The following is a 108,254-nucleotide window of genomic DNA, read 5'->3' as shown; positions in this document are numbered from 1 at the left end:
GCGTACAGAGGTGTTGGGGGTGAGGGAAGGGGGTGGCGGGGGTGAGGCTCCAGAGGGCCGTGTGTGGCGATCCGGGGCGCGTGTGCGGGTGGCGTTAGATTCGCGTTTCGGGAGTTGGCGGGTTGTTGGATTCGGCGGATCGGGGTGTTAGATCCGGGGGTCGCTTCAATCGCCGCGCGCAAAACGGGCGTTAGATTCGCGGGTCGGGTTGGCGGGGAGTTTCCGGGGTGTCGTTAGATTCGGGTCGGGGGCTGGTGTGGGTGTTAGATCCGGGGTTGCGCGGGGGTGGGGGTCGGGTGGCTCCGGTGGGTTCGGGGCGGGTTGGCGGTGCGGGCTCGGGGGGGGGGTGCGGGTGGTCGTCGGGGGTGGGGTGGCGGAGTGAGGTTCCTAGTTGTGGGTCGGTTGGCATGAGCGTGTGGGGGTGATCCCGTTCCGGTGTTGCGTATTTGCGTCTCACTGTGTACTGTAGTTATCACGAGGTCGGGGGAACGAAGAACCGGCCGAGAAACCACCTACTGACCCTGTTGGAGGGGATCTTCATGCCCGGTACCAAGACGTTCACCACCCCGGCCGGTCACACCTACTCGTACTCGGTCGAGACGGGCGAGAACGGCGAGGCGGTCTACGACCTGTCCCGCGTCTTCGCGGACGGGGTGTTCCCGATCGGCACGGTCGTGGTCCACCCGAACTGGGAGCTGTCCCCGGCCACCGAGGGTCTGCTGAATGTCCAGTTCGGCAAGGGCAGCCCGACCGACCGCCACGAGCGGACCGACGCCCCGCAGCTGGGCGACATGGAGCTGCCGTACGTGGTCGGCAGCCACCTGGTCAACCCGGCCGACCTGACCGCCGAGACGGACGACGGGGCCGCGCCGCTGCTGAAGTTCCGCAAGCGCATGATGGGCGCGGCCTTCGCGGCCAACGCCCCCGCCCAGCCCGCCAGCCCGGAGACCTTCGAGAAGGTCCGCGACCTCGTCACCGGCCTGGTGATCACCTACCAGGCCGACAAGGCCACCCCCAAGCGCGAGGCCACCTACGCCAAGTTCCTCAACGCCCAGCGCGCCGAGGCCGTCCAGGCCGAGATCAACAAGCTCGACGCCAAGGCCCAGGCCCTCGCCCTCATGCGCGCCGAACTCGCCGACAAGCTCACCAGCTACAAGACCGCCTGAACAGCCCCCCCCCCCCCCCCCCCCCCACCCGGCGGCCCTGAACCCCCCACAGGGCCGCCGGACCCCCCACACAAGCCCCCACAGCCCCCACACCAGGGCAGGGCGGCCCCCCCCCACCCCCGGGGGGGCCGCCCGCGCCCACCACACGCCTTACCCAGGCACCCGGACCAGTAGAGACGAGCCGAGGATGACGCAGCGCAACAGCCAGCCTGAGATAACCACCACCTGCCCCGGATGGGGCGAGGAGTGCGGCAACGAGACGGAGTCCGACCTCTGCCCTGACTGCCTCATGGCACGGCTGGACGCCCAGTCCCCCCGGATCCCCCTGTAGCCCCTCCGCGAGACGGCAGTACACCCCAGACCAGGGCCGGGCGGCCCCGCCCTCCAAGGGCCGCCCGCGCCCGCCACAGGCCCGGCCCCGGCCCCCTCACCCACCGGGGCCGGGCCACACCACCCCCGCCAAGCGCCTATCACTGACTGTTGCGTTCTGGGAGATTCCGTGCTCGCCCTGTTTCGCCGATCGCCAAAGGTCGCTAAGCCCATCACGGAGAAGTCGGCGATGTGCCCCACGACCGGACTCCCGATTGGCGAGCCTGGCTCCTTGGAGCGATTGACCTGGATTTTCGCCGAGCAGGACTTGGAGGACATCCAGGAGCGCATGGAGTACTTCGCGGCGCGCGCCGCCGCGCGCCCCGAGTCCGGCCTGGTCGTGTCCACCATCAAAACCCCGATAGCTCGCCCGCACATCCTTCTCATCGGCGACTTCGAGTCCGACGGGGACCGGCGCGGCGGCACATGTGTTGAGTGCGGAGCGCACGGTGAACTGTCCACGCTTCGGGACCTTGCCCGAAACGACCTCGGCTGTGAGGCGACTTGGTTCTAAGGCTGGATGCCCCCCCGGTGGGGGGCATCCGAGCCTCGCGCGCCTCGCCCCCTTTCGGCGCACCCCCTCCCCGCCCTCCTGGTTCGCGCCCCGCTCAGCGTTTCGCTGGGCGGGGCCGCTTGTGTTCCGCAGACCTCTTCGCGACCTGCTGCACTCCCCGCCCCCTCCCGATTGTCTCGGCTCTGCCTCGTGTTGACGGTCCCTCGTTGCCCCGCTTCCGCTCTCCCTGTCTGGCTCCGTGCTTCGTGGTCTGTCTCTGTCTGGTCTGTCGTTGTGCATCGGCTACTCCTCTGTCTCTTCGGCTCTTGCGCTCTTTGGCCTCTTCGTCTTGCTTCCTGTTGTCGGTCCGCCGGTGCTCTCTGTTCCGCTTTCCTTCGCTCCTCCAGTTCTGCGGCTCTCCCCTTCCGTCGCTTCCTCCTCACTCCGGCCGGCTTCCTCCCTTCTGTCGTTCGCCTGTGGCTCTTCGTTGCTGTCCTCCGTGCCCTGAGGGGTCTCGTAGAGAAGTAGTCGGCGCACTTCAACCCCCTTGACCGTCGCCGTGAAGTGCAGCTTTCCGTGTCGAGGGCGCAGCCTGGGGGCAAGCTGTAGAGCAAGTTGGAAGGCAAGCTGTAGAGCAAGTTGTAAGGCATGTTGTGGGGCAAGTTGTAAGGCAAGCTGACCTCTGGCGGTGGTCTGCGTGGCCATCCCGTCTTCCGCGGGGGGTGATTTCTCTCCCTTCCGTAACTGCAGGAAGGGAGAGAAATCTCCCTCCTTGCATGGGGGAGATTTCACTCCCTCTCGGGTCGGGGGAGAGAAATCACAGTCCAAGGGAGCAGTCCTGGGACGGCCGGCGCTTGCGCAGGTAGGCCGTACCGCTCGACGTCGGCTGTTCTGGCGGTCTGGGACGCGGCCGGGTCAGGCTCCCTGCGACGCCACGGTGGCCGCGATGGGCTCGCCGTCGCAGATGCGCACGTCGAGGCAGAGTTCGCGGTAGCCGGGCGTGTAAGTGAAGCCCGCCGCAGGTAGCGCAGTTCGAGGCGTGGACGGTGGGAGGCGCCGAAGCAGACAATCGGCTCCTGGTGGACGGCGGTGTGGGTGTCGTCCCCGTGGTGGTCCCAGGTGAGCACGGTGAGGACTTCGCCGGTGCCGGCGCAGCGCACGGCGCAGGCGTGGGGGTGTGGATCAACGGCGTCGGCAGCCGCCCGCGTCCCCGGAGACCGCCGGGAGGAAAGCCAGCCGGGGCCGGCCGGTTCGCGCATCCCTGCTGCGACTTCGTGGTGGGGTGTGTGGGTTCCGGCCCGGGCGCAGGTCTGCGCGCTCTACGGTGCACCGGTGAGCGAGGAGACGATGCGGCGGCCGGCCGGCGGGGACGAACTGCCCGACGTCGACGAGGCCTTGGCCGCGGCCCTAACCGCGCAGGGCGAGCCGGGAGTGCGTGCGCTGGGCCTGCTGCGGGACGCGCGCCGAATCCTGGCCGGCACCGGACTGGAACGGCCGCAGGAGATCGCGGAGTCGTGCCTGCGGGGCGCCGCGGACGCCCTGCTGAACCTGCCGGGCGCCCCGGCCGCGCCGGTGGGCCTGAAGTCCGCGGCCGCCGGCCTGCTCGACGCCGTGGCTGTGTCCTATGAGCGGCGCGGCAGGCGTAGTGTGAAGATCGCTCCCGATTTCACTTGATTGGCGGCCTGTATGTCACCGCCCATCAAGCGCGCATTTTCTTGAGCGATCGAAAGCCCCAGTCCGCTGCCCTCGAACCGGGGACGGCGACTGTCTGCCTTGAAGAAGCGATTGAAGATGTAGGGCAGGGCTGCCTCGGGGACACCGCTGCCGCTGTCCCGCACCTCGATGAGAAACTCCGATTTCTGTGGCAGCACACCTACCGTTACGGGTGAGCCACCGTGTTTTAGTGCGTTGCCGATCAGGTTGGTGAGGATGACGTCCAGACGCCTCGGGTCGAGGCGTACGCGGAGAGGGTGTGACGCGTCCAGAGTGACAGGCGCCGCCCATTCGTGGGCATCGAGACAAGCGGCCACCTGCTCGATGACATCCACCACCTCGGTGACGAGCCGTGCGGCTCCTGCGTCGAACCTCGTCAACTCGATCAGGTTTTCGACCAAGCCGTTCAACCGTCGGGTCTCGGTGATGACCAACCGTACTGCGGGCTCGATCTTTGGATCGAGTCGGCCCGTTTCCTCCTCCAACACCTCGGTCACGGCAGTGAGTGCGGTTAGCGGAGTGCGCAGTTCGTGAGACATGTCGGCAACGAACCGCCTCATTGTCGATTCGGGGGAATCTGGAGCAGTTCGTGGCTGGTACGCGGGATTGGGTACGAACGGCACTGTACCCAGGGAGTTACGGTCCCGGCACTGTGGCTCGGGTCGCTCGGCTGCGCGCAAAGATGAGCGCATCCCTTCGTAGATCTCGTTGAGGGTGAGCGACTTGCTGGCCCCAGGCACACCTTGGTGCAGCAGACTCACAAGCTCTCCGGTAAAGGCTGTGTAGAGCTCGCCGGGCGGGGCGAGGGCGAGCGCGTTCTCCGCGGCCGCGGCGAGGAGATACGTCCCGTCGATCTCGGCCAGGCCAAGCCCCTCGGACATCGCGCCCAGGACTCGGCCGCTGTAGCAGCAGTCCAAAACCACAATGCGTCGCACTGCTCGGCTCGTCTCGAAAGGGCGCCTGATCCACTGGTAGGGCACCGCCGAGTCGTAGACCTCTTGCGCGTGACTGTCGTATAGCGCCAAGTACAGCTCACCGGTGCCCGGGTCGATCAACCCGTGCCCGGCATAGTAGAAGATCAGCGTGTCGGTTGCCTCTTGGGCGGCCCGCTTGACTACCTGCGATACCAGGCGAGGCTCACGCGGGTCGGTCACGATGGTGCAGTGGGCGGTGTCCAGGCCCCACACTTCCTCGGAAGTGAACTTGTCCCGCAGCACCGCCACGTTGGCAGAGACAGCCGGTAGGTCGGCCAGCTGAGCAAAGCGGCTGGAGCCCACCAGCACAACTCTGGACCGATCCGGGTCGGGCAACCCTGTCACGACCGGTCGCGCTCCTCCGGCCGTGCACCAAAGAGGCTGCGCAGCAGCTGCTCGGCCTCGTCCGCTGGCATGTCGTTGATCGTCACGCGCCTACCATCGGGTTGCTCCACAGTCACTGAGGGGGCGCCTGCTCCGCGCGTACCGCGCCACTGAAGGATCGACACGGCCAGTGAAGCGGCACTGAAACCAGACCCAATGACGAGTGAGACGACATCGAGCAATGGCCCCATCCCGCCGACTGGCGGCTGAGCTGCCCCATCCCACCGCACATCAGCGCATCGTCGTGCCTGGGAATCGGCGAGCAGCCACGCGTGGAGCGAGCGAAGCTCTGCCTCCGTTGTCGTAACTGGCTCTACGGAAAGCCGTAACCGCATCGAGCCCTCCTTTCGGTCGAGGTCCTCATAACGCAGATGCCAATTTAAGGCTGAGGCCATGCAGATTGAGAAGGGGTTCGCCGTACCCACCCCCCGGACTGCCGGCGGCGCCCGAGCCGGACAGGACGACGCCGCGCCAGGGGAAAGCACGCCGGCCGCCTCAGCGGTTGCCGCGCCCCGCACACCGGCCGGCCTCCCGACCCCAACGTCCGCAAACGCCGGCGCCGCAGGCATTGAGGAGGCGTGGGAGCGGGTACGTGCGGCGGCCGAGGTGCTGCGCGGGCAGCTGGCCCGGCCGGGCGGTTACCACCCTGGCCGGGCCGCGGGGATCGCCGAGCGGCTGATGGGCGTCAAGCTCGGCGCCGCTCAGGAAGAGGCCCTGGGCGTGTGGGGCGAGGTGTACGGCAAGACGTCGGGGGCCCTGCACGGCGCCGCGGCCGAGGCGGGCCGCGCGGCCCGCCTGTATGCCGAAGTCCTCGCGGCGGCCCGGGAGTTGCTGGTGCCACTGCCCGGCCGCGCCGCGCGGGTCCTGGAATTCACCGCCCTCACGCGGCCGGGCCCGGAACACGCGCTGGAGTTGGCCCGGTGGGCGGACCCGCGCGCCACCGCGTTCTTCCTCCGCTCCCGCCCCGCCCCCGCCTGGCTTGCGCTCCTGCAGCAGCACGCACCGCATCTGCTGCTGCCCGACGCACCGGCCGGCGGTGTGGGGCCAGCCGCCGCGTTCCTCGAGGACCTCGCCGCAACCGACCCGCGGACGGCCGGCGCCTGGCTCGCCGAGCACGCCGAGGCGGTCGCGGCCGCGGGCCGGCCCGCGCTGGACGTGGTGCTGCGCCTGGCCGGCCGCGACACGAGCATGGTTCCGACGGCGCTGGTGCGCACGGCGCTCGCCGGGCAGACCGCCGGCCGCCCGGCGGGAGAGCCGGCCGGCTGGCGGGTGGTGGGATGGACGCTGCGCCTGGCGGCGGAATGGGCGGCGGCGGTCCCCCCGCCGGACAGGGACCGTGACTGCCGTGACTGGGTCCTCGTGGCCGAGCTCCTGCTGAGAGCCACCGTCGACGCCGAGTACGCCGGCGCCCACCACCACCGCGCCGCCCTGGCCGAATACGCCGGCACCACCAGGGGCCAGCTCGACACCATGACATCACCGCGACGCCCCTTCTGCGGGTCCTCCTCGACGACCCGGACAACCACCCCCAGGTAGAGCACGCGGAAGCCGCCCGGCTGCCGGACCACCTGCTCGGACGGCTCCTCCACGAGCTCGTGAGGACCGCCCATCCGGCCGGCCCCGGCGCCGTGGCGCACCCGCGGGTGCGCATGATCCGCGCGGTGACCGTGTCCCTGCTGGCCCGGGACGTTGAGCTCACCGACCCGGCCGCCCGGCGCATCGTCTTCCACGACGACCTGGACCACGTCCACGTCACCGCCCCGGCCGCCTTCGCCGGGCCCCGCCTGGCGCGCGCCGTCCTCGGCCTCGCCGCGGCGGACGCCGACGCCGGCGAGATGCTGGCCGAGCGCACCGCGCAGTGGAAGAAGATCGCCACCGTGGACGGATGGCTGCACCGCCGGCTTCTGGCCGCCCACCTCACCGCCCGCACCCCCGATCCGCAGGCTGGCGCGCAGGAGGCGGACCAGTGGCAAGCGCACGCGTACGCGCTCGTGCCGCGCCTGCTCGCCGGCCACCCTGACCCGAAGGCGGCCCGCCTCGTCGAGATGGTGTGGCGCGCTTACCCGCCCGAGGCCGGGCCCGGGCTGGAGGCGGCGGCCCGTGCGGCGCTCGGCATGCCGCCGTCCCCCCGCGACGTCGACGAGGTCCTGCCCGGGAAGGCCCAGAGTGCGGACGGCCGCCTCAAGCCGCTCGCGTCCTGGCTGAGGGTGTGGGACTGGTCGCCCGTCCTGCTCGCGCGGCTGCTGGCCGGCTACGAGCCGCTGCTCACCGCGCTGCGTCGCCTTGCACCCGACGGCCCGGCCGATCCCCGCACCGCCGTCCCGCTGCAGCCGGTCAAGACACCTACGGACGTCGGCGGCGAAGGCCTGGTGGAACTCGCGGCCGCGCAGGGCCCGCTGGCGGCGGCCCGCGCCCTGCCCGCCGCCGAAGACGCCGGCGCCGACATCCACGCGGGCCTCCTGAACCGCCTCGTCGCCACCGCCCCGGCCGCCTGGACCACGGACGTGCCCGCGGTCCTTCAGGCCCTGGACCTTCCGGCCCTGCGCGCGTTCTTCCTCACCGCGGCCCAGGCGGCCGCCCACCTGCCCGGCGAGAGTCTGGGCCAGGCGATCGCCGGTGCGCTCCGACTGCACCGTCCCGGCGCCCAGCCGCCCATACCCGGGACGCCGGCCGCCGACCGGGCCGACGTGGTGCGCCGCTTCGCCGACGAGGGCTGTTCGGGCTGCTTGCCGAAGCCTGGCGCCGGCCTGCCGGCGCGGCCGGACTCGGCGAGGACCTGCTGCGTGACGTCCTGGCCCATCTGCACACCCTGGCCGGCACTCTCACCCGCCCCGAGGCCGCCGCAGCCCTGGCCGAGCACCGCGCCCCGGCCGGTACGGGGGACGACGAGGCGGCGGCCGGCGAGCCGCGCTCCCAGCTGGCAGTGCGCGCGCTGGAGTGCCTGCTGGACTACGCCGCAAGCCAGGCCCGCACCGACGGCGCGATGCCCGCCGACGTCTTGGACCTCCTCGCCAAGATCCTCACCACCGGTCCGGCCCGGCCGGCCGTGGCCGCCGCCGTCGGCCGCCGTCTGCCGGCCCTGCACCACCACGCCCCCCGCTTCACCGCCGACCACCGCCCCGCGCTCACCGCCCTGGACGGCAGCCCCACACCGGCCGCTGCCTGGCTGTACACCGGGCCCGCCGACGTCCCGCTGCTGGCTGCGCTGGACCGCCGGGCCCTGCTCGCGGCGCCCCTCAATGGAGCCGGCGGCCCGGTCGAGCACCTTGCCCACGCCCTCACCGCCGACCCGCACTCCCGCGGCGATCCAGCCGACGTCCTGAGCCAGATCGCGGCTGGCCCCGGGGGCCCGGCCGCCGTCTCCTGGCTCCTGCAGGTCATAGCCTGCCGCCTTTACCCGGAGTGGGGAGCCATCGCGGCCGGGCGACTCAACTTCACGCGCCCCACCGCCCGGTCCGCGACCGAACCGGAACGCGCCGTAGTGACCGCCGTGTGGCGGGCCGCTCTCACCGCCGGCCTGCCGACTGGTGCCCTCGCCGGTGCCGGCTGGTTCGCCCACCTCGACCTCGACGACGCCGCCTGGCTGCCCCTGGCCCGGGCCAGCGCCGAGCACACCCCGCCCCATACGCCCGGCACCGTCGCCGAACGCGCCGCCGCCCACCCGGTCAGCCGGGACGCGCTCCTGCTGACCGCCCGCCTCGTCGCCCGGCCGGCCAACATCTGGGACCCGCCTACCGTCCCGCCCCACGCCTGCTCCCTGTTCCGGGGCGCTGCGGCGGCCCTCACCGACCCCGCGGACACCGACGCCGTCACCCAGCTGCGCGATGCGCTGATCAACGCCGGCGAGGCGGAGATCGCCCGGATACCGGCGGCGACCGACTGAACGCCCCCGGCGCCGCCCGGCCTGCAGCACCCAGGGACGGCCGGTCTCCCGCCCGCGGGCGGATGCGCCGATCCGGGCCCGCATCGGGCGGTACCTGCGCAGGGCCGGTTCCTCGTCTCCCGGCGCGTGCCCGCCCGCTGGGCGCCGCTGGCCCGCCCGCCGAATCTGGCCAGCGGGCTTCTCCGGCGGTCGGCCGAGGTCGCGGAGTCGTGTCTGCGCGGCGCCGCCAATGCGCTGCTGAGTTTGCCGGGCGCGGCGGAGGCGGTGGGCCTGAAGGACGCGGCCGCCGCCCTGCTCGACGCGATCGACGCCCGGCCCGTCCGGGGGCAGCGCCGGAAGACGAGCCCGTCGCCGCCCCGGACCGCCCGGCACCGGCGGGGGAGAGCGGTGCTGCTGGCAGTATCCCGGCCGCCGGCCCCCCGCAGCCCGCCGTCGTACCGCGCGCGGCCCCCTCCGTCGGCGACGTCGGCGAGGAACAACTCCGCGTGCGCCAGGCGGCCGAGGTCTTGCGCGGGCAGCTGCCGCGCCACCGCCTTCGCCGCCGCTCACCCCAACCTGTACGCCCTCGACCCGCAACCCCTCGCTTGTCTCGACCTGATCGTCGAAGTCGCGGAAGGCTCCCAGGAGGTGGGCGCGGGCGCGCGGATTGTTTAGGGCTGGCCGGCAGTCGACGGCCGAGAATCGGGGAGTAGGCCGAGGTTGGCCCAGGCGTAGGTGTCGAGCATTTGGCGAACCAGCCGGGGGTCGGGTCGGAGGAAGGGGAGCTGGGGTGGGGGAGAGTCGTCAGTTGCGTCGGGGGCTCGGCAAGAGTCACCGTGGGTGTGCTGGTGGAGTCGGGCGCACTGGGCTTGCAGGTGGCTGGAGTCCCTCGCCGGGGCCCGGACGTAAGCGCAGGCCCGGCTGTCTGGGCCTTGCGGGTCAAATGTGCTGGCGCTCAGCTCGCGGATCGGGCCAGCCCTCGGCTTTGGCCTGCTCGATCCGGCTCCCGTACCAGCCTCGCCAGCGGTCGATGGTCATCACGGAGTCTGGGTAACCGATGCCGGTGCCGTAGATGAACCAGGTGCTGCGGCGCTCGTCGGCTATCTCGTCCAGCACCGTCTCGATGTTCTCAAGCATGAGCAGGACCTGCTGGTGGGCCTCCAAGTACAACTCGCGCAAACCCGCGTCCTCCAGGCCGCCGCGCAGCGGGGTTCCTCTGCCGCCGGGCCATGCTCCCTTCAGCCACTTGTGGGTCCACCACTCCACGAACGACTTGTCGTTCTTGCTGTGATTGCACCGATGGCAGGCCGGTACGAGGTTGTCGATGCGGTCAGCTCCGCCCCGGGCCAGAGGGATGACGTGATCCATCCTCTCGGACGCGCGGATGCTGCAGTACATGCAGCACCCGTCGTTGGCCGTGAGGACGCACAACTGCTCCCAGATCGTCCAGCGTCGCCTCTTCGTTCCCATCGGACCCCTTCGGTGATCAGGAGAGCCTACTGAACAGCCGGGGCGAGGCCGCTCCAGGGCGCTGCTGGGAGTCGGCCCTTACGGCGCTGCCATTTCACTCACCACCAGTGCCGGAAGAGGTAGTCACCGCGCGGGAGCTCGCCGCGCCGGATGAGATCGGCCAGAACCAAACTGAGCGAGGGAGAGAAGGCGCGATCGGCGAAAAATCGGTTCTCGAACACAGCGTTCTGAAGGTCTTGAGTTTCAGGCGGGTTCGCCTCGACAGTGGCTGGCGTGTTCTCGTCAGCGACGCGGATGCTCAGCCAGTAATCCAGCTCAGTCATGCCGGTCTTGTAAACCACCTCACCGATACTGGGGTCCCAGCCCAAGTACACCCTCGCGTCATCGAACTGGTCGAGTGCCTCCTCGTAGTCCCCGTCGGAGGTGAATGCGTACAGCTTCACGATGTCATTGGGGAGGTGCTCGTCGTCCCGCTGACAGCCGCGCAGCGAGTTGTACGGCTTGCCGTAGACGCGCTCGGCGATGGCTTCGATCGGGATGTGGCCGTTCTCGGCGGTCGCATACTCAGCGTGCGGCTCCAGCATGTAGATGGTGTACGGGGTGTATACGGGTGCACCGGATCTTCGACTGCGAGGCCGGCGTCCTGTGGAGCAGCGGCCGCCAGTGCTCAGTGTGCGAGGAAATCGTTCGCGACCGCCGCCAGGCCACCGCGCAGCCCGACGCCCCCACTCCCGCCATCGTCCACCCCGCCCCCCTTCGCGCTCCCGTCCCGCGGTCCACTCCCGCAGCTCCTCGGGGCCGATGCCCGGAGTGCGGCTGCGCCGTCCTGGTGCTGAACCCCGCCGACTCAGCCGCCCCCCGGTGCAAGCCATGCCAAAAGGAACACGAGGGTGGACGTGCCAGCGCACCATCTCCGTCGGCACACCGCAAGGTATGCGCGGGTGGGACAGCAGTGGATGCACCCGTCCGGCGCTCGGTTCCACCGGCCTCTGCGTCCGATGCCGGACCCGCCGGATGGAATGGGCCGCATCGTGAGCCGCCGCCCGCTACCCCGTCGAGGCTCGCCACTGCCGGGTGGGGCCGGGTCCCACCCACCGGAGCGTGTCCAACTCCGCAGGCGCCGATGGGGCAGGGACGGCCACCAACCGCACCGCTGCTTCACCAGCCGTTCCGGACAATGGGGCGCAGACGTGGTCGACGCCCCATGAACGGGACCCCGGTCCGCGGTCCCTTGACCAGCCTCCCCGGCAGCCGGGTTCCTCCTTGACACGCAGTCCAGGTCAAGGGGAAATCTCACTGGCCATCACCCAGGGCTGCAGCATCGAAAACGCCGACGCGGAGTGGGACCGGATGTGCGTCCACTCGATGAGCGGACGCCTACCGGGGTCAGTGCTACGGCCTCCTCCACCCCGGCCCACTCGCAAGGCCCACCATCCATCGCCGACGCCGTGCACTGAGTGGGCTCCATCCCCGGGTCCACTCAGTGCACGGTGGAGCCCACTCAGTGGAGTGGAGCCCGGCCTCCGCCACCGAGTGGCGCCCATCGGCCCACTTCACTCGGTGGGCAGCATTCGGTGGATCGGCCATGGTCCATCCACGTGGTGGACACCACTCGATGCCCCGATGGCACTCCACCGATGGCACCCACTCTCAGCCCACTGATGAGGAGTGGACGACAGGCGGGAAACACCGTCGGTCCGAAGCACGGACCGGTCGGAGCGAAGCGCGTCACCCCTCCCGGGGTGTCCGCCGCCGGACGCCTTCGGGCACTATCCCCTTCTCCCCGCTCCACCCCCTTGACCCGGTTCACCGCACGAGCCGCTCCCCCTTGACCGCCCTCACCTTCACCCCTTGACCATGCGCCGGGGCACCTGCTGTTTCCCCTTGACCCCGGCCCGGGTCAAGGGGAAACCCGGCTGCTACTGAGCGGCCACTGACCCTGCATCACCCAGTGAGCTGAGGCGCTGCACCGACGCCAGCGGCAGCCGACCCGAGAGGCGCTGTTCGGCCGGCGGATGGGCGGCCCGGCCGGACAAGACTTCCTCCCGAGCGCGCGCCGGAGTCGTACAGGACGCTGTGCAGAGGCGGTGGCAGCCTGCGGGCTCCAGGCCGAGTATGCGGTGGCGTCCGTCGCGATGAACGGAGGGGTGGGGGCGGTGACCCACCGGGTGGCCAGAGTGCGGGTGGACAGGAGCGTCCCGCGATGGGGTATGTCCATCCACTCGGTGTGCTCCATCCAATCCAGTGGAAGGAGCCGGGCCGGTGCGCCGCAGTCCATCCACTGACAGTGGTCTGCACTCCCGCTCTCGGTGGAAGTGGGGCGCGCCCATCCACCCCACTGCTTGAACACCCCCCCTTGACCACTCCACCCACCCCTTGACCACGGCCCCCTTGCCCAGCGGGGCCGGCAAGTGGGCAAGGCCGGTTTCCCCTTGACCCCGTCAGGCCGCAATCGCGGTCAGACCGCGGTCAAGGGGGCCGTCGGGAGTGTGAGCGCCATCGAGACCAGATGGCGCGAAAGGACGGACACGGACGTGGCCACCACCCAGCACACCCCGGCAACCGACTCCTCCGAGTCCGTGACCCGTTACACCACGATCTCCCTGATGAACCGCGACTGGGACGTACTCTGCCGCGACCTGAGGGCAGCCGACCGCGTGGCCCTCTGGGCGGAGGAGCACGCCGACCTCGCCGGAGCAGCAACGCCTCAGGACGTCGTCGACAAGATCTCCGAGCTCCACCGCCGCGGAAGGCTCGACCAGCACGACCGCGTGATGCACCTGCTGGTCGAGCAGGCCGCCGGGGCCGGCTTCGATTCCCACCTCGCGTGGAGGATCACGGTCCGGGTCCTACTGCCCAAGGCGATCCTGATGGCCAAGACCCAGCGCCGTACCGGCCTGCCGTGGGACGACGTGTGCGCGGCCGTCTTCGGCGCCGCCTTCGAGGTCGTCCGCACCTACCCGCTCGACCGGCGGCCCTGGCGGATCTTCAACAACCTCGCCCTCGACACCCTGCAGCTCGCCCGCCGCACCCTGGCCGCCTGTCTCGACGACGTCGAGGAGCTCCAGGAGTTCGCCGCCGGTGTCGCCCCGCTGGCCGCGGCCGAGCACCACACCCGCTACACGCACGTCGTCTCCAGCGACGACCCCGACACCCCCCACCGCACGGTCGAACTCGCCGACCTGCTGATGCGGGCCGCCCAGATGGAGCTCGTCGACGTCGACGAGCCGGCCCTGTCGCATCACGAGACCAGGACAGAGGTCCTCGACCTGCTGCTGTGGGCGGTGGAGGTCGGAGCGCTCAAGGAGCTCGAGGCGCAGCGCATCGCCCGGTACTACCTGGCCACCTCGCAGCGCCCCGACCAGCGCCACATGACCACCCGGTCCATGGGACACGAGGGAGACCTGCTGCGGCAGCACGCCAGCCGTGCCGTTCGCACGCTGCGCGCGAAGTCGGACCTCACGCAGTACCGCGCCGCGGCCTGAGATCGCCGGCGCCCCTCGGATCGGGCGGCGCAGAAGTCGCTTGAAGAAACCTCGGCCCGACTGTCACACCGCGCGCTTCCTCGACACCTGTAGCAGGCGAGAGGGCCGCCAGATCGGTCCCGCCCCACCTGAACACCCCCGCCCCGCCTCTTCTCGACTCCGGGAGAACCGACGTGACCACGATGTCCCCGGCCGGCACCGGCCGACAGCTGCTCGACGCCGACGAGGCCCGTGTGGCCCGTGCTTCGCGCGAGTTGACCAAGATCGCCGCCGCGCTGGTGAGCCGGCCGATGGACCGCGACCTGCATGAGCAGATGCGCGCCTTCCTCGACAAGGAGTCGGAGGCCTCCCTGGCGTCGTGGGACGTGCTGCTGCGGCGCACGCCGGACCAGCTCAAGGAGCGCATCTCGACGGTCCTGACCGTGCAGGCCCTGCGGACGGCGTCGTGAAGCGGCAGCGCCGGCGGCGTCAGGAAGCCAAGAAGCAGCTCGTCGAGGCGGACGCCTGGGGCGAGGAGGTCGACGAACCCCAGGAGACGCCGGCGGACGAGCCGGACGAGACCGGGTGGACGACGAGCACGGCCCAGATGGCCGGCCTCTCCCGGCTGTTCCGTGCCGGTGTCTGGGCGCTCGTGGTCTCCGGCCCGGTCCTCGGCGCGCTCGCGTTCCTCTCCTCGTCCGCTCCCGCCCAGGGCGCGGCCAAGCCGGCCGCCGCGGCGACGCCGGCGTCGCCCGTCGGGCCGGCCGGCTTCGCCGAACTGTTCGTCTCCGCCTATCTGCAGGCCGGCCAGGGCGCCGAGCGGGACCTGGCGCCGTACTACTCCGGCTCCGTCGCACTCGCGGTCAAGCCCGGGACCCGCACGGCCACGCAGTCCACCGTGATCGCCTCCCGCGAGGTCCAGCCCGGCTACTGGTCCGTCACCGTCGCCGCCGACGTCACTGCCCACGACGACAAGGGCAAGTCCACGCGGCTGGGCGTCCAGTACTTCCGTGTCGGCATCCAGGCCACCGGCCCGGCAGGCGCTGGCGGCACCGAGCAGGGCGACACCGCCGGCTACGCGGCGACGTCCCTGCCGGCGCAGGTGGCCGCGCCGGCAGCGCTCAAGCCGGGCGGCCTGGCGTACGAGACCGACCGCGGGTCGAGCAGCGCTGACCCGTCGGTTGAGACCGCCCGCGGGTTCCTGGCCGCCTACCTGACCGGGACGACCGAGCTCGACCGCTACACCTCGCCTGGCACGCGGCTCCAGCCGATCAGCCCTGCGCCTTACGCCACGGTGAAGGTGACCGGCGTCCAGGACGACTCGTCCGGCTCGGTCCAGCAGAACGTGCCGGCCGACGGCACGGTGCTGCACCAGCTGGTCCAGGTCGATGCCACGGACCAGGCCGGCAGCCCGGTCTCGCTGAGCTACGCGCTCAGCCTCAAGTCCCGCGCCGGCCGCTGGGAGGTCGCGTCCGTCGACGACGCCCCGGTCATGCGCGCGAGCAGCCCGCCCTCGGCGGCGCCGCACACCACCACCCCAAGCCCCGACGCCTTCACGGCATCTGGCTCGCCGTCGCCGTCGAACCCCTGAGAAAGAGGAAGAGTTCATGCACACCTTGGCAGCAGCCAACCCCGACCACGTCGTCCTCGCCGGCGACGTCCTCGACTGGGCCAATACCAAGACCGGTCAGGTCCGCGCGCTGGTCCTCACCGTGGCCACCCTCATGGCGATCATTGCCGTGCTGATGGCCTGGTGGAGGACCCGCTCCTTCGTCGGCACTCTCGTTGCATTCGTCCTGGCCGCCCTCGTGCTCTGGGGCATCAGCAACCTCAACGTCCTCAAGACCAAGGTCGGCTCGGAGATCGACGACACCGCGGCGTCGGTGTCCGTCACCCACGTCACCGGTGATGCCCCCGCTCTGACGGGTGAGGGCTGGCGGGTCGCGTGAGTGCCTCCGAGGAGGAGCTGATCGGGCACTCGTACACGCGAGCCCGTAAGCACCCGCTGGTCATCGGCAAGCTCCCGGGAGCCGGCCGGCTCCCGGGAGGGCCGTACACGATCACCCAGGTCATGACCATGGTGATCAGCTTCGGGCTCCTCGTCACGACGAGGGAGCTGTGGGCCCGCTTCGGCGCCATGAACTTCATCCTCATGGCGCTGATCCCCTGGGGCCTGGCCTGGGTGCTGCGGTATGCGCGGCTCGACGGCCGGGACCCCGCGCGCGCCGTGCGCAGCCTGATCATTTACTCCTCCACTCCGGCCCAGGGACGCCTGGCCGGCAAGCCGCAGCGGGTCGCTCGACCGCGACTGGCGACCGCCACCTGCACGGTGCGCGTCCGGTCCGCCGAGCGGCCCGCCCCGGCGGCCGCCACCACGCCCGTCCCGGCACCCGCTCCCGTGGCCCGGCACACAGCACACCCGGTACCGGTGCCAGCCGCGGCCGCGGTGGCCCGGGCGGAACCCAAAACCGGGCTGCAGGCCCTGTTGGTTTCCCTCGACGAGCAGTGACCAACCTCCTCGTCATCACCACCAGCACAGAAGGAAGAACCCATGCGTCTCCCCGTCCGGCACATCAGCGGCCACCTCATCTGGACCACTGCCGCCACCGTGTGGGCGGTGTGGCGCGTCGACACCGAGAATTACACCCACGCCAGCAAGTCCACGAAGCGTGAGCGGCTGGACTCCTTGGAAGCCCTCTTCAAATCCCTTCGGGGCGAAGCCCTCCTGCTCAGCCTGTGCCCGAGCGTCGACGCCGCGTCGGTCGTCACCCGCATGACCGCCGGCGTCGACCTCGATGCCTCCCCCGAGTACGTCGACCTGGCGCTGAAGGTCCTCGGCCAGCTCCAGGACCTCGAACTCACCGGCCGCGTCGACTTCCTCGCCGTCCCCCTGCCGCACCTCGACTTCAAGCAGAGCAGCCGGGCAGTCCTGTCCTCCCTCCAGGTCGAGGTCATGGGCGCGCTAGGCCTGCCGGTCGCCCCCATCTCCCTCTCCGAGGAGCGCCAGCGCCTGGAGCAGGCCACCCGCCTGGCGGCCGGCTGGCCCTCCGGCATCAAGATGCGGCCGGCCACCGAGGCCGAAGTGCTGTGGATCTACGGGCACAGCGCCCGCCGAGGCCTGAGCGAGCCGCTCCTGCCCGAGGACGGCGCCCCGCGCGCCCTGCGCGGCCGCGGCCACACGGTGACCGCCCACACCCAGATGATCCTCGACGAGGGCGGCCGCGGCACCCGGGCCTCCAAGGGCCCGACCAACCCCTTCAAGCGCCGCTACCTGCGCGCCACCAGCGAACACGGCGACTCCTACCAGGCGTTCTGCGTTCTCAGCGAAATGCCCGAAGCCTTCCGCTTCCCCGGCAGCGAGTACCTGGCTGCGCTGGACGAGTTCAACTTCCCCGTGGACTGGGCCGTCCGGCTGCACATCGAGTCCGGCTCGAAGGCCGAACCGAAGAGCCGGCGCCAGCAGCGCGAACTCGCCCACCAGCGCGGCGAATACGACGGCGAGACCTCCGGCGTGCCTGCCTCCCTCGACAAGGCGTCCTTCGCCCTGGACGAGTACCGCGACCGGCTCACCGCCTCCAGCACCGAGGTCGAGATCCGCGCCACCGTCGCCACCTGCGTGTGGGGAACCACCCCCGAGGAGGCCGACGAGAAGGCGACGTCACTGGCCAACCACTTCGGCGGCAACGACTACACGCTGGTGAGGCCCACTGGCGACCAGGTCGCGCTCTTCCACGGCATGCTGCCCGGCACCAAGACCCCGGGGCCGATGCTTGACTACACCCAGTACCTGCTGGCCAGGGACTTCGCCATGTCGATGCCGTTCTGCGGCGCCGGCCTGGGCGACGACTCCGGCAGCCTCTTCGGCCTGCAGCTCAACGGCGGCGGTGTCCGCCCCGTACTGGTCGACTTCTCCCACGGTCCCCGCGTCAACGCCTCCGCGTCCGCGGCGTTCGTCGGCGAGCTCGGCTCCGGGAAGTCGGTCGCGATGAAGTGCGCGATGTACTCCATCCTCACCACCGGCCACCGGGCCGGCCAGCGGAACTCCCGCGGCCGCGCCCTGGTCATCGACCGCACCCCGCAGCAGGAATGGTCGCGCTTCGCGAACGCCTGCCCCGGCACGACCCAGATCATCAACGTCGACGAGAACGCCGGCGTCTCCCTCGACCCCCTGCGCGTCTTCCGCGGCCCGCGCGCCGCCCGCTACACCGAGTCCTTCCTCACCCCGCTCCTGGACATCGGCTCGATGAGCATCGAGGGCATCACCCTCGCCGAGGCGATCGAGGCCACCCGGCTCAGGCCCAAGCCCAGCATGACCGCGCTGATGAACACGCTCGCCGACCGGGCCCGCACGCCCGACCCGGAGGAGCCGAACGACGGCGCCGTGCGCGCCGCCGCCTCCGAACTCGTCCGCAAGCTTCGGTCGCTGGCGAAGAAGGACCTCGGCCGCGTCATCTTCGACCCCACGCTGCCGGTCGTACGGATCACCGACGCCGACAGCATCGTCTTCGCCGTCGACCGCCTGGGCCTGCCCACCAAGGAGGAGCTCTCCGAGCACCGCCTCCCGAGCCTGGAGGTCGAAAAGCGCTTCGGGTGGCGGCTGATGTACCTGATGACGGCTCTGTGCCGTGAGATCGCGTTCACCGACCCGAACGAGTTCGCCGGCGTATTCCTCGACGAGTGCTGGTGGCTCACCTCCTCCGCCGAAGGCTCCAACCTGCTGCTCGAGCTCATCGCCGACGGCCGCAAGCACAACGCCGGCGCCTTCGCAGGCTCGCACGACCCCTACGACATCGGCCCGAAGTCGGAGATCGGCGACAAGATCCGGGCGCTGCTGTCCCACATCTTCGTCTTCCGTCACCGCGGCAAGGCGCTGGCCGCCAGGTGCCTGGAATTCCTCGACCTCGACCCGGCCGACGAGGAGATGCTCAAGGTCATCACCGAGAATCTCTCCCCGCTCAACGTCAGCGAGACCGAGCGCGCCTTGCGGGCCGGCGAGGGCCTCTACCGCGACCTCCGCAAGCGGATCGCGGGGATCAAGGTGCTGATCCCGGCGGACGAGAACGCCGCCGCCGCGATCACCACGACGCCGGGGCAGGGCACCGAAGAGGACGAGGCCGTGGAGTTCGCCGAAGCGGACGGAGCCCTCGCATGAGCCGCATTCAGCGAAGGGGGATCAAGCGACGCCTCGGGCTGATCGCCGTCCTGATAGCCCTGTTCACCGTGGTGCTGGCCCCCGCGGCCACAGCAGGCCCGTCGCCTTCGCCCAGCACCTCCGCGCCGGCTGCCGGCCCGGCCGGCAAGAACCTGAACCAGAAGCCGAAGGACGGCAGCGACGGCTTGCTCCAGCCGTTCAACGTCACCGACAAGGACGGCGTCCCGATCAGCTCCTACACCGTCAAAACGGACACAGGTGGCTGGAAGGACATCGACCTCAAGATCTGGAACATCGTTGCCCAGCTGCTCTTCGGCGTCTCAAAGTGGGTCATCGGCTTCACCTGCTGGCTGATCAAGTGGGCACTGAACTTCGGACTGGCCAAGGTCATGGTCGGCCCCGTCGAGGACATTTCCAGCACCATCAAAAACCAGGTCATCGACAGGTTGGGGCTTCCCGGCCTGTTCCTGACGTTCGCCGGCTTCTACTGCGGATGGCTGATCCTCTTCAGGGAGCGCTCACGAGGCTTCGCCGAGATCGGGGTCTCCCTCGTCGTCGCCGCACTGACCACCACAGTGCTTGTCTCGCCAGCCCAGGTGCTGCTCGGTCAGCACGACCAGGCTCAGCCCCAGGGCTCCACCATGCTGCTCTCGGAGGGCGGCCTGGTGGGCAAGTCGAAGGATTTCACTCTGGAGGTCGCCTCCATCGTGCTGGCCGACGACCCGGCGAGCGCCAGGGGCAGCGCTGATCCCAACAACGTGGCAAAGCCGATCACTGACGCTCTCGTGGAGGCGTTCATCGTCAAGCCCAACCAGCTCATGGTGTACGGGCAGACCTTCGACGGACAGTGCGACAAGGCGTTCCGTGAGTTCAAGCTCGCCGAGTTCAACCTCGACCAGCTCGGGATGAACTACTGGGACGCCGCAATGATGGACTCGATCTACGACACGAACTTCATCGGGCAGCTCACCGAGAACTCGAAGAAGTTCGAGGCCGCCTGCGGGGACGTCAAGCCAGCGGCCAAGCGGGCCTCCGCCGACCTCGCGTTCTCCGCTCTGTTCGTCGCGATCGCCGCCGTCATCGTGGCCATCCTCATGATCCTGGTCACCGGCACGTTCCTCACCGCGCAGGGCTGGCTGGCCTTCGAGGCGATCCGCGGCCACTGGGCCCTCACCGCCGGCATCCTGCCCGGCGGCGGCCGCGCCACCCTGTGGCGCTGGTTCTCCGCGATCATCAAGGCAGTCCTCGGCATCATCATCTCCATCCTCTTCCTGGCGATCTTCATCCTGATCGTCCTGGCCCTTATCGACGCGGACACCGGCGACGCCCTGGCCGTCAAGTTCATCGTCATCGACGTCACCGCCGTCGCCGGTCTGGCTGGCCACAAACGCATCAAGCAGACCGCGCAGAGCATCGCGGTCAACCTCAACCGCAAGCTCGTCAACGCCCGCGTCGGCGGATCCCGCCGCTCGGTGTTCAACAGCCCCGGCCGCTATGCCGAGACCGCCCCCGGCCTCAAGCAGATGTGGGGCGAGGCCCGCGGCGAGGCCCGGCGCGTGAGCAGGCCCGTCGGCCAGGGCATGAAGGCCGCCAAGAACGCCTGGGTCGGCTCGCCGCAGGCCAACCGCAAGGCCAGCCGCCTGCGGACCGCGGCCCGGCTCGCCACCAACGCCGCCGCAGCCGTGGGCACCGGCGGCGCGAGCGCGGCCGCAAAGGTCGCGGCACAACAGGCGGCCAAGCAGACCCTGAAGAAGCGGTTGGCCACGGCCGCCGCGAACAAGATGTCCCAGACCCGGGGTGGCAGGGCCACCATGGCCACCGGCAAAGCGGCTGCCGCCACCGCCAAGTACGGCGCGAAGGCAACGAAGTTCGCCTTCATGGCCACCGTCGGCGCGCCGGTGGGCATTCCCCGTGGCGTCGCCGCGACCAAGCGGGGCGCCGCTGCGGCCACCGCCCGAGCCGGACAGGTGCGCGACCAGCTCAAGGCCGTCAAGGAACGCACCATCGACAAGAAGGTCCAGGAGGCCGAGGACTTCGGTGCCGAGTACAAACGCAACGTCGTCTCGGCCGGCAAGTTCGTCGCGAAGCAAGGCACGAAGGCGCAGGTCAACCTCGGCCTGGCACAGATCCAGTCGAACCCCAGGGCCGCGGCTCCTCCCGGCCCGCGAGCCGGCGCCATCGCGCCGAAGGCTCCTGGGGACACGCCGAGGGCGGCCGGAGCCAAGACACCCGGCAAGCCAGCGACCACGACAGCCGGCACGAAGACGCCGGGTTCGGTGAAGCCCCCGGCCTCCGGGCCGGCGGCGGTGCCGAAGATGCCAACCCCGCCCACCCCTGCACCACCGACACCGCCGGTCAAGCCGGCCGGTCCACCTCGGGTCATCCGGCGAGCCACCCGGCCGCCCGGGCCGCCCAGGCCGCGGCCGTAGCCGGGGGCGGGGCAGGGACCTTCAAGGTCCCGGCCGCCCAGATCACCGCACCAGAACCACCTGACGGGGGACCTTCATGCCCAAAACCGATGCCGCGCGTGTAGGTGCTCAGCGGGGGACGATCGCGCTCTTCGTGGCTGCGGCCGTCCTGGCAGCTGTTGGTGTCGCCCTGATCCTCGGGCTCGGTGCAGGCGAGAGGCCCGCCGGCTCCGGATCGGCTCCGCGTACGACCGCGCCATCCAGCGCAGCGGTCGACAACGGCAAGGACGACACACCCCCAGCCGAGACCTCGCCCAACGCCGAACCGACCAGGTCTCATGACGTACCGGACCCGGACCCGGCGTCGGTTCCAGCGCCGGTCGACGAAGTGGCCCGGGTCTTCACGACCGCCTGGGCCAGCCACGACGCCCGGCCGGGCCGGGACTCTTCGTTCGACGACGCATCCAGGCGCGCCGCCGCCTACGCCGCCGGGGACCTCGCCGAGGACCTGCGCACCCACACCAGCGGCGGCGCCGGCACGCAGCAGTGGCTGAGCTGGAAGGACCGCCAGATCCAGGTGACCGTGACGGTTCTGCGGGTGTCGCTGCCGGATGGAGCGCCTGCCCCCAGCGAGGACTCCAGCTTCGCGCGCGTGATCTACAAGCTGAAGGAGTCGCCGGCCAAGGGGCCCGCCACCGAGTCGGAAGAGCAGGTGGCCCTCAAGCTGCGCCGCAGCGCCGACGGCAGCTGGCGTGTCGTGGGGCTGCCCAATGTCTGAGCAGGGCGAGCCCAAGGTCCTGCGACGAGTGCTGATCGCGTGCCTTGTCTCCTCCCTGCTCGGACTCGGCCTGATCATCAGCGCCGTGCTGGCCCTGTCGTCGGCGATCGGCGAGGACAACACGAGCGACGCACTGGAGAACGCGGGCTTCGGCGGCGGCCTGTCGGACACCAAAGAGATACCCGACTGGCTGCGCCCCATCATCCTCGATGCCGTGTCGAGGTACGGCTGTGCGGAGGTCACTCCCTCGCTGATCGCCGCCCAGCTCTACCAGGAGTCCAACTTTCGCAAGAACCCGCCCGACGGCGGAGCCGGAGCGTTGGGCATCGCGCAGTTCATCCCCTCCACCTGGGCGACTGAAGGCATCGACGCCAACAACAAGGGTGGTGCGGACCCGCTGGACCCTGAGGACGCGGTTCCGTCGATGGTGGCCTACGACTGCAAGCTCGCTGATGAGATCCGCAGCGTGCCCGGTGACGTCGTCGACAACATGCTCGCCGCCTACAACGCCGGCGGGAACAAGGTGAAGAAGTACGGCGGGATCCCGCCGTACGAGGAGACACGCAAGTACGTCCGCGAGATCCGGGACCGGGCTGAGCGGTGGTCCGCACCGATGGATGGCAAGACGTCCGGTGGTCTGGCCAAGGTCGTGGCGGGCGCCAAGGAGGCCTACAACACTCCCTACGTCCTGGGCGGCAACTGCAAGCCCCCGTTCCAGGGCTCCAACGGGTGCGACTGCTCCAGCCTGGTCAAGTACGCCTGGAGCAAGGTCGGCGTGAACCTCCCCAGGGTCACGTACGACCAGGTCGACATCGGAACCGAGGTGAACGCGCAGAAGGACCTGCGTCCCGGCGACCTGCTCTTCTCGGGCGGCAGCGCCTCCAGCCCGGAGCACGTCGCCATGTTCATCGGCGGTGGGGAGGTCATCGACGCGCCGCATACCGGTGCCCGCGTCCGGATCAAGCCCTTCTCGTTCTGGAAAGACCGGATCTTGATCATGAAGCGGCCCAACTACACCGAGCCCGGCTCGGGCAGCGCCTCGGGCTCGTGGGTTGCCCCGGTCGCCGACAGGCACATCGGCACCGGCTACCGGGTCTCGGGGTCGATGTGGTCAAGCGGGTACCACACCGGGATCGACTTCCCGGTGCCTACGGGGACCGCGATCCGCGCGGTGGGCCCGGGCACCGTGGTGACGGCCGGCTGGAACAGCGCGTACGGCTACCAGGTGGTGATCAAGCACGGGGACGGCAAGTACTCGCAGTACGCACACCAGTCCTCGCTGAACGTCTCCGTGGGCCAGAAGGTGAAGGGCGGCGACCGGATCGGATACTCCGGGGCCACGGGCAACGTCAGCGGTCCGCACCTCCACTTCGAGATCCGCACCGGACCGGAATACGGATCGGACATCGACCCGCTGGCCTACCTCCGCGGTCACGGCGTCGACATCTGACCCGTCGGTCGGCGTCACGTGCCCCTGCAAGGGGTCGTGACGCCGACCGACGCAACACCGCGAAGAAAGTCGGAGCGGAGTGTCACACCGAGCCGGATCCCGGCACCTGTAGCAGGTGAAAGGCCCGTTCGCTCTTTGGAGGTGCCGCCGTGCTCCCGACTCTCCCCGTGCCCGCTCCGGCCGCCGCGGCGCCGCCGCGCGTCTCGTCCTCGGGCGGTGGGCGATGACCACGAGCGACCTCGTCGACGGCGCCATCGGCTTCATCGCGGACTTCCCCGGTCACGCCGAGCGGCTGGCGGACTCGGTGATGGCCAACGCCTGGTGGGTCGCGCTGCTCGCCCTTGCTGCCGGCGGCGGCGCTGCCGCAGTCCGCTGGGCCTGGTCGCGCGGCCCAATGGCCAAGCGAACGGCTCTGGAGGTGCTGCCGACCACGGGCTTCGACCCGAAGCCGGAAGAGGTCATCCGCTTCGGGCACCAGATGGCCCGTGCGCACAAGAGCGTGTCGCGCTGGCTCGTCTCCTCGACCCGCACCAGCGCCCTCCGTGTCCGCTTCACCTGCTCCAACGGATCGCTGTCCATGAGGGTCGAGGGCCCGGACCGAGCGATGTCGGTGCTGCGCCACCAGGGCTACGCCCAGGTGGAGATGCGGCCGGTGCAGGCCGACGGCCGGGCTGCGCGTGAACGGCCGCAGATCCGGCTCGGCTCCTGACGCCCCGACGCACACCACAGACAGGTTGATCATGACCATCGCATCAGACACGACCGTCGCCCAACCGGTCGATCTCGCCAAGCCGGAAACAGTCGGCCGCGGCAGGCCGGCCACCCGGGAGATGCACTACGCCCGCGCCGAGCTCGCCCTGGCCCTCCCCGACCACCTCGCCCTGCGCGAGGTGCCGCTCACCCCGGATCCGCTCGAGGCTCTGGCCAACGCGGTAGCCGACGTCCGCGAGGACCTCGGTGAGAGCGCCGACGTCGTCCTGGACCTCGTGCCCGTTTCCCCGAACCGTGTCAGCAGCCGCCGCCGGCGCCTGTTGGCACAGGCCCGCCGCAACCCTTCCGACGGGCCGGCCATACCCGGCATGCCCCAGCAGCGCACCAACCGGTTCGGCTTCGACCTCGGCGCGGTGATGTCCGAGATCGCCACCGAGATGAAAGGCAACCAGGGCGGCGGCGCACGGCAGCGGCAACATCACCAACAGCGCACCACCTACCGCATCACGGACATGAAGGCCGCCATGGGCAAGCTCGTCCCCGGGGCCGAGCCCGTCTTCTCCATGCAGCTGCTCGTGCGCACCTGCGCTCGCGACGAGTACCGGGCCCGGATGCTGCTGGACCAGGTCCTCGCCGCACTGGAGCCGTGGTCCGGCGACAACCACCTGCGCCCCGTCGGCCTCCACCTCGGAGTCACCCGTGTCCGGGCGGACCACTGGATCTACCGGGGCAGGTTCGACCGCCGCTTCGAGACCGGGCTCTTCGTACCGCGCCGGCACTCCTGGGTGACCGCCCAGGAGATCGCCGGGCTGCTCAAGCCGCCCACCAAGCACAACATGGCCCCGAACATCGCCCGCTCGGGCGGAGTCGTCCCGCCACCGCCCGCAGCGCTGCCGACGTGGACGGGACAGCGTGGTCTGCTGCCTCTCGGGTGGGTGGCGAAGCCCGGCGGCGGAGAACGCCTCGCCGGTGTCCCGCTGAAGTACCTGCTCTTCGCCCTGTTCGTTGGCAAGTCAGGCTTCGGAAAGACCGAGATGTCGCTCGTGCAGGCGATCGCGATCGCCCACGGCGGGTTCGGCGTCCTCTTCCTTGATCCCCATGGTGACGGCTGGACCCGTGCCCGGCCGTACCTGGCGCACAAGGAACTGGCCAACCGGATTTGGGAGATCGACCTCACGAGCCCCGAGCTCGACAAGATGGTCGGCTCCTGGAACCCGCTGTCGATGGAGCGCCGTCGCGAGTCCGAGATCACCGACATCGTCCAGTACATCGTCACCGGCTTCGCCGCGGCCCTGAACTGGTCCGACTCGGCCGGCCGTGCGAAGACCATCCTCACGCGCGCGGTCGAGTCCTTGGTGTACCTGTCGTGGCAGGTCTGCCGCGCGGGCCGGCCCGACCTTGCGCCCACCGTCTTCCAGATCCGCACGATCCTCACGAACGCCGTCTGGCGGACCAACGTGCTGCGGTACCTGCCCAAGGACATCCGGGACTTCTGGGAGAACGTCTTCCCGGGCTACAGCAAGGAAGCCATCCCAGTCGTCACGAACATCATCGAGCGGCTGTCCTCCTCCAACGCGATCAAGGCGTTCCTCGGGTCGAGCCGGTCGACGTACGACATCCGGCACGCCATGGACACCGGAAAGATCGTCTTCGTCTGCCCCGCCGGCACCGGGGACGTCGACCGCATCATCAGCTCCCTGCTGATCTACGACCTCTTCCGGGCCGGCCTCTCGCGGCGGAACACCCCGCCCGACCAGCGGCGCGACTTCTACACCTTCATCGACGAGCTGACCAGCGTGGACGGCGCATCGAAGGGCACCCTCGCCCAGATCACCGAGCAGCTGCGCAAGTACAACGTGAAGCTGCTCGCCATGACGCAGATGGCGCAGCGGTTGAGCGCCACCACCAGGCAGGGCCTACTGCAAAACCTTTCCATCCTGTCGACGACCGCGTCCGACGTCGACGAGGCGACTCTCGTCACCCGCCGCTGGGGCAAGAAGGTCGCCCCCGACACGATCGTCCAGCTCAACCGGTACAGCTACGTGATGTCCGTGACGCTCGAGTCGGGTTCGACCGACCCGTTCCGGGTCCGCGGCGCCTCGGTGGAGGACCTGTACGGCGACTACTACCGGCCACAGAACGAGGAGCGGCTGACGCGGGCCATCGACGAGAACCTGCAGCGGCGCTCGGTCCGCGACATCCTCACCGACCTGCGCCGCCTGGACTCGCGGCTGCGCCGGTTCATCGTCACCCTCCCCGTTCCCCCGGACGACGACGAACCGGTCGGCGCCGATCTGCCGCCGAGCGAGCCCGGCTTCGACGAGTCCGCACCGCCCGACCCCGAAGGCCCGGACGGACCGGTCGACGGCACCGCGGCCGGCAGCGGGGCGGCAAGGCCGCGCGTCCACGACAGCGAAGGCACCGTCATCAGCGGCGCGGAGCCGAACCCGGCCGAAGAAGCCCCCGCCAACGTCCACCCGATCAACCCCCACCAGAACCAGTCGAGGCTCGGATGACCCTGCCCCCTGTCGAAGCGACCGCCGCGGCGGCGCCCACGCGTAGCTCCGCGTCACCCACGCGCAGCTTCCACGCGATCGGCGGCGAGGTCCTGGAGTTGCTGTACCAGCACCGGGTGCTCTCCACCCAGCAGCTGCACGTGCTACTGACCCTGCCCGAGAAGCGGCCGGCCCGCCCCGTGTACCTGCGCTGGCAGCTCGGCGAGCTGCTTCAGGCCGGGCTGGTCGACCGGATCCGGGCCCAAGGGCCTGGCGGCCGCGGGCGGGTGCAGAGCCAGCCGTTCTTGTGGTTCCTCACCGAAGCCGGCGCCGAGTCCGTGGAGGAGGCCGGCGAACTGCCGGCCCGACCGTACCGGGTGACGCCCGAGTCCGTCGCGGGTGCCCGGCAGGCGCACACGCTCGCGGTGAACGAGGTCGGGGTCGCCTTCGTCGAGTGGGCGCGTCGGCTGGGGCACGAGTGCGGGCCGCTGGACTGGACCCCCGAGGTCGCCAACCGGATCCGCGACGGTCAGCGCCGCTTCGAGGACGACCACGTCATCAGCGACGCCGTCCTCGACTACGTGCACGTGGAGAACGGGCGGCGCACCATGCTCAGCTTCTTCGTCGAGCTCGACCGCGCCACGATGACCTCCGCGCGGCTCGCCGCGAAGCTGCAGGCGTACGGTCGGCTGTACGAGTACGTCCCGCAGAGCGCGGATCGCACGCGCCGCACCCCGAACGCGACCAGGCCGGCGTGGATGTACAACTACCCGGTCTTTCCCCGGGTCCTGGTGGTTCTCGACGCTGCGCCGCCGAAGGCCGGGGAGCCGGACCGGCGCCCGCAGCGGCTGGCCGCGCGCACCGAGGACCTCTACACGCGCGCCGGTGCGGACGTCCGCCTCAGCCGGCTCAAGGGCGACATCAACATCGGCGTCACTACCCTGCAGCAGCTCCGGGAGCACGGGCCCTTCGCCCCGATCTTCACTCCGCTGCTGCTTGGCACTCCGGCCACCCGACCCGCCCCCACCGACCTCTACCTCGCCACGAAGTGAGGCCGCTGCCTGCGGCCCTGGAGGAAGCAGCGCCATGACCAGTACCTCCTTCGAGGCTCCGCCGGACGGCGGGAGCATGATCCGGCTCACCGAGATCCTGCACCGCAGCGTCAAGCTGCGGCAGCGGCGATTCGAGATGCTGCCGCTACGCGGCCAGGGCGCCCCCTTCACTGAGCTCCACGCCCGCAACCCCTCGGACACCCTGCCGCCGTCGGAACTCGCCGACCTGATCTCCTCCATGTCCGTCATCGGTCTCCTCGAGCCGGTCCTAGCCGAGGAGATCGTCGTCGACGGCAAGGCGCCGACAATCCGCCTGGTCACCGGGGAGCGCCGCCTGCGGGCGATGCGTTGGGGCGCCGTCAACCGGCCGGAGAACCCGCACTTCCAGGCGCTGCCGGCCGTGGTCTGCCCGGGCCCGTTGTCCGAGGAGGAGCGTCACATGTGGCGCTTCGTCGAGAACTTCGCCCGCGAGCCCCTCCGGCCCGGGGAGCAGGCCGCCGCGTTGCTGTACCAGCGGTGCGCCATCCTCGTCGGCAAGCTCCTCAAGGCCGGCAAGCCCGTGCCGCAAGAGGTCTACGCGATTCCCGATCCGGCCGAACGCTTCCTTGCCCTGGAGAAGATCCGCGGCACTGACAGTTCCTGCGCCGCACCCTGGAGCGAGGTGCTGGACCGCTTGGGACTGCAGCTCAACGAGCGCAAGGCCGGCGAGCTCGTACGGGCCTTCCGCGCGCTGCCGCGTGACCTCACCGAGGAGATGGACGAAGCCGCGATCCGCCTGAACACGAGGATCAGATTCGCCGAGCTCCGCAACGGCCGGGCACAGGCTGCCGAGGGCATCTGGGCCGCTCTGAAATCCTCCAAGCGGCTCCACCTGCTCCCGACCGCCGTGAACGTCGGCCTGGAGGAGCCCGAGCTGGAACCAGACGAGATCATCACCGAGGCCGAGGAGCGGCAGGAGGCGGCGAACGCCGGTCGCCGGGCGAAGCTCTCCCGCGTCCTCACCCACGCTGAGGACCAGGAGGAAACCGACGAAGGCGATGACGCTGGTGTTTCGGCGGCTGCCGCCGCGGATGAGGTCGCAGAGATCGCCGAGCCGGGCTGTCCGGTGCAGCCGGCGGCGCCAGCGGAGGCCGCCGCAGAAGCAGTGCCGGCCGACGTCGCCCCGAGTCGTCCGGCGGTGGAGTCGAACACGATCCGTGCCGCCCTGGACGGCATCCGCGGGCTGCTGGCCGAGGTCCGGGCCGGCAAGGAGATCGCGCGGTACGACCGTGGCTCCCTGCGCCTTGCCCTGCGCGAGCTCCACGACCACCTCGAAGGCGCCACCGCCGACGGCGCGACGGACCACAATGCAACCACCGAAGGAAGCGAAGCAGCATGACCAGTGTCTCCCTGCCCATCCCGACCGTCGGTGTGCCCCTTCCGGGCCGCGGCTGCGACTGCAGCAGCTGCGCCTTCTACGCCGGGCCCGACGGCCGGGGCGGCCCGGCGACCGTCGAGCCCCTGTGCACCGGCCAGAACTCCGACTGCCGGTTCTGCGGGTGCTCGGCGGCCGAGGCGGACGCTCCGGCGAACGCGTGCGTGACCCGCAAGTGCCCGATCCGGTGCGGGAGCCGGACCGGCATAGCCGGGTGGATGGCGGACGTCGGCGGCACCCTGACCTTCGACGACATCACCGTCGACAGCACGCTGCCCGACGGCCTGCCTGCCTTCATCCCCATGACCGACGGCTCCGCGGTCACCAAGCTCGACGCCAGCCTGAACTGGCCTGCCTACGGGGTAGGTCTGCGGCGCGTGTTCTCGCCCGACACCCACACGCTCTACAAGCGGTTCACCGAGCAGACCGCCCGCCAGGCCCTAGCCCTCGGGGACCACCAGAAGGCCGTGCTGGTCGGCTACGGCGAGGACCCGCTCGTCGAGGCCTTCTGGACCCGGCGCGGCCGCGACAGGCTCGTCGAGCGGATCGCGGAGCAGGAGTGGGACCTGGTCCTCTCCTGCAACTACAGCATCTACGGGGACTGGCCGCGCACCGAACACCTGCTCAACATGCGCCGATCGCTGCTGCTCGCGCAGGAGTTCGCCGAGGCCGGCGTGAACGTCGTGCCGAACGTGTACTGGTTCCGGCTCGAGGACCTCCAGCGCTACCTCACCTGGATCGAGGACACCCAGCCGGCCGGCATCGCCATCAACGTGCAGACGGTCCGTGACAACGCCGACTGGGACAGCTGGGAGCGGCCCGGACTGCACTTCCTGGCCGAGAACCTCCCCGCCGACATGCCGGTCATCCTCACTGGCCTGTCCCGGGCCAACCGCATCGCCGAGATAGCCCAGATCTTCGGCCCCAGGCTGACCCTGATCTCCCAGAACCCCCACCAATACGCCCTGCACGGCGCGGTCATGACCGCCAACGGGCGCGAAGACGTCCACGCCCGGGCCGAGGACGCCTTCGCCGCGACCGTCCAGTACATGGCCTCGCTCCTGCCCCGCCGCTGAAACTTCTTCGCCCGCACTGTCACACCGGCGGCTCCTCCCACACCTGTAGCAGGTGAAAGCACCTTTAGGAGGAGCCTCCGTGACGACTGAACCCAACCCCATCGATGCCGGGACGGCGGAGCCGTCGCCGGCCGCTCCGGCCTGGCGACTGTGGATCCTGCTCGTCTGGCACCCCGCACTGGGCCTCCCTGTCGACCCCGTCGCAGTGCTCGGCCTCGACGAGGGCCGGCAGCCGGCCGAGCGGGTCGTGCGCTGGGTCCCCCTCGTCTACGAGCGGGCCGACCCCTGGCGCGAGCGTCTGGGCGAGACCACCACCAGTGACGACATCGAGCGCTGGATCGCGCAGTCCGGGGGTGCATGCTCGCTCGAGCCCACCGACGTTCCGGAGGGTGCGCTCGACCTCACGCACGCAGCCGACCGCGTTCTGGACGAACTGCTCGCCGAGGTCATCCCTGCGCTCCCGCAGAGGGGTGACGGCTGATGGGCACCGGCAGCAAGTCCTCGCACGCCTCCTACGCCGTAGGGCCCACCACCGCGTCAGAGGCGGACGACGTGGTGGCCGAAGCGCCGGCGCAGCCCATGTCCGACGAGGAAGTCCAGGCCAAGGCCGACCTCCTGATGGCGATGAACCTTATGGAGGAGATCACCGACCCGCCGTTCGCCCTCGACCCCGAAGACGAAGTCCCGACGGACCCCGTCGAGCGGTACAACGCCTTCGTTGGCCAGGTCGAGCAGGCTCAGGAGGCCATCGAGAAGCTGAAGGAGGCGGGTGCTTCCGACGAGGAAATCGAGGCCCACACCAAGGCGCTGAAGGCGCAGACCCTCGCCTACCTGAACTCGCTCGACGAGGACGACCTCCGCGAGATTGCCGAGGCCAAAGGCTTCGAACACCCGGCGCTGGTGGGCCTGTCCGGCAAGGGCCAGCACCCCCTGGTCCACTGGCTCGACCCGGCGTATCCGGGCGACCTCTCGTCCAAGGCCAAGATCCAGGCCGCTGCGCTCAGCCGGTACGAGGAGCTGCTCGCCGGCAAGACGGTCGGTGGCATGACGCTCGCCGACCTGCACGAGATCGAGGGCACCGAGCCGCCTGTCGGTGGCGGCGCTTGGAAAGCTACGCCGGGCGAGGTCGCCTCCGCGGCCCAAGCGGTTACCGACTCGATCGATGCCTGGAACAAGGCAAAGAAGGCATACGGGCCTCAGTTCCACACACAGAGGGCCGAAGCTCTGTACGTGATGCTCGCGGCTGAGCAGAAGCTGGCGTCGGCCGACTGTCCCGAGCTCGGCGAGGATCTCGCAGCGGCCAAGGCCCAGGCCAAGTCGGCGGTCAATGAGGCTCTCCACAACGCGTACCTGCGGCCGAAGGACCTTCAGCCTCTGGTGCAGCAGGCGCTCGCTTCGGGGCAGCTGGGCGAGACCGAGGCGATGCACCTCGGTCCTCGCGCGCTCGTGACACTGATGCGGCCGAGCCCACCCGAGAGTGAAGTGCAGTCGCTGAAGGAAGTGCAGTCGCTGAAGGCCCTCGCGGCCAAGCGGCAGGAGCAGCTGGCCAACCTCGATGCAGCCTATGGTGCCCACGTCGCGATGGCTCCCGGTGGCGGCCAGCCGTTGAACCTGCCGCCGGCGGGCGACCCTGGCGCGTCGCAGGTGATCGCCGCGTGGGCGAAGAACGCCGGCGACGTCCGGAACATGCAGACGGATGTGAACGCCTGGTACGCCTATACCCAGCAATGGGGTGCCAGCGACTCTCCGTACGCCGAGCACCCTGCTCTCGAGCCGGAGAAGTACCTCAAACCCGGCGATCTGACCAACGACTTCAAGGCGTGGGCCACGAAGCAGAAGCTTTCCGACCTGCGCGCTGTCGCGGGCGAGCTGGGCATGGACAACAACGCCAAGGCCACGCGGGCTCAGGTCCAGAACTACATAGCCGCGAGCTTCAACAAGAAGTACGACCAGCAGGCCATCAAGGACAAGGTCAACGCGGCCATCGCGAAGAAGGAGGCAGCCAAGTCCGCCAAGGCGGCTGCGTCGCCGTCGGCGAAGGCCGACGGCGGGTTGGCGTCGGACGAGGCGGTCCAGGCTCTGGCGAGCAAACTGCCACCGAAGGGCACGGCCGCGGCAAAGCCGGTGAAGTCACCGAAGCCGGGCTCGTTCAACGCCAACGTCCAGGCCATGATAGCTGCTGTCCAGCACGCCAAGGCGACCAACCAGGACCTGCCGGCCCGCATTGACGCCAAGGAGGTCGCCAGCTGGACCTTCGGCGCCGGCACGACTGCGTCCCACCTCGGAGGGATACACACCAAGACCATCCATGCCGCCCCGGATGGATCGCCATGGATGTTCAAGGCCGATCACAACCATGGCGGCGCACTGGGCCACACCGAGGCGGCCGCATCCCAGATCCTGGCTGCGAGCGGCGTCCCGTCGGTGCCGGTGTACCACCACAAGACCAAGGACGGCACAGCCGGCTCGGTTCAGCCGTTGCTTCAGGGCGCGAAGCCGTTCACTTCAAGCCCCAGCCAGTGGACGCAGACCCAGGTGGACGCCATCGTGCGGTCGCACGTGGGCTCGTGGCTCATCAGCGATCACGACGGCTACCAGGACAACTGGCTTCAGACGCCGTCTGGAGGGCTGGTGCAGATCGATCACGGCCAGGCGTACAAGTTCTTCGGTGCGGACAAGCTCTCGGTCAATTACGACCCCAACGGGGTCACTCCTATCCACCAGAAGCTCTACCAGGCGGCGCTCTCGGGCAGTCTCGCCCATGGCGTCAAGATCAACCCAGCCGCCGCACACCCTGTGATCAAGCAGTTCGAGTCCATGCCGGACGCACAGCTGCGCTCCGTCCTGCACTCCACCGCCTACGAGGGCGCCAAATCCGGTGTGGCCTGGGTCCCGCAGATGCGCAGCCGAGCGGCCAAAGCCCTGAAGATCCCGCAATCCCAGGTCACACATGACCAGATCGCCACGGCGTTCCTGGACCACGCCGTAGAGAGGAAGAACAACTTGCGCGAGAACTTCTCCGACTTCTTCGTCCAGCAGCTGGGCCTGCCCTCCGGCGCCTCCCTCAAGCACGGCGGTGGTAGCTGATGGGGACCGGATCGAAGTCGAGCCACCAGAGCTACGCGGTCAGCCCCACCGCGCTCGCCGAGGCCCCTGCCGCCCCGTTGGACATCACCGGCGCGCCGGCGGCAGGTGCGGGGGCCGATCTGACGGGCGTGGCCGCGGGAGCTTCGGGGGACGCGGCGTTCGAGGTGCCCGAGTTGCCTGAGCCTGTTGTCGGGCCGGCTTCCCCTGCGGAACCACCTGTCGACGAGGACCCGCTGGCGGAGCTCGATGGGCTCCTGGGCACCGAATCCGAGCCCGAGCCTGTTGCGGCCGCCGAGCCGTCTGAGGACGAGGCCCAGGAGGCGTCCGACGAGGGGGAGCTGCAGAGCAGCGGTGAAGGGCCGTCGGCGGAGGAGGACGTGCTGCTCCAGGCCGAGGACGAGGAGATCGAGGAGGACGAGGAGGAGACAGATCCCCCGCTGACACCGGTACCGACGGCGCCTCCGGTGGGCGAGCCCACCGGGACGCCGATTCTGGTGGGCGGGGACGACTTCATCAACTCCGAAGCAACCCTGGTCGCCTACGACTCGCCGGACGGCCCGCGGGAGGTGCTGCTGACGCACATCTCCGAGGAGGCCGAGGAGAAGCTCCTCGACGCGCTGAGCATCCCCGGCACCCACATGGAGGAGATTCAGGTCGAGGAAGAGGTCAAAGAGCGCCTCGACCTCGACAAGGAGAAGAAGCTGGCCGAGCTGACCAAGACCGCAATCACCTCCGTGCAGCACAAGCTCAAGGGCAGCCTGCCGATGTCGGACGCTTCGATCGCGAAGCACCAGGCGGCCGTCGACGCGGTCACCGCCGTCCTCAACGACCCGTCGATCAGCGACGAAGAGAAAGCCATGGCCCAGCACTACATGGACCAGCTGGACGTCGTGAAGGACAAGATCGACAACGGTGGGTCGGTCATGCCGTGGATGGACGCCTACGAGGTCACCGCGACCAAGATGGTCACCAAGCAGATACCGGTGCCCAACGGGGATCCGGAGCCCGGCACGCTCGCCGCGACGGTCCGCAAGGCCAGCAGGATCCAGGCGAACCTCGACCCGGCAGCCGGGCAGACGTCCTGGGACGGTGTCAGCCGCTCTTCCGCCCAAGGCACGGAGTATGAGATCGACATGGGCGACGGCTGGAAGGCCGTCTACCGTCCCTACAAGGACAACAACCCGGCGAACACAGAGTTCTCGCTACGGGGACAGCTTGAAGTCCACGCCCCTGCGGGCGCCGGCCACGGCAAGGACCTCGTGGATCGGCTGGAACAGCTGCACCTGATGAACAAGCCGATGACCGCGGCCGAGGGCGAGTGGACGTACCTGGCGAACAACATCAAGGCCCAGGGACTGGAGGGCTCCGCCGACATGAAGGCCGCCATGGAGACGGCCCAGGGACTCCAGGATCTCCAGGTTCAAGAGATCGTGCACCAGCGCATGGAGTCCCTCATGGGGCTCGACAGCGACGCGCTGCAGACGGCCATGAAGCGAATTCACCTGGAGGCATCCCACAAGGTGCTGCCGATGAAGGTCGAGGTCGTCCGAGACGCCGTCGCGAAGGCCTCCGGGTTCTCCAGCGGCGCCGAACTTGCGGCCAGCCCTGGCTACGAGCCGACGCCGTCCACCGGAGGGAAGTGGCTGACCTGGTCGCGCTTCGACGTGACCAGCAAGAAGGCGGAGATCCAGAGCGCTTTCAAGGGCCGGTCACTGACCCACAACCTCAACGGCGGCGATCTCGCCAGCCTCCTCGGCACTGGGGTCCTGGCCTCCACAGAGAAGCGGGCCGTAATGGGCATCGGCGGGAACCTGGGCATGAGCGAGCAGGACGACAAGATGACCGGCGGCGCCAACAGCGTGTTCCTGCGGGTCAAGAAGACACCCAGCTCCCCGGGTGGAGGCCGGCTGATCTGGGATGACCCGAGCGTACTCATGCAGCGCAGCGACTACTACGCCTACAACGGCGACCATTACGGCGCCATCAATCCCGCGCACTACAACTACAACGCGGGGGCGATCACCCGGGACCCGATGAAGATCGCCAACTTCTCTGGCAGCAGCAACGAGATCATGTTCCGAAATGGAATCGACCTGCTTGGGGCGGAGGCCCCCAGCAGGATCGTGTGCCACACCGCCGCGGAGCGCAGCAGCATCCTTGCTTCCCTCACCGCGCGGGGCATCACCCAGCTCGGTGGGAAACCCGTCGAGGATGTCCTGTGCACGGAATACGACTACTAGGGCTGACCAGGAGCGATTCGATGACAGCAACACAGCAGCAGTGGCCCCAGCGCTTCGCGGACCTCGTCGCAGGCAACCACAGTGCGACCGGGGACCCGGTGGATGCCGGCGCGCGACTGGTCGTGTCGAGCCGTGACGGGACGGAGGTCTTCCGCGCCGCTCTCGCCCGCCACCACCGCTTCGAGGACGACGGCGACCATGTCATATGGATCAGGCCTCTGGTCGGTGGCCAGGACGCCGAAGATGGCGGCTACCTGTTCAACCTCAACCTGGCTCGACGGCGATCTCTTTCGGTGGCCAGCGCCTACCTCGTGGACGACGGCGTGGAGATGGAGCTGACCACGGGGCAGAAGGCACGCATCGAGCCGGCCGACGGCCCCGAACTCGAGCAGCTGAACCGCTGGGACGACTTCACCAACCGCCTCACCCCAGAGGAGGATGCCGCACTGGCGCGGCTGGACGCGGACTCCTGGCACGGACGCTATGCGTGAGGAGCGCCGTCGCCAGTGCCAAAGGGCGGCCGCGGGGCGTGCTGGCATGATGTCCCCGCAGCCCGACCGCCGCGAGACGACCACTGGCCGGCCCTGGGATGGAGCCAGCCGACCGGCCGCCCTGGCGGAAGAGCAGGACCCCACTCGAGAGGAGGAAGCACATGACAGATCGAGCACATCCAGTGACCGAACAGCGGCACGCTGAGCTGCGGAGCCCGCTGCCTGAGCACGAGCGCGACCTTCCCGTCGACGTGAGCTGGCTGCGCCAGCGCGCCAAGCTGTTCGCGGCGGTGTCCGAGCGCAACTTTCACCTAGTCACCGATCTCGTGGCTTACGCCTCGATCAGCGGCATGCCCTACCTCTCGCACTATGCCGCCCAGGTGTACCTGGGTCCGAAGACCGCGCGGCTGAAGGTGCCGTTGATGGCCATCAACCTCAAACTGGTGACCACGCGCGAGGAAGCCGATCGCGCCCTGGCGCACGAGACCATGCACCTGGTCGTCCCCTCGTATGGTCACAAGGCGGCCGCCTTCGCCCGAGCCCAGCTCCTGCTTGACCAGGTCGGCCAGCTCACCATCGCGCCGGCATAGGCCGGCCACGACCGCAGCACACAGGCCGGCCCTGCCGCTGTCCCACTCGTACGTCTTCCCTGGGAGCAGCGGCTGGCCAGCCGCCCCTTCCATCATTGCGTTGCTTATTTTGGTTTCAATGAGTATTGTGATTGGTGTCGAGCGGGAGATTCCGCCGTCCGGAGCCGCTATCCGCGGCCTTCGATTCCAGCCCCGGTGTCCGCAAGGCGCGCCAGCGTGCCGATACGGACCCGATCCTTCTTCTCGGAGATCCGATGCCGAGCACTACGAGGACGCCATCCAACTTCATCGAGGCCGCGGCCATCCGGGCCGCGATGAAGCGCGCACGGACCGGACAGGCCAGCCGAATCGGTCCGGACCCGGCCCTCCACGGCCACGACGCCGAGCTGCAGTGGGTGGAGGCGGTACTGCGCCACCGCCTCTCGCTCAACCCCCTTGGCCGCCCGGTCAGCATCCGCACCAAGGACGACGACACCCACCCGCTCGTCGCGGACGGCCAGCACTTCCCCGCGGTGGCGCTGTCCATCCCCTTCGCGGACAGAACACTGAACTTCCTCGCAACCTACGACGACGACCGCCGCCTCACCTTCGACCTGATCGGCCCGTGCGACCGGTGCGGCAAGCCGGTACCCATTGAAGAGATCAACTCCCTGGAAGACCTGGGCGACCACCTCCTCCAGACCCGCGACGGCCTCGGGGGATCCCCCCGCCTCCGCACCTCTCCCGCGCACGCCGACGACTGCCTCGCACGCGGCAACTGACCGCGCTCCCCTCACGCAGGGCGCCCCCGGCTGAATCAGCCGGGGGCGCCCTGCGTGAGGCGACACCTCACCACGCCGGCAGCCGCTCGGCCTGGCGCCCGCAACCCCGAGGAGACAGTGCGACGTCCGCGTCGTCGACGTCGCCCGGTTTCGCCGAGCTCAAGGGCCTCTTGGAGCCCGAGGGCAAGCGCACCTCGCCACGGCCCACCGGCTTGATCGCCAGGCACGGTGACGACGCCCAGTTCGGCGGCCACCACGAGAGCAGCGCGCACCACCAGCGCAGCTGCGCGCGAAGAACGCGCGGGCGGGCCAGAAGTTCACGCTGGCGAACTGAATACTCGCGGGGGTGTCTTCGGGGCTGGGCGCACATGCGCCCAGCCCCGAAGACACCCCCGCCGGCGTGCGACGGCACCACCTCGAGCGCGCGTTGCGTATCGTTCTACCGTGTTGTATTTTGGCGCCTGCCCCTGCGCGATCGGGGCCGGCGCAGTCGTGGAGCCTGCGGTGCCGGCTCCACCTCGAGCTTGACCGACAAGGCCCCCACCCGCGGGACCTCAACCACGGCCTGCGGGTTCACTGCCGGTCCGACAAGGAGTAACGGTGATTCCCGCCGACGCTGATGAACTCGTGACCTCACAGGACATCGCGGAGAAGTACGAGGCCAATGAGGGCAACGTGGCCTACTGGACCACGCTCCCGGGTTTCCCGGAGGGTTGGCCGTCTGGTCCCGGGCGGACCTTGGTCCGCGACGCCGCGTTGGTGGACAAGTGGCTGAAGGAGAACCTCCCGGTCCACTGGGCGAAGGGGCAGGACTCGGACAACCCCTTCGGCCTGCCTGCCGGCAGGCCGAAGGACTTGGTGACGCTGTCTGACATCTGCGCGTGGGAGGGCAAGGCCCTCGGGCGGACGGAGCCGGTGCCGGAAGCCACCCTGCGCGGGTACATCTCCAGGAAGGTCCTGCCCGGCCCGGACCGCACGCCAGGTGACGGAAAGCGGCCTGAGGTCACGGAACGGAAGTGGTTCCGCGAGACGGCCTACAAGTTCGTGAACCGTAAGCGGCGCATGCGCCGGCAGACGACCGCAGTGGAATCGGCAGTCAACGAGCAGGTCCCTGCAGCCGGCAGCGACCTTCCGGGCCGCTCGACCATCGCGCGCACGGAGCACCTGGACCCCCAGGGCATCGCGACCGCGTATAGCGTCAGCGGGCAGACGGCCCGGGGGTGGATCCGCGCTGAGGGGTTCCCTGAGGCCGGCGAGGACGGCTACAGCGCGGCAGAGGTCGACAAGTGGGTGCACGAGAATCGCCGGCGGACCTGGGCTGCGGCCCAACGACGCGCTCAGTTGTCCGGCCACGCGTGGGCCGGCTCGTCGGCAATCGGCGAGGACGCCGGCGCCCAGAAGGAGCTCGCCGACCGGGCGCCGGCAACGCAGCCGGCCGCAGCGGCGCAGGGCGAACAGGCGGAGCTCACTGCGGAGATGATTGGTCCGCGGTACGGCGTCTCCGAGTACACCGGTCTCCAGTGGACCAAGATCAAGGAAAAGCGCGAGGGCGACAGGGTCGTTCGTCAGGCTTTCCCTGCGCCGCGGAGTACACAGCCGCGTACGTATGACCAGCACGAGGTCGACGCATGGGTGGAGAAGCACCGTCCGCATGTCTGGGCGGCCTTCAAGGGAACCGGGCCGGCCCTGGTCCACGATTTGCCCGAAGGGGACCCGCGGGACCTGCTGGACATCTACGACTTCGCCGAGGTGCTGGGCATGACTACCCGCGGCGAGGCCCTCGCGCGCGAGACCATCCGCGCCTACCACGCCCGCGGACAGGTTCCGTTCGCCGACCGAACGGCCGATGACGGCAAGAAGCCTCGGGTCTTCCAGGATCACTGGTATCGCGAGACCGTCTACGGGTTCATCCTCAGCCGCAGGGGGTCCGGCCGCTTCGGTCGCAGGAGCTAAGGAGCCCCGGTGGCCTTGTCCGGCCGACCGGCTGCCGGCCGCTGACCGACCCGTCGGAGCCAGCCCACGGAACGGTGACGGTCGTTGGAAACGAGAGAGCCCGCCGGTCATACGACCGGCGGGCTCTCGGCATCCCTCTGGGGTCTCGCACCTCAGCGTGCGATCTATCGGGTGGTCCCGGGTGTGATGTCCCCCGTGACGACGGAAGCGTCGAGTTCTTCGTCCCCGACGATGACGAAAGCGCGGCCCCCGGGTGGAGGCCGCGCTTCTCACTTCAGCAGTGTGGCGCGTCGTCCGGGTCAGCTGCGCTTGCGGAGGAAGCGGCGAGGGCGGGGCTGCGGCCGGTGGGGCGGCTGCCCGGCCAGCTCGTAGACGGCGTCGTGGAGCTGCGGGTGGGCCAGGAGCGTCCAGTGCTTGTCCAGGGCCGCCCAGACCTCCGTCAGCGCAGTGTGGGGGTCCGTTCCCAGGAGGGTGCTGTACGCCGCAGCCACGGCCGGGGTGCGCGAGCGGCCCGCGACGCAGTGAAGGAAGACCCGCTTGCCTTCCTTGCGGAGCCGGAGCACCTGGCGGGCCGCCTGGTCGAGGGCGTAGTGGAGGTTGGCGTTCTCGCCTTCCCTGTCCACCAGCCAGACGCGAACGTGTTCGACGTCGGTCTGGGAAAAGATCGGCCCCTGTCCGACGCGGCACAGGGAGACGACCGCATCGACCGGCGGTGTGCCAGCGAACTCGGTCATGGGGAGATTGCCGAGCAGGACCCCGGCGTCGGCCGGGTGCTGTGCGACGTAGCCCTTTCCGGCGGAGCCGGGGATCTTGACGCGCGGGGCCGAGGGCCAGCCGTCGCCGTCGTCCATACCCTTGCGGGCGGTCAGGACGGCCAGGCGGACGAGATCGGGGCCGGACATCGTGGGCCAGCCGTTCACCGCTTGCTGCCAGGCGAGCGGGATGGCCGAGACGCCCCAGCGCGCGCCCAGAAGGGCGCCCGCGATCGCAGCCACGGTGTCCGTGTCGTCCCCCGCCCGGACCGCCGCTTCGGTGGCGAGCTGGAGGTGCTGGGCGGGGAACGATCCACGCTCCGGGGCCAGGTCGGGAACGGGCGTGTTGGTGATGGCGGACCATGCGGCCTGGAGGGCGGTGACGACGTACCCGTTGCGGGCCCAGTGGTGAGGCGGGTTGGCCTCGGCCTCGTCCAGCCTCTTGTGCCAGATCTCCTGCCGGTCCTCGGGGAGCAGCGCGATACCGTCACGGACTCCGTCGAATGTGCCTTCCAGCACGGCGGTTCGGATGCCCGCGCACCACAGGATGCACGCTTCGACGCACTCCGGGTCGCTGTGGGTGAGGGAGCTGATCAGGGTGGCGGCCTGAACCATTCCGTCAACGTCGTCCAGGTAGGCGAGGGCGACGATGCCGGTCCGCATCAGCGAGCCGTTGCCCGCACTGAAGCGGGTGCGGGCGGTGTAGGCGTCGGCTTCCGCCGTCATGGCCTGGGCGGGCGTGCCCGTCTTGTGGTTCTTCGCGGCGCGGAGCACGCTGCTGGTCTGGTTCCCGATGTCGCTGGCGCCTCCGTCGCGCCAGCGGTGGAAGTTGCGGGCGATCTGGTCGAGTGCGGTCGGGCTGGTGAGGTCGGCGCCGGTGGACGCGACGGCGGCGATACATACGTGCATCTGGGTGTCGTCGGAGTACTCGCCGGGCTTGTAGGGGCCCAGGCCGCCGCCGATCATAGCGGGCTGCTCGTCGAGGCCCAGTCGGCGGGCGAACTCGTAGGGGACGCCGAGAGCGTCGCCGCACGCGGCGCCGAGGAGAACGCCGGCTGCGCGGTCGATGGCGTGGGCATTGAGCGGGTGGGCCGCCAGGGTCAGGGTGGGGACCGTGGGGTCAACGAGCTTGGCATTCACGGGTGTTCTCCCGAGGTCATGTGCTGCATGCGTGGTCTGAGGAGGGCGGGGCGGGGAGCGCGGCGTCAACTCGCCGTGCGCTCAAACCCGCTGTCGCTACGTCAGAGTGACACGACCGAACTACTTTCGTCAACATGACGATTAACGTTGCGCGTTGCCTGTTCACTGTGTACTTTAGTTGTCGCCGGAGGCGCTCGACCGTCCTGGATGACGCGCCCCGCTTCCCTTCGTCGGCACCGCGACTTCTGGACATCAGCGGCCGCGCGTCCGGCATCGAAGTGCACGCTCACCACAGGAGTTCTGCCATGAACAAGGCCCAGCTCGTCGACGCGATCGCGGACAAGATGGGCGGTCGCCAGCAGGCCGCCGACGCTGTCGACCACGTGCTCGACGCCATCGTTCGCGCTGTCGTCGCCGGAGACCGCGTCTCCGTCACCGGATTCGGCTCGTTCGAGAAGGTCGACCGACCGGCCCGCTACGCCCGCAATCCCCAGACCGGCGAGCGGGTGCGGGTCAAGAAGACCTCCACCCCCCGCTTCCGGGCCGGACAGGGCTTCAAGGACCTCGTCAGCGGTGACAAGAAGCTGCCGAAGAGCGGCGAGGTCTCCGTCAGGAAGGCCCCCAAGGGAAGCCTCACCGGCGCCTCCGCCGTGGCGAAGAAGGCGGCGGCCAAGAAGGCCGCCACGAAGAAGTCGGGAGCGGGGGCCAAGAAGACAGGCCCGGCGAAGAAGGCCGTCAAGGCCACCTCCAAGAAGTCGCTCGTCTGAGCCGCCGTTGCCGGGCCTCCATCCCGGCATTCCCAGCTCGACGGCCGGGCGCTGGCGCGCCCGGCCGGATCGGAGAGACTTCTGATGCACTACCTCGTGATCGACGGCACCCGCGTCGTCTCTGCCCATCGGACTCTGGCCTCTGCCCGTTCAGCGGAGGCGCAGGGACCCGGGCGCAGCACCGAGCCCGGTCCGCTGCTAGGCGGTGAACCGGCCTGGTGGACACGGCAGAACGGCGGTGTGGCGGAGCTCGGCATCCTTCGGACGGACGCGGCCGAGCTCGGCTTCCGCTTCGAACTGCGCGCCTGCCAGGCGCCGGCCGGCTCCTGCCACCACAGGCCCTGCGGCGCCTACGCCACGTGGGCAGTGAGCCGCTGGTACGGGCTCCTCAGCGAGCTCGCCGCCTTCGTACCCCTGTCGTGGATCTGGGTCGGCAAGCGCAGCGACGACCCTCGTGGCGACGCCCAGCAGTTCCTCGCCGAGGGGCGGGTCCTCGTCGACCGCCTGACCGCAGAGATGCGGGAACCCCTGCGGGTCGTCGAGCTTCCGCTGGCGGACACGCGAACCCTGGACGAACGCGCCCAGGCAGCTCACGCCCTTGTCGTACGGTTCCTTGCGGAGCATTTCGGCCCCGCATCCGAACCGGAGCCCGTCGCGGTCCGTCCGGTCCTCCACGGCCACGAACTGCATCTGCGGCTGGACCCGTCCGTCCCGGCGAACCTGCCCATCTGTGGCACCGCCTTGCCGGACCGCGGCGCTGACGCCACCGGCGCCGAGCCGGACGTACACGCCTGTGACCAGTGCTTCGGGCGCGCCCCCATTGTCCCGCCGCCGATTCTCACCACCGCCGAGTACGAGGCGTGGACCAGATACATCGGCCAGCCCGGCTCGCGACCGGCGAATTGAGGAGGAGTCACCTCGTGTCCCAGGCATCAGCCGTCGTCCCTGCCTGCTCGTCCAAGCAGGCGGCGCTTCGCCTGCTCCGGCGCAGGTCCTTCAGCGCCGGGTACCTGGCGCAGGTGATCGACCTTGCCGTGCGTGAGGTGGTACGCAGCCAGTTCGACGAGCCCGACGAGCGCGAAGCGGCCCTGGTCCATCAGCGGCTGACCCGTTACGCCGCGAACGGGCGGCCTGGCTCCGCCGAGCTCGCCCGCGCCATGCTGGACGTCAGGCACGCCCTGGACTTGGTGCGGAACGGGCACTACCGGGCCTCCGCCGTTCCCGAGAGCGGGCTCGACACGGTCGTCTCCGCGGAGCAGCTGCTCGAGCTGGTCGCCGAAGTCGGCCGGGATCGTGTGCGTGCGGCGCAGGGGGGAGCCCTGGTCATCCTCGCGGAGGACGAGGGAGCTAGCACCGTCTACCGTCCGGTGTCCGCCGTACAGGCGAAGGCTCTGCGGCAGGCGGCACGCAGCGCGAAGGAGGAGGCGATCCGCCTTCATGAGGGTGCAGTTGAGGTGCTGAGCCCGCACGTGCGCATGGCTGACTGGAGCAAGGACGACGGGTACGGAGTCGCCGTCGACGTGGTGCGTGACGGAGTGTCGGTGCAGTGGTGGCCGGCGGCAGTGCCCGAGTCCCTGGCGCTGTGGGAGCAGGGAGGAATCCGGCAGCTCTGTGTGGCGCTGCTGGCAGCCCGGTTCACTGTGTCCGAAGGGGATGAGCGGACACCCCACGTCGTGATGTTGCGTATTTAGATTTCCTGGTGTACTGTACTTATGTCTGGTTGTTCGGCCGCTCTCTCCTCCCCCACAGCCCCTACGCCCGCCCGCGTCGGCGCCGTGAGGGCGGCCGCCAGGCCACTGCACCGCTGCGTGGCGAACCCCGCAGCCCTCCATCTCACCGCCCCGGGCCGCCGAAGCCCGCCACGAACTGGGAGACCGTCATGGGCCCGAGCACCCCTCAACCGCGCCGGACACTGCCCCACGACTCGCTCAGGGAACTGGCGCCCGGCGCCGAGCTCGTCAAGATCCGCGCCAACCCGCACACCTGGAGCCAGGCCGTGCTCCTCGCCGCGTACACGTGGCCGCAGTATGAGGGCGACCGCCTGGTCCCCCTCGACCACGGCAGCTACCCGGACGACTCGCACAACACCGCTCTGACGATCGGCGAGTTCCTCAGCCGGTACCGGCAGCTCCCCGTCGTCCGCCAGCTCCAGGCCAGCGACGCCGCCTACACCTTCCTGGTCGAGCTCGCCCGCCCCTCCTGGGAGCTCTCCAGCGGTGATTCCCAGTGAGCGCCCCGGCGATCCCCGCGGCGTGCGCGCACCGTCCCAGGCACGGCGGCCTGGTCGTCCCGTACGTCTCGTTCGAGCACAACGGTCTGCCGGTCTTCGGCGGGCTCGACGCGGGCAAACGCACCCGAGCCTTCGAGAACGGCCTGTGCCAGATCTGCGAACGGCCGCTGGAGCGGTGGTTGCACGTGCTGGTCCGCCCCCAGGACATGGGCATCGGGTACGTGCCGGAACCGGGACTCCACCCGCCCTGCCTGATGTATTCGGAGAAGGCGTGCCCGATGCTCAACGGCACCAGAGCCACCTACCGTTCGGGCGGCGTCATCTCCCGGCATCCGGCGGGCCGTCCGTGCGACGACCCGGCCTGTTCCTGCCCCGCGACGGCACCCACCGCGGAATCCCTGGTGCGCGCCGGGCGCAAGGCCGACGACTGGGACGCCTGGATGCTCTCAGCAGACCAGTATGAGCTGCACCGTGACGGCCACAGCGCGGCCGTGGGCATCCGGCTCCCTTCCGACCCGAAGCGCATCCGCCGCGTGCGGGTCTCCCCCGAGCGCAAGCGCGCCCTCGCCCTGGTCGCGGCGCTCCTTGATCTGGGCGCCTAGGCAGCGTCTTGTCGATCACGTCTGGAGCCAGATGAGTGTGCTGGCCAGGGTGATGGCGGCGAGGTAGCGGCCGGGCTGTTTCTCGTAGCGGGTGGCGATGCCGCGCCACTGCTTGAGGCGGTGGAAGCAGCGCTCAACGACGTTGCGGCGCCGGTAGACGGCTCGGTCGAAGCCACAGGGCCGTTCGCGGCGACGGCGTCGGCCCGCGAGCTGGTCGACGCGTTCGGGGATGGTCGCTTTGATGCCGCGTCTGCGCAGGTAGGCGCGGAAGGTCCGGGCCGAGTAGCCCTTGTCGGCAACCACCCGCTCCGGGCGGACGCGAGGCCGTCCCGGCCCGGGCCGGGTGACGCGGATCTTGTCGATGACCGTCTCGGCCTGGGTGCAGTCGTTGCGGGTGCCGGCTGTGACCGTGAACGCCAGGGGGCGGCCCCGCCCGTCGCAGGCCAGGTGGATCTTGGTGGTCAGCCCGCCTCGGGAGCGTCCGAGGCCGCGTTCCTCGAGCCCCCTTTGGCCGCGGTGTGCTGATGGGCCCGCACGATCGTGGAGTCCAGCGCGACCAGCCAGTCCACCTCCGCCCGCTGCCGGGCCGCGGCCAGAAGCCGGTCGAAGGTTCCGTCGGCAGCCCAGCGGGCGAAACGTCCGTGCACGGTCTGCCAGGGCCCGAACCGCTCCGGCAGATCCCTCCAGGGCACCCCGGTACGGAACTTGAACACAATGCCCTCCAGCACCTGGCGGTGATCCCGCCACCTGCCCCGGGCACGACCCGCAGGCGGCAACAACGGCTCGATCACCGCCCACGCGGCGTCAGTCATCTCCCCATCCCTCACGACCAGCCCAACGATCGGATGATCGGAAAGACACCCCCTAGCCCTTCTCCCCTTCCACGCCTGGCGGGCCACCCATGTCCGCCACGTTCTGCCACCGATGAGGATGACCGTGCTCGCTGAACGCTTCCGCCCCTCCGACATCGAGAGTCTGGTGCGCATCGCAGGCGCCCTGGCCCCCTCACTGGCCGCCGCCGAACTGCCCCCGCAGTACCGTGATCTCGCCCAGCGCGCTCACGCCGAGATCGTCGCCGAGGCAGCCGGCGGCCGGTCCCCGGCCGTCTCCGCCATCCTGGGGCCTCGCCCGGGGCAGCAGGTCTGGATGCTGCGCATCTGGACCCGCCACGAGGACACCACGGCTCCCTACGCCACGGAACGCGCTGCCCTCGCGGAGCTCGCCACGCACGTGCGCGGCAGCTGGGCCAACGTGGGCGGCCAGGGCGACGTGCCCGACGAGCCCCCGGCCGACGACGCCGAAGCGGTCGATCTCTACTACGGTCCCGACGGCGACGCGGTGCCCGATCAGGGCTTCGAGCTGTACTGCGAGGAGATCGGGCGGGCGCAGCGCTCTCGGATTGCTCCCCTGAACTTCGTCTTTCCCGACGCCGTGACGGCCGAGGGCCTCAACCGCGCCGCGGTCTTCTACCCCGCCGATGACCAGGGACCGTCGTGCATCGAGGTGGCCGGCGTGCTCGTCTTCGGCTACCTGGACGCCGAGGACGGCGTCGTGCGGGTGTCGGTCCACCTCGACAGCGCCGACCCCGAGCACGTCGTCCGGCCGGATGGGACCGTGCCGCTGCGCGTCGTCGTCGAGGACACGGTCATCCTCGACGACAGCAACCACCACGCCCCGCATCCCCCCGTACTGGAGCAGCTCCTGGCCGCTGCCGACCCGGAGCAGCGGGCCGTGATCTCCTCAGTGGCGGTCTCGGCGGGGCTGATGTGGAGCTGCCCGAGCTGCCGGTGGTACAACCCCCGGGCGACGGAGCAGTGCGAGCGCCCCGGCTGCGGGCGCAAGGTCAAGGCAGCGATCAGCCCGCGGGCCGCAGCGCTCGACCCGGCACCGGTCCGCGCGCTGGAGGGCCCGCGATGACCAGCAACGCCTACCCGCCGGCGCCCAAGCATCTCCGCGCCGCGTGCGCACATCCCTCGGGGCACCTCGCATCGCACGGCAGCCGTACGACGCTCCAGGTCTACCTGGACGACGGCCTGGTTTACCGCAACGACGGGGACGGCTACCGGCTGCCGCCGGAGAAGGCGCAGGCGCAGGGCGTCGGACCGTACGTCATCACCGGCGCCGGCCGGCGGTCGATCCTGAACGACTCCCAGCTGGCCGCCCTCGACTCCGCCGACGAGGACGGCGCGCTGAGGGACGTCACCTGGCCCACCGCCGCCTCCCTCGCCCGCCTCGCCCTCGTCGAGTACCGCGACGCCGACGGCGTCCCCCAGCCCACTGACGGCGACGACGGCCGCACCGGCCCGAAGCACCGGCCCTACCTCACTCCCACAGGCCTCGACGCCGCACGCGCCGCGAAGCCGCAGCCCTGACCCTCCTGTCCTCCGGCGGGTGCGACCCTTCCCAGCCGCACCCGCCCCTCCCGTGCGGACCTCGCACGGCGCGGCGGGGACATCACTACTTGAGATGTTGCGTATTGGAGTTCTAGTGTGTAATGTCATTCTCAGTTCGGGCCAACGCCTTGCCACACCAACCCACTTGACGAGCGCCGCTCCGAGCGTTGCGCCCGTCTCAGCACATCCGGGGGACTGATACAGATGAAGCGGAACAAGCCGCTCATAAAGCGCCGCAAGGCCGGGACGCAGTACCGGCGGCGGAGGCTGCATCCGTGGGGAAAGCACGCCTCCTCGTACTGGGCGCTGGCCGTACCCCAAGCGTTCACCGGGAACGGCCGGACCGTCCTCGACATGACCGGAGCGGTGCCCTCGGGCGCGGACGAGTCCAGGCCCGACAACCCGCGCTACGGCTCCGTGCTGCGCTGGCGGCTCGACCGCGGCGGCCAGACGCAGTTCGTTTACGGCATCCAGGTATGGGGGCGGTACCGGAGCGAGAGCCCGTCGGCTTACGGCAAGCGCATCTCGGGCGCGTTCCGCCGGTCCCTCCCCACTTCGACGGACGTCTACCACGTGTTCGTCGCGGAGCGGCCGGGTTGCCCACGAGGAACGCGGTGCCCGCTCACGCGGCACTGGTACACGGCCATCGAGGCCGACCTGTCGACACACCAGCCGGATCGGTGCCCGATGGGCGTCCTGAACGACGGCCCGCCCTGGCGCCTGATCGGCCGGACAGTCCCTGACGGCCGCCACATCTACTGACGTCCCTCGCACAGCACTCCGGGCCGCCCGGGCAGCTCTCAGCTCCGGTCGGCCCGGCCTCAGAGCCCGAACCGCCGTTGAGGCCCCTCCGGCAACCCTCCCTTCCGCCAACCCCAGAGGCGACGCACTGCGCCTCATACCGCCCCAGGAGTCCCTATGGGTAGCACCCGCACACGTCCGCCCGGCATCACCCTCCGCGACGCGGCGCCCACCGACGCGGACGCCGTCATGCGGCTCCTCGCCGACGTGAACCCCGACGATCCCGACGCGTTCGAGGACGTACGGCCGAACCTGTCCCTGCCGCAGGAAGGGCCCCTCTCCCACTTCCGGGCCCTGATGATCGTGGCCGAAAACGATGAAGGCGAGACGCTCGGCGTCCTCATCGGAGGCGTTCCGCTGTGGCTCTTCGACCATCCCGGCATCGACGTGCCGCTGGCGCACCTTCTGGCGGAACGGATCGCGATCGTCACCGCGGTTGCGGTGGACCCCGGGCAGCGCGGGCGAGGCATCGGGGCCGAACTCATTCGGCATTCCGTACGCCGCTTCACGCGCGCCGGTTACGGACTGCTGACCCTCAACTGCTTCCCGGAGCTGGAGAGTTACTACGAAGGTCTCGGTTTCTCCATCATGAACGGCCTGAACGTTGCCCTCGGCCCCCTGAACGCGGTCGGGCACCGATGGGGCGATACCCGGGTGGCCGCCCGGCTCCTGGACCGATACACGACCCTCGTCGACGTCCCAGGCCTTACCTCCCCGGTCGTCTCGGGCATCCTTCCCAACACCCGGATGCAGCGTGGCGCGTACTTCGACGGGGAGCAATTCCGCGCCTGAGCCGATCACTGCCCGGGTGTCTGGCCTCCCGGGCGACAGAACTCACCACGAATGCAGGTATCGGCCGGCATCCAGAACCAAGGAGGAACTGATGCCGGTTGTCGACGGCAAGAGCCCGAGCCCGTGGGTCCGATGGGCGCTGCGATGGGGCGCGCCGAGCGCAGTCGTCGCCCTGGTCAGCGTGTGGGTACTGGACCCCGCCAGTCTTGTCGGCGCGGTCATTGCGGCCGGGGTGGCACTGACGGCGCTCCTGGTCTTCGTCGGCACGATGCCCCGCCGGCAGCCACCGACCCAGCAGCGGGCGCGCAGGGACGCCGGCACGTAGAAGGCTCCAGCGAGGCGGCCGGTGCGCCCTTACCCGAGAGCTCGGATGGCGGGCCCAGATACGTGATCCGGCTCGCCCCCGAGGGCGGGCCGAGAAGCGCTCACAACTACCCGCGATGTTGCATACTCGTCTTTCAGTGTGTAGATTGATTGCATCGCTGGCGGACCTCCAAGTCCACGCCGCACAAAACCCCTTTACTGCTCTGGAGTCCTCCCATGCTTGCTGTCGCCCACGAGGCAGAGGTAGACGCCGCCCTTCTCGCCTACCGGAGGGGATGGGCCGACGCCTGGCTGACCCTGGTGGACGTCACCACCGACTTGATGCACCTGGCCAGTCACATGCGCGCCGACATCGAACGCTGCCTCGACGGCGACGCGAAGGCGCGACTCGACGAACGGCCCCTGGCCGCCATGCCGAACCTCGACCCGTCCGTGGCGCCGATCTACAACACGGACGATTCGGCCGCCGAAGACCACCTCTTCGACGTGTACGTGCACGCCGGCGACGCCGCTGCCGCCCTCCGCGTGCACATGGCAGAGGACCCCCACCCCACCTTCTCGAAGGCGCTGCACGTGCTGCTCAACGAACTGCGCGCCTACGCCCAGAACCTCGGCTTCGACTTCGACGAGGTCATGCGCGCGGCATCGCAGGCACACCGGGTCGACCAGCGCAAGGCCAGGTAGCCGGACGCCGCCCCGGTGCCGCCGCCCCCACGAACGATCCCTCCTGGAAGGACCTTGACCATGACCACGCCCCTGCTCCCCGCCCCGGCTCGATCGGGCCGCGGCTCGATACGCATGCACCTCGACCGCGGGGAACACCCCGCGACTCGGGTGCCGCTCCTCGGCGCCGATCTCGACAACCCGCCCGCCGTCTGCGGAGGCTGCGCCAACACCGTGTTGAAGCGGCTCGATGACGGTCGAGAGCGTCTCAAGTGCGGGCTTCTGCCTCGCGGAAGCCGCGGACTGCGCGGCCCGGATCTGCGCGAGTCCATGCCCGCGTGCGTGAAGTACGCCGCGGCGTCCGCCGCACCGCGGAACACCTGATCTTCCTGACCACGCGCCCGGGCCCCCTCCGCCGGAACCCACGACGGTCCCGTACACCAAAAGGCGGCGGACCCCGGGCGCGCGGTCAGGATCCCCCTCCACCACCCGCACCCGCCTCACCCCGGAGACGTGATCATGCTGCCCGGCCTCGCCCAGCACATCGACTTCCAGGCCGCCCACAACGACTACACCCGCGGGTTCCTCGTGGTGAGCAAGGCCGACCGCACCACCGCGTACGGGTACGTGTGGGAACACGCCCTCCCGGACGGCACCACCACGTGGGTCGCCCAGCCGGACACGGCCAACGACGCTTCGCGCATCCCCGGGTTCCAGTCCCGGGAGTGGGCCGGGGAGTTCCTGTACGAGCGCGAGTGGCCCAAGTTCGTCCGTCGCGGGAACGACAAGGGCGACGCCCTCCCGCAGCCGGGATGCGCCAAAAGCGCGCCGTGTGGGACGTGCTCCCTGTGCGAGCCCGAGCTGGCCCGCCGCGGAGTCCTCTGAACAAGCCGGCTGACGCCCCTACGCCATCCATCAGCACAACGTGCAGGTTCCGGGGCTGCGGACGACGCCTTCCCGCTCGCGGCCCCGGCACCGGCTTCCTGTTCCTGACCACAACACACCACCCACCCACCCATGCCCTGGAACCCTCATGCCCGCTGCTGATTCCACCGCCGCCCACGTGACCGAGGCCGTTGACCAGGTGCTCACCCACAGGGCTCGGAACTGCACCGACCCGAGCTGCGCCCGGCACGCCGGTACGACCGACTGTCCTCCGATCACCGTCAGTTGTAGCGCCGGCTCCGTCCTCGGCGAAGCGGTCGCCGAAGCCTGGCACGCCGCCGGCGGCAGCCGCCTCGACATCCCCGCAGGGGTCGTCGCGGCCCTCGCCCTGTGGCCCCAGAAGTCCCCCGGTGCGGCGGCCGCCGACACGATCGCCGCGTACATCGCCGCGCAGCCCCCGCGCGTCCTGGTCCGCGGCCTGGCCGATAGCGCCAACTACTACTACGGCCTCCGCCCCGACCTTTGGGCCACCGCCCGCCCGCTGTTCGACTGGACCAGGGAGGACCTGCACGACACCCACCTCGCGGGCGTGCGTGCTGTGGCCCTTGCCGCGCTGCGCCACGGAGTCCTCCGGCACACGGGAGACACCGACCCCGCCGAGCGGTCCAGGATCGACCTGATGTCCTGGGTCATCACAGCCCTACGCCACCATCACTCCCGGCGCAGCCTCGGCGAGTACCACACTCCGCCCGACATCAGCGATCTGATCGCCGCGATGCTGGCCGACGAAGGCGGCACAGGAAAGCGACGCCACCACCGCGGTGAGTGGGCGCTCGAGCCGGCCGCCGGAACCGGAGGGCTCTTCCGCTCCGCGGCGCAGGACCTGCGTCGCGACGGCGAGGACCCGGCAGAGCGCGGCTGGGTCATGCTCGAACTCGACCCCCTGGCCGCCGCTGGAGCCGCCGTCAACACCCTCGTGTGGGAACTGGGCCCCCGCGCGGTCATCGGATGCGGAGACGTCCTCGCACAGCCCGACCTGGCCGAGGAAACCCTTGCCCGGCAGCGTGACATGGCGCGCCACCGCGACGACGTCATGAAACTGATCGGCTTCGTCATCGCCACTCGCACCACCGAGCAGCTGCTGGACGCCCTCATGTCCAGTAGGTAGCTGCCCCGCCCCGGCCCACGCCTCGTGGGCCGGGCCCGAAGGAGGAACCGTGGCACGAGCCCACGACCACAGCGATAGCCAGGCCGTAGCCCGGGCGCTGCGCGCCGTCATGCCGGCACCCAGCCGTACCAGCGTGTATGTGCTGACCTGCGGATGTCCCGACGCCGAGGGACTGTTGTCCTGGTACATCGACGCCGAGACCCGGTCCTACGAACTCGACCTCTGCCGCGCCGCGGCCGGTCCGAGCCAGGTTCGACTGACCAGCCGGCCGCTTATCGGCGACGGCACCGTCTGGAGCGAGGACCTCCTCGTTCCAGACACCCCGGCCGACTGGGCGCACTCCCTCGCACGTCTCGTCGCCCGGCTCACCCTTTCCGACCGCAGCCCCCTCTCACTCGACTGAGCAAAGGACTACCGTGTCGAACCGCACTCCCCTGACCGGCTGCCTGCCCGGCTTCGGCCGGCTCCGTGGCTACCCACCGCGCTACGGGTGGCTCCGCAAGGTCTACGACGCCCTGCGCCAGGACCCGACCGCCCTGCGCCGCCCCGACGCGACCGTCGTGCTGGGCGTCGGCAAGAGCATGGTCCCGTCCATGGCCTTTTGGTCCCAGGCCTTCGGCTTGGCCGCCCGCAACGGCCAGGACCTGGTGCCGACGAACCGCGCCCACTGGCTCCTGGACGAGGCAACCGGGGCCGACCCCTACCTCGAACTCGACTCCAGTCTCTGGCTGTTGCACTGGTGGTTGGTGAGCTCCGAGCCGTGTCACGTGCCCGCCTGGCGGTATCTCTTCGGGTACTCCCCGTTCAGCCGGTCCAGCCGCGCGGAGCTGCAGGGGCGCTTGGCGGCCGCCGCCGACGCGGTCGGCCACAGGACCCCGGCCGCGTCGGTTCTCGCGTCGGACATCGCCTGCCTGGTGAGCATGTACGCGCCCGGCAACCCCACCGCCGCGAACATCGAGGACGAGCTCTCCAACCCGTTCCGCACCCTCCACCTGCTCGGCCCCGAGCCGCCCGCCGACCGCAGCCACCTCGTGGCCCTGCGCCGCATGGCCGGCCGCCACTGCCATGATCTCTCGCATGACGGAACAGTGGACATCCGCGCTCAGTTTCTCCAGCTTCGCTGCCCCTCGGAGGGCCGATGGCACGCCAGCAACTTCTGACCCGCGCCGTGATGTTGAAGAGATCGCGATGCGCTGGCAGAGCCACAGCAGCCGGGGAGGAGCTGCGGGATGGGCATCGCTGCACTCCCTGGAAGCCGCAGGAGTGCAGGGACGCGGCATCCTGATCAACCGGGTGGTGGAGATACACGGCCTTGCTGGCAGCATCGGCGAGCAGTTGACACTTGCTTGGGCCGCCGAACAAGACGCCCAGCGTTTCCAGGACCCTGAAATCGAACGCCATCCGGGCCACCTTGAGGAGATACAGACAGTCCAGCGCATGGCAGTGAGAGCCTTGTGCGAAATGAGCACCCACTTTCTGCTGGGAGCCGCGCACAGTCTTGCCAACCTCGTGCTGCGCGTTACGCTATGCAATTCCCTGGCGGCTGACGTAGTCAACGCACCAAAGAAGAATCGCAAGGCTCAAGGCTTCGAGCCGGGAACAGATATTCCATTCGCATGGCCTACCTTCTCTTCATCCCCTGAGGTAGAACTATGGGCGCAAGTAATACCTGACGCTGCTGAAGCGAGCGGCATCGATGGAATTAGAAAGCTTGTCTCCCGCCTGCGGTTGCTCCAGCAAGACCATCGATTCCGGGCGCTTGACGAACGTCGTGGTTTGGATTATCACCGGCGACGCCCCCAATCGGTCAAGCACACATCGCCCCGCACCGGCATCTGGTCCTACGACCAGGAGAAGAAACTATCGACCACTAGAATGGTGGCCTCTGCCGAGGACGCCCAGCGAGACGAAGTCCTCATCCACCAGATCTGTGTTGACGCCTTGACTTGTATCACCGAAGCCGTGGTCGACATCGAACCGCTGATCGCTGAGAGCCTTGCGGCCTGCCACCTGGTATGGCGGCTGGATGAGCCTCGTGCGATCCAGTGAGCATCACCCATGGGGCTAGCGCGCCGGGGCCCTTCTGAAACCTCAAAGTAGTGGAACGCGGTCCGATCTCTCATAGACAATGAGACATGCAGATTCGCCTTCCAGGAACCGACGAAGAACTGCCGGCCCCGGAGACCCCCGAGCAGCAAGAGCTGCTCCAGACCGTATGGAACGCCTTCGCGTCAACCTCAGAGTGGCCTACCTTCGACTGGGTAGACCGGAAGCTCGACCGTGAAGGGATCGACACTGTTGCGGCGCTCGCCCAGCTTCCCGACGGGTTGATGCGTGGCCTGCCCGACCCGAGCCGACCCATTCCCCAGGATGACTCGATCCTGGCATTGACAATCGCTGGCGCGGCGCGGTGCAACGGATCCTCAGACGTGGTGCTACTCTTCCTCGCCCTCATGCGCGTCCTTGCCAAGACCGAACAAAATTGGCAGGCAGGGCCAGGTGGAGAAAAACCGAACCTTTCTGAGCACACTGCTATCCGCCGTCTTAATCTAATGCCTATCCAGGAGCATACGACGTTGCTCCTGCAGGCGCGCACGCTTGCGCAGTTCGAACCCGGCGTCGAGGGTCATCACATTGCCAATGATGGCCGCGCGTGGACGCTCAAAATCGGACGGTCCATTCGCTCGTTCCGCGAAGTTAGCGACATCGGCGCGTACTGGCGCACGCGCGAGGCTCTGAGATCTCCAAACCCTGTCTCCCCGGCGAACCGCGGCGGCGGGTCGCCTGAGGTGCTGCATGTTGCGCTGAGTGGATCGCCGTATATTAGTGATGAACTCATCGCGGCTTTGGAAACCACGACCACGAAGTACAAGCTCGACAAACTCAGTGCTCTTGCTCGTGAGCTCAATGAGAACTACAGCGCTGGGCACCCGTATGCCAGTCAGATGCTCTTGCGAGCAATCCTGGACCATGTGCCACCTGCCTTCGGACAGAAGACGTTCGACAATGTAGTGGCTAACGTTTCATGGGGTCGTACAGACAAGGCCCATGTGAAGAAATTGCGAGATACTCGCGCCTCTGCTGATGACGTGCTTCACCGTCAGATCCGTCAGTCGCCGAGTCACTTCAACATGCATGACATGCCGCCTCGTGCGGCAATCAATGCCCTTCTCCAAGCGCTGATAGATCGCCTTTCAGGTGTCGAGCAGTGATTACAGAATCGGAGTTCGAAGAAACTGGCGTTCAAATTCGCACTAAAATCATTCCTGCCAATCGGTCGGACAGATCGCTTGGTGGCAGGGTGCCGTTCATGACAGGCTCCACGTATTCCGGAAGTCGTCTCCGCAACCCATTCAAAATGTGAGGGTAGTAGGGAGTGCGGAAATGGCCGGTATCGCGTGGAGTCGCCGGGAAGACAAGTGTTTCCTCGTTGCTGATCGCCGGACGCTCAGGGGCTACCGCCGAGAACTGTCCCCGACGCATCCTCGAAACTACTTCGAACATCATTTTCGCGATTTCGCGCGGTCCGTGTTGAGGGGTGACGAGGAACTCGCGAAGGGGCGGGTCAAGTGACCTGATGTTAAGGTCTTGAATGAGGGGTTTCGTCGAGACGTTTCGGTCGACGGCGTCTTCGAGTGGAAACCCGTCACGGAAGGCATCCTCTGCCGCGATCGACGGCGTGTGAAACCGCAGGTGATCGGCGGCCAGCGCAGGTAGCAGGAGGGTTCCAGCCCGCTCGCACCGCCGACAGTGAGGATCCTTACCTGAGCAGGCGGGGCACCACGAGTTGGAGTCCCGCCTGTATTGCGTGTCCCCGCAGTAGAGCATATAGGCAGCGGGGAGATTGAACTCGCGGGCAGTCGTGAAGAGGTCATTCATCTGTTGACCCGTGCTTTTGGGATACTTGAAATCGACGGTTAATCCCGTTTTGGTCTGCTTCATTTTTTTAGCTTGAACGATAATACCGAAGCACTCGCCGGTAAGGTCCACGAACCACCACAGCCAGTCTGCCCCGATCGCCTTTTCCTGGCGACGGTTGAATGGCGCATACGGGACGTCGGGCCAGGCAGCCATTAGGAGTCGCTCGGTTGCAGATTCCTCGCCCCAGTTGTGCTCTCGTCGGGCGCTTTCCGATACATAGGAGTCAACAGCCTGCCGACCGCGCGTAAAGGCGGTAAGGAGAATGTCAGACTTCGACATGTTTGTCTCGCCTCCGGGGGTGTGCAAGGGGCCGCCCTTCTATGGGCTCCCGTGCTGCGGATCGATCGAGCAACCCTAGCCGGACAGCAGGCGACAGGCCGCCCTCGATCTGCTGCTAGATGCCGGGCGCAAGGCCGTCAGGAACCCGCTCCTCGCAGTGGCCGCAACGGCGATCCGAGGCGCGGGTTGAGACTTCAGGGGTCTCAGAGGTCGTTTTCTCCCGTTGTTTCATCCCGTAATCGGTTGTTTCGCGTCCTTCCTCGGGTCGCGCCAGGAGATCGTGTTCTCGCCGGTGAAGCGGCGGGCCATGAGGTCTGTCATCGCGATATGGATCACGGCTTCGGATCGGCTGGGAAGGGTTTCGTAGTCGCGCGCGAGGCGGCGGTGGAGCATGAGCCAGCCGTAGGTCCGCTCGACCGCCCACCGTTTCCGGATCGGGGTGAAACCCCTGGTCCCAGGCTTGCGGGCGGTGATTTCCATGTCGATGCCGAGGGTGGCTGCGTGCTCGACGAGGTGCTGACGGTAGCCGCCGTCGACCCAGACCTTGCGGATCCCGGGGTGGTCGGCGGCGACCTGGTCCAGGAGCCGGGCGCCGGCGATGGAGTCCTGCACGCTCGCCGCGGTGACCAGCACGGCGAGGAGAAGGCCGAGCGTGTCGGTGACGATGTTCCGCTTCCTGCCAACGATCTTCTTGCCCGCGTCGATGCCCTGACCGGAGGCCGGCACGCTGGTCGAGGTCTTCACGCTCTGGGCGTCGATCACGCACGCTGAAGGCTCGCCCGCCCGCCCTTCCTTCTCTCGCAGCAGCTGCCGGAGCAGGCCATTGAGCTGGGCGAACACACCCTCGTCCGCCCACTTGGCGAAGTAGCCGTAGACGGTGTTCCAGTGCGGGAAATCATGCGGCAGGTAGCGCCACTGCACCCCGGTGCGATCCACGTACAAGATCGCGTCCATGATGTCGCGCAGGTCGTGTTCGGGCGGCCGGCCGAAGTCCAGGGCTCGGCCGCGGCGCTCGAAACGCCAGGCCGCAAGGACCGGCTCGATCAACTCCCAGCGCGCATCGGACAGATCACTCGGATACGGACGTCGCTTCGCCATGCCTCCGACGTACCGCTCCAGGCGGAGTGCGCCCAGGCGCATAGCGGCGACAGTCGAAGCACACACGACTGCGAAGGCCGGGCATCCTGGGATGAGACAGGATTATGTCTCTCTCTGCCTCATCCGCAACCCCGCCCGCCTCATAGATATCGGCCGCCTCCGCCACCTCACCTGAACCACAACCCGACACTTCGAGACTCCACCGATAAGTGGGCAGTGAGGGTGAAAACGACCTCTAAGAGCCTGTCGTCGGAGGTGCTCACGACCCGTCAGTCCGCCCGCGCTTACTGCCGTATTCGGGCAGGCCCAGCTTGACGCGCAGGCGCTCCCTGCCGCGGCGCAGGTGATGGCCGACAGTGCGCTCGTCGATTCCCAAGTACCAGGAGATCTTGGAGGTGGGATAGCCGAGCAGGTAGCGCAGCACAATCACTTCGAACTGGCGGTTGGGAAGTTCCGCGATCGCCTCGTACAAGCCGGAGCTGGACTCCAGCATCCGCAGCTTGTTTCGCGCATCTGTCAGAACATCGGCGATGGGGCTCTTGGTGGCGAATGCCGGCTTCAGACGGTCGCGCACGACCCGTCGTACGATCGCCCATGCGCCTTGTTCGAGGCTCTTCGAGGTCAGCAGTTCCGGCCAGGCCGCAAGGATCTCCAAGAAGGCCGTGTGCACGATCTCCTGGGCGGTCTCATGCGTACCGAAGTGGGCTTCCGCGTACGCGTGGAACGCCTCCTGGTAGCCGAGGTAGAAGGCCTCGAAGTCCAGCGGCAGTCCCTCACCGGGCTCTGGAGGCCGGTCTCGCTTTTGGGCGTCTCTGCGGTTTACGTGAGCCTCGGCGGCAGGTTCCCCTGGAACACCTGCCGGAACTCCGTCGAGTGAGCCGAAGTGGTCTTTCGAAATGCCACGCGCTGCCGCGGTCTCCGCATCCCTCAGCCCGATCGCATGGAATGAATCGGTGAACTCCTCGACGGGGCTTACGGCGTCTATCACGTCCTGCGGGGCGTATACCACGCCCCGGTCCGCCTCCTGCTTTTCCCGCCGCAGGTGGTCGATCATCCTTCTCTTCACGACTTGGTACAGGTACGGCGTCGGGTCGCGCGGGCGCTCCTGTTCCTGCCACAACCTCCATAGGTTCGCGAACGACGTTGACACGATGTCGCTGGCATCCGCTGGCGAGAACCCACGTCGCGTCACATAGGTGGTCAGCTTGTCCTGGTGGTCGCGATAGAGCTGCTCGAACTCCGACCACGGAGCCCCACCCGACGGCGGGGCTCCGTGTCGGCCATTCCGGCTCTCAGACGCCATGCTTCTCGTTCTCGGGGTCCGACTCCTTCGCGCGGGCCTCCGGCACTCCCGGCGTTTGCTGGGGGTCCTGACCCTTCTGCGCCGGGGCCTCGCTGTCGCCCCGGCCGTTGACGCGCCATGACACAGTGAACGAGCCGTTGGACGGCAGAGCCCTATACAACGCCGTACTCACCATGGCCACAAGCTGGAAGCCCAGACCCCAGACAGCGCCGGTGTTGGCGTGATCGACAACCTTCTCCAGTGTGGAGCCGGTACTCACGTAGTGCTGTGCTGCCTCCGTAACCACGACAGCCGCCGCCGTGGACCACCTTCCGGCGCGACGGACCACGCCGTCCTGCTGCGCAAAGTTCCTCGCGGACATTCTTCGAAAACCTCGCAAGAAGTGGATGAACTAGGACAACCGAAGTGGCCCCCGGGCTCCGGGCAGGTCGCCGACGAGGGTCCACATGTCCAAAGAGCACAGTTACAAAGAGTTGCGCAACAAGCACGTGATGTTCGTGACGATGTAACAAAACGGGCATGCCAAACGCACTTGCCAGCGGCTATCGCCGTCTGGCAAGTGCGCCAGGCCGCGGTGGTTGTCCTGCAGTTCGGTCGTCGGCGACTCTTTGCCCGGAGCCCGACTCGGAAGCTGCATCCACCTCTGCTCGGGGGAAAGACCCCGTCGCACCCTATACCACGCGAGGGAGGCCGGGATTACCAACTGGCAACCCGACACTTTGCGAACTCTTTACTCGCGCCACTAGCGAGCTGGTGCGTGATAGCGATTGAGGGGTGATCGCGTGAGGATGGAATGATCCAGCCCGTGGTGATCATGGTCAACCGGGACGTCCTCGCGCATCAGCTGTTCACGGCATCTCCCGGCAGCATCTGGCCTGGTTGAGGAGTTGGCCGACCCGTGGCAGGGCGTGGTCGAGGGTCACCGTCACAGGGCGCGCGGCGGGACCAGGAAACGTGAGGCGGGGGCGGGTGCCAGGCATCGTCTGGTGTTCGTCGACCGGCTGGTCGTCACGCTGATCCACCTCCGGCACGATCTCCCGCATTCCGTCCTCGCCCTGTTGTCCGGTGTCGACCGTTCCACTGTCACCCGTGCGATCGGAGAGATACGCGGGCTCCTGGCCGAGCGTGGATGCGCAGTCCCCGTCCGTCCTGGCCTGCGGCTGCGGACCCTGGCGGATGTGTTCGCCTATGCCCAGGCCGAGGGCATCGAGCTGCGGCTGGTCGTGCAGGGCATGTCGCAGCAGGCGCGGGACGGTGCGAGCACGCAGGAACTGCGGCGCGTGGCCCGGCTCGCGATGAACGCCTGGCCGGAGCCGTCCGCGTGAGGCCACCGGCCGCTCGGAGAGCAGTTCCCCGGGTCAGTCCTGGGGCATTGTGTCGCCGGTGCGGCACAGACGTGCCACCACATGCGCATATCTCTCGTCGAACCGCAATGCCCGGAAGGCAGCGTCCAGTTCGTGTTCCAGGGTGCGACTGGCGCGCGTCCACAGGGCCAGCCCGGCGTCGGTGACCGTGACATGGCTGGTCCGCCGGTCGCAGGGCCAGGCCGTCCGGGCCGTCCAGCCGACCGCTCCAGGTGGGTGAGCATCCGGCTCGCCGCGGAGACGCTCACGCCCAGTCGCCGGGCGAGACCGCTGACAGTCACGGAGCCGGGACACGCCCGAGCCCACACATACGACGCGAGTGCGCGGTGGAGGCGGGCCCCGCGCGCACTCGTCGCGTCCGGCGCGCAGGGCGTAGCCGGGCCCGTCGGTGACCAGCAGCGCGAGGCGCCTGGCGCGGCGGGCGGCCGGGTTCCAGGCAGCGGCGCAGGCGGCGACGAAGGTGCTTAGCGCGCCCCACGGCGCCGGCGGGGGGCCATTCCTCCAACAAGTCGGCCACCAGTCGGTCGACCGGAACGACACGGCCGCCAGCGACGATGAGCCTGCCCAGCACTTTCGCGCCTGGCACGGCGGGCCGCAAGCGAGGCGGCCGAGCGGTGCTGGACGAACGCCGGAGAGTTGAGCGTACGCATGCCGTACGAATTGCGTACGCGCGCGAATACGGGGATTTCGCTGGGCCAGTCCCGCGGAGGACCGAGGGGCCGGGGCCCACTCCCTCACGGCGCGCTCCGCGCGCATCGGCCGTAATACAACCCGGCCGGGCACTTCGCAGCGCCTTCCGTCTGCCGCCGCTCGTGCTCTCACATAGCCCCACGTCGTGCCGGTCGGTCCACCGCTGCGGTCCACCGCTGCGGCCGCGCCGCCCACCGGGGTCCGCCGCTGCGGGATTCGCAGTTCGGTCGCCCCCGCTTGCTCGTCCCGCTTGCTCGTCTCTGTCACAGTCCACCCCGGTCGCTGGCCGCCGCGCAGGGTGGGTGATCGCGGGCATCGCGAGATGGAGTTCGTGCTTCATTGGACAGATAGCCTTTGCGCACATAATCTGTGCACAGATCAATAGCCGGGGGGACCACTCATGTGGGAGTACGAGCACAGCATCGAGACCGACGCCGCCGCCGAGGCAATCTGGCGCCTCTGGGCCGACGTTGAGAACTGGGGCGCCTGGAACGCCGAGATCGAAAAGATCGAGATGAATGGACCGTTCGCGACGGGCACGCAGATCACGATGACGCCGCCCGGGGACAACCCTGTTCTGCTGCACATCGCCGAAGCAGTCGAAAACGAACTGTTCATCGACGAAGCGCGCTTCAACGGCCTGCTGCTGCGCACCACCCACCGGATCGACCAGATCGACCAGAACCGGATCCGCGTGGTGTACCGGATGGAGATCACCGGAACCGGCGCCGACGAGGCCGGCCCGCAGATCGGTCCGGGCATCACCGCCGACTGGCCCGAGACGATGGCCTCGCTGGCCGAACTGGCTCTTCGCTGATGCCCCTCAGCCCCGGCGACAGCCCCGGATTCCTGCTGTGGCACGCCACCCTGCGGTGGCAGCGCGACATTGCCGCGGCCCTGGCCCCGCTCGATCTCACCCACGTGCAGTTCGTACTGCTCGCCTGCACCTGGTGGCTCAACACGAAGGGCGAGCACCCCAACCAGCTGGCCCTCGCCCGCCAGGCAGGCACCGACGTCAAGATGACCTCCCAGGTACTACGCATCCTGGAACGCAAAGGACTCATCGAGCGCCGAGTGGACCCAGTCGATACCCGCGCCAGACGACTGCGCGTCACCGACACCGGCGCCGACCTGGCCCCACGCGCGATTGCCGCCGTTGAGGGCGCCGACGCGCGGTTCTTCCAACCGGTGCCCCTCGACGACGCGGTAGCTCTGCTCGGCCGTCTGGCCCATCCCGAAACCTAAGATGGCCTCACCGACAACCGAGAACCAACTGCCGAACTGACATGGCAGGGGCGATGGCCCGCGCGACCACGTCGCGGGCCAATTCGGTCCTGGCTCGGTCGCCTGCAGTTTCCCTCCGGTGCACACGGGCGAGTGCTGGCACGGCCAGACGGCCGATGTTCCTTGTCGGACACGCTGGTGGCCTCATCCTCCCGCCAGCGAACCGCAGGGAGAGGGCCGGAGTCAGTCGAGCGCCGCTTCGAGCATCCGCAGGTGCCACCTGACCGGGCCGAACGACACCAGGCCGCTACCCGCGCCGGCGTTCTCGCCTTCCGCCGGCGCCAGTTCCTCGCGGGCTCGGCGCAGGACCGGCACGTGTCCGATCGCGGCCGCCGCCCGGGCCAGGGCGCACCACAGGGCCTCTTGGAGGAGGTCGTGCGGGGGCCGGGGCACCGTCGACAGCGCTTCACGGGCTCGGTCGGCGGCGCCTGCGGCTGCCAGCAGCAAGGGGTCGAGCCAGGGGCGGTAGGGGCCTGCGTCGATGTGGGCGAAGTCGTCGGGGCCGGGGAGGCCGTTGCCCCGCATTGCGGGGACCAGCGCGACGAGGGCTGCAGCTGCCTGGGTGAGTCCGGGCATGCCGGCGTCCGCGGTCCGGGCGAGGAGGTCCAGGTAGCGGGGGCGGGCCGCCGTCCAGCCGTCCGTCTCGCACACCCGCAGGGCCCGGTACCAGGCGGTGAACACACCGGCCAGCGGGCGTTCATTGCGCCGGGCGAGGCGGTCGGTCTCCTCGGCCTGCTCGTCGGCCGCCGCCAGGTCGCCGAGCGCGCACAGGGCCTGCATGCGGACGATGCGCCCCAGCACCTCGTGCGAGGGCAGCTGATGCTCCACGGCTAGCGCCGTGATCTCGGCGCCCAGCGCGTTGCGGGAGGCCGCCGCGCCGCACGTGCTGAAGGACTGCATGAAGGCGCCGTTGAGGGCGAACGCCAGCAGCGCCGGGTCCTGCAAACGTTGCGCGAGGCGCACGGCCTCCTCGGCGGCGCGCTCGCCGCGCAGGCGCCAGGGTTCGGCGCCGGGGGGCCGGGCCGCGCGCGGGAGCGGGGCGTCCGCAGCGGCGTCGCCACGCGACTCGACGGCGACGACCGCCAGCAGCCGGGCACACAGCGCGGCCGGTCCGTCGGGGCCGAGCCGGGCGGCGGTGCGGGCCGCAGCGCGGGCCAGTCGGCCGGCGTCCTCGGAGTCGTCGGCGCGGGGCCACGCGGCGGGGACGTCGTAGGAGCCGATGATGCGCGCGGCCAGTTCGGGGTCCCCGGTCGCCTCAGCGGCCGCGACCAGTTCCCGCCGGTGCTCGCGCGCCTCCGTGAGGCCGTCGGCGCCGGTGACCGCGAGGTCGCGCAGCAGCCCGGCAGTGGCGTGCAGGCGGGCCCGCGCGCGGGCGGGGACCGAGCGATCCCAGGCGGCGGCCGTGCGCTCCCACACGCTGCCCGCGATCCCGGCCGGCTCGGCCGACCCTGCGGGGTGTGGCGGAGGCGGGCCTCGGTGCGCGCCAGGGCGGCGCCGGAGCCTGCACCGAGGGTGCGGGTGAGGATCTCGCGGGCGTGGCGCTGGGCCTGCAGGGCCTCACCGCGCCGGCCGGAGCGTTCCAGCGCCCAGTCGTCGGCCTTGTCGGCTTCCCGGGCGGCCGCGGCCCACAGCCGTCGCAGTGGCCGGGTGGGCAGGCCCAGGGCGCGGGTGACGCTGAAGGTGATCTCCCAGGGCGGGTAGGAACGCCTGGTTCATGCCGCACACGAGGTCGGGGGCCTTCACGGCCAGCGGGTGAAAGGGGCAGTTGCGCAGCCGGAGCTCCGCGACGGTCCGCAGTGTCTGCGAGGCCAGGCCGGCCTTGCCCACCGCCTCGACACCGCGGACCACCGTCAGCAGCCGGACGCCCGGGCCCGGCCGGAGACGACCGAGCGGCGTCAAGCGGCGGTGGCCCGTTGCCGGCCGCCAACCCCTTCAGGGGCGCCGCAACCAACTCCGATTAACGGCGCCCGCCGACCACACCGTCGTCTGTCCCGACCTGCACGGCTACGGCGCCAGCGGCAAGCCCGCCGGGAACAGCCCGGAGGTGGGCGGCAAGCGCACCGAGCGTGTGACTGCGCGAGTGACCGGCCTTCCTGCTCCATAGCCTCTATTAAGACCGTGTCCTACATGGTCAGTTTGAGGAGCCGCTTGTAACAGCAGAGTGCGGCTGCCAGTCCGAGAAAGGCCAGGTAGTTGCGGGGGTGGCGTTCGTAGCGGTGGTTGAGGCGGCGGTATCCGGTGAGCCAGGACATGGTGCGTTCGATGACCCATCGTCGACGACCGAGCCGCTCGCTGGAGTCGATGCCTTTGCGGGCGATACGGACGCCGATGCGCTTGCCCCACAGCCATCGCCGCAGGTGAGGGATGTCGTATGCCTTGTCTGCGTGAAGCCGCACGGGCTTGGAATCGGTCGCGTGGGATTCGTGTCCCATGTGGAAGTGGGACAGCATCGGCTTCAGGGCGAGGCTGTCGTGGGTGTTGGCCGCGGAGAGTCCGACGCGTAGGGGCAGTCCGTTCGCATCCGACAGGACGTGCATCTTGGAACCGGGCTTACCCCGGTCCACGGGGCTCGGACCTGCAAGTTCGCCCCCTTTTTAGCACGGACGTGAGCGGAGTCGAGGACAGCGGGCGACAGGTCGACGAGGTTCTGGCGGTCCAGGAGCTCGAGCACCTTCTGGTGCAGTCGTCCCCACACACCGGCCCGGGACCAGATGAGAAACCGGCGGTGCACGGTCGACTTCGACGCCCCGAAACATGGCGGCAACGCCCGCCAGGCACAACCACTGACCAGCACGTAGATGATCGCGGCGAACACCGCCTCGTCATCGATGTTCGCGACCCCGCCGCCCTGCGGCCGCACCCGCGCCGGCGGCAACAGTGGCCTGGCGATCTCCCACAGGCCCTCTGGCACGATCCATCCCCACCGCCCACTCCCCATAACCAGTCGAACGACCAATTGACCATGTAGGACACGGTCTAAGACCGTGTCCTATGTGGCGGGTTGTCGTTGTTCCGGGCATGGGGCGGGGTACGTGGAGTTGGATTGTTCCGGACGGGTTGTGGGAGATCGCGAAGCCGCTGATCCCGCCGTCGAGAGTGCGGCCGCAGGGCGGCGGAACGCAGGACACGCCTGATGAGACGCTGTTCGCGGCCATCATCTACGTCCTGGTGAGCGGCTGCGCCTGGCGCCAACTGCCGCCCTGCTTCGGCATATCGAAGTCGACGGCCCACCGCCGCTTCCTGATCTGGTCGAGAGCCGGCGTCTGGGGCCGCCTCCACGAGGCCGTACTGCACCAACTCGACGACGCCGGCCTCATCGACGTCACCCGCGTCGTCCTCGACACCGCCCACGTCCGCGCTAAAAAAGGGGCGAACACACAGGTCCGAGCCCCGTGGACCGCGGCAAGCCGGGTTCCAAGATGCACATCCTGTCGGACGCGAACGGACTGCCCCTCCTCGTCGGCGTCTCGGCCGGCAACACGCACGACAGCGAAGGGCTGAAGCCCATGGTCCAGGGTCACCTGCGTCGTCGTGGCGTCGGCCATCCGCCAGGACAATCCGGAGCTGGTCCGCGCGGCCGAGCTGGGCATCCCCGTGGTGCACCGCTCCGACGCCCTCGCCGCCCTGCATGGCCCCCGGCATCCCCTCCCCCTTCGACCGACCGCACTTCATCGGCATCGGCGGGGCCGGGATGTCCGGGATCGCCAAGATCCTGGCGCAGCGCGGCGCCCGGGTGGCCGGCAGCGACGCGAAGGAGTCGGCCACCGCCGACGCCCTGCGCTCCTTCGGCGCCACCGTGCACATCGGGCACGCCGCCGGGCACCTCGCCGACGACGCGCATGGAGGGCCGCCGCGCCATCGCCGTCGCCGGCACCCATGGCAAGACCTCGCGATCGGCGGCGACCTCGACGCCCCCGGCTCCAACGCCCACACCAAACGAGACACGACCCTGATCGAGGCCGCTACTTCAAGCCCCAGCGGCTGCACGCAGACAAGGCCTACGACCGCGCTGATCTGCGAAAATGGTTACGCGGCAAACGCATCGGAGTACGGATCGCACGCAAAGGCATCGAGTCCAGCGAACGATTGGGCCGCCGCCGCTGGGTCATCGAGCGGACGATGTCCTGGCTGTCCGGCTACCGACGCCTGAGCCCTCGCTACGAACGCGATCCCCGCAACTACCTGGCCTTTCTCGGCCTCGCCGCCGCCCTGTGCTGCTACAAACGACTCCTCCGCCTCACCACATAGGACACGGTCTAAGGGGTGTCGGAAGTCTGTCAGCAGTGTCCGTGATCTGTCGGCGGTATATCGGTGGAGGTTGCGACCTTGGGCGGGTTGGTGCTCTCCATGAGCACGCTGCCCCAGAGCGCTAGGAGCCTGTCATCGTGTCTTCCGCATCCCAGAGTCGACTGTGGGACGTTCACCGGCTGCCGTCTGCCGAGGGCAGGATCTTCCTGGTCACTGGGGGTAACGCCGGGATCGGCTACTTCACCGCGGAGCAGCTCGCCGCCACCGGCGCCGTCGTCATACTCGGCAGCCGGGACGCCGCGAAGGCCAAGGCCGCCATCACCTCGATCCGCTCGCGCGTCTGCGGCGCGCACGTGCGGCACCTTCAACTGGACCTCGCCGACCTGTCGTCCCTGAAGACCGCCGTGGACAGGCTTGACCTCGATCAACTCGACGCGGTGGTCCACAACGCAGGGGTCGCGCTCGACGACCTGCCGCGCCGAGAGACCAAGGACGGCCACGAGCTCATGTTCGGCACCAACCACCTCGGCCACTTCGTGCTCACCCAGTGGCTGGCTGCCCTGCTGTCCGCGGCCCCGGCGGGCCGCATCGTGACCGTCGGAAGCTTCGCGGCGCGGTCCGAGCGACTGGACCTGGGAGACCTGCAGTCGACCCAGGACTATCGGCCCAAGCGCACCTACGGCCGATCGAAGCTGGCGCAGATGTGCTTCGGTTTCGAACTCGATCGCCGCCTGCGTACTGCCGGCAGCACGGTGCTCAGCGTGGTGGCCCACCCCGGCGGCGCACTGGACTCCCTCACCCCGTCCCGCCCGCCGGTACACGCGGCAACCCCCGGTGAGCGGCTGCGAGCCCTGCCCACCGGGCTCTTGGTGCAGGGCAAGGACGCCGGAGCATGGCCCGTCGTCCGTGCCGTCCTCGACCCGGAGGTGCAGGGAGGACAGCTGTGGGGGCCGAGGGTCTTCGGCCTGCGCGGCGACCCACGGCGTGAGCCCGTCCCCTCTCACATGGCCGACCCAGCCGTCGCCGCTCGCCTCTGGGCCGCCAGCGCTGAGCTGGCCGGCACCGATCCGCACCTCGGCTTTCGGTAGGCCAAAGCCGCACCCAGGACGCTGTCCGGTGACCAAGTGCCATGTCCGGCCCGCACAGGGCGCACCTGCCGAACACTGTCCTGCCCCGGCAGGTCAGGGAGCGCCGAGCCGTCCACGCCGCCGGACGCTCCCTTGACGTCACCCGCCGGGACTGACCAGCAGCGGCAGGACTCAGCCATTCGCACCGATTGCGCTCAGGGCAATGACGTAACCGCCCCGCTGATGCGCGCTTGCCACCTGGCGAAGCTCAGTGAGGGACGGCGGGACGGGCTAGGTGAGCTGTGCTGAGATTGGCGTAAACACGCTCGGCCGTCTGGTCGATTCTTGACGCGTGCACGACTATTGCCGCGCTACGCAAGAGTCTCACGGATGACGGAGCGATGATGATCACCAAGGCTCTACGTAAAGCCAGTATCTCAAGTGCCTGCGCCCTGCTGGCTGCGTCCGCTGTCATCGCCGCAGCCCCCACGGCCGACGCGGCGACCACCACGCACTGCACAGTTGGAAACAGCAGTGCCCTAGCGAACGGCTACCCCCTCAACTACGTCCGCACCAGCCGGACCTACTGCCCAGACTTCACCGACAGCGGGGCCCCCTACACTCTCGTCATAGACCGACTGGGCATTCTGATCATGGACCCTTGGGGGCAGTCCTCCAGCATCTGGTACAACGTGACGGCCACCTGCGGCTCCGTCAGAGAGGACCCCGGCGGCATCCTGTACTTCAACTCCTGCACATACCGCAGCACCTGACCTCATGGTGCAGTTCCGGTTGCCGGTGCTCGTCGTCGGCGGCCGGACCTGCATCCGCACGTGCGAGCGCAGCAATCCTGGGGTGCTGTAAGCCGGGAGGTCTCAGCAAGTCGGTCGACAGTGCCCATCGTCTCCGAGCTCGCCGTGCAGTTGGAGAGCTGCGCGGCGAGCTCTTCGACCTAACAATGGCACTGCTGATCATCACCGGGGCCCCGGGCGGGGCGAGAGTGTCCGGCCCCCGCTGAACGGTGAGCCCACCCCGCAGTAGGTGGCTGCGTGCGTCGCCGCCAAGGACCACGCACGTCCTCTCCGGTGGCCAGCTGCGTGGAGAGGGCGCGTGGTGGGTCCCGTTTGGACACAGGCTGCATTCCAAGGGCAGGCCCGCGGACCGGACGGCGGGTAGCCGACGAGGACGTCGACGAGGCCGAGGTGGATCTTGTGCCGTCGGCACCGTACAGGCCGGGGCGCATGTTCGTGCTGGGTCAGAGGGGGAGGGTTATGCCGAGTTCCTGCATGGCGGTGGAGGGGGGTCCGCCTTCGGAGCGTTCGGTTTTGTAGCCCTTGACGCGGGGCTGGAGGGTGCGGGGGTCGACTGCTTCGGCGGGTGCGCTCTTGGCGTAGAGGCCGTCGGGTTCGCTGTCGCGGTCGTGGGGTTGGAGCCAGAAGACGCGGCGGCGGAAGGTTCCGGAGGCGCGGGAGGCTTTGGCGTCGGCGTCGAGGATGGCGTAGCCGACCATGCGGCCGGGGCGGTGGTAGGGGGGCTTGCCTTTGCGGGTGGGCAGGCGGTCCAGGCTCTGGCGGACGTAGTCGAGCTGGTTGATGTCTTCCAGCCATACGAGTTCGGCCTCGTGGCTGATCTCGTCCGCGCTGATGAGGGAACTCATGCCTGCGGGTCCCTTTCCTCGTCGGTGAGCAGTCCGATGCCCGGGTAGTACTTGCGGCTGTTGGACAGGATCATTTCCTTGGGGGAGGCCAGCCCGACGAGTTCCCGGGTGCGGGCGGCGAACGCGCGTGAGGACATGACGGGTGCGGCTTCATTGTTGCACCAGGTCCTGTAGGCGGCGTAGAGCGTGGTCTGTTCGGCGCGCAGGTCGGGGGCGAGGCGGCAGCATTCGTCGTAGAAGCGGCCGGTGTGGTCTTCGGTCTCGGCGTAGGCGGTGGTGGCGATGCGTACGCGTCCGGGGCCGGTGAGGTCGCGGTCGCTGGCGAGGTAGCGGCGGGCGCCGTCGATGAGCCAGGCGAGGATGCCGGGGCCTTCTTCCATGACGAGGAGGTCGGCCAGGTTGTCGATCTTGCGGTCGTCGGGGACGACGCGTTCGAAGGGGATCAGGCGCATGCGGCGCCAGAACGCGAAGCCGCCGGTGCCGACTTCGGGTTTGTGGTTGCCCAGTAGCCAGAGCTTGTGGGTGGGTTCGAAGCTGAAGGGGTCCTGGCGCATGCGGCGGGCCTTGATGCGGTCGCCCCCGGTGAGGTGCTTGACGCGGGCTTCGTCGAACTTGTCGTCGGGGCGGATCTCGGAGCAGACGTAGATGCGCCGGCCGTGGAGTTCGGCGAGGTCGGTGGGGTGGCCTTCGAAGGGCTTGGCCATGAGGAAGCCGGGTGGGGCGGCGTCGGCGTAGTCACCGAGGAGCTTCATCATGACGTCCAGCAGGACGGACTTGCCGTTCTTGCCCGTTCCCCACAGGAAAGGGAGGATCTGGGCTCCGACATCTCCGGTGATCGAGTAGCCGAGCAGCAGGTGCAGATAGTCGATCATCTCGCGGCCTTCGGCGTCGTCGCCGAAGGTGTCATCCAGGAAGCGCGTCCAGCGTGGAACGGGGGCGGGTCGGGGGCCGACGGTGGTGGAGCGGGAGTGGAAGTCCTTGTTGGGGTCGGGGGCGGTCAGCAGTCCGGTGCGCAGGTCGACGACGCCGGCGGGGGTGCACAGGGCGTAGGGGTCGGCGTCGAGGCGGTCGGCGTTGAGGACCATGCCGGGTGCGGACTTGGCCTGGGAGAGCATGGCGTTCATGCCGGTGGTCGACATGGCGCGGGTGCGGTGTTTGTGCAGGGCTGTGGTGGTGTACAGGCCACGTGGGTCGTGGGAGGCGATGTGTTCGGCGAGGTCACCGGCGGCCCACAGCACGGAGTCTTCTTCGTCCATCTGCCAGCGGGTGCCGTCCCACCGGTACCAGCCGATCTTCGGCACGTAGCGGTAGTCGTTGTTGTAGAGCTGGATGAAGAGCTTGGCGTTGCCGCGGTCAGTGAGGGTGTCCGGCAGCAGCCCGTTCGCGGTCGCCTCACCGGCGGTCTGGCTGGCGGAGGGCCGTTCGGCGGCGCTCTGGGCGGGCAGCGGGACGGCGGCGGCCTGGCTGCGGATCTGGGCGGCGACGGCTTGGGCGTTGAACTCGAAGAGCGTCTCGTTGCCGGGGGAGGTCATGGGCGCCTCCCCGTGGTGTGGAGCGGCTTCTTCAGTCCTGCCTCGAGGCCGCTGCGGATGATCTGTTCGATGCGCTGCTCCTGGCCCGGGCGGGCGGCCTGGGCTGTGTCTCGCAGAGCCTGTACGGCTTCCTCGCGGGGCAGGCGCCCAGCAGCGGCCAGGCCGCCGAGGGTGTAGGCGGCGCGGTTGAGGATGTCGGAGAAGCCTGCGCCTTCGGCGACCTGGCCGCAGGCCTCGACGGGGCCCAGGACCGCGGCGAGGGTGCGCTCGGTGCGGCCGCGGCCGCCGCCGGCAGCGTAGACGGCTTGCTGGGCGCGTGCGGGAACGGGCCTGGGGGCGGGAACGCTGGGTGTGGGCCGGTGCCCGGTGCGGTCGAGCTCGTGGGCCAGCCATTCCGGCAGGGGGGCCGGTTCGCGGCACTCCCCCAGCGGCGTGTAGCTGCCGTGCTGGGTCTTGGTCCCGGGAGCGATGATGTAGCTGCCATGGGCCCGGATGTCGACCTGCCAGGCCAGGGCCCGGCCTGGGCTGGATCCGACAGAAGACAGCCAGCGCCGTGCCCCTGTGGCCCGGTACCAGACGTGCAGGCCTCCAGAGGGAGTGCGCACTTTCAGCGTGGTGATGTCCTCGGCCGGGCTCACCTGGCCGCGCAGCGCGGCGAGGACCGCCAGAGTGTGGAAGCCGTTGGCAAGACCAGTCAGGTCGACCCGGTCGCTGATGCGGATGCCGGGCAGGATCCGGTCCCTGGCCGGGGGCTGGGCGGCGTGGGCGTCGATGTCGATGACGACCAGGCCGGCCGGGCCGCAGGAGACGCCGACCCCGAACTCGGGGTTCTGGCCCCACCACTGGTCTATGCGGGACTGCCTGAGGGTGGCCGCGTGGAAGCTGTGACACCACCGGCCGGCCGTCAGACAGGCGCAGTTGGCCGGGGTATGCGGTTGCTCGCGGCACGTGCTGCAGTTCGCGGCCGGAGTCTTGCGCCCTGGAGCAAGAGGGTGGACCGGCCAGCTCCGGCGGGCGCACCACTGTGCCGTGACCCTGGAGGCAGCGACGGAAAAGTCCTGACCGGGATCGGCTGAGTCGCTGGCAGAAAGGTGCAGGTCAGAGGGCATCTTGTTCTCCTCTCAGCGACCGAAGCGACTCAACGACGGACACAGACTAGCGAACGAGGCGGGGGTGGTCGCGCAGCACATGCGAAACGTCAGTGCTGCCGTGTTGACGACGGGACCGGTGCTGGGGCGCTGTCAGCGACCGAGAGGACCAGCAGCGACTAAGGAGGAGTTCGGTCACTTAAGTCTCTGCGGTGAAAAGCGGCTGGTCAGAGGCTCGTGAGACGCAGATCAGCGACTGAAGCGACTGAAGCTTGCTATTTGTAACGCACACGTACAGAGCCTGGAGAGGCAGGTATATGGCGAAGTTGAGTCGCTTCAGTCGCTGCGGAGTCCATGAACCCATGCTGACCTGCAGGTTTACAGGCGCATGTCTGGAGCGACTGAAGCCCTGCTTGGTAGCTGACGGTTTGGTCGCTGCCCGGCTCCTGCAGCGACCCAAGCGACCGGAGCGACCGAACTTCGGGCAAGTCGCATACGCAGGACATGAGAAGCCGGCCGGTCCCTCACGGTGGCCCCAATCCACTGGTGGTGGCATTGCTGACGACCAGGGCGGTCCGGCCGAGTTCCGCACTGAGGCGCCCAGGCTGCCCGCCCCCAGCCCGGGCACTGGCTTCTGCGGCGCGACCTCCCCGACCGGCGCCCGGCCCAGTTGCGCTGGTCTACGGATGCAGAGTGCAAGCCGAACTGGTGAGGTACTGGGCGGGTCGGTCACCCCATTGGGCGGCTTCTGGTCACAGCTGCGGGCGTATGCGGCTTACTGGCTCTAACAAAAGCGCGTGATCATGTGACTGTCGGCTTGATCGTTCGTTGATGCGGGCATGGGGAAGCGTCAGTCGCGGCCGTGGATCGTGTCGGACGAACTGTGGTCGCTGATCGAGCCGTTGCTGCCCGAGCCGCCGCCGAAGCAGGTTGAGGGACGGCCGCGGGTGCCTGACCGGCAGGCCCTGTGCGGCATCCTGTTCGTCCTGCACAGCGGCATTCAGTGGGAGTACTTGCCCCAGGAGCTGGGCTTCGGCTCGGGCATGACGTGCTGGCGGCGTCTGGCGGCCTGGAACGAGGCCGGCGTCTGGGACCAGCTGCACCAGCTGCTGCTGAACAAGCTGCGGTCGAAGAACCAGCTGGACTGGTCGCGGGCGGTGATCGACTCCTCGCATGTCAGAGCGGCTCGGCGAGGCCCAAAAGCGGACCCAGCCCGGTCGACCGCGCACGGCCGGGCAGCAAGCACCACATCCTCACCGACGGCCAGGGCATCCCGCTCGCGGTGTCGCTGACCGGCGGCAACCGCAACGACGTCACCCAGCTCCTTCCGCTGCTTGACAAGATCCCAGCGGTCGCGGGAGTCGTCGGCCGGCCCCGACGCCGCCCGGACATGCTCTTCGCCGACCGCGGCTACGACCACGACAAGTACCGCTGGCTCCTTCGCAAGCGGGGCATCCGGCCAGTGATCGCCGAACGAGGCCAGCCTCACGGCACCGGCCTTGGGACCTTCCGGTGGGTCGTCGAGCGGACCATCTCCTGGCTGCACGGCTTCCGCCGCCTGCGCATCCGCTGGGAACGACGCGACGACATCCACGAGGCCTTCCTCGGCCTTGCCGTCTGCCTGATCACCCACCGACACGTCCAAAGGCTTTGTTAGGGCCACTTAGAGTGATGTAGGCGTACGCCTCCCCCGCGCGCGGCGCCCTCGTTCAGGACCGGGTGGAGAACGTGCACAGCGTCCCCTGCGTCAGCGCGAAGCGGGGCAAGGAAAAACCAAGTTCTGCGTGCAGGGCTGCCAGCATCCTTTGCTCCCGGATCAGTTCGGTGTCGTCCGGGTCGACGAGGCGTGCAGGTCCAGTGCCTCGGGTATCGCGCAGGAGCGCTCGACGTGCGTCCCCCCTACGGTGAACGCGTACAGCTCATCGCCCCGTTCGGCAACAGAGAGGTGAAACGCGGCCGGGTGCCCCTCCGGGGAAGAGCCCGCCACACCCAAACAACACGGCCAAAGGAGGACGCGGCCGCTGCTGAAGACTGGAACAGCTCGCTCATACGGCGCTGGGAGTGGCGGGGAGCAGGGCCAGCGGCGGTACGCGTACCTCTGCGCGACCGGCCCGGCGGCCTCCGGCAGCAGGTGCGGCTAGGAGGGCACTCAGGTGACGTGGGGCCACCGGTTCGGGCACTCGTGGCCGCCGAGGCATGCTGGCTGACCTCTAGCCCTTGAGCAGACAGAATGAGATCCGCCGCGGTCTTCGTCACCATTCACGTCGAAGTGTCTTTCGCTGGATCAAGCCGCGGACAGGTGCCGTTCGGCATGATGCGGGCTGAGCCGGGCCGCCTAAGAGCTGTCCCGCAATGATCGTGTGGAACGGCGTGGCGGGCGGATGTCGATTGGCGGTGGAGTCAGTCCAGGCCGGTCGCCCATGCCGTCAGCGCGGCGAAGTCGTCGACGGCAAGGCCGCATCGGGGGTCGATCCGGTGCAGTAGGGCGGGACCATTGTGGTGTTCGTTCACCCAGGTGCGCTTCGCCTCTGTGATCTCGTAGTCGATCCAGGCGAACGCTCGGCCCTTGGCCCACGCGACGGTCTCCGGCGTCTTCCAGAACACACTGCCGCCCGGCTCGGCCGGTGAGGACCAGGGAATGAAGGGCAACTCGGGCAGTCCCAGGACCGGCGCGACGAAAGTGTTGGCTTTTTCCTCCCCCGTCGTCACCCAGACGAGGTCGAAGGGATGCGCGTTCAACGCCGGGCCGTGCTTCGGGTTGAGCCACACGCGCAGCGGTTTCACCGGCTTGTTCGGCAGCCCCACTCAGTCAGCCGACGCCGCTCGGCGGCCTCCCAGCGAGGCGTCAGCAGCCGGTGCGTCTCGTATCCCTCAGGCCGTCGGTGCGGCTTCGCGGCATACGGATCACATCCACCAACAGCACTGGGCGCACCAGTTCACCCCCCCTGATCCTTCCTCGCACGGTACTAGCCGACCACGGTCATTGCGGACGGCGGCTACCGAGGCACCGGCCTGGTCATCCCGCACCGCCACAAACGCGGCCAGACCGAACTTAGGCAGGTCCTGCTCCTCGTGGGACACGTGCGGGCTGCACCGTGCCCGCCACCGTCGGCAACTGGTAGTGTTCATGCGATCACGCTAGGCAACTAGCTGTCATGTGTAGGCAATGGAGAACCGAGGGTTCAATGCGCAAGTTTCAGCAGGTCGTGATCGCAGCAGCAGTGGCGGCTGGCGGCCTGTCCGCTGTCGGTGCCGGAACGGCGGCGGCCGACACCCAGGACAACGGACCGCGAGTGTTGGACGTCTACCGTCCCTACCAGGAGTGCAGCCCGCAGACGGTCTCGGAGAACGACATCCCGATCGGAGTGCTGGGCCTCGGTCAGACTTTGGACACCACCTGCGGCCAGTACAACCGCGCCTTCACTGGCTGAGGTCTACCGACGGTCGGTATGTAGTCCCTTCGGGCTACTCCGGAAGGATCGAGATAATAGCTGGCTGTTGATCTCACTCCGAACTGTCAACTGACGGGTGAGAGCTATTCAGGTGAGGCTAGTATTTCGGGCCGCCGAGCAGAGGATGCCGAGGAGCTGTCGGAGAATGAGGTCAGCTATGACCTCTTCCACCAGCTCCCGGTCCTCCGTCAAGGCCCCGTCTGCCGCCCGCTAATCTGCTAGGAAATATTTCTCTATATTGTGGGCCGACCGCGACAAGATCCGGAATCGTCGACCTCTAATAACTCAGATTCCTTACTGTTTTGAAACGGTGAGGGCTGAGAAGTTCTAAGCGTGGCTATTCAGCCCGCGGCCCAGCCGAGCACTAGGGAGTGACGCCCGGACTCCCGTTAAGGACACGCATCGCAATGTTGAGCATGAAGAAGATCGCGGCCCTCTCTGGGCTCATCGGTGGGCTCGTCGTGGCGTCGACCGGCATCACCTATGCATACACCACAGGAAATCAGGGCAGGTGCACACGGACCCCCGAAGGGGACGTCATCTGTGTACAGCACATTGAAGGTAAGCGGTCTGAAGGCAGCGTGATTCCCCACCAGGAGACCTGCCTACCGGTGCAGTCTGTAACGCTGCCGGCTGCTATGGGAAACGGCACGACACAACTCGGCCCAAAGGTGACGTGTGCTTCTGCCGCGCCAGAAGCACCCTGACAGACGGTCCGCGGAACAACGTCCAGCCGCTTACCTCTAAACGCACGATGACTGAAGCGCCGCTTAGCTCCAATGGAGCTCTCCGGTGAGGCGACGGCGCGACATGAGGGGCGTAAATCCCGAATGGTTACGCATTGCGCGCCTAGAATATGCCTAAGTAGTCGATCCAGGGTGATCCCGGGGAATGAAAGGGGCATGGTATGCGTAAATTTCAGCGCGCTGCGGCCGTAGCGGCGATGGTCGTTGGACTGTCTGCTGCCGGTGCCGGCATCAGCTTCGCTTACGGTAACGGTGACGCGCCTGTACCGGTAACCGCCGTTGCGAGCTCGTCCGCCAACGCCGTTGCTGTCGGTGGAGGTTACTACTTCCAGGCGCAGGAGCAGCCCGCCCAGGCGCAGGAGCAGCCCGCCCAGGCGCAGGAGCAGCCCGCCCAGGCGCAGGAGCAGCCCGCCCAGACCCAGGAGCACGAAGGCTCCGCTCCTAGGCAGTAATAACTAAAAAGAAAAACAGGCCTACAAGCGGTCTCACTAAGCGTTGATGGTTCAGCATGGCTTAGCTGTGCACGGTGCGCTCAGTGATTATTTCGGTGCAGGTAGCGTCCGGGCGCTGAGTTCGCGTCCGGGCGCTACCTGCATCCCGCCCACAGGAAATAACCACCCGATCTGTAACGACGGAGAGGATAAAGCATGTTCCTTTCGCAGAAGACTGCAGCCGCGGCCGCATTCGTGGGAAGTCTCGCTGCCCTCTGCCTCGGCGCTACACATGCAGTTGCTGAGGGAAAAGCAGGTGACTGCCCTACGCGCCAAGAGGGCGTGACATGCGTTCAGAGGGGCGAGTCGTACATCGACGAGGACGGCACCCACGTTATCAAACAGGAACAGCAGTGCGAGACAACGGACCGACCGAACGTCGTCACGCAACAGGACCAACTGTTTGACACCAAGCCTGTCACGGCGGGGGCGAAAGTGGATTGCTCGAATACCGCCAAACTGCCTGAGGGGTTCAGGAGGCCGGACATCGGTATCTGACTGCTTGTAAATGGCTGGTCCAGAAATGAAGGCCGGACCAGTCATTTCGAGCACCAGAGTTTGCGCAGGGACCGCCGCGGCTCGAGGGCGAGCGACGAGCAGTCGCTGCGCCAGCATTCAGTGTACCGATGCATGGTGTCCCAGCACGCCGTTCCGGTACCCCCGTGTAAGTGTCGTCTCGTAGACCGTGACCTCGCGATCGGTGACGCGTTCCTTATAGTTGTCCATCGCGAACAAGGAGCGGTACCAACGTGGAAATCACCGATCGTGTCACGGTTCTCTTGCACAAGCATTTCGGGGTTCGCCTCGATGAGTCCTTTGACGTCCCACTGCATCAGCTGGCGATCGATTCTCTCGCCGCCGAAGAACTGCTCCGGATGGTCGAGGACGAGTGCGCCATCGATATGACCGATGTGACCTTGACCTCCAAGGACACGATCGGCAGCCTGATGGAGATGGTTCGCCAGAAGGCAGCAGTGGCATGACGGCTGTAAAGCGTGAACCCCCAGCAGTCGTTGTGACGGGTCTTGGCCTGGTCACGGCCGCTGGCGTGGGAGTCAAGGAAACCTGGAGCCAGGTCACTACCGCCTCCGTCCCTTCCGGGGTGCGCCGGCCACACACGCTGCAGGATCTCCCCTGCGACTTCATGTACACCATCGGCGATCTCGACATCGACGCTGTACTCGGTGTGGCCAGCTATCGGCTCATGGATCGCTTCGCTCAGCTGGCTGTGGTCGCGGCCAGGGAGGCCGTTGCTGACGCCCGACTCGGCCCTGACACCTGGGACAGCACCCGCGTTGCAGTTGTGATCGGCTCTGCGCATGGAGGTCTAGACTTTTACGACGAGCAGCACCAAGTACTTTTGGATCGTGGCGCACGGAGGGTATCGCCAAGGCTGGCTCCGCTGAGTGTCGTCAACGGAGCCGCGGGCAGCGTCGCTCGGGACTGTGGAACAATGGGGCCCAGTCTTGCAGTAGCCACAGCCTGCTCCTCCGGGACTGACGCGATCGGCACCGCGTTGCATTTGTTGCGTGCTGGAGCCTGCGACATCGCCATTGCGGGCGGCGCGGAGTCCATGTTCAGCCGGGCCTTCTTTGCTGGCGGATGCAACACGAAGGCACTCTCCACATATACAGCGGATCCCGCCAGGGCATGCCGCCCATTCGACGTGGACAGAGACGGCTTTGTGGTGGGAGAGGGGGCAGGAGTGCTGGTACTGGAACGTGCGGAACACGCCCGGGCTCGTTGCGCCCTATCCCGGGCCGTCCTGCGCGGGTACGGAGCGGCCTCGTCCAGCGATGTCTCATCGCCCGTCGCTCCGAGCGAGAAAGGCATTGAGTTGGCGCTGCGTGCAGCGCTGGCCGACGCTGATGTGGATCCTGGCGAGATCCAGCACGTCAACGCACATGGCACGGCGACGGTCATGAACGATTTGGTGGAAGCCACGGTGCTGCATCGCGTGTTCGGAGATGAACCGCTGGTGACGTCGACGAAGGCCATGACCGGCCACACGCTTGGTGCCGCCGGCGGCATCGAGGCTGCCTTCACGGTTCTTGCCCTTGAGGACCAGTTGGTGCCGGCAACGGTGAATCTCAAGACGCAGGATCCTCGCGTGCCGGTCGACGTGGTAGCCCATGCTGCCAAGACAGCCCGTCTGGACTGCGCGGTAAGTACCTCGCTCGGCTTCGGCGGGCATAACGCCGCCCTTGTCTTCACCCGTGTCTGAGCCGGGAGTAAGCATGACTGAGGAACATATCCGGACCCTGTCCGTGCTAGGCGTGTCCTACACCTACCGGGTGCTGCGGCCGTCAGCCCCCACGATGGAGCCCGTCATCCTACTGGGCGGTGTGCTACAGGGCATGTACGACTGGGGGTACCTAGAGAGCACTGTGACAGCCAAAGCAACCATGGTCACGGTTGATCTGCCCTCTGTGGATCCCGGCTCCCTCCCGGAGGACCGGGACGATGTCGACACGTTGTGTGACGGGCTCGCGGGCATCATCGCAGATCTTGGTGCCGCCCGCGTTCACCTGTATGGCTACTCCATGGGAGCGGCTGTCGCGTTCCGATATGCACAGCGGCATCCTGAGCGCGTCGCACGGCTGCTCATCGGAGGTGTGCGTTATCAGCTCACGGCGAGGGTCTTGTCCAACCTGCGGCTAGCCACCGACCGGGCAAGGGCAGGTGACGCAGAGGGGTTCGCCAAGCTTATGGCTGCTGATCTGCTGTGCCTCGATGACAGTCACCACGTCCACCGCCGCGACCTGGCTCTTGGCTATGTGATGCGTTTCATGCGTAAGGCTGCTCGCACGCCCCACTATATCGATCTGATCGCGAGCGCTTTGACGAGCCGTCACCACCGCCTGACGGGCGGCTTGCGGCAGGTTCCTACCTTGGTCTTTAGTGCTGAGCACGACCATCTCCACCCTCTAGAGCGCCAGCAAGCCTTTGCTGCGACGATCGAAGGCAGCCAGTTCGTCACGTTCCCCGATTGCGACCACATGCTGCCGCTACAGCGTCCCGAAGCTGTTGCATCTCTAGTGGCGTCCTTCCTCATCAGGGAATGAAGTTCATGCTGCGGTCTCAAGTCGGCCTAGGCGGCAGTCCGTTGATTTATCTGAGTTGGGGAAAGCGTGCGGCATTCGGGCAGGCGGCGCGCCGCGTACGCGGCGCGTGCCGCGCGCCCGCTTCCGGTGCTAGAAGCGCCTTCCCCAGTTGAATGTGGAACTGACGCAGTCGTTCCATCCGAATGGAGTCAGGTGGTTGACTGCGATACCGGCAGGGATCTCGAAGCGGTTCCCGCCATAGTTGGGCCTGTCGAACAGCGTCACATGCCAGCGGCAGAAGTCGGTTGACGAGATGATGTCGTTCCAGTCCCCGAGGTGGAGGAAGCCGCGGCCCACCTTCTTGAGGTCCAGCCAGCCGAGAGCGGGCCCGTTCCAAAGCCAGTCCCCGCCGCCGTGGTCGTGCTCGGAGTAGCGGGCATTCACGGGGCACGAGTCTGGATTGCTAGTCCCGATCGTTGTTTCGTGGCGCACGAGGGGGCGGTCGAGCCTCTGGGTGCGCAAGTGATCGCTCATCTTCTCCATGTCAGTGAACATGTAGAGGACCAGCTCTTCCTTCCGGAAACCAGGTGTTGAGTAGAGCGCTTGCCCGTCGAACTCGTGGACCGTCCTCGGCTCGTTCACTTCGCCGTTGATCACCACCGGAACCTGCGGAGGTGTGTGCGGCCTCGGAGACTGATCGTGGTCGACGGCGGACATGGTCAGCAGGTCAACTTCGTGCGTGACCCGAGGTTCTACTCGCTTCACCAGCGCGTCGATGCCGAGCTCCGCGAGCTTTGCGCGCGCTTCAGCCTCTATGCCTTTCCGGCGTTCGTCTGTCGTGCTTTCCATGTGCTGGGTCATGGCTGCTGCCCATTTCGCTGAAGAGTTCAGTGGTTCGGTGGGGAGGCGCGCAGGTGACCTGCGGCCGACCATCCGCCTCAGGGGTTCGCAAAAGAGCCAAGGCAACTGATTCAGGGGGAGAGTGCACCGCACTGAAGGTGAGTCACCGAGGCGGATACCGCCTCACTTCTATTGATGCACATGTTCACAATCAGTGCATCCCGGCGATCGCTGTCAAGGCTGTCCCGACGGGCCGCTGATACGCCGCGTGCGGCCGGCGCTGTGTAGGGCGGCCGACTTGCCTGAGTACCCGCAAGCGGTTCATGCCTGCTCGAAATGCGGGTGCGTCACCGGCCTGGCCAGGTCGGACGCGAGCAGCCGACAGCGTCCGTCCGCAGCGAGAGGGAACTTGGGGGTCAGTCCGCCGCGGGATCGTCCGAAAGCGTGGTCGTCCGGCTCGCCGGCTGGGGCTCCCTTTTGTAGGTCCCGGCGGTGTGCTGATGAGCACGGACAATGGTCGAGTCCACCGCGACGACCCAGTCGAGGTTCTCTTCGGCGTCGGCCTGGGCCAACAGGGCGGTGAACACCTTCTCCCAGGTGCCGTCAGCCGCCCACATCCGCAGCCGGTTGTGCGCGCCCTTCCAGGAACCGAAGTGTTCGGGCAGGTCCATCCACGGCGTACCGGTGCGGTACTTGAACACGATCGCGTCGATCACCTGCCGGTGATCCCGCCACCGCCCACCCCGCTTCGGCGTCCGATCCGGCAACAGCGGCTCGATGCAGGCCCACTGGGCGTCAGTCAACGGCACACCAGACCAACGATCGGATGATCTGGAGGAAACGGCCCAGGTGGCATTTGGCCGTCGATGGTCGCTGGTGGGCCGGGAAGGCTAATGCAGGCGTGACGTATGTTGAGCCGAGTCGTTGATCTGGTGGCGAGGCAGGTGCGACGCGTGATCTCGAATGTTTTCCGACCATTTACTCCTTTCGGTGGTCGGGAGCCTTCGGATTGGCGACCTCTGCTGTCGCTGGGGACGGGCCATCTTGGCCCGGGGCTGGCCACCCTCCGAATCGGCCCAAACCGGGGCTTGCCCCTCCACCAGTGGCGTGGGGCAAGCCCCGGGGGCATTGTCAGGCTCTGCTGCTGACGTGAGGGTAAGTCGCATAGGGCTGCCTTACCGCGACCATCTGTCGGTCCGGACTCCTCGTCCGTGAGGATGAGCCGAGGGAAGGGTGCCCACAAAGTGGGTCCGCGACCGCACACTTGCACCTATTCGAAACGATCGACTGTCAGACCATCAACGCCACTCGAACGTTAGGAATATTGTATTACGAGGTCTTGATGAGTAGACCGGGCGTCGCATGATAGCCGGCATGCATTGGGATCTTGTCGCCTGGCCTAGCGAATTTACAGGCGGCATGCCATAACTCCGTTCCCTTTCCAGCGTTTACAGACATGCGGGTGGATACCCGCGGTGTGCTAGAAGGGTTTGGATCTATGAGACGAGCGACTTTAAACCGTGTGCTCGCCGTCGCCGCCGCATCGGGCGCGATGGCACTTCCCGCGTCTGCCGCCTTGGCTGCCGACGGTGCTGACGCCGGAGGCACGGCGGTTGGCTCGCCCGGGGTACTTTCCGGGAACAACATCCAGGTGCCGGTGTCTGTGCCGGTGAATCTGTGCGGTAACACGATTAACGTCGTGGGGCTGCTCAACCCGGCCGTGGGCAATGTGTGTGAGCACACGGACGCGGCGACGGCCCACGGCGCGGAGATTGACGGCGGATCGCACCTGTCGGGCGAAACCGGAGCACATAGCCGCGTCACGGATTCACCAGGGGTTATCTCAGGCAACAGTATCCAGCTCCCGATTGACCTGCCAGTGAACTTCTCTGGCAACAGTGTCAACGCCGTGGCGGTGGGTAACCCAGCGATCAACAATCAGTCGGTCACCGACCGTGACCCCCCTCACCCCCACATCCCCCGGCAGACCCCTGCTCCCAGGCCGTCGGCGTCACATGCTCCGCGCCCTCGGCATCAGGCCACTCCCCCCAGTCCAGATACGGCGATGTCCACTCTGGCCCACACTGGAACGGATTGGGCGGCCCCTGCCGCCGCTACCGGCACCGCGTTCGTCCTTGCAGGTGCGATCTTGTACCGCCGCTTCCGCCCGGGTTGCTGACCCGGTCCTCAGTACACCCCCATCAGAGAATCTGGCGGGTCCCGGGTGGACTGTCAGCGCCGATCCTCCTCCGCCACAGGGCTGACGTAGGCGCCCGGTCGCTGGATCAAATCGCGCGCGATGAATGCTGCTTCTCCCCCCTGCAGCAGCCGGTGCAGGGGGGAGGAGCCGGGCAGGTCCTCGACATGTCTCGGGGAGGCCGGCGGGTTGGCCCGCAATGGAGAGGTGTGCAGCGCCATACAGCCCTTAACGAAATGGTCTACGGGCTGGCTGGATGGCTCTGAGTGTGGCTCTTGGGGTGTGGGGTGGCTCGGTGGAAGCCGGTGGGAAGTGGATGACGAACCTGGGCGGGGAGCGGGCCGCTTATACAGAGGGTGGTGCACTCGCAACCGTCCGGCAGGGGCGCACTGAGCGATGAGATACCGAGGAAGCCGGTTGCCGCGTAACTTCTAAGGCGCAGCATCGTTACAGTGTGTGCGTTCCTTTCCTCAGCCCCAGGAGGTTTCGGAAACCTCCTGGGGCTGGGACGCCTCTGGTCAGCTCGCCATTCAGGCAGCCTGAACCGTTCCGGCTTCTCTTTTCTGTCATCAGACGAACAGCCTGGACACGAAGAGTCGTGTCGCACCGGGCAGCTTCTCGGCCAGCATCAGAACCTGCACCTGCGCGTCAGCCGACGGACTCGCTCATCCGACTCAGCGGACAGTACCGCCCCCCGACGTTGCGACGGCCGGCTTCGCGGTAGCAGCGCTGACGTCGGCTTTGCAAACCCGCAGCACCCACACACGTAGGGTCACCCCGGCTAATTCACAAGTCAGCGGCGATACTCATGTGGATCGCCCTAGACAGTTGGCAGCAACCTGAGAAAACGGATGCGGTGTGGACGCCTCAGGCTTCCACACCGCATCCAGCAGCCCTAGTTGATAATAGTGCTGCTGAGTATAAAAAGATCCACAGTAAAGGCCTTGCTCCACGTACGCAGACCGTGCATCGATGGACGGCACGGCGCGTGTACGAGATACGTCAGAAGGCCCGGCTGTTGCATCCCATGTCGGAACCGAGGTGGTTTTTCTGGGCGCCCGCAGCCCCTTCCCCGTTCAGCAGGTTGCCAGCCACACCCGTGAGAGCGCCGATACTGCCGATTACTTCGATGTTCATGTCGTGCGAGCGGCACTCGATGCCCTGAGTGATGTCGATGCTGTCGATGTCGTGGCCAGGCTCGCCGTGTGCGAAGGAGGTGCCGGCGCTGAGGGAGCCGAGGCTGCCGAGAAGTGCAGCCAGGAAAACTACCTTCTGCGAGGTACGCATGTAAAGCTCCTTGGAAGAAGTGCGAGAATGTGACAAGTCGAGTTGGGATTTCGAATGCTTCGGAGACGGGATGTCAGCCGATCCGGGGAAGCCCAAGCTGTCCGACGGGAGGGGCCGCAATTTGTCCGAGGCCGACGGGAGCCAACTCCGCGGCGCTTGCGGGCGTGATCGTCGGGTTGACGAGCGGATTGACCTGCGGGTTGAGCTGTGGGTTCACCTGCGGCGCGACAGTCATCGGAGGTTCTGGCCCAAAGGCCTGAGGTACTGCTACCTGCGGGGCCACTTGCGGCATGACCTGAGGCATGACCTGAGGCACGATCTGCGACGGGGCGGCCTGAGACGGCTGTGCAGGGGCGGCCTGAGTCGGCTGTGCAGGGGCGGCCTGCTGCGGGTTCGATGCGCTGGTGGCCTGAGATGTTCCTTGCGACGACGCAGAGGCCGACGCGTATCCCATCGGCTGTGGTGCTGAAGGGGCAGGTTGTTGTGGGGCTGCGGCCGGAGCAGCTGGTTGATCCGGCACCGACGTGGAAGGGGCGTTGGGCTGCCCTGCCGGTGTGTTGGCGAAGCTGCCGCTGGCGCCGATGCCGGCCAAACCGCTGGCCGCTGCGACGACGAGCGCGGCCTTGTGGAGCTTCCGCATGAACCTTCGGCCCTTCATTACCTGGAATGTGAGTCTGTGGCATTCAAAGTGGTCACGCGTGCCGTGGTGCGTCTCTCGCATCGTGCCGGAGGCTGCGGTATCTGGAGTAGGCACGCAGACTTTGTATCAGGAGTCAGCAGCAGACCCGATACCTTCTGATGGTTCACGGTCGCTTGCCCTCTCTCTCGAGAAACGAGGCGCCGCTGCTGAGGTCACGGCGCTCAGCTACTCGTCACCCATTTGCTGAGCGTCGGCCGGAGCTGCGTAACCCGCATGCCTTGCATCAAATGGGTGACCACATCCCTGCACCCGTATCGGGGCGGTGTCTATTTCGTTCCCCACGGGGCGACAGGGATGGCCCATCGCCGTCGGACGGGGCAGCGCGGACAGCGAGCTTGCCCTGCTCCATCAGCCGTTAGCTCCGTGTACAGGTCAATTGAAGAGCCGAGGAACTCATGCGCATGCTTCACAAGGTCGCGCTCGTCGCCGCAGCAGCCGGCGGACTGTCCGGGATTGGCGCCGGCCCAAGTTCCGCCGTCACCCCTCTGGTTGATAGCGGCGCTGCGCTACCTGCAGTTTCGCAGTCTGACGCGCAGGCCAGTTCGGCGTCTTCTGCACAAGCGACCGCGCAGACCTACGGCTCGCCGGCTCCGCAGCAGCCGGCACCCTCGCGTGGCACTCAGGTTTCCCCGCAGGTCAACCCACAGCTGAATCCCCAAATCAGCCCTCAGATTTCTCCTGAGGCGCAGCCGAAGGCACACGATTCTTCGGTGGGTCAGGCCAATCTGTTTCGCCCGTACCAGGAGTGCAGCCCGCAGACCCTGCTCGACGCGAACGTCCCAGTTGCCTTGCTTGCTCCGTCCCAGACCCATGGCGTGGAGTGCACCCAGGCCAACAGTCAGTCGAACTCGTTCGCCAGCGTGCAGCAGCACTGATTAGACGACCAGGTCAGAACCTGGCCCGGGCCTAGAAAGCTGGGGCGGCTGGCCCTGCGCGTGGCGCTCGGTGCTCCTATTGGCGACAAGTCACTGGCGTGTCATATGTCTAGTTTGTGAACTCTGTCGCTATTCTTCCGACCTGTAGACGCGATCTGACACGGATCGTCAACACTCACCCCAATCGGAGAAGACATGCGCAAGCTTCGCAATGTTGCGGTCCTGATCGCTGCCCTCGGCAGCATCGGACTCGTGGGCGGCGGCACGGCCTACGCCGGCGGTCACGGCGAGGATGGCGGCGACCAGTTCAACATCACGCAGAGCTCCACCTGCAAGTCGCACGACCTGAACCTCGACGTCCTCGGCCAGGTCGGCGTGCTGAACGGCCTGCTGGGCAACGCCCTGAACGGCGAAGGCAACCCGGGCGCCCAGTCCACGGACATCGGCTCGACCATGGGCTGCAACAACAGCGCCTTCTGAAGTCCCGTCCCGCGTAAGAACGCTGGATGATGAATGGTCCCGGCACTGGACCTCAGACCAGTGCCGGGACCATACACGTGCGCCAAACCACCTCCGAAGCGGGCAAGGCAGCGCGGATGCCTCGGGCACTCCGCTTTGGCGCCGAGGCACCTTCCACACAAATGAAGATGTGATCCTCGAAGATTGCATCCGCCTCACTTTCACTGGAGATGACATGCGCAAGCTCCGCACGGCCGCGGTTCTGATCGCCGTACTCGGAAACGCAGCATTTATGGGAGCCGGGTTCGCCCAGGCAGATCAAAGCTGGGGGATGGGCGACAGCAGCGGCCTCAACATCTCGCAGAGCACCAACTGTGAATCGCACGACAGCAACATCGATGTTCTCGGCCAGGTCGGCATCGGCAACGGGCTCGGCGGCAACCTGTTGAACGGCGAGGGCAACCCCGGGTCTCAGCAGACGTCGCTGGGATCGAGCATGGGCTGCAGCAACAAGATCGGCTAAGGGCTCACAGCACCACCATGCGCGGGCGAAGGACTCATGACCTGAGAGATCAAAGAGTCAAACACCCAGTCCAACTCCCTGCGAGCCCAGTGGCGCCTTTCTGGGCGGTGTCTGATGCAGCCTCAAACCCGCTGACCGGATGAGCCGACGGCCATCCCACCCTCGGGTACGCGAGCGAGCCCGGACCGAATCGGTCCGGGCTCGCAGGCTGTTCGGAGCGCAGCTGTTACAGCTCGAACTCGAGGTGCTCGATGTCCGTGAGGCACACCTCCTCCAGGGAGCCGGCGCGACGGCCGCCGCCCCGGAAACAGACCCCCTTGAGCGCTTCGGCCGCGATCTCCTCAAGCTGCTGGTCGGTGGCGCCAGCCTCCCGGGCACCGAGGAGGCAGGCGGCGTACACGGGCGGCAGGGCGACGGTCAGGTGCCGAACGCGGTCCGTCGCTGACCCGACGGTGTGCCTAAGGGCTACCGTCCGCGCCGCCACCTTCCTACAGGCACGACGCAACAGGAGCCAGTGGCCGGACGCGGCAGGGCCTGATGAGCAGCACGTGCTGCAATTGGTTGCGCTTCATAAGCGTGGGGACACAGCTGCCTGTGCTGCGCCCCGCCCGTGCGAAATGGGCCGCTGCACCCGTGACACACCAATGGGCCTCGCCGAAGGCGGAGGCGGGTGCCACTACGCTCATGATGGATCTCCGTTCGCGGCAATCCGGGCAGCGGCCGGGCCGGGCATGGGTTCCCGGCCGCTGCTGTTGTACAAAGAGGTCGGGCGAGTCAGCATGCGGCCGCGAGGGGACTATGCGGCCCTCACATGAGCCCATCGACTCGAAGATCCCAGAAACCGCGGCAAGGATCCGTTGCACCTCAATCACTCCGGTGCGGCCACACTCGAATGAGCACCCACGCCGGCAGGGACAGACCGAAGCTGCTTATGAAGCAACCGGTAGACCGCCATCGACTTGAAACCCGCTCCGCGTCACAGCCGCCGGCCAGGCAGCTGCGCAGCATCGGCACCGTCCAGCCGACAGCTTCAGCTAGGCGCACAGGGCGCGGGCGACGCCTGGGCGTGTTCACGCAGCGGCAGGTTCTGCTTGTCCCAGGTGGGCTTGATGTACTGAGGAGTTCGGCCGTCGCGCGCTCTGATTCGCATCGCTCACCTTCGTCCGGGTCCCCTTCCGCCGAGTTGCCCAGGGCGTCCACGACCCGTCCCCACCACAGAACCGCCTCCCGCTGTCCCCCGGCGGCCGGGAATACAGATGGACGTGCCCAAGGTCGGCGGCCAAGAGCCCCCGCCGCCGAGGTGCCGGGGGACACTGCTGTGGATCTGGCGCAAGGGCGCCGGGGCCGTGCCGGTCTTGGCCTGTATGCCGCCGAGACTTCAGCGGATGCTCACCATGACCCAAGTCGACACCCTGCTACGGGTATACAGCAGCGCCACCGAGGCCCAAGCCGGCCTGACCGCCAGCAGCGAGGTCTGACACCCTCAGCACGACATGCCCCCTCTGACCGACTCCGCGTGTCACCGGTCCCCGCCGGACGGAATCTGCAAAGCTGACCCAACGCGGGTCTTGCCGGCACCGCTACGGCCCTGTTCCTTCTTCCGTCCGAAGCAGAAGGAGCAGGGCCTGTTACGTTCCACCGGCGCCGATACCGTCGCGCTTCGCCGGGGCAAACGCCCGCCAATTCCTGCCCCCTGGCACTGCACACCTGCCAGCCGGTACCCGGACCAAGCCGGACGCGTCTTCGAGCGACACCCGGGGGCACCTGCCGTAGCGCGCACCACCGTACGGTCACGACGCCGTCGAAGACGATGACCACAGTCCTGCACCTGTCGTCGCAGCTCGCTGCCAACGTACTCGACGCGCGGTCGCTGCTGTTCGCGTCCGGCCTACTGAGCATGGGCATGATGCTGTTCGCCAAGACCGCCCGGCTCGGGGCGGGGCCCGATATGCTGGGGAAGCCCCTCTTAGCTGAGGGCCTTTGGTTGGCCGGTGCCCTTGCCCCGCAGCCGGCGCCGGTCCGCACGTCTGGGGCGAGCAGCCGGTGCCGGGCCCACGACAGACTCCGCCCCGCTCAGCACCGAGGTCGGCCGTGCGCCTGCCTCGCCGGTGCCCGCACTGCCGGACGGATGGGGCCAGGCGGCTCCTACGCCGCCGACCGCGACCAGCTCGACATCGAAGGCCTCGGCCACCCGCGTCGTCCAGCTTGTCGACGCCGGCCTCGTCACCGATCTCGCCGACCTGTTCACCCTGACCCGCGAGCAGCTCATCGGCCTGGAGCGGATGGGCGCCACCAGCACCGACAACCTCCTCACCACCATCGCCGCGGCCAAGGGCCAGCCGCTGTCGCGGGTGCTGTGCGCGCTCGGGGTCCGCGGTACCGGCCGCTCCATGTCCCGCTGTATCGCCCGCCACTTCGCCACCATGGACACCATCCGCGCTGCGGACGCGGAAGCGATGCAGCGGGTCGAGGGCATCGGCACCGAGAAAGCACCCTCGAGCGTCGCCGAGCACGCCGAACTGGGCCCGCTGATCGACAAGCTCCCCACCGCCGGGGTGAACATGACGGAACCCGGCGCCACCCCACCCGCCCCGTCCAGCGGTGACACCGGTGACCACGGTGAGAATGCCGCCGGTGCCGGCGGGCCGCTGGTCGGGATGACCGTGGTCGTCACCGGCGCGATGACCGGCCCCCTGGAAAGCTCAGCCGCAACCAGATGAACGAGCTCATCGAACGAGCCGGCGGCCGCTCGTCCTCCAGCGTCTCCAAGAAGACCACCCTCGTCGTCGCTGAAGAGGCCGCCGGATCCAAGCGCGTCAAGGCCGCAGACCTCGGTATCCGCCTGGCCACGGCGGACGAATCTGCCACGCTGGTCGCCGACTACCTCAACTAGATGATCAATACCAAGGGTGCAGCTGAGCGCTGCATCTAGCGCTGAGGGCTTGATCGGGGTGCTCCGTGTGGTCCAGCAGTACGACGGCGGGACAGCGAGCCCAGCGTCTCCTCTGGCCGGGGCCACCGTCAGGACGGGCGCGAGCGCGGCACCCGCCGCGGCGCCCGAGGGAGCCGGCTGCCTGGGCGGCGACCAGTAGGCCGATGCTGTACGCCTGGAGCGTTTCGCTGCGGCCGGCGGGTCCGGACTCCCGGGCGGGCCTCGGGTCGTCCCAGGTCACTCCCCTCGGTCATGTCGCGCGGCCCTGTCGACGCGCGGGTGCCTCGCCCGCGGTCAGTCGCACGGCGGTTCGGGCGGTGTGCCCTTCGGCAACAGCCGTCTCTCCGCGTCGGTGTAGTCACGCCCGGTGGCGGCGCACAGCGTTCGGAACTGCTCGTCGGGGCTCAGGTCGAAGGTCTGGCGCAGGGTGCTCATGTTGACGGTCAGGCGGTGGTTTCGCACAGAGCCAGCCACAAAGTCAGCGTCGGCGACCGGGAGCGTGCCGGAGGCAGCGTCGTCCGTCAGGTCGTGGATCCGGACCACGTCCTTGCCGAACACGGACGTCACGACACTGTGCCCTGGGCCGAACCCGATCAGGGCGTCGTTGCCTGTGGCGGGGGCGCCGCCGGGCAGGGTCTTGCGGCGGCTGACGTCCCACACCCGGACCTGTCCGTCCGTGTTCTGCACGGCAAGGCGGGAGCCGTCCGCGTCGAAGCCGAGCGGCCCGGTGACGTAGGAGGTACTGAACGGCACGCTGACGGCCCGGCTCGGCAGCGTGCCGATGTGCCGGGGTGCAGTGACGTCCCACAGCAGGATCTCTCCGGTCAGGGTTCCCGTCCGGGTCATCGCGGCCACCTGCCCTGGGTGGCCCGGGCGGGCCACCAGCTGGCCGCGCGCGAGGACCTGCCGGTCGAAACCGCCGCCGCTCCAGTTGGGCGCGTGGTGGACAAGGAAGGGCCGGGTGCGCACGGTCCCGTCCGCCGCGTCGACGCGCATAAGTCTGCCCTCCACCGTCAGCAGGGCGATCTCGCTGCCCTGCAGTGCTGTAACCGCGTCCACTTCTCCGCCGCGCGTCACTGTGACGCGGTCGAGTTCCTTCGCCTCCGGAAGGACGTGGTCGAGCCGCACGCTGTCGGACAGGTCCCGCACGGAGTAGGAGCCTTGCAGGTTGCCCTGCTCGCCCCACACCACGATCCGCCGGGAGTCGGCTGTCCAGAGCGGCGACCAGTGCAACGACTCGGGAGGAGGAGGCAGGGACACCGATCGGTGCCGGGTGCGGGAGGCGTCGAGTACCTCCAGGCGTCGGTCGGTGGTCAGGGCGATGAAACGCCCGTCGGGCGACACGCTGTACTTCCCCGCGTCCTCCAGGAACCGTGCGCCGCCGGCCGGTTCCGCGCGTACGGCCATCAGCGCCGTGCCGACGGGCACGAGGACCGTCAGCCCGCCACCCGGGCGCGGGACCGCCGCGACGCCATCGTAGGCGGCGACCTCGCCCGAGGTCGGCACCCGGGTGCGGTAAGTCCGTCCGGTGCGCAGGTCCGTCAGCGTCGCCTCGGCGTAACCGGCCGCGGTGTTTTCGGCCCCAATCTCGAAGCCGTAACGCGCCGTCGCGTCCACCGGGCCGACGTCCCCGGGCAGTGCGGTCCGGCGGCCGGGTGTCCGGCCGAGTTCCTGCGCGTACGGGTCCTTGATCTGCGTCCTGATCAGGAGTTCACCGCCGCCGCGCAGGAGAGCGCCGCCCTGGTCGCCGGTCGTGGTGGCGTAACGCAGGCGGCCGGTGACGAGGTCACGGACCTCGATGCGCTGGCGCAGCTCGTCGTGGGTGTAGCTGATGGTCGCGAGAGTGTCCGGGTCGGAGGTGAACGCGGCCTCGTGCAGTCCCGTTGCGGGCAGGAGGCCGTCCGGCGGGGGGACACGGGCCCGGGAGGGGACGTCCCAGATGTCGATGAAGGCGGGGACGCAGCGCCGTTCACCGTTGGCGCATGGAATGCCGTTGTCGTCGGTCGTGCGCAGCAGCCGTCTGCCGTCGCTGCTGAAGTCAAGGGCGCCGCCGGCGTCCTCGGGAAGCTCGTGGTCGCTGAGCTTCAGTGTGACGGGATGCTTGGGGTCGCTCAGCCGCCAAAGCCGCACCTCCGCCCCGGCGGTTGCGGCGAAGTTACGGCCGTCGGGGCTCAGGGCGGTCAGCAGCTGGCCCTCCGGGACACCGGCCAGCTGCCCCCGCGCCCTCGGCTTCCCTTGGAGTGCCCCGGTGACCACGGTCATCGTCGGCCGGTCGCCGCCGCCGGGCTTCGACTGGACGACAAGGACCCGGCCGTCCGGGGTGGCATCCATGCCGGTGACCCGTCCCGGCCACACCGCCGGGTGGCTTCCCACCAGGTACTGCTCTCGCGCGTACTGCTGCAGCAGGGCCTGCCGGGTCTGCGGGCTCCGGTCGGTCTTCCATGCGGCCAGGGCGAGTTGCAGCGCGGTGGTGGGATCGGTGGCCGGGCGGTCCGCGGAGAGCTGGGCGAGCAGCCCCGCTGCCTGGGTGCGCAGTTGCCGCTCGGTGACCGTGAGGCTGTGCCAGGTGGAGATCGCCAGGATGACGGCGAGGACCGTGAGGACGGCCAGCGCCGCGACGGCGCCCTGCCGCAGACGGGTGCCGCGCCGGGCGTGGCGGCGGCTGAGGAGGATGTAGGCGCGCTCGTCGGCGGAGATGTCCTCGGGGTGCTCGGCCAGTGCGCGGTCCGCCTCGGCCAGGTCGGATCCGCTCAGCAACCGGGTGGGCTCCCGGTTCTGGGCCTGCCAGCGGTGCAGATCGGTCCGCAGCTGCTCCTGCCAGCGGCGAAAGTCGCGGGATGCGGCGAGCCATTCCCGCAGGCGCGGCCAGAGCCTGGTGAGCGCCTCGTGTGCCAGGTCCACCATCTCGTCGCGCTCGGCGCCTCCGGGTGCGCGGGAGAGGACGACCAGCTTGCCGGGGGCCAGCTCCTGTGCCAGGGCGAGGAGTTCGGGGGCCAGGTCGCTGGTGCGGACGGGTCTGCGGGAGAAGGTGCCGCCGTCCGCTGGCCTGGCCAGCTGCACGAACAGCCGCCGCGCGCACTCCTGCCGGGCTTCGGTCAGGCCGTCCAGGGTGTGGTCCGCGTAGGTGACGAGAGCGCCCGCCACGCCGCCGAGTTCGTCGTAGGCGGCATGAGTGAGCATGGACCGGGAACGGCGGTGCCACAGTTCGGTCAGGGCGAACTGGACCAGCGGCATTCGCCCGGGCTCCGCGCCGGCGTCCGCGACGATCCGCTGGGGCAATCCGGGTTCGAACCAGAGCCCCGGCACGGCGTCGACGGGTGCCGTCACCGCACGCTCGAGATCCTCGTCCGCCAGCGGGGCGAGGAACTGCACGGCGTCGCTGACCAGGTCGGAGGTGCCGGTGGTCAGCAGCGCCTCGAGGGAATCGGGCCGTGCGGTGGCCACGACCCGCAGCGTGGTCCCGCCGGCTCCGCCCGCCAGGGCGGCGAGCAGACGGAACAGGGCTTGTGCGGCTTCCGGTTCGGCGCTCGCGTACTCCTCCAGCTGGTCGATGAAGAGGACGTGCCCGGCGCTTCCCGCGCGGGCGAGGATGCGGGCGCGCACCTCGGCGGGCATGTCGTCACTTGTCGCCAGCAGCCCGGCCAGCTCTTCGGCCTTGACGAGCCGGTCGACCTCGCCGAGCTGCGGCTCGAGGACGCTGGTCAGCGCCCGGGCGATCACCGCGGACGCCCTTACTCCCGGCACCGGCCGCAGCTCTGAAACGCTCATGCCGTCGTCACGTAAGCCGGGCATGACACCCGCCCGCACGAGGGACGACTTCCCGCACCCCGACGGCCCCGCCACCAGTGTGATCGGCCGTCTGCGCACGGCGGCGCGCACCCGGGCCGTGACGTCGTCCCGCCCGTGGAAGAACTCGGCGTCGTCCTCGGTGAACGGCGCGAGCCCGCGGAACGGGCAGCGCGGCGGCACGGTCCGTTCGTCGACCAGGTCGGCGGAGGGCAGCAGATAGGCCGTTCGGTCGCCCCAGTCTGCCGCCACCGTCATGCCGACGACGCCGTCCTGGTCGTCGTCCCAGACCGGTGCTCCGCTGAACCCTTCGGCGACGGCCGGCCCCGGCTCGTGCGCCTCCATCTGCGTCCAGCCCAGACCCTGCCCGGCCCGCAAGGTGCCCGAAGCCCACTTGCCGTGGTCGGCGCCGACGGGATACCCCTGCACGCGGAAGGTGTGGCCCCATACGCCGGTGCCGTCAACGAGCGTCGCCGGCCGGGCCCCTTCCACGGGCGCGTCCAGCCGCAGCAGAGCGACATCCGCCCCGCCATGCCGCCAGGACACCACGGTGGCCCGCGTCCGCGGTCGGCCGGGCAGCAGCGGGAAGTCGAGGTCCACCGGCCTGTCTGGTGCCCGCTCGTCGTCATCCGGCGCCCCGAGGGCCCGGGTCACGACGTGGGCGCAGGTGCATACGATGTCGGCGGTGATGAGGAACCCCGCCCCCATGACACCGCCGCTGGCCGCGTGGACTCGTACCTGCGACGCCTCCAGGACATCGCTCCCCCGCCCGACGGCCATGCGTCTTCCCCCCTCGCCCCGTGGTGCAGCGGCACCGTAGAGAAGCATCGTCCGCCCCGAGCAGTACGCGGCTCAAGGGCGCCCGGCCGCAAGCGTGTGCGCGGTCACCGCCCCCGAAGACATCCCTCGTCGAGTTGAGCAGTAGATAGAGCTCCAGCATGCATAACTGGGCTGAGCCCGAGCAGGTGCCGTTTGTTCCGGCGATCATGTGACTACCGGTGTTCGAACTGGGCGGGCAAGCTACCTGGGGCAAGTAACTGCGCAGCCAGGCGTTGCCATGGGCGCGCATGATTATGCCCAGCCACAGAACGGAAGCCTCGATATGCGCACTTCAGCTTCGACGTGCGGAGGTACCGGAGCCGAACAGCCCTCAGGGGCTGGGCGGCGGAACCGCCCACCGGGACCGGCCACGCTTCCGTGCTTTTACTCGTCACGGCCAGCACCACCCGAGACTCGGCACCGCTGCTGCTGTCCGCGACCCGCACCGAATTGCGGCGCCGCACGCGAAGCGTGCTCAGCCACAAGATCCACTTCCCGAATCCGGCGCTCGTCGACGGTGACACGTCCGCTGCTGCCGGCTGTTGTGTCGCGCACCGCATCGTGCGCTGGTCGGGTCCTTGTGACAGCCGGGTTCTAGTGACATATAAGAGCGTTCCGGGCTGAAACCGGCTCTGAGAGGTCGTTTTCACCCTCACTGCCCACTTATCGGTGGAGTCTCGAAGTGTCGGGTTGTGGTTCAGGTGAGGTGGCGGAGGCGGCCGATATCTATGAGGCGGGCGGGGTTGCGGATGAGGCAGAGAGAGACATAATCCTGTCTCATCCCAGGATGCCCGGCCTTCGCAGTCGTGTGTGCTTCGACTGTCGCCGCTATGCGCCTGGGCGCACTCCGCCTGGAGCGGTACGTCGGAGGCATGGCGAAGCGACGTCCGTATCCGAGTGATCTGTCCGATGCGCGCTGGGAGTTGATCGAGCCGGTCCTTGCGGCCTGGCGTTTCGAGCGCCGCGGCCGAGCCCTGGACTTCGGCCGGCCGCCCGAACACGACCTGCGCGACATCATGGACGCGATCTTGTACGTGGATCGCACCGGGGTGCAGTGGCGCTACCTGCCGCATGATTTCCCGCACTGGAACACCGTCTACGGCTACTTCGCCAAGTGGGCGGACGAGGGTGTGTTCGCCCAGCTCAATGGCCTGCTCCGGCAGCTGCTGCGAGAGAAGGAAGGGCGGGCGGGCGAGCCTTCAGCGTGCGTGATCGACGCCCAGAGCGTGAAGACCTCGACCAGCGTGCCGGCCTCCGGTCAGGGCATCGACGCGGGCAAGAAGATCGTTGGCAGGAAGCGGAACATCGTCACCGACACGCTCGGCCTTCTCCTCGCCGTGCTGGTCACCGCGGCGAGCGTGCAGGACTCCATCGCCGGCGCCCGGCTCCTGGACCAGGTCGCCGCCGACCACCCCGGGATCCGCAAGGTCTGGGTCGACGGCGGCTACCGTCAGCACCTCGTCGAGCACGCAGCCACCCTCGGCATCGACATGGAAATCACCGCCCGCAAGCCTGGGACCAGGGGTTTCACCCCGATCCGGAAACGGTGGGCGGTCGAGCGGACCTACGGCTGGCTCATGCTCCACCGCCGCCTCGCGCGCGACTACGAAACCCTTCCCAGCCGATCCGAAGCCGTGATCCATATCGCGATGACAGACCTCATGGCCCGCCGCTTCACCGGCGAGAACACGATCTCCTGGCGCGATCCGAGGAAGGACGCGAAACAACCGATTACGGGATGAAACAACGGGAGAAAACGACCTCTGACCTGTGGTGGTGTGAAGCCGTTTGTTCTGGATCTCCAGAACAAACGCGTCCCGGGTGTTCTGGGCATCCAGAACAAACAGCCCCCGGAGCTGGCGCACCGTCAGGTGATTGTGAAGCACTGCTTGTTCTGCCCCTCCAGAACAAAGCGGTTTACCTAGTGCTACCGTGCTGCCCGCCCGTTGATCTTCGCTGGAGGACTGCTGATGGAACAGCTGCCGATCGTCCGCCCCGGCGAGCGCGTCGTCGCGCGGTCGGACGGCAAGGGCGGCCTGATCCTGGGCGTGGAGAAGATCAAGGGCCGGGAGTTCGCGGCGAGCGCGCAGTGCAGCGGCTACGTGCTGGACGCCCGGCTGCTGATGGACGTGCTCGGCAGCCTGAAGATGCCCGGGAGCTGGTTCCAGGTCTGGTGCAAGCTCGTGGCGCTGCAGAACGCCAACCGCGCCGACGACACCACCCGGGCCGCCGCCCGCGGCTTCGTCCGGGCGACCCAGCGCGACCTGCAGGCTAGGTGTAACCTGTCGGCCGCCTCGGTGAACGAGGCGGCGCAGTTCTTCGCGCACATCGGCTGGATGCGCACCGCCAAGCGCGGCATCCTCCAGCTGAACCCGTGGCTGACGGTGGCCGGCACCTCCGGCGAGCAGGAGAAGTGGCAGGCGCTGTGGAACAGCGCCGGGGCCCCGGCGTGCATCATCCCGCACCCCGACTACCCCACCGAGTGGCGCCAGGCCCGCGAGGCGGAGAAGAAGGCCGCCGAGGCCGCCCGCCGCAAGGAGAAGGTCGTCACGCTCCGCCAGCGGCGGCCCGTACGCAGGGCGAGCGCATGACCGCGCGCGGCATATCCTCGATACACGCCAACCTGAACGGAAGCGGTGAGGCTCCGTGAGCAGCTCCTACGTCCCCGGCCCTCCCACCGAGGCACCCGTCACGATCGCCCGTGACGCCTTCCGCCTCCTGGCCCTGGTCGACGTCTCCACCGCCGCCCGCCGCGTCCTCGACGAACTGCTCTACCTCAGCGACCCCGAGACCGGCACCGCCGAGATCAGCCAGAACGAGATGTGCGCCGAGCTCGGCGCGAGCAAGCCCACCGTCAACCGCGGCTTCAAGGAACTGCGCGAGTGCGGACTCGCCTGGCGCCTCGGCGACGGCCGCTACCAGCTCCACCCCCTGCTGACCGGCGGCGCCATCTCCTCCCCCGTCACGGCCGTACCCGAGATCAAGGCTGTCGACCCCGAAAGCTTCACCGAGCAGCGACGAGCCCGCTACGCCGCCCAGACGGCCAACCTCGACGCCACCGGCTGAGGAACCCGCCGAGGACCCTGAACGCCCTCCAGCGGGCTCCTGGCCCCGCGAAGGCACAGAAGCGCCGCACCCTCCCGGGGCGCGGCGCCTTCTTCATGCCCGCCCACGCGATGCCGGTAGCACCAGGTAAACCGGATTGTTCTGCAGGAGCAGAACGACAGCCCACTGGCCGCACCGTCCTCGTCCCTTCGACCTGCCAGCGGCGGTAGCGGTAGCACCACGTGAACCGGATCGATCTGACCCAGCAGAACGTCCCTCAGCTTGCCGAAGCAGCGCAAGTTCAGTTCGCGGCACCGCCGCCGCGTGCCCTCTCGGCTCGAGCAGGTCGAAAATGCCGCCATGACCGACGAAGAGCACACCAAGCCCGCCGCGCGCTCCTTCCTGTCATGTGCCACCGAGGTGGCACGGCTGATGGAGCTCGGCGATGCGGCCGATGTGCCGGAAGCCCGCCGCGCCCGGCACCTGGCCCATGCGGTGCGCAAGCCCCTGCTCGAACGCGCTCACCTGCCCGAGGAGTTCTTCGCCCCGCTGCTGGCGGCAGCCGTCTACGACCCGGACCCCAGCTTCTGCCGCTGGTTCGTCGAACCCGCGGTCTACGCCTTCGGGCGCCGCCGAGTCCTGACCGCCCTGCTCGCGTATCTGCGGACCGGTACGGACGCGGAGCAGGCAGGCGCCAAGCGGGCCTGGTACTGCGCCCACGTGCCGCTCCGCGCTGACCGGTCCCCTGCCTACGCACCCAGCGGAAGCCGCGATCCCGCCCTCGACGAGTCCCGCGATGTGATGGACGAGTGGCAAGAAGCCCAGGGACCAGCCATGTGAAATGGCGCCATCGCCTGGGGTTGTTGCTCGCCCTGCCCACGAACGGGACAGCGCTCAAGCGAAGACCTCAGCCGAGCCAGACGATGTCCACGACGTACAGGCGTCCGGCCGGGCGGTTGATCCAGTAGACGGCGGTGAGCTGTCCGACCGAAGCGGATCGGACGTCCTCGCCTTCGGGATCGCGGGGGTTGAAGGGCGGGAACGACCACGGATCGCGGCCGGCGATGTCCAGGACGTCCCTCAGCATCTCGCGTGCGTGGTCGGGCAACTCCTTGACGGTGCCGGCTGCTTGGGGCGACAGGCGGGCGGGCCAGGGCGGTTGTGCGTCGCTCACGTCCGGGCTCCGAGGACCTGGTCCAGGTCGATGCCGTCGGAGTCGTCGCACCCGCCCTCGAGGAAGGCGTCGACAGCCGGAGCCGAGGCGAGGCGGGCCCGCCAGGTGCGGACGACCAGGTGGACAAGAGTGAGGCTGAAAGAGTGCCGGGCGTCGTCCAGCGCACGTGCCCAGTCCTGTTCGAACGCGGGCACCCACGAGTCGGCACGCCGGTCGGCGCGCAGCTCAGCGAGTAACTGGGCGGCGGCCGCGGGGGCCGGCGGGGCGGGAGCTTCCTCGGGCTGCGCGCTCATCGGTTCCTCCTGACGGGGCGTATCGCCACCGTACGCGCGGTGCGCGGTGGCGGGGACGGACATGCAGTGATCCCTCCCCGTGCCGGGAGCTGTCAGTCGATGACGTCGCCGTCGGTGGAGTCGTCGAGGATCTCGCCGACGACATCCGGCGCGGCGGGTCAGGGCAGGGCTGTCAGCGTTTGACGCGGTTGCGGACGGCGAGTACGGCCAGGCCCAGGAGGATGGGTTCGCTCAGGCGGGAGGTCATCTCGATGTAGGTGCCGACGGTGGTCAGGTCCTGGCCGGAGGCGCGGAACACCACCGAGTTGAGGGTGACGTTCAAGGCCTTCTCGAAGCGCTTACCGGTGAACCGGTCGCCGGTCGGGTTCTGGGGATCGTCCTTGTCGATCTCGAAGGTGACCTTGCCGCCGCCGGCCGGGACGGTGCCGGTTGCGGTCTGCTTCGGGGTGTCCTGTGCGAGGCCGAAAGCCATCAACAGGACGATGGTGACGAACATGGCCGCCCCGAGCCAGGCCAAAGCCCGGGAGGCGCGCAGGCCGTAACCGGACAACGCCCAATACGCCGTCAGCAGCCCGCGTTCGCTGCGAGGGACGTCATCGGCATGGCGGCGCATCTCCATCTCCCCGTAGTAGAAGTCCGCCGCCCCCGGCTCGTGCTTACCGTCCTCGAAGGCCTTGCGCAGCGCCCGGTACACCGGAGCCAGCTGCAGCGGCCCCGCCCGCCCGGCGCCGTGGACCCAGCCCGGCACTGCCCCCGGCTGGCTCGCACGCCAGTGGTGTTCCTCGGCCAAGACGCGGCGCTCGGTGAACCGCACGGGCCGCCAGCGCCGCCAGTGCACCGCCGGCGGAGCGGTATCGAAAGCGCAGGCCCCCTCCAGGCGGAGCTGGTCTAGGTGGACCGTGCCTGTGAACAGACATTCCGACAGGTCCAGGTCGGCGAGCACCAGATGGGCCGCGTCCACCCCGCGTAACGACGCCACCCGCACCCCGGGGTCGTACGCGCTCGGGAAGAGATCTTCGGCAAGCAGGCTGCCGTCGGTGAGCACGAACGGGTCCGGCTCGGCGGCGATCGTGAGGGGGTACTCGAACACGGCATGAGCGAAGTCCACCGTGGCATAGCGCAGGCGAATCTCCGCTGTCGACGACCAGCGAGTGCGACGGCACTCCAGACGACGCGCAGCAAACGAGAGCGTCACTGGGCCACCGAACGCCGCGCCCGACAGCACAACCCGCCCAGCACACACCAAAGGTCCGAACTGGTCAGTATTCACAAAGGTCGCCGCCACGAACATGGAGTCACCCTCGAACCTCGCCGATTCGAACCAGGCGGTGCCCTCGAACCTCGACGACATAAACCAGGCGGTGCCCTCGAACCTCGCCAACTCGAAACCGGCAATGCGTTTGAAGGTCGCCGACTCGAACCTGGCGGTGCCCTTGAAGGCTGCCGATTCGAACCCAGCGTCGCCCTCGAAGCTCGCCGATTCAAACCTGGCGTCGCCCTCGAAGCTCGCTGATATGAACCAGGCGGTGTCCTTGCAGGTCGCCGAATCGAACGTGGCGTCGCGCTCGAAGGTCGCCGATTCGAACCAGGCGGTGCCCTCGAACCTCGACGACATGAACCAGGCGGTGCCCGCGAACCTGGCCGAGTCGAACAGGGTATAGCTCTTGAAGGTCGCGGACCTGAATTCGGCGTCTCGCTCGAACGTTGCCGACACGAACCCGGCATATCTTTCGAACGTCGCCGCCATGAACCAGGCGTCTCCCTCGAACGTCGCTGACTCGAACCCCGCGACGCCCTCGAACCTCGCCAACCTGAATTCGGCGTCTCCCTCGAACGTTGCCGACTCGAACCCGGCATATCTTTCGAACGTCGCCGACCTGAACCCGGCGTCTCCCGCGAACCTCGCTGAATCGAACCCGGCATCTCCCTCGAACGTCGCCGACCCGAACTTGGCGTTACCTAATCGTGGGTTTCCGGTCGCGGGATCGCGGAGGGCGTGGAGTAAGGCGTCGAGGAGAAGGGCGGTGAAGGTGGTGCCCCGGTGGTCGATGCTGGCGCCGGGGGTCAGGCTGCCCAGGTAGGCGTCGCGGGCGGCGTCGGCCAGGTGGGCGAGGCAGGCGGTGTGGCCGGGGACGTGGATGCCGCGGCAGCCGACGGGGTCGACGGCAGGATGGGCACCGTGTCCGCAGTGCGGCCAGGTCGGCGGTTCGGGTGTGCTCATGGTGCGGCAGCTCCACGGTGTCGTGGTGTCACGGTGCACGTAGGGACGCCCCGCGGGCCGGGACCGGTTCAGGCTCGGCGAGGGTCAGCGTCGGGCGATCGGCTCCCTCGCTGCGAAGGTGCCGGTGATCGTCGTCCTGCAGCCCATGCTCTCCCGTGGCTGGCTGACCACAGGCACCCGTAGGGTGTCGGGGACGAGAGAAGATGCACCATGGATCCCCGCATACCCCGCCTGCGTCGCAAGCTGGCCGCGATCCCGTTCCAACCCCTGCGCAGCCACTCTTTCGGAGAAGAGCAACACAAGTTCCGCCTCGGTCCGAAGCTCGCAGAAGCATGCGTCGCTGCATTCGAGGCCGAACACGACATCGCCCTTCCCAACGCCTACCGGCAGTTCCTCACGCACATCGGCGGCTCAGGCGCGGCGCCGTTTTACGGCCTCATGCCGCTGGAGCGATGTTCCCTGCTGGTCATGAACCCGCGCGAGGAACCGGGGGCACCCCGCGGCTTCGACAACCCTGAACCCAGGAGTCACGGACGTGACCTTTTCCTCCACGTAATCGAGATGGGCTGCACCGATGTATGCGTCATCGCGGTGACCGGTCCCCTCACCGGCCGCGTCCTCATAGGCAACAGCGATGGATTCTGGGGCCCCAACGTCTCCTCCGCCACCGACTTCCTCGACTGGTACGAACGCTGGCTCGACCACATGGGCTCCGGACGGGACAGCAGGGCCCTGGAACTCACCTCACCCCAGCTTCGTGCTCATCCCCACAAGCACCGCATGACACCGAAGATCTGACGTAGACCGCGCTCCCGCACCGGCCCGGCGGGCAGGGAACTGGCCGGGAGGGCCGCGGGCGTAGACGACGGACAGCTGCCCGACGGACACGGCGCGGACATCCTCGCCTTCCGGGTCGTCGGGGCACCGTACTGCCGCTGAGGAGACGTTCGACCCGCTCGACTTCCCGCAGCGTCTGCGGGACGCGCAGCGCCCAGCGGCCGAGCTGCACGCCTGTCTCGTAAGCCTCACGAGGGGCGGTGGGCGGTGGAGGAGCGAGGCGGCCGCGGAGCCGTCGCCCGGCTGGGCCCCCGGCCGCCCCCGCGGCGTACGACAGGCTGTGGGTGGAGCTGCGCAAGACGACCGCCGACAGCTCGGTGGGCGGACGTCCCCGGCCTCGCGGCCGGGGACAGGGGGCCGGGGCGGGCGGCAGCGGGATCGGCTGGATGGCAGCGGGGCGGAGGCCCGACCGGGCCGGCGCGGCCGCCACGGCGTGTGACGGGCGGCCGAGCGCGGCTTGGCGGGACGGGCGGCACGGGGAGCAGGAACGCGCAGCCGGGACGAGGTGCAAGACCTGCCGTCGGCCGCGGACTTAGGGGCGACCCGGCCTCCTGGCTCGCAACTCGGCATCGACCGCCAGGGTCTTATCGTCGACTGCTTCGTGGGACAGGGGAGGCGTCTGGCCGCCACGCGGGGTGCGTCGGCGCTCGGTTCGTGCGGTCACCGCGTTGGCCAGAACGCGCTGCTATCGTGCGCCGCGTGACGAGCGACGACGACATCCTGGACTCGATCAGACGGGACCCTGAGCTCGCTGAGCTGCTGTGGAACGTGTGTGAATTCGATCTGTCGCGCGCAGAGCACGGCGAGCCTGTCCGGCTGTCGTCCGGGCTTGCCCTGGAGAGCGTGGCCGGCGACTTCACGGGCGGGACCTTCTTCCTCTGCGGTGACGGCCGCAGGCGGCCCGCGCTGTACGCCGACTCCGAGGGACAGGCCGGTCTGATCGGCGAGAACCTCAGCGAAGCACTGGAGATCATGGTCGGGCTGCCGTCTTGGCGAGACTGCCTGAAGTTCTCCGGCGCCGGCGACCTGGCGGTCATGCGGACGGCTGCCGATCGTCTCGAACGCGACGAGCACCGGGATGAACCGGGTTGCTGCCGTGCGAAGTCGCCTTGCCACTGAGCTGGATCTGGACCTCGCACCCGCCTCCGTTCTGCTCGCACGGCTGCATACTGCGGTTTCCGCCACCGTGCCTGACTTCGTGCTCATCGACGAGACAAGCGAGGAGTACGAGACCCTCTTCGGGGCCTGGCTGCCGAGCCGCAATCCGGCCTGGCGCTGAGGGCCGTCACAGGATCACCGGCGGTCAGCGGCGGCAGGGTCCGGGACTGCAGGCGTCGAGCGGCCGCCGGCACAAGGGTGCGCGGTGGCCGCGGGCGCGACCCTGGGGCCGGCGGCACACAAGGGAGGCCGGGATGCCGGCGCACCTCCAATCGCTCGTGGTCGGTGCTGTCGGTTGCGGGATCGCCCCGAGAGCTCAGGGCCTGGGGCTGCCTTCGCGCGCGTTGGGGCTGCCTTTGACAGATGATCTTGATCATCGCGGCCAGCGGCCAGCGGCCGGCGTGCGGTGAGGGCCGGTGGGATCAGCGGTTGTGGGATACGCCCCAGGGGTCGAGGAGGGGGGCGTCGGGGTCCTCACCCTCGGTGGGCAAGCCGACGTAGACGCGCAGGGCGGCGCGGGTGCTGGGCAAGCCGTACCAGGTGAGCCGCTCGTGGAGACTGGAGCCGAACGGCACGGACTGGAAGTCATCGGCAATCAGCAGGTCGGCCAGGACCCGCAGCAACTCCCGGCGCCCCGGGGAGAGCTCGGCGAACGTCGGCGCGGTGGCCGCGGGCTCGAACACGGCGTCCAGCAGGTTCCAGGTGAGGCCCGCCAGCGGGCGGGGCACGACTGCGGTCCCCTCAATGCGAGGCAAGACGCCGACGATCTGCAGCAGGATCCTGTCCGGGTTTTCGGCGGTGGGCATCAGGTGCAGCAGGCTGCGAACGGTGTAGCTGCGCAGGTCACCATCGTTGTGGGCGGTGGCCGTCTCGTGGGCCGGCCGGGCGCCGAAGGCCGCCAGCTCGGCGGCAATGCGCTCGACCGGCGGCAGGCCGGGCGCGGCGGCCGGGTGGGCGGCCAGCACGCGGGTCAGGGCGGTGGCGGCGGCCCAGCGCGGCAAGGGGTGCTCGTGGTCGAGGTGGTGGCGGAGCCGGCCGTCCGGGTCGTGGTCGGCGAGCAGCCCGACCGCGATCAGGACCGTGGCTGTGCAGGCTGGGTCCCGCTCGGCCTCGAGGCGGGCCAGCAACGCCGGCAGGAGGGTGGCGGCCTCCTCGGGGAACCAGCCGAAGAGGTAGGCGGTCCTGGTGCGGATCTCCGGGTCCTGGTCGCCGAGCAGTTCGAGCAGGACGGGAAACTGGGCGCGGACCGCGTCGTAGGAGCGCAGGGCGCCCTCGCGGGCGTCGATGGGGTGCCCCGCGGCGCAGTACGCCCGTGCCTCGCGCAGGTTCTTCAGCCGCTCCTCGTCGGTCTCGACGGCGATCGCCTCGTCGTACTCGCGCAGGCACTCTTCAGGGCTGACAGCCGCGGCGCGCCAGGTGGCGGTGTTGATGCCGAGCGGGAGGTCGTACTCGTCGTGCCAGTCAACGGCCAGACGAGTCAGCAGCATCAGCGCGTCGGCCCGGGCGCCGGCCGGGCCCGCGACAGCGATCCGAGCGAGGAACGGCACGGCGTACGGGGAAGCCGAGAACCGGGAGCCCTGGTGGAAGATGGTGTTGAACAGATCGCCGAACGCGCTGTCCCGGGCCTCCTCGTCCGGCCCGCACACCGCCCGCAGCTGCCCGGGCACGTCCTCGGCGCTGCCGTAGGCGTGCCCCAAGGTCGCCCAGTCGATGTCGTCCAACCCCGCCAGGAGATCATCAGATCGATTCATGGCCCGCATGCTCGCAGGGACCGCTGACACCGCTCCCCCGATCGCCCGCCGAGCTGCAGGACTCGGGCAGCGCGCAGCAGCTGGCCGTGCTCCGCCGGCCGGGGTCGTGGTCACGGGCCGCGGGCTGCGTGCCGGGCCGGACGGCGGCCACGTACAGGGCGCGGCGGCAGGCGGGCGGGTAACGGCCGGGCGGCCGCGGGCCGCGTGTCGCTCGGCGGCTGGTATTCGCCTTGCTACAAGTCGCCCTCGGAGGAGAGAACGGCGCGCAGCTGGTCCCGCCACTGCAGTGCCTCGTTCAGCGGGGCGCGAAGTGCCGGGTTCCGGTCGACGAGGGCGCCGTAGACCTCAGCGGCCTCCTCCGCAGCGGCGAGCGCGTTCCGCAGGCCGTGCCGCCGGCTGATTCGCGCTCGTACCGTGACCATCAGCAGGTTCGCGAGGTCGGCCCGGTGGGCGGCCGGGTCCTCCCGGGCGAGCCGCCGCTACAGGTCGACGGCCTCCTGCAAGGGGCCCTCGGCGAGCTGCCACTGGTCCAACCGCGCCAGCGGGAGTCCAAGGCCCTGGACCAGTCCCATGACGAGCGTCCGCCGGTGGGCGGCCGGGTCCTCCTGGGCGAGCCGCCGCAGGAGGGCGACCGCCTCCTCTCCCCTGGCAAGGATGTCCTCGTGCCGTTTCAGCTCACTCAGTGGCATCGTGAGGTTGATGAGGGAGAGGGCCAGTAGCTGATCGGCTTGAGGGTGGCTGAGGCGCCGCCAGAGCGCGACAGCCTCTTCGTAGGTGCGGACGGCGTCTTCGTACTGGCAGGTCACCATCTGGAGCCTGCCGAGCATTTCCAGGGCCATGACCAGAGTCAGCTCGTATTCCTCGTCGGCTTGCGCCAGGCGCCGCCAGGCGTCGACCTCCTGCTCACCGGCTTCCACGGCCCGGTCTAGACGATTCAGTGCCACCAGGGGCCGCCCGAGGCTCTTAAGTGAGAGCGCCAGGTGGCGCCGGTGAGCCGCCGGGGCGGCCCGGGAGAGCCGCTGGAGGATGGCGACGGCCTGTGTTCCCTGTGTGATCGCTTCTTTGTGGTGCCCCGCTGCGCTCAGCGAGTCGCAGAGGATCACCAGTGCCGCCGCCAGGTTCGGTTCGTGCACGGCCGGATCGGTCCCTGCCAGGGACTGCCGGATGGCTACGGCCTCCCGCGCCGCGGAGAGGGCCGGTGCCCGCAGGCCCGCCTTGCCGAATTCGCGTGCCAGGTTGGTGAGGGCGTCGGCCAGGATCGGCAGGCCTGCGATGCGGTCGTCCTTGGCAACCTCGCGGGCCAGATCGGCCGCCTCATTCAGGCACTCCGCGGATGCGGCCGGATCGTCCCGCTGAGCATGGCTGTTTCCCAGGTTCATTAATGCCTTGGCGAGGTTGCGGCGGTGCACCGCGGTACTGGCGGGGCCCGGTCGGCGGTACAGCTCGACGGCTTCCCGGGCGGCGGCCACGCGTTCCTCGCTGCGATTCGTTGCCGACAGGGTGAGGCTGAGGTTCAGCAACGCGTCCGCGAGATCCGGCAGGTGGTTGTCGAAGCCGCGCTCGATCAGCTCCCGGAACAGCTCGACGGCCTCCTCGGAGTGGGGGACGGCCTCGCGGGAGAGTCCCGACCTGCCGAGCCAAATCCCCAGATTCATTACTGAACGGGCGAGCAACGGCAGATGGGTGGCCCTTCGTGTGGCCGTGAGGTCTCGGGACATGTCGACGGACGCGCCGCAGTACCGTACGGCTTCTTGCAGATGACCCGACTCGCCGAAACCGACACCGAGGTTCAGCAAGGCGTTCGCCAACGGAGGGCCCCAAGCTCCCGGGTTGGTCTCGGCACCGGCACGCAGAAAGGCGACGGCCTTCTCACCTGCCTCCAGAGCCTCCTGGTGACGGCCCTCGCCGCGCAGGGCGGTCGCCAGGCCGTCGAGTGCGTTCGCCAGGTCTTGCAGGTGCGCCTCCGGCGCCTGCTCCACCAACTTCTCCCAGAGGGACACCGCCTCGGACTCCGCGGCTACGGCTTCCCGGTACCGGTGGACCCTGGACAGCTGGCTCCCCAGATTGTGCAGCATTCCGGCCAGATCGGGGCGGAAGTCCGCAGGACTCAGCTCGGCCGTGTACCGGGTGATGCGCACCGCTCTCTGCAGCAGTTCCAGACCCTCGGCGGTGCGGCCCTGCTGGTTGAGGCACAGGGACAGGGTGGTGAAGGCGACGGCGAGATTGGCGATCTTCTCGGGATGGCCCTGGGTGACGATGCCGGTGAAGAGCGCCACGGCCTCCTCTGCCGATTCCAGCGCGGCCGGATGGCGTCCGGTGAGGTGCAGCTCGTTGCTCAGGCCGTTCAGCGCCCAGGCGAGATCGGCCACCGCTTCCACGTCGCCGCTGCCTGCCAGGCGGCGGTGGAGCCGCACCGCCTCCTCGGTCGCCTTCAGGGCCTCCTCGTGCCGGCCAGAGTGGGACAGCCGCCCGGCTTTCTTCGCATACAGGGCGGCCTCGACGGCAGGATCGGAGGCGGATTTGATCCGCTCGGTGCATAAACGCTCGGCGATGTCGGCGATCCCCACGTCGAGGTCGGGATCCCGCCAGGGGGCAGCTTCCTCGATGGCCTCCAGCGCGGCGAGGGGAAGCTCCTTGATACGGGCCAGGGTGGCCAGGGCCGCGTTGCCCGCGCGGAGCACGAGGCCGGGGTGTTCGGTGGCCAGGGGAGCCAGTTCGCCGGCAACGAGATGGGGCCAGCGGGCGGCAGCGTTGATCAGCTGGGTGAGGACGTGCCGGCTCCACTCCGGGGCCGGGGAGCCGGCAGGAGCGTGCGCGGCGACGCCGAGGAGACGGGCCGCCGCCTGCTCGGCCCAGGGGGTCGCTAAGTGGCTGGCGAGGGGCCCGGGCGTGCTGAGAGCGACGAAGTCCTCACCGAGGCGGTCGGGGCAGAGCGGTTCCAGGTACGTCCTCGGATCGTCAGCCGGGTAGCAGGCGGCGTGTTCCCGCAGCACCTGCGGATGGGACGCGGCATTCTCCACCTCGGCGGACTTCAGGGCGGTGATCGCCGTTCGGTGGTCCCTGGGTCCGGTGAGGGTCGCGGTGTACACGGCCTGGGCCATGACCTCCGCCGGTACGGCGCTGACAGACTTGCGCTGCTCCAGCTTCGACCAGTGGCCGCGCTCACGCTCCAGCAGGTAGGTCGACAGCGCGCCCGGGTCCCGCGGCGGTTCGTCGCCGCGGATACGGGCGTCCACCGCCACCAGCGCGGCCATGTGGACGGTGAGCGTCAGCCCGTAAGCCTCTTGGGACAGATCCCCGGGTACCGCGAGGGACTCGGCGTCCTGCGCGGGCAGCCCGAGAGCGTCGGCGAAGCGTTCGCGGGCTGCCGTGAAGGTCCGGAGCCGGGCGTCGATGTCTCCCTCGGGAAGCGGCCGCAACGGGTACTCGGTGTGCGCAAAGCCCCACTTCCGCAGGTCGTCTAGGAGATAGGACCACCAGCTCGTTGATCGGGCGATGAGGAGCACCCGGAGCGTTTCCCCGCGCTGGTCGGCCAGTCTTTCCAACAGCAGTTCCAGCTCACGGGCGGGCCAGCGCTCGGCGTAGTCGACCACCACCAGCGCTCGGCGCGCCAGCGTCGTCCGCCTGCCACGGTCGGCGTCGCCTGCGGCCCGGTCCGTCCGGACGGCCTGCCACACCTTCCAACCCAGCTCGGCGGATCGGCGGGCCAGTTCGGTGGCCAGCCGGGTCTTGCCCTGTCCGCCGAAGCCATGCAGCAACGCGACCGAGGCGCCGATCGGCCGGCCGTCCTGCGCGGTGCCGTCCCGCCAGTCGGTCAGCGCGGCCAGGTCGTCCGCCCGGCCGGTGAACGGCACCACTTCATGGCGGGCCAGCAGCAGCTGACTCGGCTGTTCGCGCAGATCCGCCGCCGGCGGGGCGTCCTTCGGCGGGAAAGGCCGTAGACCCGCGGGGTCTTCGGCCTCCACTTCCCGTACCTGCTGCCACAGCTCTTCGAGAGCAGCGTGTCGCCACTTCCACACCTCT

Annotated in this window: 90 protein-coding genes and 13 pseudogenes (1 of these 103 only partly in view); 74 read left to right on the top strand and 29 right to left on the bottom strand. The window is 68.7% G+C overall.

What is annotated here, in order from left to right; translation table 11 throughout:
• Positions 1-539: 539 nt before the first annotated feature.
• The 3 genes from E4U91_RS37880 to E4U91_RS37870 all read left to right on the top strand — a co-directional run bounded on the left by E4U91_RS37880 (position 540) and on the right by E4U91_RS37870 (position 3,702).
• Positions 540-1,166, top strand: a complete 627-nt coding sequence (locus tag E4U91_RS37880) for a hypothetical protein (protein ID WP_137311512.1) — start codon at positions 540-542, stop codon at positions 1,164-1,166.
• Between the two features lie 601 nt (positions 1,167-1,767).
• On the top strand, positions 1,768-2,049 hold the full coding sequence (locus E4U91_RS37875) for a BAR domain-containing protein (RefSeq protein WP_137311511.1): 282 nt from the start codon (positions 1,768-1,770) through the stop codon (positions 2,047-2,049).
• A 1,311-nt stretch (positions 2,050-3,360) separates the two neighbouring features.
• Entirely contained in the window at positions 3,361-3,702 is a 342-nt protein-coding gene (locus tag E4U91_RS37870; RefSeq protein WP_137311510.1) for a hypothetical protein, read from the top strand.
• Here E4U91_RS37870 and E4U91_RS39740 read toward each other — a convergent pair.
• Both E4U91_RS39740 and E4U91_RS39735 read right to left on the bottom strand, forming a co-directional pair.
• Positions 3,651-5,060 (bottom strand): sensor histidine kinase, encoded by a 1,410-nt coding sequence (locus E4U91_RS39740; protein WP_137311509.1) that lies wholly within the window; start codon positions 5,058-5,060, stop codon positions 3,651-3,653. The genes E4U91_RS37870 and E4U91_RS39740 overlap by 52 nt on opposite strands.
• Positions 5,057-5,434 (bottom strand): effector-associated constant component EACC1, encoded by a 378-nt coding sequence (locus E4U91_RS39735; RefSeq protein WP_277755385.1) that lies wholly within the window; start codon positions 5,432-5,434, stop codon positions 5,057-5,059. Before E4U91_RS39735 ends, E4U91_RS39740 begins: the two co-directional genes overlap by 4 nt.
• A 271-nt stretch (positions 5,435-5,705) precedes the next feature.
• Here E4U91_RS39735 and E4U91_RS37860 point away from each other — a divergent pair, with 271 nt between their 5' ends.
• From E4U91_RS37860 to E4U91_RS38510, 3 genes are all read left to right on the top strand, one after another.
• Positions 5,706-6,635, top strand: a complete 930-nt coding sequence (locus E4U91_RS37860) for a hypothetical protein (protein WP_137311508.1) — start codon at positions 5,706-5,708, stop codon at positions 6,633-6,635.
• Between the two features lie 59 nt (positions 6,636-6,694).
• Complete coding sequence (locus E4U91_RS37855) at positions 6,695-8,422, top strand: hypothetical protein (RefSeq protein ID WP_174867978.1); 1,728 nt, start codon at positions 6,695-6,697, stop codon at positions 8,420-8,422.
• A 158-nt stretch (positions 8,423-8,580) separates the two neighbouring features.
• On the top strand, positions 8,581-8,982 hold the full coding sequence (locus E4U91_RS38510) for a hypothetical protein (protein WP_174867977.1): 402 nt from the start codon (positions 8,581-8,583) through the stop codon (positions 8,980-8,982).
• 918 nt (positions 8,983-9,900) lie between these two features.
• On the opposite strand, the gene E4U91_RS37850 is transcribed toward E4U91_RS38510, so the two are convergent.
• Both E4U91_RS37850 and E4U91_RS37845 read right to left on the bottom strand, forming a co-directional pair.
• Positions 9,901-10,431, bottom strand: coding sequence for an HNH endonuclease (locus E4U91_RS37850; RefSeq protein WP_137311507.1), 531 nt, complete (start codon positions 10,429-10,431; stop codon positions 9,901-9,903).
• A gap of 98 nt (positions 10,432-10,529) precedes the next feature.
• A complete protein-coding gene (locus E4U91_RS37845; RefSeq protein WP_137311506.1) occupies positions 10,530-11,015 on the bottom strand; it encodes a hypothetical protein in 486 nt (161 codons plus the stop codon).
• Between the two features lie 1,950 nt (positions 11,016-12,965).
• On the opposite strand from E4U91_RS37845, the gene E4U91_RS37840 reads away from it, so the two are divergent.
• The 21 genes from E4U91_RS37840 (at position 12,966) to E4U91_RS37740 (ending at position 39,553) form a co-directional block, all read left to right on the top strand.
• Positions 12,966-13,916, top strand: a complete 951-nt coding sequence (locus E4U91_RS37840) for a hypothetical protein (protein WP_137311505.1) — start codon at positions 12,966-12,968, stop codon at positions 13,914-13,916.
• A gap of 182 nt (positions 13,917-14,098) precedes the next feature.
• A complete protein-coding gene (locus tag E4U91_RS37835; RefSeq protein WP_241678999.1) occupies positions 14,099-14,365 on the top strand; it encodes a hypothetical protein in 267 nt (88 codons plus the stop codon).
• A complete protein-coding gene (locus tag E4U91_RS37830) occupies positions 14,362-15,486 on the top strand; it encodes a conjugal transfer protein (protein ID WP_137311503.1) in 1,125 nt (374 codons plus the stop codon). The genes E4U91_RS37835 and E4U91_RS37830 overlap by 4 nt, the downstream gene beginning before the upstream one ends.
• Positions 15,487-15,502: 16 nt before the next feature.
• Positions 15,503-15,844, top strand: a complete 342-nt coding sequence (locus E4U91_RS37825) for a hypothetical protein (RefSeq protein ID WP_137311502.1) — start codon at positions 15,503-15,505, stop codon at positions 15,842-15,844.
• Entirely contained in the window at positions 15,841-16,404 is a 564-nt protein-coding gene (locus E4U91_RS37820; RefSeq protein WP_137311501.1) for a hypothetical protein, read from the top strand. Before E4U91_RS37825 ends, E4U91_RS37820 begins: the two co-directional genes overlap by 4 nt.
• A 42-nt stretch (positions 16,405-16,446) precedes the next feature.
• Entirely contained in the window at positions 16,447-19,047 is a 2,601-nt protein-coding gene (locus tag E4U91_RS37815) for an ATP-binding protein (protein ID WP_137311500.1), read from the top strand.
• The gene (locus tag E4U91_RS37810) at positions 19,044-21,476 is read left to right on the top strand and encodes a hypothetical protein (RefSeq protein ID WP_241678988.1); all 2,433 of its coding nucleotides are present in this window, start codon (positions 19,044-19,046) and stop codon (positions 21,474-21,476) included. The genes E4U91_RS37815 and E4U91_RS37810 overlap by 4 nt, the downstream gene beginning before the upstream one ends.
• Before the next feature lie 76 nt (positions 21,477-21,552).
• On the top strand, positions 21,553-22,233 hold the full coding sequence (locus E4U91_RS39515; RefSeq protein WP_241678987.1) for a hypothetical protein: 681 nt from the start codon (positions 21,553-21,555) through the stop codon (positions 22,231-22,233).
• Positions 22,226-23,683, top strand: coding sequence for a peptidoglycan DD-metalloendopeptidase family protein (locus tag E4U91_RS37800; protein ID WP_241678986.1), 1,458 nt, complete (start codon positions 22,226-22,228; stop codon positions 23,681-23,683). The genes E4U91_RS39515 and E4U91_RS37800 overlap by 8 nt, the downstream gene beginning before the upstream one ends.
• Positions 23,684-23,906: 223 nt before the next feature.
• The gene (locus E4U91_RS37795; RefSeq protein ID WP_137311499.1) at positions 23,907-24,392 is read left to right on the top strand and encodes a hypothetical protein; all 486 of its coding nucleotides are present in this window, start codon (positions 23,907-23,909) and stop codon (positions 24,390-24,392) included.
• 31 nt (positions 24,393-24,423) lie between these two features.
• The gene (locus tag E4U91_RS37790) at positions 24,424-26,910 is read left to right on the top strand and encodes a type IV secretory system conjugative DNA transfer family protein (RefSeq protein ID WP_137311498.1); all 2,487 of its coding nucleotides are present in this window, start codon (positions 24,424-24,426) and stop codon (positions 26,908-26,910) included.
• The gene (locus E4U91_RS37785; protein ID WP_241678985.1) at positions 26,907-27,941 is read left to right on the top strand and encodes a replication-relaxation family protein; all 1,035 of its coding nucleotides are present in this window, start codon (positions 26,907-26,909) and stop codon (positions 27,939-27,941) included. Before E4U91_RS37790 ends, E4U91_RS37785 begins: the two co-directional genes overlap by 4 nt.
• Positions 27,942-28,017: 76 nt before the next feature.
• The gene (locus E4U91_RS37780; RefSeq protein WP_241678984.1) at positions 28,018-29,319 is read left to right on the top strand and encodes a ParB/RepB/Spo0J family partition protein; all 1,302 of its coding nucleotides are present in this window, start codon (positions 28,018-28,020) and stop codon (positions 29,317-29,319) included.
• Entirely contained in the window at positions 29,316-30,431 is a 1,116-nt protein-coding gene (locus E4U91_RS37775; RefSeq protein WP_137311496.1) for a DUF4417 domain-containing protein, read from the top strand. Before E4U91_RS37780 ends, E4U91_RS37775 begins: the two co-directional genes overlap by 4 nt.
• A gap of 79 nt (positions 30,432-30,510) precedes the next feature.
• Positions 30,511-30,912 carry a hypothetical protein gene (locus E4U91_RS37770; protein WP_241678983.1) on the top strand — a complete coding sequence of 134 codons (402 nt, stop codon included), beginning with the start codon at positions 30,511-30,513 and terminating at the stop codon, positions 30,910-30,912.
• Positions 30,912-33,518: a hypothetical protein gene (locus E4U91_RS37765; protein ID WP_137311494.1), complete on the top strand. Its 2,607-nt coding sequence runs from the start codon at positions 30,912-30,914 to the stop codon at positions 33,516-33,518. Before E4U91_RS37770 ends, E4U91_RS37765 begins: the two co-directional genes overlap by 1 nt.
• Entirely contained in the window at positions 33,518-35,758 is a 2,241-nt protein-coding gene (locus E4U91_RS37760; protein ID WP_137311493.1) for a hypothetical protein, read from the top strand. Before E4U91_RS37765 ends, E4U91_RS37760 begins: the two co-directional genes overlap by 1 nt.
• Positions 35,759-35,778: 20 nt before the next feature.
• Positions 35,779-36,249, top strand: coding sequence for a hypothetical protein (locus tag E4U91_RS37755; protein ID WP_137311492.1), 471 nt, complete (start codon positions 35,779-35,781; stop codon positions 36,247-36,249).
• A 161-nt stretch (positions 36,250-36,410) separates the two neighbouring features.
• Positions 36,411-36,839: a hypothetical protein gene (locus E4U91_RS37750; RefSeq protein WP_137311491.1), complete on the top strand. Its 429-nt coding sequence runs from the start codon at positions 36,411-36,413 to the stop codon at positions 36,837-36,839.
• Between the two features lie 254 nt (positions 36,840-37,093).
• Positions 37,094-37,600, top strand: coding sequence for a hypothetical protein (locus E4U91_RS37745; protein WP_137311490.1), 507 nt, complete (start codon positions 37,094-37,096; stop codon positions 37,598-37,600).
• Between the two features lie 600 nt (positions 37,601-38,200).
• Entirely contained in the window at positions 38,201-39,553 is a 1,353-nt protein-coding gene (locus E4U91_RS37740; protein WP_137311489.1) for a hypothetical protein, read from the top strand.
• Between the two features lie 299 nt (positions 39,554-39,852).
• Here E4U91_RS37740 and E4U91_RS37735 read toward each other — a convergent pair whose 3' ends face one another.
• Positions 39,853-41,445, bottom strand: coding sequence for an ADP-ribosylglycohydrolase family protein (locus tag E4U91_RS37735; protein WP_241678982.1), 1,593 nt, complete (start codon positions 41,443-41,445; stop codon positions 39,853-39,855).
• A 305-nt stretch (positions 41,446-41,750) separates the two neighbouring features.
• Between E4U91_RS37735 and E4U91_RS37730 the strand changes: the two are divergent.
• From E4U91_RS37730 to E4U91_RS37710, 5 genes and pseudogenes are all read left to right on the top strand, one after another.
• A pseudogene (locus tag E4U91_RS37730) lies at positions 41,751-42,203 on the top strand (HU family DNA-binding protein); the annotation flags it as partial.
• A gap of 93 nt (positions 42,204-42,296) precedes the next feature.
• Positions 42,297-43,118: a hypothetical protein gene (locus tag E4U91_RS38380; RefSeq protein WP_168218328.1), complete on the top strand. Its 822-nt coding sequence runs from the start codon at positions 42,297-42,299 to the stop codon at positions 43,116-43,118.
• Positions 43,119-43,132: 14 nt separating this feature from the next.
• Positions 43,133-43,903 (top strand): hypothetical protein, encoded by a 771-nt coding sequence (locus E4U91_RS37720; protein WP_174867976.1) that lies wholly within the window; start codon positions 43,133-43,135, stop codon positions 43,901-43,903.
• Between the two features lie 188 nt (positions 43,904-44,091).
• The gene (locus E4U91_RS37715; RefSeq protein WP_137311486.1) at positions 44,092-44,442 is read left to right on the top strand and encodes a hypothetical protein; all 351 of its coding nucleotides are present in this window, start codon (positions 44,092-44,094) and stop codon (positions 44,440-44,442) included.
• Positions 44,439-45,044 (top strand): hypothetical protein, encoded by a 606-nt coding sequence (locus E4U91_RS37710; RefSeq protein ID WP_137311485.1) that lies wholly within the window; start codon positions 44,439-44,441, stop codon positions 45,042-45,044. The genes E4U91_RS37715 and E4U91_RS37710 overlap by 4 nt, the downstream gene beginning before the upstream one ends.
• Positions 45,045-45,059: 15 nt before the next feature.
• On the opposite strand, the gene E4U91_RS37705 is transcribed toward E4U91_RS37710, so the two are convergent.
• Positions 45,060-45,856, bottom strand: a protein-coding gene (locus E4U91_RS37705) for an IS5 family transposase (protein WP_419249442.1) whose coding sequence is annotated in 2 segments (ribosomal slippage) — positions 45,060-45,559 and positions 45,559-45,856 — 798 coding nt in all. Because the reading frame shifts where the segments join, the coding sequence is not laid out codon by codon here.
• Positions 45,857-45,974: 118 nt separating this feature from the next.
• Between E4U91_RS37705 and E4U91_RS37700 the strand changes: the two genes are divergently transcribed.
• From E4U91_RS37700 to E4U91_RS37635, 13 genes are all read left to right on the top strand, one after another.
• Positions 45,975-46,961, top strand: coding sequence for a hypothetical protein (locus E4U91_RS37700; protein ID WP_137311484.1), 987 nt, complete (start codon positions 45,975-45,977; stop codon positions 46,959-46,961).
• Positions 46,958-47,416 (top strand): hypothetical protein, encoded by a 459-nt coding sequence (locus E4U91_RS37695; protein ID WP_137311483.1) that lies wholly within the window; start codon positions 46,958-46,960, stop codon positions 47,414-47,416. The genes E4U91_RS37700 and E4U91_RS37695 overlap by 4 nt, the downstream gene beginning before the upstream one ends.
• A 225-nt stretch (positions 47,417-47,641) precedes the next feature.
• On the top strand, positions 47,642-48,199 hold the full coding sequence (locus E4U91_RS37690) for a hypothetical protein (protein WP_137311482.1): 558 nt from the start codon (positions 47,642-47,644) through the stop codon (positions 48,197-48,199).
• 156 nt (positions 48,200-48,355) lie between these two features.
• The gene (locus E4U91_RS37685) at positions 48,356-49,030 is read left to right on the top strand and encodes a GNAT family N-acetyltransferase (RefSeq protein WP_137311481.1); all 675 of its coding nucleotides are present in this window, start codon (positions 48,356-48,358) and stop codon (positions 49,028-49,030) included.
• Positions 49,031-49,121: 91 nt separating this feature from the next.
• The gene (locus E4U91_RS37680; protein ID WP_137311480.1) at positions 49,122-49,355 is read left to right on the top strand and encodes a hypothetical protein; all 234 of its coding nucleotides are present in this window, start codon (positions 49,122-49,124) and stop codon (positions 49,353-49,355) included.
• A gap of 215 nt (positions 49,356-49,570) precedes the next feature.
• On the top strand, positions 49,571-50,038 hold the full coding sequence (locus E4U91_RS37675) for a hypothetical protein (protein WP_137311479.1): 468 nt from the start codon (positions 49,571-49,573) through the stop codon (positions 50,036-50,038).
• A gap of 60 nt (positions 50,039-50,098) precedes the next feature.
• Positions 50,099-50,401, top strand: a complete 303-nt coding sequence (locus tag E4U91_RS37670) for a hypothetical protein (RefSeq protein WP_137311478.1) — start codon at positions 50,099-50,101, stop codon at positions 50,399-50,401.
• A 135-nt stretch (positions 50,402-50,536) separates the two neighbouring features.
• Positions 50,537-50,902 carry a hypothetical protein gene (locus tag E4U91_RS37665; RefSeq protein WP_137311549.1) on the top strand — a complete coding sequence of 122 codons (366 nt, stop codon included), beginning with the start codon at positions 50,537-50,539 and terminating at the stop codon, positions 50,900-50,902.
• A gap of 148 nt (positions 50,903-51,050) precedes the next feature.
• On the top strand, positions 51,051-52,070 hold the full coding sequence (locus E4U91_RS39510; RefSeq protein ID WP_241678981.1) for an N-6 DNA methylase: 1,020 nt from the start codon (positions 51,051-51,053) through the stop codon (positions 52,068-52,070).
• A 49-nt stretch (positions 52,071-52,119) separates the two neighbouring features.
• Entirely contained in the window at positions 52,120-52,473 is a 354-nt protein-coding gene (locus tag E4U91_RS37650) for a hypothetical protein (RefSeq protein ID WP_137311477.1), read from the top strand.
• A gap of 13 nt (positions 52,474-52,486) precedes the next feature.
• Positions 52,487-53,230, top strand: a complete 744-nt coding sequence (locus E4U91_RS37645; RefSeq protein WP_137311476.1) for a DUF4007 family protein — start codon at positions 52,487-52,489, stop codon at positions 53,228-53,230.
• Positions 53,148-54,119, top strand: a complete 972-nt coding sequence (locus E4U91_RS37640; RefSeq protein WP_168218302.1) for a hypothetical protein — start codon at positions 53,148-53,150, stop codon at positions 54,117-54,119. Before E4U91_RS37645 ends, E4U91_RS37640 begins: the two co-directional genes overlap by 83 nt.
• 86 nt (positions 54,120-54,205) lie before the next feature.
• Positions 54,206-55,282, top strand: a complete 1,077-nt coding sequence (locus E4U91_RS37635; RefSeq protein ID WP_137311474.1) for a hypothetical protein — start codon at positions 54,206-54,208, stop codon at positions 55,280-55,282.
• Between the two features lie 31 nt (positions 55,283-55,313).
• Here the strand turns inward: E4U91_RS37635 and E4U91_RS37630 are convergent, their stop codons facing one another.
• The 4 genes from E4U91_RS37630 to E4U91_RS37615 form a co-directional block, all read right to left on the bottom strand.
• Positions 55,314-56,270: a hypothetical protein gene (locus E4U91_RS37630; RefSeq protein ID WP_137311473.1), complete on the bottom strand. Its 957-nt coding sequence runs from the start codon at positions 56,268-56,270 to the stop codon at positions 55,314-55,316.
• Between the two features lie 228 nt (positions 56,271-56,498).
• On the bottom strand, positions 56,499-57,368 hold the full coding sequence (locus E4U91_RS37625) for an IS5 family transposase (RefSeq protein WP_137304608.1): 870 nt from the start codon (positions 57,366-57,368) through the stop codon (positions 56,499-56,501).
• A 259-nt stretch (positions 57,369-57,627) separates the two neighbouring features.
• Positions 57,628-58,671: a sigma-70 family RNA polymerase sigma factor gene (locus E4U91_RS37620; RefSeq protein WP_137311472.1), complete on the bottom strand. Its 1,044-nt coding sequence runs from the start codon at positions 58,669-58,671 to the stop codon at positions 57,628-57,630.
• On the bottom strand, positions 58,661-59,032 hold the full coding sequence (locus E4U91_RS37615; protein WP_137311471.1) for a hypothetical protein: 372 nt from the start codon (positions 59,030-59,032) through the stop codon (positions 58,661-58,663). Before E4U91_RS37615 ends, E4U91_RS37620 begins: the two co-directional genes overlap by 11 nt.
• Positions 59,033-59,657: 625 nt before the next feature.
• Here E4U91_RS37615 and E4U91_RS40095 point away from each other — a divergent pair.
• Positions 59,658-59,996 carry a helix-turn-helix domain-containing protein gene (locus E4U91_RS40095; protein ID WP_422070958.1) on the top strand — a complete coding sequence of 113 codons (339 nt, stop codon included), beginning with the start codon at positions 59,658-59,660 and terminating at the stop codon, positions 59,994-59,996.
• Positions 59,997-60,386: 390 nt separating this feature from the next.
• Here E4U91_RS40095 and E4U91_RS39500 read toward each other — a convergent pair.
• A pseudogene (locus E4U91_RS39500) lies at positions 60,387-60,606 on the bottom strand (SARP family transcriptional regulator); the annotation flags it as partial.
• A 519-nt stretch (positions 60,607-61,125) separates the two neighbouring features.
• Between E4U91_RS39500 and E4U91_RS37595 the strand changes: the two are divergent.
• Both E4U91_RS37595 and E4U91_RS37590 read left to right on the top strand, forming a co-directional pair.
• Positions 61,126-61,542: an SRPBCC family protein gene (locus E4U91_RS37595; protein ID WP_137311470.1), complete on the top strand. Its 417-nt coding sequence runs from the start codon at positions 61,126-61,128 to the stop codon at positions 61,540-61,542.
• On the top strand, positions 61,542-61,970 hold the full coding sequence (locus E4U91_RS37590) for a MarR family winged helix-turn-helix transcriptional regulator (protein ID WP_137311469.1): 429 nt from the start codon (positions 61,542-61,544) through the stop codon (positions 61,968-61,970). The genes E4U91_RS37595 and E4U91_RS37590 overlap by 1 nt, the downstream gene beginning before the upstream one ends.
• Positions 61,971-62,192: 222 nt before the next feature.
• Here the strand turns inward: E4U91_RS37590 and E4U91_RS37585 are convergent, their stop codons facing one another.
• Together E4U91_RS37585 and E4U91_RS40090 are read right to left on the bottom strand one after the other, a co-directional pair.
• Positions 62,193-63,425 carry a hypothetical protein gene (locus E4U91_RS37585; protein WP_241678980.1) on the bottom strand — a complete coding sequence of 411 codons (1,233 nt, stop codon included), beginning with the start codon at positions 63,423-63,425 and terminating at the stop codon, positions 62,193-62,195.
• A 141-nt stretch (positions 63,426-63,566) separates the two neighbouring features.
• Positions 63,567-63,794 (bottom strand): annotated as a pseudogene (locus tag E4U91_RS40090) (transcriptional regulator); the annotation flags it as partial.
• Positions 63,795-63,981: 187 nt separating this feature from the next.
• On the opposite strand from E4U91_RS40090, the pseudogene E4U91_RS39490 reads away from it, so the two are divergent.
• A pseudogene (locus E4U91_RS39490) lies at positions 63,982-64,071 on the top strand (alpha/beta hydrolase); the annotation flags it as partial.
• A gap of 61 nt (positions 64,072-64,132) precedes the next feature.
• On the opposite strand, the gene E4U91_RS37570 reads toward E4U91_RS39490, so the two are convergent.
• A protein-coding gene (locus tag E4U91_RS37570; protein WP_168218332.1) for an IS5 family transposase occupies positions 64,133-64,947 on the bottom strand; the annotation gives its coding sequence in 2 pieces (ribosomal slippage) (positions 64,133-64,605 and positions 64,605-64,947; 816 coding nt in all).
• Positions 64,948-65,027: 80 nt separating this feature from the next.
• Here E4U91_RS37570 and E4U91_RS37565 point away from each other — a divergent pair.
• The 6 genes and pseudogenes from E4U91_RS37565 to E4U91_RS37540 all read left to right on the top strand — a co-directional run.
• A pseudogene (locus tag E4U91_RS37565) lies at positions 65,028-65,539 on the top strand (IS5 family transposase); the annotation flags it as partial.
• 1 nt (position 65,540) lies between these two features.
• A pseudogene (locus tag E4U91_RS40085) lies at positions 65,541-65,591 on the top strand (hypothetical protein); the annotation flags it as partial.
• A 46-nt stretch (positions 65,592-65,637) separates the two neighbouring features.
• Positions 65,638-66,024, top strand: a pseudogene (locus E4U91_RS37555) (Mur ligase domain-containing protein); the annotation flags it as partial.
• Positions 65,940-66,257: pseudogene (locus tag E4U91_RS37550) on the top strand (transposase); the annotation flags it as partial. The pseudogenes E4U91_RS37555 and E4U91_RS37550, both read left to right, overlap by 85 nt.
• 137 nt (positions 66,258-66,394) lie before the next feature.
• Positions 66,395-67,345 carry an SDR family NAD(P)-dependent oxidoreductase gene (locus E4U91_RS37545; RefSeq protein WP_137311468.1) on the top strand — a complete coding sequence of 317 codons (951 nt, stop codon included), beginning with the start codon at positions 66,395-66,397 and terminating at the stop codon, positions 67,343-67,345.
• 380 nt (positions 67,346-67,725) lie between these two features.
• The gene (locus E4U91_RS37540; RefSeq protein WP_137311467.1) at positions 67,726-68,097 is read left to right on the top strand and encodes a hypothetical protein; all 372 of its coding nucleotides are present in this window, start codon (positions 67,726-67,728) and stop codon (positions 68,095-68,097) included.
• A 482-nt stretch (positions 68,098-68,579) separates the two neighbouring features.
• Here the strand turns inward: E4U91_RS37540 and E4U91_RS37535 are convergent, their stop codons facing one another.
• From E4U91_RS37535 to E4U91_RS37525, 3 genes are read right to left on the bottom strand one after another with little or no spacing between them, the layout of a single operon-like run.
• Complete coding sequence (locus E4U91_RS37535; RefSeq protein WP_137311466.1) at positions 68,580-68,981, bottom strand: DUF6009 family protein; 402 nt, start codon at positions 68,979-68,981, stop codon at positions 68,580-68,582.
• Positions 68,978-70,513, bottom strand: coding sequence for a DNA primase family protein (locus E4U91_RS37530; RefSeq protein ID WP_137311465.1), 1,536 nt, complete (start codon positions 70,511-70,513; stop codon positions 68,978-68,980). The genes E4U91_RS37535 and E4U91_RS37530 overlap by 4 nt, the downstream gene beginning before the upstream one ends.
• Entirely contained in the window at positions 70,510-71,622 is a 1,113-nt protein-coding gene (locus E4U91_RS37525) for a bifunctional DNA primase/polymerase (protein ID WP_137311464.1), read from the bottom strand. Before E4U91_RS37525 ends, E4U91_RS37530 begins: the two co-directional genes overlap by 4 nt.
• 818 nt (positions 71,623-72,440) lie before the next feature.
• Here E4U91_RS37525 and E4U91_RS37520 point away from each other — a divergent pair.
• A pseudogene (locus E4U91_RS37520) lies at positions 72,441-73,258 on the top strand (IS5 family transposase).
• Between the two features lie 743 nt (positions 73,259-74,001).
• Here the strand turns inward: E4U91_RS37520 and E4U91_RS37515 are convergent.
• Positions 74,002-74,516, bottom strand: a pseudogene (locus E4U91_RS37515) (hypothetical protein); the annotation flags it as partial.
• A 58-nt stretch (positions 74,517-74,574) separates the two neighbouring features.
• Here E4U91_RS37515 and E4U91_RS40080 point away from each other — a divergent pair.
• The 7 genes and pseudogenes from E4U91_RS40080 to E4U91_RS37485 all read left to right on the top strand — a co-directional run.
• Positions 74,575-74,655 (top strand): annotated as a pseudogene (locus E4U91_RS40080) (IS5/IS1182 family transposase); the annotation flags it as partial.
• Between the two features lie 131 nt (positions 74,656-74,786).
• Positions 74,787-75,032 carry a hypothetical protein gene (locus tag E4U91_RS37510; protein ID WP_137311462.1) on the top strand — a complete coding sequence of 82 codons (246 nt, stop codon included), beginning with the start codon at positions 74,787-74,789 and terminating at the stop codon, positions 75,030-75,032.
• 928 nt (positions 75,033-75,960) lie between these two features.
• Complete coding sequence (locus tag E4U91_RS38375) at positions 75,961-76,251, top strand: hypothetical protein (RefSeq protein WP_168218327.1); 291 nt, start codon at positions 75,961-75,963, stop codon at positions 76,249-76,251.
• 195 nt (positions 76,252-76,446) lie between these two features.
• Positions 76,447-76,788 carry a hypothetical protein gene (locus E4U91_RS37500; RefSeq protein ID WP_137311461.1) on the top strand — a complete coding sequence of 114 codons (342 nt, stop codon included), beginning with the start codon at positions 76,447-76,449 and terminating at the stop codon, positions 76,786-76,788.
• Positions 76,789-77,039: 251 nt separating this feature from the next.
• Entirely contained in the window at positions 77,040-77,273 is a 234-nt protein-coding gene (locus E4U91_RS37495; protein WP_137311460.1) for a phosphopantetheine-binding protein, read from the top strand.
• A complete protein-coding gene (locus E4U91_RS37490; RefSeq protein ID WP_137311459.1) occupies positions 77,270-78,514 on the top strand; it encodes a beta-ketoacyl-[acyl-carrier-protein] synthase family protein in 1,245 nt (414 codons plus the stop codon). Before E4U91_RS37495 ends, E4U91_RS37490 begins: the two co-directional genes overlap by 4 nt.
• A 13-nt stretch (positions 78,515-78,527) precedes the next feature.
• Positions 78,528-79,355 carry an alpha/beta fold hydrolase gene (locus E4U91_RS37485; RefSeq protein ID WP_137311458.1) on the top strand — a complete coding sequence of 276 codons (828 nt, stop codon included), beginning with the start codon at positions 78,528-78,530 and terminating at the stop codon, positions 79,353-79,355.
• A 129-nt stretch (positions 79,356-79,484) separates the two neighbouring features.
• Here the strand turns inward: E4U91_RS37485 and E4U91_RS37480 are convergent, their stop codons facing one another.
• The gene (locus tag E4U91_RS37480) at positions 79,485-80,195 is read right to left on the bottom strand and encodes a hypothetical protein (protein ID WP_137311457.1); all 711 of its coding nucleotides are present in this window, start codon (positions 80,193-80,195) and stop codon (positions 79,485-79,487) included.
• 395 nt (positions 80,196-80,590) lie between these two features.
• Positions 80,591-80,983, bottom strand: coding sequence for an IS5 family transposase (locus E4U91_RS37475; protein WP_137311456.1), 393 nt, complete (start codon positions 80,981-80,983; stop codon positions 80,591-80,593).
• A 647-nt stretch (positions 80,984-81,630) separates the two neighbouring features.
• Here E4U91_RS37475 and E4U91_RS37470 point away from each other — a divergent pair.
• Positions 81,631-82,353 carry a chaplin gene (locus E4U91_RS37470; protein ID WP_338326717.1) on the top strand — a complete coding sequence of 241 codons (723 nt, stop codon included), beginning with the start codon at positions 81,631-81,633 and terminating at the stop codon, positions 82,351-82,353.
• Positions 82,354-83,373: 1,020 nt separating this feature from the next.
• On the opposite strand, the gene E4U91_RS37465 is transcribed toward E4U91_RS37470, so the two are convergent.
• Positions 83,374-83,658, bottom strand: a complete 285-nt coding sequence (locus E4U91_RS37465) for a hypothetical protein (protein WP_137311454.1) — start codon at positions 83,656-83,658, stop codon at positions 83,374-83,376.
• Between the two features lie 1,101 nt (positions 83,659-84,759).
• Between E4U91_RS37465 and E4U91_RS37455 the strand changes: the two genes are divergently transcribed.
• The 3 genes from E4U91_RS37455 to E4U91_RS37445 all read left to right on the top strand — a co-directional run bounded on the left by E4U91_RS37455 (position 84,760) and on the right by E4U91_RS37445 (position 86,215).
• Entirely contained in the window at positions 84,760-85,233 is a 474-nt protein-coding gene (locus tag E4U91_RS37455; protein WP_338326715.1) for a hypothetical protein, read from the top strand.
• 195 nt (positions 85,234-85,428) lie between these two features.
• Entirely contained in the window at positions 85,429-85,713 is a 285-nt protein-coding gene (locus E4U91_RS37450; RefSeq protein WP_137311451.1) for a hypothetical protein, read from the top strand.
• Positions 85,714-85,882: 169 nt separating this feature from the next.
• A complete protein-coding gene (locus tag E4U91_RS37445) occupies positions 85,883-86,215 on the top strand; it encodes a hypothetical protein (protein ID WP_422070957.1) in 333 nt (110 codons plus the stop codon).
• A gap of 226 nt (positions 86,216-86,441) precedes the next feature.
• Here E4U91_RS37445 and E4U91_RS37440 read toward each other — a convergent pair.
• Positions 86,442-86,651: pseudogene (locus tag E4U91_RS37440) on the bottom strand (telomere-protecting terminal protein Tpg); the annotation flags it as partial.
• 1,707 nt (positions 86,652-88,358) lie between these two features.
• Here E4U91_RS37440 and E4U91_RS37435 point away from each other — a divergent pair.
• Positions 88,359-89,108, top strand: a pseudogene (locus tag E4U91_RS37435) (helix-hairpin-helix domain-containing protein); the annotation flags it as partial.
• Positions 89,109-89,441: 333 nt separating this feature from the next.
• Here E4U91_RS37435 and E4U91_RS37430 read toward each other — a convergent pair.
• Entirely contained in the window at positions 89,442-93,713 is a 4,272-nt protein-coding gene (locus E4U91_RS37430) for an nSTAND1 domain-containing NTPase (RefSeq protein ID WP_168218324.1), read from the bottom strand.
• Between the two features lie 911 nt (positions 93,714-94,624).
• On the opposite strand from E4U91_RS37430, the gene E4U91_RS37425 reads away from it, so the two are divergent.
• The 4 genes from E4U91_RS37425 to E4U91_RS37410 all read left to right on the top strand — a co-directional run bounded on the left by E4U91_RS37425 (position 94,625) and on the right by E4U91_RS37410 (position 97,637).
• A complete protein-coding gene (locus tag E4U91_RS37425) occupies positions 94,625-95,494 on the top strand; it encodes an IS5 family transposase (protein ID WP_137304608.1) in 870 nt (289 codons plus the stop codon).
• Between the two features lie 228 nt (positions 95,495-95,722).
• A complete protein-coding gene (locus E4U91_RS37420; protein WP_137311449.1) occupies positions 95,723-96,343 on the top strand; it encodes a hypothetical protein in 621 nt (206 codons plus the stop codon).
• Positions 96,344-96,398: 55 nt separating this feature from the next.
• Complete coding sequence (locus E4U91_RS37415; RefSeq protein WP_137311448.1) at positions 96,399-96,818, top strand: helix-turn-helix domain-containing protein; 420 nt, start codon at positions 96,399-96,401, stop codon at positions 96,816-96,818.
• Positions 96,819-97,157: 339 nt separating this feature from the next.
• Positions 97,158-97,637, top strand: a complete 480-nt coding sequence (locus E4U91_RS37410; protein WP_241678978.1) for a hypothetical protein — start codon at positions 97,158-97,160, stop codon at positions 97,635-97,637.
• A gap of 67 nt (positions 97,638-97,704) precedes the next feature.
• On the opposite strand, the gene E4U91_RS37405 is transcribed toward E4U91_RS37410, so the two are convergent.
• The 3 genes from E4U91_RS37405 to E4U91_RS37395 form a co-directional block, all read right to left on the bottom strand.
• Positions 97,705-97,971: a hypothetical protein gene (locus E4U91_RS37405; RefSeq protein WP_137311447.1), complete on the bottom strand. Its 267-nt coding sequence runs from the start codon at positions 97,969-97,971 to the stop codon at positions 97,705-97,707.
• Positions 97,968-98,264 carry a DUF6247 family protein gene (locus E4U91_RS37400; protein ID WP_137311446.1) on the bottom strand — a complete coding sequence of 99 codons (297 nt, stop codon included), beginning with the start codon at positions 98,262-98,264 and terminating at the stop codon, positions 97,968-97,970. The genes E4U91_RS37405 and E4U91_RS37400 overlap by 4 nt, the downstream gene beginning before the upstream one ends.
• Before the next feature lie 172 nt (positions 98,265-98,436).
• The gene (locus tag E4U91_RS37395) at positions 98,437-100,485 is read right to left on the bottom strand and encodes a pentapeptide repeat-containing protein (RefSeq protein ID WP_137311445.1); all 2,049 of its coding nucleotides are present in this window, start codon (positions 100,483-100,485) and stop codon (positions 98,437-98,439) included.
• 210 nt (positions 100,486-100,695) lie between these two features.
• On the opposite strand from E4U91_RS37395, the gene E4U91_RS37390 reads away from it, so the two are divergent.
• Together E4U91_RS37390 and E4U91_RS37385 are read left to right on the top strand one after the other, a co-directional pair.
• Positions 100,696-101,283, top strand: a complete 588-nt coding sequence (locus E4U91_RS37390; protein WP_137311444.1) for an SMI1/KNR4 family protein — start codon at positions 100,696-100,698, stop codon at positions 101,281-101,283.
• Positions 101,284-102,021: 738 nt separating this feature from the next.
• Positions 102,022-102,441, top strand: a complete 420-nt coding sequence (locus E4U91_RS37385; RefSeq protein WP_206666947.1) for a hypothetical protein — start codon at positions 102,022-102,024, stop codon at positions 102,439-102,441.
• 461 nt (positions 102,442-102,902) lie between these two features.
• On the opposite strand, the gene E4U91_RS37380 is transcribed toward E4U91_RS37385, so the two are convergent.
• From E4U91_RS37380 to E4U91_RS37370, 3 genes are all read right to left on the bottom strand, one after another.
• Positions 102,903-104,231: a hypothetical protein gene (locus E4U91_RS37380; RefSeq protein WP_137311443.1), complete on the bottom strand. Its 1,329-nt coding sequence runs from the start codon at positions 104,229-104,231 to the stop codon at positions 102,903-102,905.
• Positions 104,232-104,464: 233 nt separating this feature from the next.
• Positions 104,465-104,653 (bottom strand): hypothetical protein, encoded by a 189-nt coding sequence (locus E4U91_RS37375; protein ID WP_137311442.1) that lies wholly within the window; start codon positions 104,651-104,653, stop codon positions 104,465-104,467.
• Positions 104,654-104,710: 57 nt separating this feature from the next.
• Positions 104,711-108,254: the 3' portion of a tetratricopeptide repeat protein gene (locus tag E4U91_RS37370; RefSeq protein ID WP_137311441.1), read on the bottom strand. Its footprint extends 269 nt past the window's final position; the window shows 3,544 of its 3,813 coding nt (coding positions 270-3,813); its start codon lies off the right edge, out of view; the stop codon is at positions 104,711-104,713.

It is taken from the genome of Streptomyces lasalocidi, assembly GCF_005280215.1.
In the GTDB taxonomy this organism is placed as follows: Bacteria; Actinomycetota; Actinomycetes; order Streptomycetales; family Streptomycetaceae; genus Streptomyces; species Streptomyces longwoodensis.
Note: the sequence above shows the minus strand (reverse complement) of the source record. Positions and strands in the feature narration are given on the sequence as shown.

What these genes read in the sequence shown, in the direction of transcription:
- E4U91_RS37615 (WP_137311471.1), bottom strand. Translation starts at nt 59,032, where the DNA reads ATGTCCGCGAGGAACTTTGCGCAGCAGGACGGCGTGGTCCGTCGCGCC.
- E4U91_RS37685 (WP_137311481.1), top strand. Translation starts at nt 48,356, where the DNA reads ATGGGTAGCACCCGCACACGTCCGCCCGGCATCACCCTCCGCGACGCG.
- E4U91_RS37430 (WP_168218324.1), bottom strand. Translation starts at nt 93,713, where the DNA reads ATGGCCGTCGGGCGGGGGAGCGATGTCCTGGAGGCGTCGCAGGTACGA.
- E4U91_RS37700 (WP_137311484.1), top strand. Translation starts at nt 45,975, where the DNA reads ATGACCGTGCTCGCTGAACGCTTCCGCCCCTCCGACATCGAGAGTCTG.
- E4U91_RS37420 (WP_137311449.1), top strand. Translation starts at nt 95,723, where the DNA reads ATGGAACAGCTGCCGATCGTCCGCCCCGGCGAGCGCGTCGTCGCGCGG.
- E4U91_RS37795 (WP_137311499.1), top strand. Translation starts at nt 23,907, where the DNA reads ATGACCACGAGCGACCTCGTCGACGGCGCCATCGGCTTCATCGCGGAC.
- E4U91_RS37450 (WP_137311451.1), top strand. Translation starts at nt 85,429, where the DNA reads ATGCGCAAGCTTCGCAATGTTGCGGTCCTGATCGCTGCCCTCGGCAGC.
- E4U91_RS38375 (WP_168218327.1), top strand. Translation starts at nt 75,961, where the DNA reads ATGCGTAAATTTCAGCGCGCTGCGGCCGTAGCGGCGATGGTCGTTGGA.
- E4U91_RS37390 (WP_137311444.1), top strand. Translation starts at nt 100,696, where the DNA reads ATGGATCCCCGCATACCCCGCCTGCGTCGCAAGCTGGCCGCGATCCCG.
- E4U91_RS37850 (WP_137311507.1), bottom strand. Translation starts at nt 10,431, where the DNA reads ATGGGAACGAAGAGGCGACGCTGGACGATCTGGGAGCAGTTGTGCGTC.
- E4U91_RS37715 (WP_137311486.1), top strand. Translation starts at nt 44,092, where the DNA reads ATGGGCCCGAGCACCCCTCAACCGCGCCGGACACTGCCCCACGACTCG.
- E4U91_RS37745 (WP_137311490.1), top strand. Translation starts at nt 37,094, where the DNA reads ATGCCGAGCACTACGAGGACGCCATCCAACTTCATCGAGGCCGCGGCC.
- E4U91_RS37750 (WP_137311491.1), top strand. Translation starts at nt 36,411, where the DNA reads ATGACAGATCGAGCACATCCAGTGACCGAACAGCGGCACGCTGAGCTG.
- E4U91_RS37880 (WP_137311512.1), top strand. Translation starts at nt 540, where the DNA reads ATGCCCGGTACCAAGACGTTCACCACCCCGGCCGGTCACACCTACTCG.
- E4U91_RS37465 (WP_137311454.1), bottom strand. Translation starts at nt 83,658, where the DNA reads ATGCGTACCTCGCAGAAGGTAGTTTTCCTGGCTGCACTTCTCGGCAGC.
- E4U91_RS37760 (WP_137311493.1), top strand. Translation starts at nt 33,518, where the DNA reads ATGGGGACCGGATCGAAGTCGAGCCACCAGAGCTACGCGGTCAGCCCC.
- E4U91_RS38380 (WP_168218328.1), top strand. Translation starts at nt 42,297, where the DNA reads ATGCACTACCTCGTGATCGACGGCACCCGCGTCGTCTCTGCCCATCGG.
- E4U91_RS37695 (WP_137311483.1), top strand. Translation starts at nt 46,958, where the DNA reads ATGACCAGCAACGCCTACCCGCCGGCGCCCAAGCATCTCCGCGCCGCG.
- E4U91_RS37815 (WP_137311500.1), top strand. Translation starts at nt 16,447, where the DNA reads ATGCGTCTCCCCGTCCGGCACATCAGCGGCCACCTCATCTGGACCACT.
- E4U91_RS37400 (WP_137311446.1), bottom strand. Translation starts at nt 98,264, where the DNA reads ATGAGCGCGCAGCCCGAGGAAGCTCCCGCCCCGCCGGCCCCCGCGGCC.
- E4U91_RS37765 (WP_137311494.1), top strand. Translation starts at nt 30,912, where the DNA reads ATGGGCACCGGCAGCAAGTCCTCGCACGCCTCCTACGCCGTAGGGCCC.
- E4U91_RS37785 (WP_241678985.1), top strand. Translation starts at nt 26,907, where the DNA reads ATGACCCTGCCCCCTGTCGAAGCGACCGCCGCGGCGGCGCCCACGCGT.
- E4U91_RS39515 (WP_241678987.1), top strand. Translation starts at nt 21,553, where the DNA reads ATGCCCAAAACCGATGCCGCGCGTGTAGGTGCTCAGCGGGGGACGATC.
- E4U91_RS37490 (WP_137311459.1), top strand. Translation starts at nt 77,270, where the DNA reads ATGACGGCTGTAAAGCGTGAACCCCCAGCAGTCGTTGTGACGGGTCTT.
- E4U91_RS37525 (WP_137311464.1), bottom strand. Translation starts at nt 71,622, where the DNA reads ATGCCCTCTGACCTGCACCTTTCTGCCAGCGACTCAGCCGATCCCGGT.
- E4U91_RS37800 (WP_241678986.1), top strand. Translation starts at nt 22,226, where the DNA reads ATGTCTGAGCAGGGCGAGCCCAAGGTCCTGCGACGAGTGCTGATCGCG.
- E4U91_RS37775 (WP_137311496.1), top strand. Translation starts at nt 29,316, where the DNA reads ATGACCAGTGTCTCCCTGCCCATCCCGACCGTCGGTGTGCCCCTTCCG.
- E4U91_RS37395 (WP_137311445.1), bottom strand. Translation starts at nt 100,485, where the DNA reads ATGAGCACACCCGAACCGCCGACCTGGCCGCACTGCGGACACGGTGCC.
- E4U91_RS37780 (WP_241678984.1), top strand. Translation starts at nt 28,018, where the DNA reads ATGATCCGGCTCACCGAGATCCTGCACCGCAGCGTCAAGCTGCGGCAG.
- E4U91_RS37690 (WP_137311482.1), top strand. Translation starts at nt 47,642, where the DNA reads ATGAAGCGGAACAAGCCGCTCATAAAGCGCCGCAAGGCCGGGACGCAG.
- E4U91_RS37680 (WP_137311480.1), top strand. Translation starts at nt 49,122, where the DNA reads ATGCCGGTTGTCGACGGCAAGAGCCCGAGCCCGTGGGTCCGATGGGCG.
- E4U91_RS37845 (WP_137311506.1), bottom strand. Translation starts at nt 11,015, where the DNA reads ATGCTGGAGCCGCACGCTGAGTATGCGACCGCCGAGAACGGCCACATC.
- E4U91_RS37620 (WP_137311472.1), bottom strand. Translation starts at nt 58,671, where the DNA reads ATGGCGTCTGAGAGCCGGAATGGCCGACACGGAGCCCCGCCGTCGGGT.
- E4U91_RS37665 (WP_137311549.1), top strand. Translation starts at nt 50,537, where the DNA reads ATGCTGCCCGGCCTCGCCCAGCACATCGACTTCCAGGCCGCCCACAAC.
- E4U91_RS37835 (WP_241678999.1), top strand. Translation starts at nt 14,099, where the DNA reads ATGTCCCCGGCCGGCACCGGCCGACAGCTGCTCGACGCCGACGAGGCC.
- E4U91_RS37825 (WP_137311502.1), top strand. Translation starts at nt 15,503, where the DNA reads ATGCACACCTTGGCAGCAGCCAACCCCGACCACGTCGTCCTCGCCGGC.
- E4U91_RS37480 (WP_137311457.1), bottom strand. Translation starts at nt 80,195, where the DNA reads ATGACCCAGCACATGGAAAGCACGACAGACGAACGCCGGAAAGGCATA.
- E4U91_RS37595 (WP_137311470.1), top strand. Translation starts at nt 61,126, where the DNA reads ATGTGGGAGTACGAGCACAGCATCGAGACCGACGCCGCCGCCGAGGCA.
- E4U91_RS37790 (WP_137311498.1), top strand. Translation starts at nt 24,424, where the DNA reads ATGACCATCGCATCAGACACGACCGTCGCCCAACCGGTCGATCTCGCC.
- E4U91_RS39735 (WP_277755385.1), bottom strand. Translation starts at nt 5,434, where the DNA reads ATGCGGTTACGGCTTTCCGTAGAGCCAGTTACGACAACGGAGGCAGAG.
- E4U91_RS37625 (WP_137304608.1), bottom strand. Translation starts at nt 57,368, where the DNA reads ATGGCGAAGCGACGTCCGTATCCGAGTGATCTGTCCGATGCGCGCTGG.
- E4U91_RS37510 (WP_137311462.1), top strand. Translation starts at nt 74,787, where the DNA reads ATGCGCAAGTTTCAGCAGGTCGTGATCGCAGCAGCAGTGGCGGCTGGC.
- E4U91_RS37455 (WP_338326715.1), top strand. Translation starts at nt 84,760, where the DNA reads ATGCTTCACAAGGTCGCGCTCGTCGCCGCAGCAGCCGGCGGACTGTCC.
- E4U91_RS37640 (WP_168218302.1), top strand. Translation starts at nt 53,148, where the DNA reads ATGACGGAACAGTGGACATCCGCGCTCAGTTTCTCCAGCTTCGCTGCC.
- E4U91_RS37670 (WP_137311478.1), top strand. Translation starts at nt 50,099, where the DNA reads ATGACCACGCCCCTGCTCCCCGCCCCGGCTCGATCGGGCCGCGGCTCG.
- E4U91_RS37675 (WP_137311479.1), top strand. Translation starts at nt 49,571, where the DNA reads ATGCTTGCTGTCGCCCACGAGGCAGAGGTAGACGCCGCCCTTCTCGCC.
- E4U91_RS37540 (WP_137311467.1), top strand. Translation starts at nt 67,726, where the DNA reads ATGATGATCACCAAGGCTCTACGTAAAGCCAGTATCTCAAGTGCCTGC.
- E4U91_RS37630 (WP_137311473.1), bottom strand. Translation starts at nt 56,270, where the DNA reads ATGTCGAAGTCTGACATTCTCCTTACCGCCTTTACGCGCGGTCGGCAG.
- E4U91_RS37535 (WP_137311466.1), bottom strand. Translation starts at nt 68,981, where the DNA reads ATGAGTTCCCTCATCAGCGCGGACGAGATCAGCCACGAGGCCGAACTC.
- E4U91_RS37530 (WP_137311465.1), bottom strand. Translation starts at nt 70,513, where the DNA reads ATGACCTCCCCCGGCAACGAGACGCTCTTCGAGTTCAACGCCCAAGCC.
- E4U91_RS37755 (WP_137311492.1), top strand. Translation starts at nt 35,779, where the DNA reads ATGACAGCAACACAGCAGCAGTGGCCCCAGCGCTTCGCGGACCTCGTC.
- E4U91_RS37635 (WP_137311474.1), top strand. Translation starts at nt 54,206, where the DNA reads ATGCAGATTCGCCTTCCAGGAACCGACGAAGAACTGCCGGCCCCGGAG.
- E4U91_RS39510 (WP_241678981.1), top strand. Translation starts at nt 51,051, where the DNA reads ATGCCCGCTGCTGATTCCACCGCCGCCCACGTGACCGAGGCCGTTGAC.
- E4U91_RS37810 (WP_241678988.1), top strand. Translation starts at nt 19,044, where the DNA reads ATGAGCCGCATTCAGCGAAGGGGGATCAAGCGACGCCTCGGGCTGATC.
- E4U91_RS37425 (WP_137304608.1), top strand. Translation starts at nt 94,625, where the DNA reads ATGGCGAAGCGACGTCCGTATCCGAGTGATCTGTCCGATGCGCGCTGG.
- E4U91_RS37380 (WP_137311443.1), bottom strand. Translation starts at nt 104,231, where the DNA reads ATGAATCGATCTGATGATCTCCTGGCGGGGTTGGACGACATCGACTGG.
- E4U91_RS37485 (WP_137311458.1), top strand. Translation starts at nt 78,528, where the DNA reads ATGACTGAGGAACATATCCGGACCCTGTCCGTGCTAGGCGTGTCCTAC.
- E4U91_RS37410 (WP_241678978.1), top strand. Translation starts at nt 97,158, where the DNA reads ATGACCGACGAAGAGCACACCAAGCCCGCCGCGCGCTCCTTCCTGTCA.
- E4U91_RS37470 (WP_338326717.1), top strand. Translation starts at nt 81,631, where the DNA reads ATGCGGGTGGATACCCGCGGTGTGCTAGAAGGGTTTGGATCTATGAGA.
- E4U91_RS37375 (WP_137311442.1), bottom strand. Translation starts at nt 104,653, where the DNA reads ATGGTCACGGTACGAGCGCGAATCAGCCGGCGGCACGGCCTGCGGAAC.
- E4U91_RS37500 (WP_137311461.1), top strand. Translation starts at nt 76,447, where the DNA reads ATGTTCCTTTCGCAGAAGACTGCAGCCGCGGCCGCATTCGTGGGAAGT.
- E4U91_RS37590 (WP_137311469.1), top strand. Translation starts at nt 61,542, where the DNA reads ATGCCCCTCAGCCCCGGCGACAGCCCCGGATTCCTGCTGTGGCACGCC.